At 67.5% G+C, this 111,247-nt stretch carries 119 protein-coding genes and 2 pseudogenes (1 of these 121 cut by a window edge); 80 read left to right on the plus strand and 41 right to left on the minus strand.

Annotation, left to right across the window (positions count from 1 at the left end; all coding sequences use genetic code 11):
* Positions 1-43: 43 nt before the first annotated feature.
* The 3 genes and pseudogenes from AC5Y46_RS14045 to AC5Y46_RS14055 form a co-directional block, all read right to left on the minus strand.
* Entirely contained in the window at positions 44-487 is a 444-nt protein-coding gene (locus AC5Y46_RS14045) for a nitroreductase family deazaflavin-dependent oxidoreductase (RefSeq protein WP_499991788.1), read from the minus strand.
* Positions 488-548: 61 nt separating this feature from the next.
* Positions 549-1,015, minus strand: a pseudogene (locus tag AC5Y46_RS14050) (helix-turn-helix transcriptional regulator); the annotation flags it as partial.
* A gap of 123 nt (positions 1,016-1,138) precedes the next feature.
* The gene (locus tag AC5Y46_RS14055; RefSeq protein ID WP_499991967.1) at positions 1,139-1,714 is read right to left on the minus strand and encodes a TetR/AcrR family transcriptional regulator; all 576 of its coding nucleotides are present in this window, start codon (positions 1,712-1,714) and stop codon (positions 1,139-1,141) included.
* A 101-nt stretch (positions 1,715-1,815) separates the two neighbouring features.
* On the opposite strand from AC5Y46_RS14055, the gene AC5Y46_RS14060 reads away from it, so the two are divergent.
* From AC5Y46_RS14060 to AC5Y46_RS14085, 6 genes are all read left to right on the plus strand, one after another.
* A complete protein-coding gene (locus tag AC5Y46_RS14060; protein WP_499991790.1) occupies positions 1,816-3,135 on the plus strand; it encodes an oxygenase MpaB family protein in 1,320 nt (439 codons plus the stop codon).
* 143 nt (positions 3,136-3,278) lie between these two features.
* A complete protein-coding gene (locus AC5Y46_RS14065) occupies positions 3,279-5,636 on the plus strand; it encodes an arylsulfatase (RefSeq protein WP_499991792.1) in 2,358 nt (785 codons plus the stop codon).
* Positions 5,637-5,660: 24 nt separating this feature from the next.
* On the plus strand, positions 5,661-6,278 hold the full coding sequence (locus AC5Y46_RS14070; RefSeq protein ID WP_499991794.1) for a hypothetical protein: 618 nt from the start codon (positions 5,661-5,663) through the stop codon (positions 6,276-6,278).
* A gap of 4 nt (positions 6,279-6,282) precedes the next feature.
* On the plus strand, positions 6,283-7,176 hold the full coding sequence (locus tag AC5Y46_RS14075) for a formylglycine-generating enzyme family protein (RefSeq protein ID WP_499991795.1): 894 nt from the start codon (positions 6,283-6,285) through the stop codon (positions 7,174-7,176).
* 103 nt (positions 7,177-7,279) lie between these two features.
* On the plus strand, positions 7,280-8,197 hold the full coding sequence (locus AC5Y46_RS14080; RefSeq protein WP_499991796.1) for a DUF4436 domain-containing protein: 918 nt from the start codon (positions 7,280-7,282) through the stop codon (positions 8,195-8,197).
* An 83-nt stretch (positions 8,198-8,280) separates the two neighbouring features.
* Positions 8,281-9,408 (plus strand): flavin-containing monooxygenase, encoded by a 1,128-nt coding sequence (locus tag AC5Y46_RS14085; protein WP_499991798.1) that lies wholly within the window; start codon positions 8,281-8,283, stop codon positions 9,406-9,408.
* Positions 9,409-9,411: 3 nt separating this feature from the next.
* Here AC5Y46_RS14085 and AC5Y46_RS14090 read toward each other — a convergent pair whose 3' ends face one another.
* A complete protein-coding gene (locus AC5Y46_RS14090; protein ID WP_499991969.1) occupies positions 9,412-10,488 on the minus strand; it encodes an NAD-dependent epimerase/dehydratase family protein in 1,077 nt (358 codons plus the stop codon).
* 242 nt (positions 10,489-10,730) lie between these two features.
* Between AC5Y46_RS14090 and rplN the strand changes: the two genes are divergently transcribed.
* From rplN to rplO, 10 genes are read left to right on the plus strand one after another with little or no spacing between them, the layout of a single operon-like run.
* A complete protein-coding gene (rplN, locus tag AC5Y46_RS14095; RefSeq protein ID WP_036352708.1) occupies positions 10,731-11,099 on the plus strand; it encodes a 50S ribosomal protein L14 in 369 nt (122 codons plus the stop codon).
* Positions 11,100-11,417 carry a 50S ribosomal protein L24 gene (gene rplX, locus AC5Y46_RS14100; protein ID WP_499991803.1) on the plus strand — a complete coding sequence of 106 codons (318 nt, stop codon included), beginning with the start codon at positions 11,100-11,102 and terminating at the stop codon, positions 11,415-11,417.
* Positions 11,418-11,421: 4 nt separating this feature from the next.
* On the plus strand, positions 11,422-11,985 hold the full coding sequence (gene rplE, locus AC5Y46_RS14105; protein ID WP_499944426.1) for a 50S ribosomal protein L5: 564 nt from the start codon (positions 11,422-11,424) through the stop codon (positions 11,983-11,985).
* A 2-nt stretch (positions 11,986-11,987) separates the two neighbouring features.
* Complete coding sequence (locus AC5Y46_RS14110; RefSeq protein ID WP_011739072.1) at positions 11,988-12,173, plus strand: type Z 30S ribosomal protein S14; 186 nt, start codon at positions 11,988-11,990, stop codon at positions 12,171-12,173.
* Positions 12,174-12,186: 13 nt separating this feature from the next.
* Complete coding sequence (gene rpsH, locus AC5Y46_RS14115; protein WP_067409342.1) at positions 12,187-12,585, plus strand: 30S ribosomal protein S8; 399 nt, start codon at positions 12,187-12,189, stop codon at positions 12,583-12,585.
* A gap of 12 nt (positions 12,586-12,597) precedes the next feature.
* The gene (gene rplF, locus AC5Y46_RS14120; protein ID WP_499944427.1) at positions 12,598-13,137 is read left to right on the plus strand and encodes a 50S ribosomal protein L6; all 540 of its coding nucleotides are present in this window, start codon (positions 12,598-12,600) and stop codon (positions 13,135-13,137) included.
* A 41-nt stretch (positions 13,138-13,178) separates the two neighbouring features.
* Complete coding sequence (gene rplR, locus AC5Y46_RS14125; RefSeq protein WP_499944442.1) at positions 13,179-13,547, plus strand: 50S ribosomal protein L18; 369 nt, start codon at positions 13,179-13,181, stop codon at positions 13,545-13,547.
* A gap of 37 nt (positions 13,548-13,584) precedes the next feature.
* Positions 13,585-14,268, plus strand: coding sequence for a 30S ribosomal protein S5 (rpsE, locus tag AC5Y46_RS14130; RefSeq protein ID WP_499944428.1), 684 nt, complete (start codon positions 13,585-13,587; stop codon positions 14,266-14,268).
* Positions 14,265-14,447, plus strand: a complete 183-nt coding sequence (rpmD, locus tag AC5Y46_RS14135) for a 50S ribosomal protein L30 (protein WP_499944429.1) — start codon at positions 14,265-14,267, stop codon at positions 14,445-14,447. Before rpsE ends, rpmD begins: the two co-directional genes overlap by 4 nt.
* Positions 14,444-14,884 carry a 50S ribosomal protein L15 gene (rplO, locus tag AC5Y46_RS14140; RefSeq protein WP_499991810.1) on the plus strand — a complete coding sequence of 147 codons (441 nt, stop codon included), beginning with the start codon at positions 14,444-14,446 and terminating at the stop codon, positions 14,882-14,884. The genes rpmD and rplO overlap by 4 nt, the downstream gene beginning before the upstream one ends.
* Positions 14,885-14,954: 70 nt before the next feature.
* Here the strand turns inward: rplO and AC5Y46_RS14145 are convergent, their stop codons facing one another.
* Positions 14,955-15,881 carry an LLM class flavin-dependent oxidoreductase gene (locus tag AC5Y46_RS14145; RefSeq protein WP_499991815.1) on the minus strand — a complete coding sequence of 309 codons (927 nt, stop codon included), beginning with the start codon at positions 15,879-15,881 and terminating at the stop codon, positions 14,955-14,957.
* A gap of 50 nt (positions 15,882-15,931) precedes the next feature.
* Here AC5Y46_RS14145 and sppA point away from each other — a divergent pair, with 50 nt between their 5' ends.
* On the plus strand, positions 15,932-17,728 hold the full coding sequence (gene sppA / locus AC5Y46_RS14150) for a signal peptide peptidase SppA (RefSeq protein WP_499991818.1): 1,797 nt from the start codon (positions 15,932-15,934) through the stop codon (positions 17,726-17,728).
* A gap of 6 nt (positions 17,729-17,734) precedes the next feature.
* Here the strand turns inward: sppA and AC5Y46_RS14155 are convergent, their stop codons facing one another.
* Both AC5Y46_RS14155 and AC5Y46_RS14160 read right to left on the minus strand, forming a co-directional pair.
* Entirely contained in the window at positions 17,735-18,649 is a 915-nt protein-coding gene (locus AC5Y46_RS14155; RefSeq protein ID WP_499991821.1) for a class I SAM-dependent methyltransferase, read from the minus strand.
* Between the two features lie 2 nt (positions 18,650-18,651).
* Positions 18,652-19,593, minus strand: coding sequence for a class I SAM-dependent methyltransferase (locus tag AC5Y46_RS14160; RefSeq protein WP_499991825.1), 942 nt, complete (start codon positions 19,591-19,593; stop codon positions 18,652-18,654).
* Between the two features lie 127 nt (positions 19,594-19,720).
* Between AC5Y46_RS14160 and AC5Y46_RS14165 the strand changes: the two genes are divergently transcribed.
* Both AC5Y46_RS14165 and AC5Y46_RS14170 read left to right on the plus strand, forming a co-directional pair.
* The gene (locus AC5Y46_RS14165) at positions 19,721-20,485 is read left to right on the plus strand and encodes an SDR family NAD(P)-dependent oxidoreductase (protein ID WP_499991970.1); all 765 of its coding nucleotides are present in this window, start codon (positions 19,721-19,723) and stop codon (positions 20,483-20,485) included.
* Positions 20,482-21,714, plus strand: a complete 1,233-nt coding sequence (locus AC5Y46_RS14170; protein ID WP_499991826.1) for a zinc-dependent alcohol dehydrogenase — start codon at positions 20,482-20,484, stop codon at positions 21,712-21,714. The genes AC5Y46_RS14165 and AC5Y46_RS14170 overlap by 4 nt, the downstream gene beginning before the upstream one ends.
* A gap of 175 nt (positions 21,715-21,889) precedes the next feature.
* Here the strand turns inward: AC5Y46_RS14170 and AC5Y46_RS14175 are convergent, their stop codons facing one another.
* Positions 21,890-22,528, minus strand: coding sequence for a class I SAM-dependent methyltransferase (locus tag AC5Y46_RS14175; protein ID WP_499991830.1), 639 nt, complete (start codon positions 22,526-22,528; stop codon positions 21,890-21,892).
* 74 nt (positions 22,529-22,602) lie between these two features.
* Between AC5Y46_RS14175 and AC5Y46_RS14180 the strand changes: the two genes are divergently transcribed.
* The 3 genes from AC5Y46_RS14180 to AC5Y46_RS14190 all read left to right on the plus strand — a co-directional run bounded on the left by AC5Y46_RS14180 (position 22,603) and on the right by AC5Y46_RS14190 (position 25,342).
* On the plus strand, positions 22,603-23,457 hold the full coding sequence (locus AC5Y46_RS14180) for a helix-turn-helix transcriptional regulator (protein ID WP_499991832.1): 855 nt from the start codon (positions 22,603-22,605) through the stop codon (positions 23,455-23,457).
* Positions 23,458-23,585: 128 nt separating this feature from the next.
* A complete protein-coding gene (locus AC5Y46_RS14185) occupies positions 23,586-24,119 on the plus strand; it encodes a TetR/AcrR family transcriptional regulator (RefSeq protein WP_499991834.1) in 534 nt (177 codons plus the stop codon).
* Positions 24,116-25,342, plus strand: a complete 1,227-nt coding sequence (locus tag AC5Y46_RS14190) for a cytochrome P450 (RefSeq protein ID WP_499991838.1) — start codon at positions 24,116-24,118, stop codon at positions 25,340-25,342. The genes AC5Y46_RS14185 and AC5Y46_RS14190 overlap by 4 nt, the downstream gene beginning before the upstream one ends.
* Here AC5Y46_RS14190 and AC5Y46_RS14195 read toward each other — a convergent pair.
* The 3 genes from AC5Y46_RS14195 to AC5Y46_RS14205 all read right to left on the minus strand — a co-directional run bounded on the left by AC5Y46_RS14195 (position 25,339) and on the right by AC5Y46_RS14205 (position 27,952).
* Entirely contained in the window at positions 25,339-26,229 is an 891-nt protein-coding gene (locus AC5Y46_RS14195; RefSeq protein WP_499991840.1) for an MBL fold metallo-hydrolase, read from the minus strand. The genes AC5Y46_RS14190 and AC5Y46_RS14195 overlap by 4 nt on opposite strands.
* An 89-nt stretch (positions 26,230-26,318) precedes the next feature.
* Positions 26,319-26,972: an L-fuculose-phosphate aldolase gene (locus tag AC5Y46_RS14200; RefSeq protein ID WP_499991843.1), complete on the minus strand. Its 654-nt coding sequence runs from the start codon at positions 26,970-26,972 to the stop codon at positions 26,319-26,321.
* Entirely contained in the window at positions 26,969-27,952 is a 984-nt protein-coding gene (locus AC5Y46_RS14205; protein ID WP_499991845.1) for an NAD(P)-dependent oxidoreductase, read from the minus strand. The genes AC5Y46_RS14200 and AC5Y46_RS14205 overlap by 4 nt, the downstream gene beginning before the upstream one ends.
* Positions 27,953-27,982: 30 nt before the next feature.
* On the opposite strand from AC5Y46_RS14205, the gene AC5Y46_RS14210 reads away from it, so the two are divergent.
* The gene (locus tag AC5Y46_RS14210) at positions 27,983-29,344 is read left to right on the plus strand and encodes a xylulokinase (RefSeq protein ID WP_499991847.1); all 1,362 of its coding nucleotides are present in this window, start codon (positions 27,983-27,985) and stop codon (positions 29,342-29,344) included.
* Positions 29,345-29,471: 127 nt separating this feature from the next.
* On the opposite strand, the gene AC5Y46_RS14215 is transcribed toward AC5Y46_RS14210, so the two are convergent.
* Both AC5Y46_RS14215 and AC5Y46_RS14220 read right to left on the minus strand, forming a co-directional pair.
* Complete coding sequence (locus tag AC5Y46_RS14215) at positions 29,472-29,801, minus strand: type II toxin-antitoxin system PemK/MazF family toxin (protein ID WP_499941867.1); 330 nt, start codon at positions 29,799-29,801, stop codon at positions 29,472-29,474.
* A pseudogene (locus tag AC5Y46_RS14220) lies at positions 29,798-30,058 on the minus strand (type II toxin-antitoxin system antitoxin MazE5); the annotation flags it as partial. The gene AC5Y46_RS14215 and the pseudogene AC5Y46_RS14220, both read right to left, overlap by 4 nt.
* Positions 30,059-30,262: 204 nt before the next feature.
* On the opposite strand from AC5Y46_RS14220, the gene AC5Y46_RS14225 reads away from it, so the two are divergent.
* A complete protein-coding gene (locus AC5Y46_RS14225; RefSeq protein WP_499941456.1) occupies positions 30,263-30,928 on the plus strand; it encodes a GNAT family N-acetyltransferase in 666 nt (221 codons plus the stop codon).
* A gap of 17 nt (positions 30,929-30,945) precedes the next feature.
* Here the strand turns inward: AC5Y46_RS14225 and AC5Y46_RS14230 are convergent, their stop codons facing one another.
* Positions 30,946-31,857, minus strand: a complete 912-nt coding sequence (locus AC5Y46_RS14230) for a class I SAM-dependent methyltransferase (protein ID WP_499991851.1) — start codon at positions 31,855-31,857, stop codon at positions 30,946-30,948.
* A gap of 2 nt (positions 31,858-31,859) precedes the next feature.
* Positions 31,860-32,795 (minus strand): SAM-dependent methyltransferase, encoded by a 936-nt coding sequence (locus tag AC5Y46_RS14235; RefSeq protein WP_499991971.1) that lies wholly within the window; start codon positions 32,793-32,795, stop codon positions 31,860-31,862.
* A gap of 294 nt (positions 32,796-33,089) precedes the next feature.
* Here AC5Y46_RS14235 and secY point away from each other — a divergent pair, with 294 nt between their 5' ends.
* The 6 genes from secY to AC5Y46_RS14265 are packed head-to-tail and all read left to right on the plus strand — an operon-like array spanning position 33,090 to position 37,572.
* The gene (gene secY / locus AC5Y46_RS14240) at positions 33,090-34,415 is read left to right on the plus strand and encodes a preprotein translocase subunit SecY (RefSeq protein WP_499941459.1); all 1,326 of its coding nucleotides are present in this window, start codon (positions 33,090-33,092) and stop codon (positions 34,413-34,415) included.
* On the plus strand, positions 34,412-34,957 hold the full coding sequence (locus AC5Y46_RS14245) for an adenylate kinase (RefSeq protein ID WP_499941461.1): 546 nt from the start codon (positions 34,412-34,414) through the stop codon (positions 34,955-34,957). Before secY ends, AC5Y46_RS14245 begins: the two co-directional genes overlap by 4 nt.
* A 3-nt stretch (positions 34,958-34,960) precedes the next feature.
* Positions 34,961-35,758, plus strand: a complete 798-nt coding sequence (map, locus tag AC5Y46_RS14250; protein WP_499941463.1) for a type I methionyl aminopeptidase — start codon at positions 34,961-34,963, stop codon at positions 35,756-35,758.
* A gap of 45 nt (positions 35,759-35,803) precedes the next feature.
* Complete coding sequence (locus AC5Y46_RS14255) at positions 35,804-36,349, plus strand: sigma-70 family RNA polymerase sigma factor (protein WP_499991853.1); 546 nt, start codon at positions 35,804-35,806, stop codon at positions 36,347-36,349.
* Complete coding sequence (locus AC5Y46_RS14260) at positions 36,346-37,053, plus strand: anti-sigma factor family protein (protein WP_499991856.1); 708 nt, start codon at positions 36,346-36,348, stop codon at positions 37,051-37,053. The genes AC5Y46_RS14255 and AC5Y46_RS14260 overlap by 4 nt, the downstream gene beginning before the upstream one ends.
* A gap of 18 nt (positions 37,054-37,071) precedes the next feature.
* On the plus strand, positions 37,072-37,572 hold the full coding sequence (locus AC5Y46_RS14265; RefSeq protein ID WP_499941469.1) for a MarR family transcriptional regulator: 501 nt from the start codon (positions 37,072-37,074) through the stop codon (positions 37,570-37,572).
* Positions 37,573-37,641: 69 nt separating this feature from the next.
* Here AC5Y46_RS14265 and mmsB read toward each other — a convergent pair whose 3' ends face one another.
* From mmsB to AC5Y46_RS14300, 7 genes are all read right to left on the minus strand, one after another.
* Entirely contained in the window at positions 37,642-38,520 is an 879-nt protein-coding gene (gene mmsB, locus AC5Y46_RS14270; protein ID WP_499991860.1) for a 3-hydroxyisobutyrate dehydrogenase, read from the minus strand.
* Between the two features lie 10 nt (positions 38,521-38,530).
* On the minus strand, positions 38,531-39,694 hold the full coding sequence (locus tag AC5Y46_RS14275; protein WP_499991862.1) for an acyl-CoA dehydrogenase family protein: 1,164 nt from the start codon (positions 39,692-39,694) through the stop codon (positions 38,531-38,533).
* 5 nt (positions 39,695-39,699) lie between these two features.
* A complete protein-coding gene (locus AC5Y46_RS14280; RefSeq protein ID WP_499991863.1) occupies positions 39,700-41,220 on the minus strand; it encodes a CoA-acylating methylmalonate-semialdehyde dehydrogenase in 1,521 nt (506 codons plus the stop codon).
* A gap of 213 nt (positions 41,221-41,433) precedes the next feature.
* Positions 41,434-42,045 (minus strand): dTDP-4-dehydrorhamnose 3,5-epimerase, encoded by a 612-nt coding sequence (rfbC, locus tag AC5Y46_RS14285; protein ID WP_499991865.1) that lies wholly within the window; start codon positions 42,043-42,045, stop codon positions 41,434-41,436.
* Between the two features lies 1 nt (position 42,046).
* Positions 42,047-43,042: a dTDP-glucose 4,6-dehydratase gene (rfbB, locus tag AC5Y46_RS14290; protein WP_499991866.1), complete on the minus strand. Its 996-nt coding sequence runs from the start codon at positions 43,040-43,042 to the stop codon at positions 42,047-42,049.
* 10 nt (positions 43,043-43,052) lie between these two features.
* Positions 43,053-43,913, minus strand: coding sequence for an LLM class F420-dependent oxidoreductase (locus tag AC5Y46_RS14295; RefSeq protein ID WP_499941480.1), 861 nt, complete (start codon positions 43,911-43,913; stop codon positions 43,053-43,055).
* An 8-nt stretch (positions 43,914-43,921) separates the two neighbouring features.
* A complete protein-coding gene (locus tag AC5Y46_RS14300) occupies positions 43,922-44,773 on the minus strand; it encodes an LLM class F420-dependent oxidoreductase (protein ID WP_499941481.1) in 852 nt (283 codons plus the stop codon).
* A 253-nt stretch (positions 44,774-45,026) separates the two neighbouring features.
* On the opposite strand from AC5Y46_RS14300, the gene infA reads away from it, so the two are divergent.
* The 8 genes from infA (at position 45,027) to truA (ending at position 49,621) form a co-directional block, all read left to right on the plus strand.
* Positions 45,027-45,248, plus strand: a complete 222-nt coding sequence (infA, locus tag AC5Y46_RS14305) for a translation initiation factor IF-1 (RefSeq protein WP_003418601.1) — start codon at positions 45,027-45,029, stop codon at positions 45,246-45,248.
* 37 nt (positions 45,249-45,285) lie between these two features.
* Positions 45,286-45,399, plus strand: a complete 114-nt coding sequence (rpmJ, locus tag AC5Y46_RS14310) for a 50S ribosomal protein L36 (RefSeq protein WP_003879483.1) — start codon at positions 45,286-45,288, stop codon at positions 45,397-45,399.
* 149 nt (positions 45,400-45,548) lie between these two features.
* A complete protein-coding gene (rpsM, locus tag AC5Y46_RS14315) occupies positions 45,549-45,923 on the plus strand; it encodes a 30S ribosomal protein S13 (RefSeq protein ID WP_499941483.1) in 375 nt (124 codons plus the stop codon).
* Positions 45,924-45,929: 6 nt separating this feature from the next.
* Positions 45,930-46,346 carry a 30S ribosomal protein S11 gene (gene rpsK / locus AC5Y46_RS14320; protein WP_499941484.1) on the plus strand — a complete coding sequence of 139 codons (417 nt, stop codon included), beginning with the start codon at positions 45,930-45,932 and terminating at the stop codon, positions 46,344-46,346.
* Between the two features lie 18 nt (positions 46,347-46,364).
* Positions 46,365-46,970: a 30S ribosomal protein S4 gene (gene rpsD / locus AC5Y46_RS14325; protein WP_065143523.1), complete on the plus strand. Its 606-nt coding sequence runs from the start codon at positions 46,365-46,367 to the stop codon at positions 46,968-46,970.
* 79 nt (positions 46,971-47,049) lie between these two features.
* Entirely contained in the window at positions 47,050-48,093 is a 1,044-nt protein-coding gene (locus AC5Y46_RS14330; RefSeq protein WP_065143522.1) for a DNA-directed RNA polymerase subunit alpha, read from the plus strand.
* 78 nt (positions 48,094-48,171) lie between these two features.
* Complete coding sequence (rplQ, locus tag AC5Y46_RS14335) at positions 48,172-48,774, plus strand: 50S ribosomal protein L17 (RefSeq protein WP_499941486.1); 603 nt, start codon at positions 48,172-48,174, stop codon at positions 48,772-48,774.
* The gene (truA, locus tag AC5Y46_RS14340) at positions 48,752-49,621 is read left to right on the plus strand and encodes a tRNA pseudouridine(38-40) synthase TruA (RefSeq protein ID WP_499941871.1); all 870 of its coding nucleotides are present in this window, start codon (positions 48,752-48,754) and stop codon (positions 49,619-49,621) included. Before rplQ ends, truA begins: the two co-directional genes overlap by 23 nt.
* Here the strand turns inward: truA and AC5Y46_RS14345 are convergent.
* Positions 49,618-50,211, minus strand: a complete 594-nt coding sequence (locus tag AC5Y46_RS14345; protein ID WP_499941488.1) for a cutinase family protein — start codon at positions 50,209-50,211, stop codon at positions 49,618-49,620. The genes truA and AC5Y46_RS14345 overlap by 4 nt on opposite strands.
* A 545-nt stretch (positions 50,212-50,756) precedes the next feature.
* On the opposite strand from AC5Y46_RS14345, the gene AC5Y46_RS14350 reads away from it, so the two are divergent.
* Complete coding sequence (locus AC5Y46_RS14350; protein WP_499991879.1) at positions 50,757-51,446, plus strand: hypothetical protein; 690 nt, start codon at positions 50,757-50,759, stop codon at positions 51,444-51,446.
* A 65-nt stretch (positions 51,447-51,511) separates the two neighbouring features.
* Positions 51,512-51,814 carry a hypothetical protein gene (locus AC5Y46_RS14355; protein WP_499941490.1) on the plus strand — a complete coding sequence of 101 codons (303 nt, stop codon included), beginning with the start codon at positions 51,512-51,514 and terminating at the stop codon, positions 51,812-51,814.
* Between the two features lie 8 nt (positions 51,815-51,822).
* Here the strand turns inward: AC5Y46_RS14355 and AC5Y46_RS14360 are convergent, their stop codons facing one another.
* Entirely contained in the window at positions 51,823-52,617 is a 795-nt protein-coding gene (locus tag AC5Y46_RS14360; protein ID WP_499991973.1) for a cutinase family protein, read from the minus strand.
* A gap of 135 nt (positions 52,618-52,752) precedes the next feature.
* On the opposite strand from AC5Y46_RS14360, the gene eccB reads away from it, so the two are divergent.
* Positions 52,753-54,147 carry a type VII secretion protein EccB gene (gene eccB, locus AC5Y46_RS14365; RefSeq protein ID WP_499991882.1) on the plus strand — a complete coding sequence of 465 codons (1,395 nt, stop codon included), beginning with the start codon at positions 52,753-52,755 and terminating at the stop codon, positions 54,145-54,147.
* Here eccB and mycP read toward each other — a convergent pair.
* Together mycP and eccD are read right to left on the minus strand one after the other, a co-directional pair.
* Positions 54,109-55,434 (minus strand): type VII secretion-associated serine protease mycosin, encoded by a 1,326-nt coding sequence (gene mycP, locus AC5Y46_RS14370; protein WP_499991884.1) that lies wholly within the window; start codon positions 55,432-55,434, stop codon positions 54,109-54,111. The genes eccB and mycP overlap by 39 nt on opposite strands.
* Positions 55,431-56,738 (minus strand): type VII secretion integral membrane protein EccD, encoded by a 1,308-nt coding sequence (eccD, locus tag AC5Y46_RS14375; RefSeq protein WP_499991886.1) that lies wholly within the window; start codon positions 56,736-56,738, stop codon positions 55,431-55,433. The genes mycP and eccD overlap by 4 nt, the downstream gene beginning before the upstream one ends.
* Before the next feature lie 49 nt (positions 56,739-56,787).
* Here eccD and eccCb point away from each other — a divergent pair, with 49 nt between their 5' ends.
* The 9 genes from eccCb to AC5Y46_RS14420 all read left to right on the plus strand — a co-directional run bounded on the left by eccCb (position 56,788) and on the right by AC5Y46_RS14420 (position 66,490).
* On the plus strand, positions 56,788-60,306 hold the full coding sequence (eccCb, locus tag AC5Y46_RS14380) for a type VII secretion protein EccCb (RefSeq protein ID WP_499991889.1): 3,519 nt from the start codon (positions 56,788-56,790) through the stop codon (positions 60,304-60,306).
* The gene (locus AC5Y46_RS14385; protein WP_499991891.1) at positions 60,303-61,511 is read left to right on the plus strand and encodes a type VII secretion-associated protein; all 1,209 of its coding nucleotides are present in this window, start codon (positions 60,303-60,305) and stop codon (positions 61,509-61,511) included. The genes eccCb and AC5Y46_RS14385 overlap by 4 nt, the downstream gene beginning before the upstream one ends.
* A gap of 54 nt (positions 61,512-61,565) precedes the next feature.
* Positions 61,566-61,883 (plus strand): WXG100 family type VII secretion target, encoded by a 318-nt coding sequence (locus AC5Y46_RS14390; RefSeq protein ID WP_499991894.1) that lies wholly within the window; start codon positions 61,566-61,568, stop codon positions 61,881-61,883.
* Positions 61,883-62,188 (plus strand): WXG100 family type VII secretion target, encoded by a 306-nt coding sequence (locus AC5Y46_RS14395; RefSeq protein WP_499991896.1) that lies wholly within the window; start codon positions 61,883-61,885, stop codon positions 62,186-62,188. The genes AC5Y46_RS14390 and AC5Y46_RS14395 overlap by 1 nt, the downstream gene beginning before the upstream one ends.
* A 170-nt stretch (positions 62,189-62,358) precedes the next feature.
* Complete coding sequence (gene rplM / locus AC5Y46_RS14400) at positions 62,359-62,802, plus strand: 50S ribosomal protein L13 (RefSeq protein ID WP_499991899.1); 444 nt, start codon at positions 62,359-62,361, stop codon at positions 62,800-62,802.
* Positions 62,799-63,263 (plus strand): 30S ribosomal protein S9, encoded by a 465-nt coding sequence (gene rpsI / locus AC5Y46_RS14405; protein WP_499991901.1) that lies wholly within the window; start codon positions 62,799-62,801, stop codon positions 63,261-63,263. Before rplM ends, rpsI begins: the two co-directional genes overlap by 4 nt.
* A gap of 130 nt (positions 63,264-63,393) precedes the next feature.
* Entirely contained in the window at positions 63,394-64,731 is a 1,338-nt protein-coding gene (gene glmM / locus AC5Y46_RS14410; RefSeq protein ID WP_499991905.1) for a phosphoglucosamine mutase, read from the plus strand.
* A 44-nt stretch (positions 64,732-64,775) separates the two neighbouring features.
* Entirely contained in the window at positions 64,776-65,063 is a 288-nt protein-coding gene (locus AC5Y46_RS14415) for a type VII secretion target (RefSeq protein WP_499991908.1), read from the plus strand.
* A 2-nt stretch (positions 65,064-65,065) separates the two neighbouring features.
* Positions 65,066-66,490 (plus strand): hypothetical protein, encoded by a 1,425-nt coding sequence (locus AC5Y46_RS14420; protein WP_499991913.1) that lies wholly within the window; start codon positions 65,066-65,068, stop codon positions 66,488-66,490.
* Positions 66,491-66,493: 3 nt separating this feature from the next.
* Here AC5Y46_RS14420 and AC5Y46_RS14425 read toward each other — a convergent pair whose 3' ends face one another.
* Genes AC5Y46_RS14425 through AC5Y46_RS14440 form a run of 4 tightly spaced genes read right to left on the minus strand, consistent with a single transcriptional unit; the run spans position 66,494 to position 69,237 of the window.
* The gene (locus AC5Y46_RS14425) at positions 66,494-67,537 is read right to left on the minus strand and encodes an LLM class F420-dependent oxidoreductase (RefSeq protein ID WP_499941512.1); all 1,044 of its coding nucleotides are present in this window, start codon (positions 67,535-67,537) and stop codon (positions 66,494-66,496) included.
* A gap of 24 nt (positions 67,538-67,561) precedes the next feature.
* On the minus strand, positions 67,562-67,915 hold the full coding sequence (locus AC5Y46_RS14430) for a nuclear transport factor 2 family protein (protein WP_499941514.1): 354 nt from the start codon (positions 67,913-67,915) through the stop codon (positions 67,562-67,564).
* Complete coding sequence (locus tag AC5Y46_RS14435) at positions 67,912-68,751, minus strand: dienelactone hydrolase family protein (RefSeq protein WP_499941516.1); 840 nt, start codon at positions 68,749-68,751, stop codon at positions 67,912-67,914. The genes AC5Y46_RS14430 and AC5Y46_RS14435 overlap by 4 nt, the downstream gene beginning before the upstream one ends.
* A 9-nt stretch (positions 68,752-68,760) precedes the next feature.
* Positions 68,761-69,237: a DUF2510 domain-containing protein gene (locus tag AC5Y46_RS14440; RefSeq protein ID WP_499941878.1), complete on the minus strand. Its 477-nt coding sequence runs from the start codon at positions 69,235-69,237 to the stop codon at positions 68,761-68,763.
* Between the two features lie 72 nt (positions 69,238-69,309).
* Between AC5Y46_RS14440 and glmS the strand changes: the two genes are divergently transcribed.
* The 14 genes from glmS (at position 69,310) to AC5Y46_RS14510 (ending at position 83,579) form a co-directional block, all read left to right on the plus strand.
* A complete protein-coding gene (gene glmS, locus AC5Y46_RS14445) occupies positions 69,310-71,175 on the plus strand; it encodes a glutamine--fructose-6-phosphate transaminase (isomerizing) (RefSeq protein ID WP_499941518.1) in 1,866 nt (621 codons plus the stop codon).
* Positions 71,176-71,191: 16 nt separating this feature from the next.
* Positions 71,192-72,052 (plus strand): DUF4436 domain-containing protein, encoded by an 861-nt coding sequence (locus AC5Y46_RS14450; protein ID WP_499941520.1) that lies wholly within the window; start codon positions 71,192-71,194, stop codon positions 72,050-72,052.
* Between the two features lie 19 nt (positions 72,053-72,071).
* Positions 72,072-72,785, plus strand: coding sequence for a rhomboid-like protein (locus tag AC5Y46_RS14455; protein WP_499941522.1), 714 nt, complete (start codon positions 72,072-72,074; stop codon positions 72,783-72,785).
* A 29-nt stretch (positions 72,786-72,814) separates the two neighbouring features.
* Positions 72,815-74,230, plus strand: coding sequence for an NAD(P)H-hydrate dehydratase (locus tag AC5Y46_RS14460; RefSeq protein ID WP_499941524.1), 1,416 nt, complete (start codon positions 72,815-72,817; stop codon positions 74,228-74,230).
* 16 nt (positions 74,231-74,246) lie between these two features.
* Positions 74,247-75,632, plus strand: a complete 1,386-nt coding sequence (gad, locus tag AC5Y46_RS14465; RefSeq protein WP_499941526.1) for a glutamate decarboxylase — start codon at positions 74,247-74,249, stop codon at positions 75,630-75,632.
* 52 nt (positions 75,633-75,684) lie between these two features.
* The gene (gene alr / locus AC5Y46_RS14470) at positions 75,685-76,842 is read left to right on the plus strand and encodes an alanine racemase (protein ID WP_499941528.1); all 1,158 of its coding nucleotides are present in this window, start codon (positions 75,685-75,687) and stop codon (positions 76,840-76,842) included.
* A 50-nt stretch (positions 76,843-76,892) separates the two neighbouring features.
* Complete coding sequence (locus tag AC5Y46_RS14475) at positions 76,893-77,954, plus strand: alpha/beta fold hydrolase (protein ID WP_499941879.1); 1,062 nt, start codon at positions 76,893-76,895, stop codon at positions 77,952-77,954.
* Positions 77,947-78,408 carry a tRNA (adenosine(37)-N6)-threonylcarbamoyltransferase complex ATPase subunit type 1 TsaE gene (gene tsaE / locus AC5Y46_RS14480; protein WP_499941530.1) on the plus strand — a complete coding sequence of 154 codons (462 nt, stop codon included), beginning with the start codon at positions 77,947-77,949 and terminating at the stop codon, positions 78,406-78,408. Before AC5Y46_RS14475 ends, tsaE begins: the two co-directional genes overlap by 8 nt.
* Positions 78,393-79,034, plus strand: coding sequence for a tRNA (adenosine(37)-N6)-threonylcarbamoyltransferase complex dimerization subunit type 1 TsaB (gene tsaB, locus AC5Y46_RS14485; RefSeq protein ID WP_499941532.1), 642 nt, complete (start codon positions 78,393-78,395; stop codon positions 79,032-79,034). Before tsaE ends, tsaB begins: the two co-directional genes overlap by 16 nt.
* Positions 79,031-79,489 (plus strand): ribosomal protein S18-alanine N-acetyltransferase, encoded by a 459-nt coding sequence (gene rimI / locus AC5Y46_RS14490; protein ID WP_499941534.1) that lies wholly within the window; start codon positions 79,031-79,033, stop codon positions 79,487-79,489. The genes tsaB and rimI overlap by 4 nt, the downstream gene beginning before the upstream one ends.
* Entirely contained in the window at positions 79,486-80,511 is a 1,026-nt protein-coding gene (gene tsaD, locus AC5Y46_RS14495; RefSeq protein WP_499991920.1) for a tRNA (adenosine(37)-N6)-threonylcarbamoyltransferase complex transferase subunit TsaD, read from the plus strand. Before rimI ends, tsaD begins: the two co-directional genes overlap by 4 nt.
* Before the next feature lie 221 nt (positions 80,512-80,732).
* Positions 80,733-81,035, plus strand: coding sequence for a co-chaperone GroES (gene groES / locus AC5Y46_RS14500; RefSeq protein WP_011739140.1), 303 nt, complete (start codon positions 80,733-80,735; stop codon positions 81,033-81,035).
* Between the two features lie 89 nt (positions 81,036-81,124).
* Positions 81,125-82,744: a chaperonin GroEL gene (groL, locus tag AC5Y46_RS14505; RefSeq protein WP_499991921.1), complete on the plus strand. Its 1,620-nt coding sequence runs from the start codon at positions 81,125-81,127 to the stop codon at positions 82,742-82,744.
* Between the two features lie 214 nt (positions 82,745-82,958).
* Entirely contained in the window at positions 82,959-83,579 is a 621-nt protein-coding gene (locus AC5Y46_RS14510) for a methyltransferase domain-containing protein (protein ID WP_499991974.1), read from the plus strand.
* A gap of 87 nt (positions 83,580-83,666) precedes the next feature.
* On the opposite strand, the gene AC5Y46_RS14515 is transcribed toward AC5Y46_RS14510, so the two are convergent.
* Positions 83,667-84,257: a TetR/AcrR family transcriptional regulator gene (locus AC5Y46_RS14515; RefSeq protein ID WP_499991975.1), complete on the minus strand. Its 591-nt coding sequence runs from the start codon at positions 84,255-84,257 to the stop codon at positions 83,667-83,669.
* Positions 84,258-84,400: 143 nt separating this feature from the next.
* Between AC5Y46_RS14515 and AC5Y46_RS14520 the strand changes: the two genes are divergently transcribed.
* Positions 84,401-85,342: an oxygenase MpaB family protein gene (locus tag AC5Y46_RS14520; RefSeq protein WP_499991923.1), complete on the plus strand. Its 942-nt coding sequence runs from the start codon at positions 84,401-84,403 to the stop codon at positions 85,340-85,342.
* Here the strand turns inward: AC5Y46_RS14520 and AC5Y46_RS14525 are convergent.
* Together AC5Y46_RS14525 and AC5Y46_RS14530 are read right to left on the minus strand one after the other, a co-directional pair.
* Positions 85,339-86,079, minus strand: a complete 741-nt coding sequence (locus tag AC5Y46_RS14525) for a superoxide dismutase family protein (RefSeq protein WP_499991924.1) — start codon at positions 86,077-86,079, stop codon at positions 85,339-85,341. The two genes, AC5Y46_RS14520 and AC5Y46_RS14525, sit on opposite strands and share 4 nt — an antisense overlap.
* A 60-nt stretch (positions 86,080-86,139) precedes the next feature.
* Positions 86,140-86,682 carry a hypothetical protein gene (locus AC5Y46_RS14530; protein WP_499991926.1) on the minus strand — a complete coding sequence of 181 codons (543 nt, stop codon included), beginning with the start codon at positions 86,680-86,682 and terminating at the stop codon, positions 86,140-86,142.
* A gap of 83 nt (positions 86,683-86,765) precedes the next feature.
* On the opposite strand from AC5Y46_RS14530, the gene AC5Y46_RS14535 reads away from it, so the two are divergent.
* Entirely contained in the window at positions 86,766-87,824 is a 1,059-nt protein-coding gene (locus AC5Y46_RS14535) for an alpha/beta hydrolase (protein ID WP_499991928.1), read from the plus strand.
* Between the two features lie 7 nt (positions 87,825-87,831).
* Here AC5Y46_RS14535 and AC5Y46_RS14540 read toward each other — a convergent pair whose 3' ends face one another.
* Positions 87,832-88,410: a TetR/AcrR family transcriptional regulator gene (locus AC5Y46_RS14540; protein ID WP_499991930.1), complete on the minus strand. Its 579-nt coding sequence runs from the start codon at positions 88,408-88,410 to the stop codon at positions 87,832-87,834.
* A 124-nt stretch (positions 88,411-88,534) separates the two neighbouring features.
* On the opposite strand from AC5Y46_RS14540, the gene AC5Y46_RS14545 reads away from it, so the two are divergent.
* Genes AC5Y46_RS14545 through AC5Y46_RS14555 form a run of 3 tightly spaced genes read left to right on the plus strand, consistent with a single transcriptional unit; the run spans position 88,535 to position 91,468 of the window.
* On the plus strand, positions 88,535-89,809 hold the full coding sequence (locus tag AC5Y46_RS14545) for a cytochrome P450 (protein ID WP_499991932.1): 1,275 nt from the start codon (positions 88,535-88,537) through the stop codon (positions 89,807-89,809).
* Positions 89,810-89,834: 25 nt separating this feature from the next.
* Positions 89,835-90,665, plus strand: a complete 831-nt coding sequence (locus AC5Y46_RS14550) for an SDR family NAD(P)-dependent oxidoreductase (RefSeq protein ID WP_499991933.1) — start codon at positions 89,835-89,837, stop codon at positions 90,663-90,665.
* On the plus strand, positions 90,662-91,468 hold the full coding sequence (locus tag AC5Y46_RS14555; protein ID WP_499991935.1) for a lysophospholipid acyltransferase family protein: 807 nt from the start codon (positions 90,662-90,664) through the stop codon (positions 91,466-91,468). Before AC5Y46_RS14550 ends, AC5Y46_RS14555 begins: the two co-directional genes overlap by 4 nt.
* A 129-nt stretch (positions 91,469-91,597) precedes the next feature.
* On the opposite strand, the gene AC5Y46_RS14560 is transcribed toward AC5Y46_RS14555, so the two are convergent.
* A complete protein-coding gene (locus tag AC5Y46_RS14560; protein WP_036352919.1) occupies positions 91,598-91,906 on the minus strand; it encodes a WhiB family transcriptional regulator in 309 nt (102 codons plus the stop codon).
* Positions 91,907-92,783: 877 nt separating this feature from the next.
* On the opposite strand from AC5Y46_RS14560, the gene AC5Y46_RS14565 reads away from it, so the two are divergent.
* The 3 genes from AC5Y46_RS14565 (at position 92,784) to AC5Y46_RS14575 (ending at position 95,216) form a co-directional block, all read left to right on the plus strand.
* Positions 92,784-93,581: a hypothetical protein gene (locus AC5Y46_RS14565; protein ID WP_499991977.1), complete on the plus strand. Its 798-nt coding sequence runs from the start codon at positions 92,784-92,786 to the stop codon at positions 93,579-93,581.
* 77 nt (positions 93,582-93,658) lie between these two features.
* Positions 93,659-94,234: an ECF RNA polymerase sigma factor SigD gene (gene sigD / locus AC5Y46_RS14570; protein ID WP_499941551.1), complete on the plus strand. Its 576-nt coding sequence runs from the start codon at positions 93,659-93,661 to the stop codon at positions 94,232-94,234.
* Complete coding sequence (locus AC5Y46_RS14575) at positions 94,227-95,216, plus strand: anti-sigma-D factor RsdA (protein ID WP_499991936.1); 990 nt, start codon at positions 94,227-94,229, stop codon at positions 95,214-95,216. Before sigD ends, AC5Y46_RS14575 begins: the two co-directional genes overlap by 8 nt.
* A gap of 2 nt (positions 95,217-95,218) precedes the next feature.
* Here the strand turns inward: AC5Y46_RS14575 and AC5Y46_RS14580 are convergent, their stop codons facing one another.
* Complete coding sequence (locus tag AC5Y46_RS14580) at positions 95,219-95,632, minus strand: DUF5319 domain-containing protein (protein WP_499941554.1); 414 nt, start codon at positions 95,630-95,632, stop codon at positions 95,219-95,221.
* Between the two features lie 153 nt (positions 95,633-95,785).
* Between AC5Y46_RS14580 and guaB the strand changes: the two genes are divergently transcribed.
* From guaB to AC5Y46_RS14595, 3 genes are all read left to right on the plus strand, one after another.
* Positions 95,786-97,375, plus strand: coding sequence for an IMP dehydrogenase (gene guaB / locus AC5Y46_RS14585; protein ID WP_499941556.1), 1,590 nt, complete (start codon positions 95,786-95,788; stop codon positions 97,373-97,375).
* Positions 97,376-97,389: 14 nt separating this feature from the next.
* Positions 97,390-98,517 carry a GuaB3 family IMP dehydrogenase-related protein gene (locus tag AC5Y46_RS14590; protein WP_499941882.1) on the plus strand — a complete coding sequence of 376 codons (1,128 nt, stop codon included), beginning with the start codon at positions 97,390-97,392 and terminating at the stop codon, positions 98,515-98,517.
* 89 nt (positions 98,518-98,606) lie between these two features.
* Positions 98,607-100,343: a GMC oxidoreductase gene (locus AC5Y46_RS14595; RefSeq protein ID WP_499941557.1), complete on the plus strand. Its 1,737-nt coding sequence runs from the start codon at positions 98,607-98,609 to the stop codon at positions 100,341-100,343.
* A 1-nt stretch (position 100,344) separates the two neighbouring features.
* Here the strand turns inward: AC5Y46_RS14595 and AC5Y46_RS14600 are convergent, their stop codons facing one another.
* Positions 100,345-101,244, minus strand: coding sequence for a TauD/TfdA dioxygenase family protein (locus AC5Y46_RS14600; protein ID WP_499991938.1), 900 nt, complete (start codon positions 101,242-101,244; stop codon positions 100,345-100,347).
* A 94-nt stretch (positions 101,245-101,338) separates the two neighbouring features.
* Between AC5Y46_RS14600 and AC5Y46_RS14605 the strand changes: the two genes are divergently transcribed.
* Complete coding sequence (locus AC5Y46_RS14605) at positions 101,339-101,908, plus strand: TetR/AcrR family transcriptional regulator (protein ID WP_499991941.1); 570 nt, start codon at positions 101,339-101,341, stop codon at positions 101,906-101,908.
* Positions 101,909-101,933: 25 nt separating this feature from the next.
* Here AC5Y46_RS14605 and AC5Y46_RS14610 read toward each other — a convergent pair whose 3' ends face one another.
* Together AC5Y46_RS14610 and AC5Y46_RS14615 are read right to left on the minus strand one after the other, a co-directional pair.
* Entirely contained in the window at positions 101,934-104,303 is a 2,370-nt protein-coding gene (locus tag AC5Y46_RS14610) for a glycoside hydrolase family 65 protein (RefSeq protein ID WP_499941563.1), read from the minus strand.
* The gene (locus AC5Y46_RS14615; protein ID WP_499941565.1) at positions 104,300-105,097 is read right to left on the minus strand and encodes a beta-phosphoglucomutase family hydrolase; all 798 of its coding nucleotides are present in this window, start codon (positions 105,095-105,097) and stop codon (positions 104,300-104,302) included. Before AC5Y46_RS14615 ends, AC5Y46_RS14610 begins: the two co-directional genes overlap by 4 nt.
* Positions 105,098-105,176: 79 nt before the next feature.
* On the opposite strand from AC5Y46_RS14615, the gene guaA reads away from it, so the two are divergent.
* A complete protein-coding gene (guaA, locus tag AC5Y46_RS14620) occupies positions 105,177-106,742 on the plus strand; it encodes a glutamine-hydrolyzing GMP synthase (protein ID WP_499991943.1) in 1,566 nt (521 codons plus the stop codon).
* Between the two features lie 40 nt (positions 106,743-106,782).
* Positions 106,783-107,709, plus strand: coding sequence for a phytanoyl-CoA dioxygenase family protein (locus tag AC5Y46_RS14625; RefSeq protein WP_499991944.1), 927 nt, complete (start codon positions 106,783-106,785; stop codon positions 107,707-107,709).
* 42 nt (positions 107,710-107,751) lie between these two features.
* On the opposite strand, the gene AC5Y46_RS14630 is transcribed toward AC5Y46_RS14625, so the two are convergent.
* Positions 107,752-108,564, minus strand: coding sequence for an SDR family NAD(P)-dependent oxidoreductase (locus tag AC5Y46_RS14630; RefSeq protein ID WP_499941570.1), 813 nt, complete (start codon positions 108,562-108,564; stop codon positions 107,752-107,754).
* A gap of 306 nt (positions 108,565-108,870) precedes the next feature.
* Between AC5Y46_RS14630 and imuA' the strand changes: the two genes are divergently transcribed.
* Both imuA' and AC5Y46_RS14640 read left to right on the plus strand, forming a co-directional pair.
* A complete protein-coding gene (imuA', locus tag AC5Y46_RS14635; RefSeq protein WP_499941884.1) occupies positions 108,871-109,491 on the plus strand; it encodes a DnaE2-dependent mutagenesis accessory factor ImuA' in 621 nt (206 codons plus the stop codon).
* A 39-nt stretch (positions 109,492-109,530) separates the two neighbouring features.
* Complete coding sequence (locus AC5Y46_RS14640; protein WP_499941885.1) at positions 109,531-111,063, plus strand: DNA polymerase Y family protein; 1,533 nt, start codon at positions 109,531-109,533, stop codon at positions 111,061-111,063.
* 175 nt (positions 111,064-111,238) lie between these two features.
* Here AC5Y46_RS14640 and AC5Y46_RS14645 read toward each other — a convergent pair whose 3' ends face one another.
* Positions 111,239-111,247 carry the 3' end of a WhiB family transcriptional regulator gene (locus AC5Y46_RS14645; RefSeq protein WP_499941572.1) on the minus strand. Its footprint extends 330 nt past the window's final position, so 9 of the gene's 339 nt are visible here — the last part of the coding sequence; its start codon lies beyond the right edge, outside the window; it ends in the stop codon at positions 111,239-111,241.

Below are 111,247 nucleotides of genomic sequence, written 5' to 3' on the forward strand. Positions count from 1 at the left end.
GGGGGCTCGCGGGGGCACAGGGGGCTCAGTCGGGGTCAGGGGCTTACGGCCTGGGCGTCAGAACAATCACTGGAATCGGCCGCGATGTCTTCTTCTGGTATCCGACATAGCGGTTGGCGTTGTTCGCGTTGACGAGCTTCCACAGTCGCGCGTAGTCGGGGCTGTCGGGCAGCACCGGGCGGGCTGTGACCGCGAAACGATGTGCGCCGACACTGATTTCGATCTCCGGATCGGCCTTCAGGTTGTGATACCAACCGGGCGCTCGGGGATAGCCGGCCTTCGATGCCACGACCAGATAGTCGTCACAGTCCTTGGCGTAGGTGAGCGTCGTGGTGCGCTGCTGACCCGTCTTGGCGCCCACCGTGTGCAGTAGCAGGTTTGGTGGCATACCGGGTATCCGATGGCCGATTCGGCCATTGGTCGCTTGGTAGATCTTGTCGTGCAAACTGAGGAATCTGAACAACACCTTCTCGGCCAAGGTTGTCATCGTCCCAGTCTTGCTGCGTTGCGCCGCTTCCGCCAGGGGGAGCCGAATCGGGTCGATCCAGTCAGTCCTGCAGGGCGGCTTCCCGGACCAGTTGCACCCTGGAGGCGATGCCCAGCTTCGCGTAGACATGGGTCAGGTGGGTCTGCACGGTACGCGGCGAGATGAACAGCCGCGCACCGATGTCTTTGTTGCTCAGTCCTTCTCTGGCCAAGCGCACCACGTCCTGCTCCATCGGCGTCAGTGAGCCCCAGCCGGTGGCCGGCCGCTTGCCCTTGCCCCGGCCGCTTTGCGCATAGGCGATCGCCTCCTCGGTGGACAGTGCGGATCCCTCTGCCCAGGCGGCGTCGAAGACGTCCTGCCCCAATGCTTCTCGGATCTTTTCGACGGCGACCTGGTAGCCCGCTTCGTACATGGGGTAGCGGACGTGTTCCAGACGCTGCCGAAGCCACCGGCCGCGCCTACAAGTCGGGCCGCGTTCGGATGGTTGCCGTCGTCGGCCGCCACGCGGGCCAGGAGTTCGAGCGTGTCCGCTGTCGGCGTCGGCCCGGTGAATTGCGCTATGCCGCGCACAGATCTACGCGCTGCGGCGGTGGTGTTGGCGAACGCCGAGCAGACGTAAAAGCCCCCGACACACCGCGCGTGCGGGGGCTTTTACGTCTGGTCGCGCAAATTGGCGCGCAGGCCGTGCACAAAGGTGCGCAGTCGTTCCGGCGTCGCGGTCTGCGGGTCGCTGAGGCGCAGTTGCAGTAGCTCGCGGCCGGCGGCGTAGAGAATCCTGGCGGTGTATTCGGGATCCTGCAGACCCGGATGAAAGCGCAACAGCTCGCCCTGCAAGAAGTCCCGCACCACCGTCTGCGACTCCGCCAGCCTTTCATGCAGTTCCGGGGGTGCGCCCTGGGGCGGGAACAGGAACAGTCGCCACGTCGCGGTGTGCGCATCGACGGCGGCCAGTACCCCGTCGAATGCCCGCACCAGGGTTTGGTTGTCCTCGCTCGGCTCGCCCAATCCGCTGACCGCCGCGACGAACTGGGCGCCGGCGCGTTGCGCTTCCCGGTCGATCAGGGCGACGAAAAGCTTTGCGGGGTCACCGAATAACTGGTAGATCAACGACCGGTTGACGCCCGCTGCCTGGGCGATACGGTTCGGGGTAGCCGCGTGAAAACCCTCGGCATCGACAATGGCGGCGGTGACATCCATTATCTGCTCGCGCCGCCGCTCGGCGGTCATCCGCCGTTTCGGGACGTCCTTGGTGGCCTGGGTCACGCTTGACAGCATAACTAACACTTTGTGAGTATTACTCACAACTTGTTAGTTATCGAAGGGTCGGCATGGTCACTTACTATCCGGAACTCGCGCAGCGGGTCGCAAGCCAACGGCAGTTGCAGCCAGATCTGTACGGCGACATCGACTTCGACGAGCGACCGTACCGGCTGACCAAAGAGCTCGGCGACAAGTCGTCCCTGCCGAAATGGGCCGACGACCGTGCGCAGATCCTGCAGGACAACCGCGTCTTGGAGTTGATGGAAACCGCCACCATGCTCGGCGACGTGGTGGCAGACCCTTACGCGGCGCTGATGAGCGAATACAGCGTCCCCAAGCTGATCGAGATGCTCAGGACCGCTTGCCGGGAGGGCATCGACGCGGTGCCCGACGTGCCGGACGAACTGGTGTCGTTCATCGCTGCGATGGAAGAAAAACCGGATTGGATCGACTTCGATCTGATCGAGGACGGCGCACGGCAGGCGCGCACCGCGGCCGCGTTGCTGGCCCACTTCATCACCCGCGGCGCTTTCATCGCGACGTTCACCAACACCTACGCCGCGTTGCCGATGGGCCTGACCGGTGCCCTGTCCGGGCGTCGTGCCGAGCGGCGGGTCAACGAGACGGCGAGCTTCTTCGCCGTCACCACCCTGCCGAATGCGTTGCAGCGCTACGGCCCCGGATTCGAAGCGGCCGCCATGGTGCGGCTGATGCACTCGATGGTGCGCTACAACGCACTGAAGAAGTCCGACAAGTGGGATGTCGATGTCTACGGCGTCCCGGTTCCGCAGGTCGACCAGATGCCGGCCGGCATGATCGGGCAGTATCTGACCTCTCAGCAGGTGCTGCGGCAGGGACGGGTCGAATTCAACGAGCAGGAACGCGCGCTCGTCGAATTCGGTCGCTACCGCTGCTTTCTGCTCGGTCTGCCCGAGGAACTGCTGCCCACCACGCCCGCCGACACCGTTCACGTCATGCACGCACGCGCGGCACTGTTGCGGGACGGTTTCGACTCGGTATGTCGCGAACTCGTCGACTCCACGATGGATGCCTACCTGCGTCCCGGGACCACGTGGTTTGACCGCGCCGCCGAAGCTGTCGAAAAGAGCTACAGCAAGGAAACCTTCGTGCGGGCGTTCTGCAACGGTGACCGCGGCGTCGCCGCGGCGATGGGTGTCTCGATCGGGTTCGCCGATCGTGTTCGCATCGCGCTGACCGGACCGTTCATCGCCGGACGCTTCGTGGCCGTCAACCGTGCCAGTAACGTTCCCGCGCTTCGCAATATCGTCGACCGATATGTCATCAGGCTCCTCAAGCTGCGGCTGGCAACCTATGGGAAGCCCGAATTCACCAGTGACTCAGCACATTACACGCCTGTCCCGCACTGACCGGTATACCGCGCGGCAGGCCCCGGTGCCCGACTTCTGCATTCTCAGGCTTTTCTTCGGTCGGCTCATTACTGTGACCCGGGTGTGTAATTTCGCACGCGATGTCCGGCGATGAGTCCACTACGGGAGTGAGGCTGACAGATATGACTGGGTCGACAGAATTCCAGGGCAAAATCGAGTTGGACATTCGCGACTCCGAACCGGACTGGGGCCCGTACGCAGCGCCGACCGCGCCGGAGAACTCACCGAACATCCTCTACATGGTGTGGGACGACATCGGCATCGCGACCTGGGACTGCTTCGGCGGCCTGGTGGAGATGCCGGCGATGACCCGCATCGCCGAGCGCGGCGTGCGGCTGGCGAACTTCCACACCACCGCACTGTGCTCACCGACCCGCGCGTCGCTGCTGACCGGGCGCAACGCGACCAGCGTCGGTATGGCCACCATCGAAGAGTTCACCGACGGCTTTCCCAACTGCAACGGCCGCATCCCGGCCGAGACCGCGCTGCTTTCCGAGGTGCTCAACGAGCGTGGCTACAACACCTACTGCGTGGGCAAGTGGCACCTGACCCCGCTGGAAGAATCCAGCATGGCCTCGACCAAGCGGCACTGGCCGTTGTCGCGCGGATTCGAGCGCTTCTACGGCTTCATGGGCGGCGAGACCGACCAGTGGTACCCGGACCTGGTGTACGACAACCACCCGGTGAACCCGCCCGGCACGCCCGAGGACGGCTACCACCTGTCCAAGGACATCGCCGACCGCACAATACAATTCATCCGCGACGCCAAGGTGATCGCGCCCGGCAAACCGTGGTTCAGCTACGTCTGCCCCGGCGCCGGACACGCCCCGCATCACGTGCCCACCGAGTGGGCCGACAAGTACAAGGGCGTGTTCGACATGGGCTACGAGGCCTACCGCGAGATCACGCTGGAAAAGATGAAGGCGATGGGTATCGTGCCCGCCGACACCGAGCTGTCGCCGATGAACCCCTACCTCGACGTCAAAGGACCCAGCGGCGAAGCCTGGCCGCTGCAGGACACGGTGCGGCCGTGGGACAGCCTGAACGACGAAGAGAAGAAGCTGTTCAACCGGATGGCCGAGGTGTTCGCCGGGTTCCTGAGCTACACCGATGCCCAGATCGGCCGAATCCTGGACTACCTCGAAGAGTCCGGTCAGCTCGACAACACGATCATCGTGGTGATCTCTGACAACGGTGCCAGCGGCGAAGGCGGCCCGAACGGATCGGTCAACGAGGGCAAGTTCTTCAACGGCTACATCGACACCGTCGAAGAAAGCATGAAGCTCTTCGACCATCTCGGCGGACCGGAGACCTACAACCACTATCCGATCGGCTGGGCGATGGGCTTCAACACGCCCTACAAGCTGTTCAAGCGCTACTCCTCGCACGAGGGCGGCATCGCCGACACCGCAATCATCTCCTGGCCCAACGGAATAGCCGCGCACGGCGAAGTCCGCGACAACTACATCAACGTCTGCGACATCACCCCGACGGTCTACGAACTCCTGGACATGACGCCGCCGGATACCGTCAAGGGCATCCCGCAGCGACCGCTGGAAGGAGTGAGTTTCAAAGCGGCCCTTGATGATCCGTCTGCCGACACCGGCAAGACGACCCAGTTCTACACCATGCTGGGCACCCGCGGCATCTGGCATAGGGGCTGGTTCGCCAACACCATCCACGCCGCGACGCCGGCGGGCTGGTCGCACTTCGACCAGGACCGCTGGGAGCTGTTCCACCTCGAAAAAGATCGCAGCCAGTGCCACGATCTGGCCGACGAGCACCCCGACAAACTCGAAGAACTCAAGGCGCTCTGGTTCTCCGAGGCCGATAAGTACAACGGGCTCCCGCTGGCCGACCTCAACCTGATGGAGACGCTGAGCAGGTTCCGCCCCTATCTGGCGGGGGAGCGCGACAGCTACGTCTACTACCCCGACTGTGCCGATGTCGGCATCGGTGCCGCCGCCGAGATCCGCGGTCGTTCGTTTGCCGTGTTGGCCACGGTGACGGTGGACAGCACGGGGGCCGAAGGGGTGCTGTTCAAGCAGGGCGGGGCGCACGGCGGGCACGTGCTGTTCCTGCAGGACGGACGGCTGCATTACGTGTACAACTTCCTCGGCGAACGTCAACAACTGGTTTCCTCCGACGGTCCGATCCCGCTGGGCAGACACCTGTTCGGCGTGCGCTACGAACGGACCGGAACGGTTCCCAACAGCCACACCCCGCTCGGCACCGCGACGCTGTTCTTCGACGAGCACCCGGTCGGGTCGCTCGCAGACGTCGTCTCGCACCCGGGAACCTTCGGGCTGGCGGGGGCGGGCATCACCGTCGGACGCAACGGCGGGTCGAGTGTGTCCAGCCGGTACAAGGCACCCTTCGTCTTGACCGGTGCGACCGTTGCCCAGGTCGCCGTCGACCTGTCGGGTCGTCCATACGAGGACGTGGAAAAGGATATAGCGCTTGCCTTTTCGCGGGACTGAGTCGCCGTGCGGCGCGCTTGTCTGATGGGGATCGTCGCCGTGGTGCTCGCCGGTTGCCAGTCGAACATCGGGGGATCGGCCACGCCGGGCCCGCATTCGGACCCGGCCATGCCGGTGCCCGGCATCGCTGCCACCCAGTCCGGGAACATCGCGCCCGAGACATTGTCCTGTCCCGCCACGCCGTCCGGTGCCGGCCCGGTGGCGGTGGCCGCAGTAGCCGACCCGGCCGCGCCGCGGATCACCCTGTCCGTCCCCGAAGGCTGGAGCGCTGCGCCGGGCGACGGGGATACGGCGCTGACGTTGACCGGTCCCGACACCATGTCGGCCACCGTCACCATCAGCGCAACGGAACTGGCGCCCGAGAGCGCGTTCCTGCGCCACACCGCCGGGGTGGGCGGTACCGCCCCGCGGCTGCGTTTCTCGGTGACCGGAGCACCGTTCTGCGGTTACAGCAGCCAACAACTCACCGGCACGCTGCAGGGGCCGTCGGGCGGGATCGACTTCGCCGACCGCGTCACCCACATCTGGACGAACACCAAGCAGTACCTGGTCACCATTCACCTGCAGGGCCGATCGGGTTCCCCCGGTTTCGGTGCGGCCAAATCCACGTTGACGCAAGACTTCGCGGTCGTCATACCCTGAAGTCGTGCTGACCGAGCTTGTCGAGTTGCCCGGTGGATCCTTCCGGATGGGTTCGACGAGCTTCTATCCCGAAGAAGCGCCGATCCACACCGTCACCGTGGGTCCGTTCGCGCTGGAGCGGCATCCGGTCACCAACGCGCAGTTCGCCGAATTCATCACTGCCACTGGATATGTGACGGTGGCCGAGCGGGCGCTCGACCCCGCCCTGTACCCCGGGGCCGATCCCGCCGACCTGTGCCCGGGTGCGATGGTGTTCCGTCCGACGCCCGGACCGGTGGACCTGCGCGACTGGCGGCAGTGGTGGGACTGGGCCCCGGGTGCGTGCTGGCGCCATCCGTTCGGCCCGGACAGCGACGTGGCCGACCGGGCCGATCACCCCGTCGTGCAGGTGGCCTACCCCGACGCCGCCGCCTACGCGCGATGGGCCGGGCGGCGGCTGCCGACCGAGGCCGAATGGGAGTACGCCGCACGCGCCGGGTCGGCGAAAACGTATCCGTGGGGGGAGGAGGCGCAACCCGCCGGTCGACTGATGGCCAACACCTGGCAGGGCGATTTCCCGTACCGCAACGACGGCGCGCTGGGCTGGGTAGGTACCTCGCCGGTGGGCACCTTCCCGCCCAACGGATCCGGGCTGGTCGACATGATCGGCAACGTCTGGGAATGGACCACAACCGAATTCAGCGCCCACCATCGAATCGGCCGGCCCCCCAAAGCGTGCTGCGCCCCCGCCGGGCCGGCCGACCCGTCCATCAGCCAGACGCTCAAAGGCGGCTCGCATCTGTGTGCGCCGCAATATTGCCACCGGTACCGGCCGGCGGCCCGTTCACCGCAGTCCCAAGACACCGCGACGACGCATATCGGGTTTCGCTGCGCAGCGGATTCGACCCGCGTCGAATAATTTCGCCGCGACGCATTGCGGCAGGAAAATCTTTGAGTTTCAATAGCCTTCGCCAGCACGTCGTGTCTGTCTCCGCCGAACTTCCACCGAAAGGTGCCGATAGATGAGCCATCAGGCCCCGCCGCCCGCACCGCCGCGACCGGCCGAGCTATCGGAACCACAACCGAAGTCCCGGGGACGGCGCGTACTCCTCGATTTCGGCGTCATCCTGGTCGTCATCGTCATCTACGTGCTGTCGCTGGTCGGGGTCCACCTGTTGGCCGCGTCCGGTGGCACCGCCGACGCCGATCTGGAAGCCAACAACGACACCGTGGTGAAGGTGCGCTTGGAGAAGCTGGACACGGTCGCCAATCGTCTGACGGTGAATGTCCTTGTCATCCCGGAGAAAGACAAGGTGAAGGACAAGGTGCTCACCCAGGCACTTGCCGTGCGGTTGTACCCGGAGAACGACCTGGGTGACCTGCAGTACCCGATCGGCAAGGCTCCCGCGCAGGTGAGCACCGTGATCGAGGCGGAAGGTGATCCGGCCATCTGGCCCTTCGATTCCTACACCACCGGCGTTCTTCAGGCCGACGTGTTGGTCGGCACGGGCGACAACCGCGTCGCCGAGCAGGGCCGTATCGAAGTGGTCGGGGCGATCGACGGCTGGGACGCCACCGTGCGACGCGTTACCGGCGAAAACAGCGAAAGTCAGGACCGCCCAAGCGATGTCATCATCACGCTGCACCGCTCCAGGGGCACCCTCATCTTCGACCTCGGGATCCTCGTGGTGCTGATCGCCCTGCCCGCCTTGGCATTGTGGGTGTCCATCCCAATGGTGTTGGGCAAGAAGAAGTTCCTGCCCCCGTTCGTTTCGTGGTTCGCGGCCATGCTGTTTGCGGTCGTCCCGTTGCGCAACATCCTGCCCGGGGCTCCGCCGCCCGGGTCGTGGGTGGATCAGGCCATCACGTTGTGGGTGCTGCTCGCATTGGTCGTCGCGATGACGCTGTTCATCATGGCCTATCGAAAACAATCAGACTGATCAGCGCAAAGCGGTTCCCCAGGCAACGCCTGACCGCTGATACCGCGCTGCGGTTCGACGGTCCAGACCTTGCGTCGGACGTCGTGGTCGTCGGCGCCGGACCGTGCGGTATGGCCGTGGCCCGTCAGCTCCGGCACGATTGGGGGATCGAAGCGCTCGTCCTCGACCGCGCCGACGCACCGGCGTCTTCGTGGCGGCAGCTCTATGACGGCTTCAGGTTGAACACGTGCGGCTTCTGGTCACATCTGCCGGGCCAGCACATTCCGCGCCGGTACGGGCGTTGGCCCGGGCGCGAGGACATGGTCAGCTATTTCGACGATTACGCGGTGCGCCAAGGCTTGCGACTCCGCTTGGGCGTTGAGGTGCACCGCGTGGACCGGGCCGCGGACTTGTGGCGGGTGACGACCAACGGTCAAACCCTCACGGCCGCAGCGGTGATCGTGGCCACCGGCAACTACCACACTCCCATGCTGCCCCGGTGGCCCGGCGCCGACGAGTTCACCGGTGCGGTCCTGCACTCCGCTGATTACCGAAACGCGCTGTGCTACAAGGGACATGACGTCCTGGTAGTCGGTTCGGGGAACTCTGCCACCGATATCGCGCTGCAACTCGGTAACGGACTGGCCAGTCGGGTCCGGATGGCCATACGGACACCTCCGCATCTGGTGCCGCGCGCAGTCGCTGGTCTACCCGTCGATGCTTTCAGCGGTGCCTTCAGTCACCTGCCGGTGCCGGTGCTCGACGGCGCGGCCGCGGTGATGCAACGACTGTGGTTCGGCGACTTGAGTTCTCACGGCCTGCCGGTGCCGCCGCGGGGTATCTACACCGCGTTACTGGAGGACGGTCACATCCCCACTCTGGCCGACGAGCTGGTACCGAAGGTGAAGGACGGCAGCATCGAGGTCGTCGCAGCCGTCGAAGAGTTCGCCGGCGACGACGTCGTGCTGGCCGACCGGACGACCGTGCGACCCGACGTCGTCATTGCCGCCACGGGATACCGCCGGGGCCTCGAGCCGATGGTCGGTCATCTCGGGGTGCTCGACGACGACGGCGACCCGCTGGTCAACGGGGCGCCGGGGGTGGCTGGGGGACTCTGGTTCGCGGGGTACGACGAGCCGCTCGCGGGTCCGCTGCGGTCCCTGCGCAAACACGCCACTCGCGTCGCCCGGGACGTCGCCGGCTATGTCGCCGACGGCAGTCGTCGCGGCTGAAGATCAGGGCAGGTGCCGGGTGCTCATCGGTCCCTTGGTCAGGTCGAGGCGCAGTTGCTCCAGCATTGACCGGCGGCGCAGCGGCGGGCTGTCGGTGTGTGCTTCGTTGGCCACGCCGTCGATCACGTCGGCGAGGGCCGCCACCGACGAATACCGCGGCTGCCAGTCCAATTCGCTGCGGGCGCGCGTGCAATCGAGCAGCGGGACACCGAAGGCCATATCGAGCCAGCCCCGGTCGATGGGTTGCAGCCGGGTCCGCCAGCTGAGGTCCACCAGCCTGACCAGGAGCTTGGCGGGCACGTGAACGGGCCACGCGCCCAACACTTTCGCGACGTCCGCCCGCGTTATCGGAGGGTCGGCCGCCAGGTTGAAGGCGCCGACGGCGCGTCGCTCCATCGCCCTGACGAAGGCGTCGGCGACGTCGTCGGCATGCACCAGCGGAATGCACAATGCGCGATCCAGCGGCAACAACGGCAGTAACGGTACGACGCGCATGGGCACGTATCCCGGTAGCGCATAACGCATCAACCCACTGGCGGCGGCGCGCTGCACGATGAAGCCCGGCCGCATCCGGGTAATGGGCACCGCGTCTGGTCCGTGCGTGCTTTCGTATTCGTCGAGTCGGGCTTCGGCGGCGGACTTGTCTCGGCTGTACGGCGACGACGGGATGCCGTTCGTCGACCACGTCTCGTCGACCCGCGTGCCGTAGCGTCCGGCCGCGTATGCCCCGACCGACGACATGTGCAGCAACTGGCCCACCCCGACCGAGTGCGCCGCCGTCAGCACCGCGGTGGTGCCGCCCACGCCCTGGCGGGTCAGATACTCGGTGTTGCGCGTCGGCTGGAATCCCCAGGCGAGGTGGATGACCGCATCGGCGTTCTCGACGATCGGGGGCAGCTTCTCGGCCGCATCTTCGCCGGCGAGATCGAGCGCGTGCCAGCGGACCCGCTGGTAGGCCCCGATGCGCGGAGGTGGCCGACGCACCACGCCGATGAGCTCATGCTGATCACCGTCGGCGGTGAGCCTGCGCAGCAGCGCGGTTCCGACGTTGCCGGACGCTCCGGTGATGACGATTCGCACGCCGAGGCGTATTACCTGATCGGTGCGGCTCAAACGCCGCTCGTTTGATGGCACCGGGCGGGGTGTCGGCGGCAATTTGGTGCTGAGCTGGCCGTCCCCTAGACTCTAGGGGTTGCCTTGGGCAGACCTCGGCCGGTGCATGCGGTAATACCGGCCCCGCGTGCCCTTCGGTGACAAGCAGACCGCGCACGTCAGGTGAGTTCCTCCTGCCGTGCACACCTCAAACCAGGTCAGGAGATCGAGTGATTCAGCAGGAATCGCGGCTGAAGGTCGCCGACAACACCGGCGCCAAGGAGATCTTGTGCATCCGGGTGCTCGGCGGATCGTCGCGACGCTACGCCGGCATCGGTGATGTCATCGTCGCCACCGTCAAGGACGCCATCCCCGGCGGCAACGTCAAGCGCGGTGACGTCGTCAAGGCCGTCGTGGTGCGCACCGTCAAGGAACGCCGTCGACCCGACGGCAGCTACATCAAGTTCGACGAGAACGCCGCGGTGATCATCAAGCCCGACAACGACCCGCGTGGCACCCGCATCTTCGGCCCGGTCGGCCGGGAACTGCGGGAGAAGAAGTTCATGAAGATCATCTCGCTGGCTCCGGAGGTGTTGTAGATGAAGGTCCACAAGGGCGACACCGTGCTGGTCATCGCCGGCAAGGACAAGGGCGCCAAGGGCAAGGTCATCCGGGCCTACCCGGACCGCAACCGGGTGCTGGTCGAGGGCGTCAACCGGATCAAGAAGCACACCGCGGTCTCCACGAACCAGCGCGGTGCCCGCTCCGGTGGCATCGTCACCCAGGAAGCGCCCATCCACGTCTCCAACGTGATGGTGGTCGACTCCGACGGCAAGCCCACCCGCGTCGGCTACCGGGTCGACGAGGAGACCGGCAAGCGGGTCCGCATCTCCAAGCGCAACGGCAAGGACATCTAAGAAGATGACTACTGCAGAGAAGACTCAGCCGCGCCTCAAAGAGCGTTATCGCAGCGAGATCCGTGATTCGCTGCACAAGCAGTTCGGCTATTCCAACGTCATGCAGATCCCCACGGTGACCAAGGTCGTGGTCAACATGGGGGTCGGCGAGGCCGCACGCGACGCCAAGCTGATCAACGGCGCGGTCAACGACCTGGCGTTGATCACCGGGCAGCGGCCCGAAATTCGCAAGGCGCGCAAGTCGATTGCGCAATTCAAGTTGCGTGAGGGCATGCCGATCGGCGCCCGCGTGACGCTGCGCGGTGACCGGATGTGGGAGTTCCTGGACCGGCTCACCTCGATCGCGCTGCCCCGTATCCGTGACTTCCGGGGGCTGTCGCCCAAGCAGTTCGACGGTGTCGGCAACTACACGTTCGGGCTGGCCGAGCAGTCGGTGTTCCACGAGATCGACGTGGACAAGATCGACCGGGTCCGTGGCATGGACATCAGCGTCGTCACCTCGGCGACGAACGACGACGAAGGACGAGCGCTGTTGCGGGCCCTCGGCTTTCCCTTCAAGGAGAACTGAGCATGGCGAAGAAGGCACTGGTCAACAAGGCCGCGCGCAAGCCGAAGTTCGCGGTGCGCGGCTACACCCGCTGCAGCAAGTGCGGCCGGCCGCGCGCGGTGTTCCGCAAGTTCGGGCTGTGTCGTATCTGCTTGCGCGAGATGGCGCATGCGGGCGAACTGCCCGGTGTGCAGAAGAGCAGTTGGTGAGGAGTAGCGCTCAATGACTATGACGGACCCGATCGCGGACTTCCTGACCCGTCTGCGCAACGCCAACTCGGCGTACCACGACGAAGTGAGCCTGCCGCACTCCAAGATCAAGGCGAACATCGCCCAGATCCTCAAGAACGAGGGCTACATCACCGATTTCCGCACCGAGGATGCTCGGGTCGGCAAATCGCTGGTGGTACAGCTCAAGTACGGGCCCAGCCGGGAACGCAGCATCGCCGGCTTGAAGCGGGTCTCCAAGCCCGGTCTGCGGGTGTACGCGAAGTCCACCAACCTGCCCCGGGTGCTCGGAGGTCTTGGCGTGGCGATCATTTCGACGTCGTCGGGACTGCTCACCGACCGTCAGGCGGCCAGACAGGGCGTGGGCGGCGAAGTCCTCGCTTATGTGTGGTGAGAGGAACTAGACATGTCGCGTATTGGTAAGCAACCGGTTCCGATTCCGTCGGGAGTCGACGTCACGATCGACGGGCAGAACGTCTCGGTGAAGGGTCCCAAGGGCACCCTGGAACTGAGCGTCGCCGAGCCGATCACGGTGTCGCGCAACGACGATGGCGCCGTGGTGGTTTCGCGTCCCGACGACGATCGGCGCAACCGCTCACTGCACGGGCTGTCCCGCACTCTGGTGGCCAACCTGGTCACCGGCGTGACCGAGGGTTACACCACCAAGATGGAGATACACGGTGTCGGTTACCGTGTGCAGCTCAAGGGCACCAACCTGGAGTTCGCGCTGGGCTACAGCCACCCCGTGGTGATCGAGGCGCCGGAAGGCATCACCTTCGCGGTGCAGGCGCCGACGAAGTTCACCATCTCCGGCATCGACAAGCAGAAGGTCGGCCAAATCTCGGCGAACATCCGCCGTCTGCGCCGTCCCGACCCGTACAAGGGCAAGGGCGTGCGCTACGAGGGTGAGCAGATCCGCCGCAAGGTCGGAAAGACAGGTAAGTAGTCATGGCCCAGTCACAGACCGCATCCGATGCGCGTAAGCCGGTGGGGCAGAACGTGTCCGCCACCCGGCGGGTGTCCCGCTTGCGCAGGCACGCTCGGCTGCGCAAGAAGATCTCCGGCACCGCCGAGCGTCCCCGCCTGGTGGTCAACCGGTCGTCGCGGCACATCCACGTGCAACTGGTGAACGACCTCAACGGCACCACCGTGGCCGCCGCCTCGTCGATCGAATCCGACGTGCGCGGTCTGGACGGGGACAAGAAGGCTCGGAGCGTGCGGGTCGGCCAGTTGATCGCCGAGCGGGCCAAGGCCGCCGGCGTCGAGTCCGTGGTGTTCGACCGCGGTGGCTACACCTACGGTGGACGGATCGCGGCATTGGCCGATGCCGCGCGCGAGAACGGATTGCGATTCTGATGAACAACGCAAGCCTGATAAACGGAAGGACCGCATAATGGCGGAGCAGTCCGCAGGGGGCTCGACGGATAACCGTGGCCCCGACGGCCGCGACTCCCGCGACGGGCGGGGTCGGCGCGACGGCGGTGGCCGTGGTGGCCGCGACCGCGACCGTGACGGCGACAAGAGCAACTACCTGGAGCGGGTCGTCGCGATCAACCGCGTCTCCAAGGTGGTCAAGGGTGGTCGGCGATTCAGCTTCACCGCCCTGGTCATCGTCGGTGACGGCAACGGCATGGTCGGCGTCGGTTACGGCAAGGCCAAGGAGGTGCCGGCGGCGATCGCCAAGGGCGTCGAGGAGGCCCGCAAGGGCTTCTTCCGGGTCCCGCTGATCGGCGGAACCATCACCCACCCGGTGCAGGGTGAGGCCGCGGCGGGCGTCGTGTTGCTGCGCCCGGCCAGTCCGGGTACCGGTGTGATCGCCGGGGGTGCGGCGCGTGCGGTGCTGGAATGCGCTGGCGTGCACGACATCCTGGCCAAGTCGCTGGGTAGTGACAACGCGATCAACGTGGTGCACGCCACCGTGGCCGCGCTGAAGATGCTGCAACGTCCCGAGGAGGTGGCCGCCCGGCGCGGCCTGCCGATCGAGGATGTCGCCCCGGCCGGGATGCTGAAGGCGCGTCGCGAGAGTGACGCGCTGGCCAGTGCGGCAGTGGCCAGAGAGGCACAGGCGCAACCATGAGCCAACTGAAGATCACCCAGGTGCGCAGCACCATCGGGGCACGCTGGAAGCAGCGCGAGAGTCTCCGTACGTTGGGGCTCCGCAAGATTCGCCACTCGGTGATCCGCGAGGACAACGCACAGACCCGCGGGCTGATCGCGGTGGTGCACCACTTGGTTGAAGTGGAGGAGGCCGAATGACCATCAAACTGCACGACCTGAAGCCTGCGCCCGGATCGAAGACCGCGCGTACTCGCGTGGGTCGCGGTGAGGGTTCCAAGGGCAAGACGGCCGGCCGCGGCACGAAGGGTACGAAGGCCCGCAAGAACGTGCCCGCCACGTTCGAGGGTGGGCAGATGCCCATCCACATGCGGCTGCCCAAGCTGAAGGGCTTCCGTAACCGGTTCCGCACCGAGTACCAGGTCGTCAACGTCGGCGACATCAACCGGTTGTTCCCCGAGGGCGGCACCGTCGGCGTCGACGAGCTGGTGGCCAAGGGCGCCGTTCGGAAGAACTCTCTGGTCAAGGTCCTCGGTGACGGGAAGCTGACCGTGCGCGTCGAGTTGACCGCGCACAAGTTCAGCGGCAGCGCACGGGAGAAGATCACCGCCGCCGGCGGTTCCGCGACCGAGCTTTAAGTAGCGCGAGCAGACGCAAAAGCCCCCATTTCGTACCGAAATGAGGGGCTTTTGCGTCTGCTCGCGCCAGCTAGCCCAGGCGCGAGATCACTTCCAGCGCAAGCCGTTCCATTTGCTCTCGATCTTCGGCGACGTCCGCGCCGACGGGATTGAGTAGCAGCATCTGCGCGCCCGCGTACATCACCTCGGCCAGACCTCGGGCCACCTGCGCCGGGGTGCCGGTGACCGCGACATCCTCCAACCCGGACCGGCTCCCGTAGATGCGTTGCAGACCGGTCTGCGCGCGCTCGCGGGCCCGGTCGGCGTCGTCGTCGACCATCACGTACACCCGCTTGGCGATGGTGAACCCGGCGGCGTCTCGGCGCTGTTCGGCGAGTTCGCCGCGCACGATGCGCACGGCTTCGGCGAAGGCGTCCGTGGTGGAGGACCCGGCCCCGATGAAGGCGTCGCCGAGGCGCGCCGCCCGCACCAGTGCCGCCGGTGCGCGCCCGCCGAACCAGATTGGGGGATGTGGGCGTTGCACGGGTTTGGGCTGGATCGGCAAATCGTCGACGTCACGGAACCGGCCGTGGAAGGTCACCCGTGGCTCATCGGACCAGGCGGCCCGCATCAGTTCCAGGCCTTCGGTGAAATACCTTACGTGCGTTGACTTCTCGACCCCGAACGCGCCGAACCGGCGTGAACCCCCGCCGGCCACCACGCCGAGGTCCAGGCGTCCCTGGCTGAGCCGGTCGACGGCGGTCACGGCCGACGCGAGCTGCAACGGATCGTGCAGCGAGGTCACCAGCACGGCGACCCCCAACCGCAGTCGTTGCGTGCACGCCGCGGCGTAGGCCAACAGTTCCAGCGGTGCCAGTAGGGGGGACTCGCCGACGGCCTGCTCGAGCGTCCACCCGCCCTCGAATCCGAGTTCCTCGGCACGCGCGAGATAGGCGCGTAACTGCGCGGTGTCCAAATCCGCCGAGCCGAGTTGGGGAATCGAGATGGAGAACCTCACCCGGTCCACCGTACGGGTGGCGCGTCGGTGCGGATCGGTAGGCTTCAAAGATGTTCGCCTTCATGCCAACCCTGCCAGGAATCGATGACGTGCGGGCCCTGGTCAACCGGGTAGACACCGCCCGTCACCACGGCGTACCCAACGGCTGCGTGCTGGAGTTCAACCTCAGCAGCATGCCGCCGGAGAGCACCGGGTTCGACCCGATCACGATCATCGCCGGCGGCGGCCGGCAACTGTCGCTGCGCGAGGCGGTCGCGGCCATTCACCGCGCCACGGAGGACCCGCGCGTGGCAGGGCTGATCGCGCGGGTGCAGCTGCCGCCGTCGCCGATCGGTGCGGTCCAGGAACTGCGGGACGCCATCGTCGCCTTCAGTGCCGTCAAGCCGTCGCTGGCCTGGGCGGAGACCTTTCCGGGCACGCTGTCCTACTACCTGGCCTCGGCGTTCCGTGAGGTCTGGATGCAGCCGTCGGGCGAGGTCGGGCTGATCGGGTTCGCGTCCCAGGCGCTGTTCCTGCGCGATGCACTGGACAAGGCCGGTATCGAAGCGCAATTCATCGCACGGGGCGAATACAAGTCGGCGGCAAACCTTTTCACCGAAGGCGGCTTCACCGAAGCGCACCGGGAGGCCGTGACCCGCATGCTGGAAAGCCTGCAGTCGCAGGTCTGGCAGGCCGTCGCCCACTCCCGCGACATCGAGGCCGGCAAGCTCGACGAACTGGCCGACCGCGCCCCGCTGTTGCGTGACGACGCGCTGGCCTCCGGCCTGGTGGACCGGATCGGATTCCGCGACGAGGCCTACGCCCGGATGGCGGAACTGGCTCTCGGAGAACATGATTCGTCGGCTGCGGAAGAAATCGACCCGGACGAGAAACCGCCCCGGATGTATCTGGCGCGTTACGCCGGTACGGCCCGGCCGCGGTTGGCGCCGCCGGTGCCGTCCATCCCCGGTCGCCGGCCCAAGCCGATCATCGCCGTGGTCAACGTGGAGGGTGCCATCGTCAACGGACGCGGTGGGCCACAGGGTCTTCCGTTCGGCCCGTCGAACGCCGGCGGCGACACCATTGCGGCGGCGCTGCGGGAGGCGGCGGCCGACGACGCAATCTCGGCGATCGTCCTGCGGGTGGACAGCCCCGGTGGTTCGGTGACTGCATCGGAGACGATCTGGCGTGAGGTGAAACGCGCCCGCGAGCGCGGTAAGCCGGTGGTCGCCTCGATGGGTTCGGTGGCCGCCTCCGGTGGCTACTACGTGTCGATGGCCGCCGACGCCATCGTGGCGAACCCGGGGACCATCACCGGTTCGATCGGTGTGATCACCGGCAAGCTGGTGGTCCGGGATCTCAAGGACCGGCTCGGCGTCGGCTCGGACACGGTGCGCACCAACGCCAACGCCGACGCCTGGTCGGTCGACGCGCCGTTCACCCCGGAGCAGCAGGCACATCGGGAAGCCGAGGCGGATCTGTTCTACACCGACTTCGTCGAGCGGGCCGCGCACGGCCGTAACCTGACCACTCAGGACGTGGATGCCGTTGCGCGCGGCCGGGTTTGGACCGGATCCGATGCCCTCGAGCGCGGTCTGGTCGACGAGTTGGGTGGCCTGCGCACCGCGGTGCGCCGCGCCAAGGTGCTGGCCGGACTGGATCCCGACGTCGAGGCGCGGGTGGTCAGCTACCCGGGGTCGTCGCTGCTGGACATGCTGCGGCCACGCGCGTCGTCGCAGCCGGCCGCGGCGTCGCTGCCCGAAGCCGTCGGGGCGTTGCTCACCCGTTCGGTCCTGGGGATCGTCGGCCAGGTCGAGCAGACGATGAGCGGTGCCAGCGTGCTGTGGTTGGGGCAGTCGCGGTTCTGACGGTGACTAACCGGTCAGGCGGGCGCTGATGAAGATGATCTCGCCCAGCGGGTCGTCCTCGCTGGGGTCGGGGACACGCAACCCGTGGCGTCGGAACAGTTCGGTGCGGGTCACTCCGTCGGCCTCCCAGCCCTTGGCGCGCAGATAGTCGACCACGTGGTTGCGTTCACCGGCGTAGACCAGGGATGCCATGTCGATGTCCACGCCGTGGTCGCGTAACGACGGAGACATGTCCCGGACCTTGTCGGCGTCGAAATCCACGATGCCAGGCACGAATTCGGTGGCGATGGTGCTGCCCGGGACGCTGAGCGCGGCGATGTTGTCGAACAGCCGGTCCTGGGCGTCGGGCGGCAGATAGATCAGCAGACCCTCGGCCAGCCATGCCGTCGGCCGGCTCGGGTCCAGGCCGGCTTCGCGCAGCGCCGTCGGCCAGTCTCCGCGCAGATCGATGGCGACGGTGCGCCGGACAGCGGTGGGCTCGGCGCCGAGGTCGGCCAGCGTGGTCGTCTTGAACTCGATCACCTGCGGTTGGTCGATCTCGTAGACCACCGTCCCGTCCGGCCACGGCAACCGGTAGGCGCGGGCGTCCAACCCCGAGGCCAGGATCACCACCTGACGGACCCCGGCGCCGGTGGCTTCGGCGAAGTACTCGTCAAAGTACTTGGTGCGCACGCCCATTCCGTCGATCATCGCCTGCACCCGCTCCGGGGTGATGTTCTCGAACGCGTCGGGGTCGAGTTCACCGTCGAGCATCTTGGTGAAGAAATCCACCCCGACCGCGCGTACCAGTGGTTCGGCGAACGGGTCGTCGATCAGGCCGTCGGGGGACTTGGTCACCATCGCGCGCCCAGCCGCGACCATGGTCGCGGTGGCGCCGACGCTGGACGCCAGATCCCAGTTGTCGTCGTGAGCGCGTGGCATGCCTACAGGGTCCCACTGACGTAAAGCATCTCGACCACCGGTGCATCCTCCTCCACCACGGCCGGCGGAAGACCGTTGGCCGCCCGCAACTCGGGAAGCGGGATAGCGGTCATGCGCCACCCGCGCTCGGACAGATACGCCGAAGCTTCGTTGCGCTCGCCGAGGTAGATGAGATTGCCCATGTCGATGTCGAAACCGTGTGATCGCCAACGCTCGGAAACCTTGTGCATGTGCTGTTCGAGTTGGCTGTCGTCGACGGGCTCGGTTCGGTTCATGCCCTCGGTGGCCAACCGGCTGCCCGGTGCGCTGAGTTCGGTGATCGTGTCCAGCAGCCGGTCCTGGGCTTCCGGCGGCAGGTATCCGAGCAGCCCCTCCGCGCTCCACGCGGTGGCCTGGGTGGCGTCGAATCCGGCTTCGCGCAATGCCGTTGGCCAGTCGTCCCGCAGGTCGACGGCCACGGTGCGCTGGTCCGCACTGGGCGTGGCACCCAGCTCGGCCAGGGTGCGGGACTTGAACTCGATGACCTGCGGCTGGTCGATCTCGTAGACCACGGTCCCGTCCGGCCACGGCAGCCGGTAGGCCCGCGCATCCAGCCCGGAGGCCAGGATCACGGCCTGCTTGATGCCCGCCGCCGTCGCCTCCAGAAAGAACTCGTCGAAGAACTTGGTGCGGACCGCCATGTTCTCCGCGACGTTGGCGACGCCGCTGAACGGGCGCTGCGGATCGTTGTCGAGCTCGGCGACGGTGGTCTCTCCGGACGCCAGCCGGGTGAGGAGGTCCACGCCGACGGCGCGCACCAGCGGCTCGGCGAACGGGTCGTTGATCAGCGGGTTCTCGGCGCGCGTCGCCATCGCGCGGCCGGCGGCCACCATGGTCGCGGTCACCCCGACACTGGAGGCAAGGTCCCACGTGTCGCCGTCGTATCGTGCTCCGCTGGAAGTCATGGGATGCCTCATTCGCTCGTGACCAATTGATACTTAGCCAACATAACAAATCTTTCGCGCCGAAACCGGTCCCCAAGCCTTCGCTGCACGGCAACCTGGAGCCATGACTGACCCGAGTTCGTTTCGGTTGGCAGGCAAACGAGTGCTCATCACGGGTGCCTCGTCGGGCGTCGGTGCGGCCCTGGCCAGGATGGCGGCTGGCCAAGGGGCGGTGGTGGGGCTGATCGCCCGCCGGAAGGACCGGCTGACCGAGGTACTGGCCGACTGCCGCACCACCTCGCCGGATTCGGTGATGTGGACGGCCGACCTCGCCGACGCCATCACCGCCAGCCGGTTGGCGCTGCAGGCCTGGCATGCGATGGGCGGGATCGACGTGCTGGTCAACAACGCCGCCATCCCCAAACGGCGGGCCGTCACCGCACTCAAGCCCGACGAGGTCGAGGCCGTCCTGCAGGTCAACTTCGTCGCCGCGATGCGGCTGACGCTGGCCCTGCTGCCGCGGATGCTGGCGCGGCGCTCGGGGCTGATCGTCAATGTGGCCAGTATCGCCGGGCGGCTCGGCATCAAAGGTGAATCCGCCTACTGCGCAAGCAAGTTCGCGTTGTGCGGCTGGAGCGAAGCGATGGCGATCGATTTGGTGAACACCGGCGTCGCGGTGAAGTTGATCCAGCTCGGCCCCGTCGACACCGAGATCTGGGACCAGCCCGACAACGACGAACCCTTCTACCGCGGACCCAAGGTCGCTGCCGACGAAGCCGCCCGGGGCATCATCGCAGCCCTCGGGACCGATCGATTCGAGCATTACGTGCCCGACCTGAAAGCGGTGGTCGACGCCAAGAACGCCGACCTCGACGCATTCATCGCCGGTGCCGCGGCCATGGGACGGCAGTGAAAGCACTCGTCTACGGTGTGGCGCCGGAGCCGGTCCAGGTTCCCGACGACGCCGGCCCACTGGTGCGCAACCTCGCCCATACCCCGACGGCTTTGCGGCACGTGCCCGATCCGGCTCTGCTGCGCCCGGATTGGGTGATCACCCGGCCGCGGTTGACCGGCATCTGCGGATCGGATTCCAAGCAGATCCTGATGGACTTCGGCGAGGACGACGCGGACAACGCGATGGCGGCGTTCTGTTCCTTCCCGCAGGTCATGGGCCACGAGGTGGTTGCCGACGTGATCGAGTTGGGACCCGGCGCCCGGGGACTCGAGGTCGGCCAACGCGTGGTGCTCAATCCCTGGCTGTCCTGCGTGCCGCGCGGCATCGAAAAGCTCTGCCCCGCTTGTGAAAACGGCGACTACAGCCTGTGCTGGAGCTTCACCGACGGGGACATCAAGGCCGGCATCCACACCGGTGTCTCGGCTGAGGTCACCGGCGGCTACGCCGAGTTGATGCCCGCCCACGACAGCATGCTGTTTCCGGTGCCGGACTCGCTGCCCGACGAAGCGGCCGTGTTCGCCGACCCGTTCTCGGTGTCCCTGCACGCGATCACCAGACATCCGCCACCTGCCTCGGGACGCGCGCTGGTCTACGGCGCCGGGTCGCTGGGGCTGTGCGCGGTCGCGATACTTCGGACGCTCTATCCGGACGTGGCGGTGGCGGTGGTGGCTCGTTTCGACGCCCAGGCCGAGCTGGCCCGCGGGTTCGGGGCCGCCAAAGTCGTTGCGCACGAACCGCGTCTGGCCGTCATTGAGGAATTGGCGGCCTGGGGCGGGGGCCGGTTACGGCAGCCGCTGCTGCTGTTGCCGATGGCCCATCCCGGCGCGGTCGACGTCGTCTACGACACCGTCGGCAAGCCGGAGACCTTCGAAGTCGGGGTGCGGGTGCTGACCGCGCGGGGAACGCTGGTCAAGGCCGGGGTGCACGCGCCCGGGCGGTGGGAGTGGAGCCCGCTGTACTTCAAGGAGATCAGCTGGGTCGGGTCCAACACGTTCGGCGTCGAGGAGGTCGACGGGCAGCGCAAGCACGCCATCGAGCACTACCTCGACCTCGTGACTGCCGGCCGAATCGACCTGCGCCGCATGCTCACTCACACCTTCCGTTTGGAGCAATGGCGCGAGGCTTTTCTGGCGATCGCCGATCAGGGCCGTAGCGGCGCGGTGAAGGTGGCGATCGATCAGCGCTGATCGTGAGCCATCGTCTGCGTGTTACGGCGATCACCGCATTCGAGCTGCCCGTCGGCGCCGGCTACCTGCAGCGTCGAGACGATTTTCTCCGACTATTGAGTTCCCGTACATTCCCGCTCGATCGCGGAAGTGCGCTTCGGGCAGGCGAAGTGGCGGCCGCTGATGTCGCGACCGGCTAGGCCGGGCGGGTGGCGCGGTAATACACCAACTGTCCGAGTAGGCGATGCGGCTGCACGCCGACCTGCGTGCACTCGAATCCGGCCGCCCGCAACAGGTCCGGGATCGGGCAGGCGGCATGGTGGTGTTGGTGCCGCAGCAGTCGTGTCAACGGTCCGCTGTGGGTATGAGCCTCACCACCGATATCGACCAGGTGCAGGCTGCCGCCCGGACGCAGCACCCGCAGAACCTCGGCCGCCGCAGCCGGTTTCGCATCGTCGGGAAGATGATGCAGCATCATCGATGACAGCACCCGGTCGAATTCGCCGTCGGCATAGGGCAATCGCTCGGCATACGCCTGGTCGAACCGAATCCCGCTCAAGCCGGCCGCCTTGCGTCGCGCCCGGTCCAAGATCTGCGGGTCGGGATCGGACCCGACGGCATCGATTCCGGGCCGGGAGCGCTTGGCCGCGATGATGACATTGCCGGTGCCGCAACCGATTTCCAGGACACGCTGGCCGTCGGCGAGTTCGGCCTGCGCGACGAGCCGGGGATAGACGCGGGTAAGTCCCATCAGCCGGGCGATCAGGTCATACGCGGGCAGCAGGGCAGGATGAGCCGTGGCCGGAAGATAGTCATGTGGATGATGTTTGGTCATATGATTCATTCTGTCGCGATGTAGCGCCGAGCAATTGGGTGATTGTCGTCGAAATAGGGACTATCTTTGGTTGCATGTCCACCCGCCTCAGCCGGCATCGCGGTGGTGTGCCCGTCTATCGGTACCGAAGTGATCCGGACACGCCTCCCGTCTCGGTAGCCCGGCGCGACGAACTCGTCGAGCCGCACGCGCATATCCACGATTTTCCCGCCCTGTGGTACACACCGGTTGCGGGTGTGGTTCGGGTGGTCGCGCCCGGCAAGGTGCTCGAGCCACAACAGATAGTTGCCGCTGAGGACGGGTTCGCGGTGTTCTTCGATCCGGTGGCTCTCGGCGGGGACGCGGGGTCGCCGTGGCCGGCCTGGCAGACACATCCGCTGCTGTTCCCGTTCCTGCACGGTGAGGCCGGCGGGGTGCTGTGTCTGGAGGTGCCCGCCGACCGGCGATCGGTGTGGGATGCCGCGATCCGCGCGATCGAATGCGAGTTGAGCGAGCGTCAGGAGGGTTACCGTCAGGCCGCCCTGGCGCACCTGACGCTGCTGCTGATCGAACTCGCCCGCCTGGCCCACGACGTGGTGGCCGATCTTCGTCGTAACGGCGAACCGCTGCTGGCCGAAGTGTTCGCGGTGATCGACAAGCGCCGCGGTGAGCCGCTGTCGCTGCGGGACGTGGCAGCCGAGGTCGGGCTGACACCCGGGCACCTGACGACCGTGGTACGTCGTCGCACCGGACGCACCGTGCAGGAGTGGATCATCGAGCGCCGGATGGCGGCGGCACGCGACCTGCTCGCCGAGACGGATCTCCCCGTCGGTGAGGTCGCCCGGCGGGTCGGCATATCCGATCCCGGGTACTTCAGCAGACTGTTCAGCCGGACACACGGCGGCACCCCTCGGCAGTGGCGCGCCGGCCAGGGCGCCCATCGAGTGTGAATCGCCCGACGCGTCCCCGGCGTGTCGGGTCGTAGGAGTCCCGCTCGGCCATGGCATCCGTTGACAGCCCGACTCGAACACTGTTCTAATCAGAACGTTGTTCGAAAGAACCAACGGGGGGAGGCGGCGTGGAGGCGCCGGTGCTGCGATACGGGGCCCTGGACCGCGCGCATCTGACAAGGCATCTGTGGCAGTTGGCCAAACGAGTCGGCGTCAACCGGGTCACCATGCGCGCGTTGGCCGCGGAAGCCGGAACCAGACCGTCGTCGGTGTACTACCACGTGCGCGACAAGTCCGAACTGCTCGACCTGCTGATCGAATCGGTGCTCGCGCAGATCGAGGTGCCGCGCCACGGCGATTGGGAATCGCGTCTGGTCGCGCTCTACACCAGTGCGTGGACCGTGCTCATCGAGGTGCCGGGCATCGCGGCCCTGCTGTTGGACCATCCGCACACCGCCGCGGCGACCGAGATGGACCGGGCATCGCGGACCATTCTGCACGAATCCGGTTTGCCCACTCCGCAATTCGAAGCGGCCCACACTGCGCTGTACATCCACCTGCTGGGGTCGGTGCAGCTCGCCCACCTGAATGCGGTGGACCAGCAGACCTTCACTTATGGGCTGCGGCTGATTATCAACGGGCTGCGCGAGGAGATCCGATGACCGACACCACAATCGACCTCGCCCATCCGGCGATCTGGGCGTCGCAGTTCCCCGAAGACTTGTTCGCCCAATTGCGCGCCCGCACCCCGGTGTTTCACCAGCAGCTCACCGAGGACGTCAAATCCGCTGTCGGACGCGAATTCTGGGTGTGCACCAGGCATACCGACGTGGCGCGAGTGCACCGCGATTACGAGTCGTTCACCGCAACTCGCGGCCCGCTGATCCAGGACATGCCGCTGTTCGACATCTATCCCGCGATCGTGAGCCTGGACCCGCCCGACCACACCGTCCGCCGCAGGGTGATCACCCGGGCGTTCACGCCACGCGCGGTGGCCAAGCTGGAAGACGGGATCCGGGCCCGGGCCAAGGCGATGGCGGGCGCGCTGCTGGACGCCGGCGGTGGCGAATTCGTCGATCTGGCAGCGGGATTGCCGATATCGGTGATCGGTGACATCGTCGGCATCCCCGAGCAGGACCGGTCCCATGTGTTCGGTCTGATCGACAAGGTGCTCAAGACCGCGGGCGGGCAGCTGTCGATCCCGGGGGGCGACGACCTGATGCCCTTCATGGAACTGTTTCAATACGCCAGCGATCTGACCGCCCGCAAGCGCGCCGATCCCGTCGACGACATCTGGAGCGCACTGTGCACCACCGAGATCACCGCGGAGACGGGGGAGACGTTCTTACTCCCGGCCAACGAGTTGGAGATCTTCTTCTTCATCCTGGGGTTGGCGGGCGCCGACACCACACGAAATGCATTGTGCGACGGCATCAGAGCGTTCGTCGCCAATCCCGAACAGATCGCGATCTACCGGTCGGATCCCGACGCGCGTCGCACCGCGGTCGAGGAAGTGATCCGATATTCCACACCCATCATGTTCTGGGTGCGTGGCGCGACCAAGGACGTCATCCTCGGTGACACGCCGATCCCGGCGGGCGCACGCGTGGTGACCATGTTGCGCTCGGCCAACCGCGACGAAGACGTCTTCGTCGATCCCTATCGCTTCGACATCCGTCGTGATCCCAATCCACATCAATCCTTTGGCGGCGGCGGCGCCCATCACTGCCTGGGTGCCATGCTGGCCCGGGCTGAGGTCAGGGCCGCCCTCGACGAAATACTGTTGAACACCAACGAGATTGAGCTCGAGCAGCCGAGGCTGCTGCTGCCGAACATGGCCAACAACATGACCGTCTACGAGTCACTGCCGGTCAGCCTCAATTAGAGCGGTCCGATGTCCAGCCACTGGTCGACATCGAACCGGTCCTCGACGGCACGCAGGGTCGCCCCGCCACGACCCGGATAGTGCGCCGGCACGACAGTGGCGCCGGCCGCGATCGCCTCGGTGAAGATCCGGCGCCGGGTGACCGCGGCGGCGTCGGCGTCCACGTCGAACGCGCACGCATCATCGGGTCGACGTATTTGCAGCGGACTGTGCGTGAGGTCGCCGACGAAGACCGCCGGCCGGCCCGCATCCAGCCACAGCACCGACGAACCCGGCGTGTGCCCGGGGGCGGGGCGCAGTCGCAGCGACGGGCTGATCTGGTAGTCGTCGGACCACTGGACGATCTGGTGGTCGACGGGCAGGACGCTGTCCTCGAAGACGAGGCGGTGACTCAACTGTTCTTCTTCGGTCAGTGCCGCGGTCGCGTCGGGGTGGAAGTAACGGTAGTCGGCTTCGGGTACCAGGTAGCGGGCGTTGGGAAACGTCGGCACCCAGGAATCGTTGTCGCGCATGGTGTTCCACCCGACATGGTCGGAATGGAGATGGGTGTTGACCACGACGTCGACATCGTTGCGGTCGACCCCGGCCGACTCCAGTGCGGCCAGGAACGGAGTGTCCAGGTGGTCCAGCGGCGGCAGCTGCGGGCGGGCGCGGTCGTTGCCGACGCCGGTGTCCACCACGACGGTCAAACCGTCGACCTCGACGATCCAGCTCTGAACCGCGATATGCCACCGATCGGTGCCAGGGTCGAAGAAGTGCGGCACCAGCAGGTCGGCGTTGTCGTCCCAACCCTGCGCCGGCGTGTGCGCTAAAGCACCGGTGGGCAGGTCGAACCGCAGTTCCACCACTCGCGTCAGGCGGGCGCGGCCGAGCTGTACCGGGATCATCTCCCTCCTCGCGGTGAGTGTGAATTGCGCGACGCAAGTGCCGCGTGTCGCGTCGCAGAATTCACGGTGGGCGCGTAAAACAACGCGGTTCAGGAGTTCGCTCGCAGGTAGCTGTACACCCCGGCGAAATTTCGGTTCACTTCCTCCGGTACCGGCACCGGCCCGCCGAGCGCCCTTGCACCCCAGGCTATTTGCGCGGTGCGCTCGACCAGGGCGGTGATGTGCAGCACCTTGTCGGGCCGCGGGCCCACCGCCACCAGACCGTGGTTGGCGATCAGCGCGGCCCCGCGGCCCTCCAAAGCCTTGACCGCATTGGCACCGACATCGGGCGTGCCCGACGCGGCGTACTCGGCGCACCGGACATCACCGCCGCAGTAGACCGCGAATTCGTCGATGCAGGCCGGAATCGGCTGGTGCGCAACGGCGAACATGGTCGCCCACACCGGATGGCTGTGGATGACACTGCCGATGTCGTCGAACGCGTGGAAACACGCCAGGTGCAGCGCCATCTCGGTGGACGGCATGCGGCCTTCCTTCGCGTGCAGCACGGCGCCCTCCGGGTCGACCAGCACCAGGTCGTCGAGCGCCATGTCCGCGTAGTCGACCGACGACGGCGTGATCACCAGGTTGCCGTCGGGGCGGCGCGCCGAGATGTTGCCGGCCGTCCCTTCGACCAGGCCCCGGCGCAGCATGTCCTTGGCCGCGGCCAACACCGCGGCTTCGGTGTCCTCCACGAACTTCATGAGCCCAGCACCTCCGGGTTGACGATATGGGCGGGTCTCGCGCCGGACAGCAGTGCCTCCAGATCGTCGGCAACCATCTGCGCCTGCCGGGCCTCAGTGTTCCACGTGGCCCCACCGATGTGCGGGGTCAGCACGACGTTGGGCATGGCCGTCAGCGGGTGATCGGTGGGCAGCCATTCGCCGGCGAAATGATCCAGTCCGGCGGCGGCCACCTTGCCGCTGCGCAACGCCTCGACCAATGCGTCGGTGTCGTGCAGCTGGGCGCGCGCGGTGTTGAGGAAGACGACACCGTCGCGCATGGCGGCGAACTCGCGGGCGCCGATCATCCCGGCGGTGTCCTCGGTGACCGGCGCGTGCAGCGAGACGACGTCGGATTCGGCCAGCAGCTCGTCGAGGCTGTGCTGAGCCTGGTCGCTGTACGGGTCGTAGGCGATGACCCGCAGGCCCAGCCCGGTCAGCCGCCAGCGGGTGGCCCGGCCGACGGCCCCCAAACCCACCAGTCCGGCGGTCAGTCCCGAGATCTCGGGGCCGCGGAACCGCTGATACGGGATGGTGCCATCGCGAAACATGTTGCCGCTGCGCACATCCGCGTCCGCGCTCAGCAACCCGCGGGTGGCGGCCAGCAGCAACGCCACCGTCAGTTCGGCGACGGCGTCGGCGTTGCGGCCGGGGGTGTACAACACCGGGACGCCGGCGGCAGTGGCGGCGGGCACATCCACGTTGTTGGGGTCGCCGCGAGTGGACGCCACCGCGCGCAGACCCAGCTGCAGCACCGGTCCCTTGACCGAATCACCTTCCACCACAATGATTTCGGCAACTTCGGCAGTGATCCGCTCGGCCAGTTGTTCGGCGCTGTAGATGCGGAGCGGATCGAGCTCACGTATCCATGGGTCGTACACCACGTCGACCAGCCGGCGCAGTTTGTCGAACCCGGGTCCGCGCAGCGGGGCGGTTACCAGGGCACGCGGTCGAGGGGTCACGTCTGCCAATGCTGGCGTACCGTGACGCCCGTGTCACGCGAAGACGTCACGATCGGCATCGACGTCGGCACCACGGCGGCCAAAGCGGTCGCGGCCGACGAGAACGGCCGCGTGCTGGCGCGGGTGCGGATCCCGCATCAGCTGAGGGTGCCCGAGCCCGACCAACTCGAACACGACGCCGACGAGGCGTGGCGCCAGGGTCCGGTGGTGGCGTTGCATCGGCTGGCCGAACCCGCGACGCGCAGGGTGCAGGCGGTGGCGGTGTCGTCGATGGTGCCGTCGATGACGGCCGTCGACACCGCGGGCCGTCCCGTCACACCGGGCCTGCTGTACGGCGACAGCCGCGGCCGGGTGCTCGACGCGTCCGAGCAACCGGTGCCGGCAGTGGGCGAGGCGGCCGAGTTCCTGCGCTGGACGGCGGCGCAAGCGCCGGAAGCCGCCGGGTACTGGCCCGCGCCGGCGGTGGCCAACCACGCGCTGGCCGGCGAGGCGGTGGTCGACTTCGCCACCGCCATCACCACGCTTCCGTTGTTCGACGGAACGGGATGGAACCCGGCGGCGTGCGCCGACTGCGGCGCCCGCGCCGAGCAGATGCCGCGGGTCGAGACCTTCGGTGCGCCGGTGGGGCAGGTGCATGCCGCCTCGAAGGATTCGGCCGTGCTGGCCACCGGGGCGATCGACGCGTTGTGCGAGCAGATCGTCGCCGGCGCCGATCACGACGGCGATGTGCTGGTGCTGTGCGGCACCACGCTGATCGTCTGGATCACGGTTCCCGAAGCCAGGCAGGTGCCCGGGTTGTGGACCATCCCGCACACGGCGCCGGGCAAAAGCATGATCGGCGGGGCCAGCAATGCCGGCGGGTTGTTCCTTGGATGGGTGGATCGTGTTCTGGCGCAAGGTGATCCGACGACGACCGACCCGCGGCGGGTTCCGGTCTGGCTGCCCTACATCCGCGGCGAACGCACCCCGTTCCATGACCCGGACCGGCGCGCGCTGCTGGACGGGGTGGATCTCACGCACGACTCCGCAGCGCTGCGGCGCGCGGCCTACGAGGCCTCGGGGTTCGTCGTCCGGCAGATCCTGGAATTGAGCGGCGCTCCGGTGCGGCGCATCGTCGCTTCGGGCGGCGGCACCCGGGTGCAGCCTTGGATGCAAGCCCTCGCGGACGTCACCGGTCGCCCGGTCGAAATCTCCGCAGCCCCGGAGGGGGCCGCGCTGGGTGCGGCGTTCCTGGCCCGGCTGGCCGTCGGCCTGGAATCGGTGATCACCGACGCCGCCCGCTGGGCACGCGTCGGGCACGTCGTCGAACCCCGCCCGGAGTGGATCGGGCCGACCAAGGACCGGTATCGGCGGTTCCTGGAGCTCAGTGGATCGCGATTGAGCCACAGCTAGTGGTCAGTGCGGATGAGTTCAATCGCTCCCGAGACCTGTTGAACGCCTTCATATATCACCATGGCACCGATGAGAAAGATATGGGATACTGCTATGCGTCTCGGGTTCTCGCTGGTGCGCTAACGTGTCACGCAGAGCAGTCGACCGCGACCTCGAGAGCCGTGCAAATGGCGCGCATCCGCGTGTCGGCGAGCCTGCCAAGCCGATTCACCAACACCCCGACCGACACACTTTCGACCGAGTCCAAATTCACCGCGGAACGGCGTGGGATCGGATCCAGACCCGGTTCAAGAACAACCTCGCTGGCCAGCCCACGGATGTTTGTGGTGCAGGGAGCGACGAGTGCCCGTCGAAGCCGCGGGATCGCCGCATCGCGCGACAGCACAACTACTGGACGTCGGCCGATTCCGGCCATTTCGCACCACCACACCTCTCCGCGCGCCGGAAGTGCGCTCACGAGTCCCCAGCCGCCCGACGCCACGACGCTAGATCGCCCCACTCGTCGGGCTTATCAATGGGGTGCTTGTCGTAGGCCGCATAGCTCGCATCCACCTCAGCCGATCGATGACGAGCAAGTAATGCCCCAAGGGCCTCGTCGATCAGCGCTGCGTCAGTGATCCCGCTCCGCACGCTGCGTGCACTGCTCAGCAGCAGGGAATCGACAGTAGTGCTCAGGCGTATGCGATTCATGCCATTATTATGCCACGACTGCGGTGCAAACTCCGCTGCAAGTTTTGGCGCACCAACCTGGTGAAGCGCGCGGCGACCTCCGGGCTCAGGGCCTCCTCAGCGGCGGAAGGCACCGTGCCGTGGCCGGCCTTCGCGAAGCCCGAATTGAGGCCGAAGCCACGAAAGGTCAAGAACCGGTACCGAAGGATCGGTGGCGCGCATCCGCGCGTGGCGTTCTAGGCTTATGCAATGACCGACCACGACCAGACCGCCGTTCGTCGAGAGATCGCAGACGCCTTGCTGGCCGCGCTGGAACGCCGGCATGAGGTCGCCGACGCCATCGTGGAGGCCAAGAACAAGTCCGCCGCGGTCGAGGCGATCGTGAAGTTGCTGGGCACCTCGCATCTGGCCGCCGAAGCCGTGATGAGTATGTCGTTCGACCAGCTCACCCAGGATGCCCGGGCGAAGATCCTGGCCGAGCTCGACGACTTGAACAAGCAGCTCAGCTTCGCTCTCCAGGAGCGGCCGGCCAGCTCGGGGGAGACCCTGGAGCTGCGGGCGTTCTCGGCCGCCGAAGACCGTGACATCTTCACCACCCGCACCGAAGAGATCAAGTTCGCCGGTGACGGATCCGGTGCGCCCGCCGGCAGCATCGACGACGAGATCAGCAAGGCGCTTAAACGGCTGCACGACGAAGAGGCCGTGTGGTTCGTGGCCGAGGATTCCGGGGAGAAGGTCGGGATGGTGTTCGGCGAACTCCTGCATGGCGAGGTGAACGTCCGGATCTGGATTCACCCCGAGCACCGCAAGAAGGGTTTCGGCACCGCGGCGCTGCGCAAGTCACGCTCGGAGATGGCCTGGGCCTTCCCGGCCGTCCCGATGGTGGTGCGCGCGCCCGCCGCTAACCCCGAGTAGCGCAACGCGTTTCGCGGTCAGCCCCGGGTCGCGGTGACGGTGACGATGTTGCGCAGTTGAGCCAACTCGGAGTCGTCGGGGAAGGTGCGACCGTATTCGGCGAACAGCTCCCGCCGGGGACGGGTGTTGACCTGCCACCCGAGTCCGGTCAGGTAGTCGACCACGTTGCTGCGCTTACCGTCATAGAACAGTCCCGCCAGGTCGATGTCGCAGCCGAAACTGGCCCACCGCTGGTTGAACTGCTGTGCGCGTTCCGCCATCGCCACGCCCGAGTCGGGGTGGTATTCGGTGGCCAGCCGGCTGCCCGGCCCGCTCAGCGCGGTGATGTTGTCGAACAGTTGGTCCTGCGCTTGCGGCGGGAGGTACATCAACAGACCCTCGGCAATCCAGGCCGTGGCCAGATTCGGGTCGAAACCGTTGCCGCGCAACGCCGTCGGCCAGTCGTCGCGTAGGTCCACGCCGACCCACTTGCGGTGCGCCGACGGGGTGGCGCCCAGCGCCGACATCGCGGTGTTCTTGAAGTCGATGACCTCGGGCTGGTCGATTTCGTACACCACGACGCCACGCGGCCATTTCAACCGGTAGCTGCGCGCGTCCAGGCCGGCGGCCAGGATGACCACTTGCGCAACCCCGGCACCGGCGGCGTCGAGGAGGAATTCGTCGAAGAAGCGGGTGCGGACGGCAATGGAGTCGATCTCCAACGCGAAGTCGTGCTCGGGAGCATCGTCCGCCAGGTCGCCGTCGAGCAGGCGGACGAAGAAGTCGACGCCGACGGCTCGCACCAGCGGCGCCGCGAACGGATCGGTGATGACCGGGTTGTCCTGCTCGCTGGCCACGGCTCGGGCGGCCGCGACCATCGTCGCGGTGGCTCCCACGCTGGAGGCCAGATCCCAGCTGTCGCCGCTGGCTCGCTGTGACTGGGTAGGCATCGTCACTGCCGCTCCGCGCTGAGGAAGACCACCTCGCCGAACGGGGCGTCGTCACCTTCGGCCGCTTGCAGCCCGTGCTCGGCGAACAGCTCGGCGTTGGCCGCCGTGTTCGTCTGCCAGCCGTGGGCCGCCAGGTAGGTGTCCGCGTCGGTGCGGTCGTCGAAATACACCAGCGCGGCCATGTCGAAGTCCAGCCCGTGCCGGCTCCAGCGCTCGTTCTGGCGACGCATCCGGCGCCGCAGTTCGTCCTCGTTGAGCTCGTTGATGTCGAGCAGTCCTTCGGTGGCGAAGCGGCTGCCCGGCACGCTCAGCGCGGTGATCTGATCGAGCAGCCGGTCCTGGGCTTCGCCCGGCAGATACCCCAGCAACCCCTCGGCTATCCAGGCCGTGCGCTGGGTGGCGTCGAAATCGGCTTCGCGCAGGGCGGCCGGCCAGTCTTCGCGTAGGTCGACGGCCACCGTCCGGCGGTCGGCGGTGGGTTCGGCGCCTAGGCCGGACAGCGTCGCGGTCTTGAACTCGATCACCGCGGGCTGGTCGACCTCGAACACCGTCGTGCCCGACGGCAACCGCAGCCGGTAGGCGCGCGAGTCCAGACCCGCGGCCAAGATGACGGCCTGCCGGATCCCGGCACCGGTGGCAGAGCTGAAGAAGTCGTCGAAGAACCTGGTCCGGACGGCCATTGCGTTGGCGAAATGCACGGTGCCGGTTGCCGTTTCCTCGTCGAGGTCGGCCAGATCGAGTTCACCGGTGGCGAGCCGGGTGAAGAAGTCGACACCGACGGCGCGCACCAGCGGCTCGGCGAACTGGTCGGTGGCCACCGCACCCGCGCCCTCGGCGTCCCGTGCGGCCAGGGCCCGAGCTGCGGCGACCATGGTGGCCGTCAACCCCACACTGGACGCCAGGTCCCACGTGTCACCTTCGAACCGCGCGCTGCCCATCTGGGTCATCGAACAAACTCCCCACATACATTTCTGTTATTTAGCAAATATAACGAGCAACCCAGACTGTACGCCGCGCTCGCGGCCGGCACGGTGCCGTTAAAGGACCAGCGGTGAAAGGCTGTTAGTCTCGTACACGGTTTGACGCGCCTGTATCGTGGCAGGCCGTACGTCCTGGCCTGCTGGTATCGGGCACGTGCACGCGGAATAACCCAGGAATGATCAGGAACAGGACCCAGCCGGCCAATCCCGGTTGGCATGCCGCGACCACAGTTCGGCTGCGCAGGAGGAAGAGTGCTTTCGGCTTTCATCTCATCGCTGCGAACAGTCGACCTGAGACGGAAGATCCTCTTCACGCTGGCGATCGTCGTGCTGTACCGGGTCGGGGCCGCGTTGCCGTCACCCGGGGTGAATTTCCCCAACGTCCAGCAGTGCATCAAAGAGGCCAGCGGCGGCCAGGCCGGACAGATCTACTCGCTGATCAACCTGTTCTCCGGCGGTGCGCTGTTGAAGCTGACGGTGTTCGCGGTCGGAGTGATGCCCTACATCACCGCCAGCATCATCGTGCAGCTGCTCACCGTGGTCATTCCGCGGTTCGAAGAGCTGCGTAAGGAAGGTCAGTCCGGTCAGGCGAAGATGACGCAGTACACGCGTTATCTGGCGATCGCGCTGGCCGTCCTGCAAGCCACCAGCATCGTGGCGCTGGCTGCCAACGGCGGCCTGCTGCAGGGTTGCTCGCTGGACATCCTCGCCGATCAGAGCATCTTCGCCGAGATCGTGATCGTGCTGGTGATGACCGCCGGCGCCGCCCTGGTGATGTGGATGGGCGAACTGATCACTGAACGCGGTATCGGCAACGGCATGTCGTTGCTGATCTTCGTCGGCATCGCCGCACGCATCCCGGCCGAGGGCAACCAGATCCTGCAGAGCCGCGGCGGCATGATCTTCGCCGCGGTGCTCGCGGCGGCGCTGCTCATCATCGTCGGTGTGGTGTTCGTCGAGCAGGGGCAGCGACGGATCCCGGTGCAGTACGCCAAGCGCATGGTGGGCCGCCGGATGTACGGCGGAACGTCGACATATCTGCCGCTGAAGGTCAACCAGGCCGGCGTCATCCCGGTCATCTTCGCGTCCTCGTTGATCTACATCCCCAACCTGATCACCCAGCTGGTGAACAGCGGCAGCGGCGGTGCCGGTCACGGTTGGTGGTCCAAATTCGTCTCGACCTACCTGTCGGACCCCAGCAACGCGGTATACATCGGCATCTACTTCGGCTTGATCATCTTCTTCACGTACTTCTACGTGTCGATCACGTTCAATCCCGACGAACGTGCCGACGAGATGAAGAAATTCGGCGGCTTCATTCCCGGTATCCGGCCCGGCCGCCCCACGGCGGATTATCTGCGTCATGTGCTGAGCCGAATCACCCTGCCGGGCTCTATCTACCTAGGCTTGATCTCCGTGCTACCCAACGTGTTCCTGCAGATGGGCAACAGCGGCGGGATACAGAATCTACCCTTCGGGGGTACCGCGGTTCTGATCATGATCGGCGTCGGGTTGGATACGGTCAAACAGATCGAGAGTCAGCTCATGCAGCGCAACTACGAAGGGTTCCTCAAGTGAGAGTGGTATTGCTTGGACCGCCCGGGGCGGGCAAGGGGACGCAAGCGCAGAAGCTGGCCGAAAAACTCGACATTCCGCACATCTCCACCGGCGACCTGTTCCGATCCAACATCAAAGAGGGCACCAAGCTGGGCCTGGAAGCCAAGGGATACCTGGACGCCGGCGATCTGGTGCCGTCCGAACTGACCAACCAACTCGTCGACGACCGGCTCGACAATTCCGATGCGGCGAACGGCTTCATCCTGGACGGGTATCCGCGTTCGGTCGAGCAGGCCAAGGCGTTGCACGACATGCTGCAACGACGCGGCACCGACATCGACGCGGTGGTGGAGTTCCGGGTGTCCGAAGACGAGCTGCTGGAACGTCTCAAGGGCCGAGGCCGCGACGACGACACCGAGGAAGTCATCCGCAACCGGATGAAGGTCTATCAGGGTGAGACCGCGCCGTTGCTGGACTACTACCGCGACGAGTTGAAGACCGTGGACGCCGTCGGCAGCATGGATGAGGTGTTTGCCCGCGCACTGCAAGCCCTCGGCAAATAGCTGATGGGTGCCCTGGCACGGCTGCGGGGCCGCAGGACCGTACCCCAGCGCACCGCCGCTGAACTCGATGCCATGGCCGCGGCTGGCGGCGTCGTCGCGGCCGCGTTACGCGCGGTGCAGGCGGCCGCAGTCGCCGGGGTGTCCACCCTGAGCCTGGACGAGGTCGCCGAATCGGTGATCCGCGAAGCCGGTGCCGTCCCGTCCTTCCTGGGTTATCACGGGTATCCGGCATCGATCTGCGCTTCGGTCAATGACCGTGTCGTGCATGGCATCCCGTCGGCCGCCGAGGTGTTGATGCCCGGAGATCTGGTGTCCATCGACTGCGGCGCGGTGCTGGACGGCTGGCACGGCGACGCCGCTGTCACTTTCGGGATCGGCGCTTTGATCCCCGCCGACGAGGCGCTGTCGCAGGCGACGAAGGAGTCGCTGGAGGCCGGCATTGCGGCGATGGTCGTCGGCAATCGGCTGACCGACGTCTCCCATGCCATCGAGACCGGTACGCACGCCGCCGCGGCTCGCTACGACCGGGCGTTCGGGATCGTCGAAGGTTACGGTGGCCACGGCATCGGCCGGCAGATGCACCTGGACCCGTTCCTGCCCAACGAGGGCAGCCCGGGCCGGGGACCCCTGCTGGCGACGGGTTCGGTGCTGGCTATCGAACCGATGCTGACGCTGGGCACCGGTAAGACCACCGTCCTGGACGACAAGTGGACGGTCACCACCGTCGACGGGTCGCGAGCGGCGCACTGGGAGCACACGGTCGCCGTGACCGAAGAAGGTCCGCGCATCCTGACCGTTTGAACCTGCGGGTTCTCCGCCTCGTGTCAGTAGGCGGGAGGTGATCGAGTGGCTCGTGTGGCCGGCGCTTGGAGTGCGTCCGTGGGTGCCGAAGCCGCTTTGATGAAAGCGCTCTACGACGAGCATGCCGCGGTGCTGTGGCGCTACGCGCTGCGGCTGACAGCCGACGCCAACCAGGCCGAGGACGTGGTGCAGGAGACGCTTTTGCGGGCGTGGCAGCATCCGGAAGTCGTCGGCGACAGTACGCGGTCGGCGCGGGCGTGGCTGTTCACCGTCGCCCGCAACATGGTCATCGACGATCGGCGCAGCGCACGTCACCGCAACGTCGTCGGCTCGACCGACGAGGCCGGTGCGCCGGAGCCGGCCGGGCCGGACGAGGTGAACGCCGCGCTGGACCGCTTGTTGATCGCCGACGCGATGGCCCAACTGTCCGCCGAACACCGGACCGTGATCGAACGGTCCTACTACCGCGGCTGGACCACCGCGCAGATAGCCACAGACCTGGGGATTGCGGAAGGAACCGTGAAGTCGCGACTGCACTACGCCGTGCGGGGGTTGCGGCTGGCGCTGCAGGAACTCGGAGTCACACGATGATGTTCGAGGAGGGGGACGAAATGGACGACCACGCCTACGCGATGTGGGATGCCGCATACGTGTTGGGGGCGTTGTCGGCGGACGAACGACGCGAGTTCGAAGCGCATTTGGCTACGTGCTCGCCGTGCCGGGCCGCCGTCGCCGAATTGTGCGGCGTTCCGGCGCTACTCGGGCAGCTCAAACGGGAGGATGTGACGGCGATCGACTCGGCGGTGACGACGCAACCGCCGGCCGGGTTGTTGCCGTCGTTGCTGGACACCGTGCGCCGGCGGCGTCGACGTGCTCGGGTGGCGACCTGGGCGGCGGCTGCGGTCGCGGCAGCGGTGCTCGGTATCGGTGTGCTGGTCGGTGTGCAGGGGTCCCTGTTCGGTGGCGCACCCCAGAACGTGGCCGTGTCGGTGCAGCCGATGGCGCAGGTCGGCACCGAGCTGCTGACTTCGACTGTCTCGCTCAGCAGCCAACGCTGGGGGACCGCCATCAACCTGCAGTGCTACTGCCTGGCTCCGACCGACGCCCACCACGACACCTTGGCCATGGTGGTGGTCGGTCGCGACGGCAGCCAAACGCGGCTGGCGACCTGGGTGGCCGAGCCGGGCCACACCGCCACCCCGGCGGGCAGCACTTCCACGCCGATGGATCAAATTGCCTCGGTGCAGGTTGTTTCCGCCGACAACGGCCGGGTTCTGTTGGAGCGTGCCTTCTGAGCGGGTAAGAAAAGGTGCGTGGCCGACTCTGCGAAGCGTGATCCGATCGCGGCGGCGCGGACCAACTGGGAACGGGCCGGGTGGGGAGAGGTCTCCCAGGGCATGGTGGCGGTGACGTCGGTGATGCGGGCGCATCAGATCCTGCTGGCCCGGGTGGAGGCCGCGCTGCGCCCCTACGATCTGAGCTTCTCCCGCTACGAACTGTTGCGGTTGTTGGCGTTCAGTCGCACCGGAGCGTTGCCGATCACCAAAGCCTCCGACCGGCTGCAGGTGCATGTCACCAGCGTCACGCATGCCATCCGGCGGCTGGAAGCCGACGGGCTGGTGCGACGGGTGCCGCATCCCACCGACGGGCGCACCACGCTGGTCCAGATCACCGAACTCGGCCGCTCCACCGTCGAGGACGCCACGGTCACGCTGAACGAGCAGGTGTTCGCCGATATCGGCATGGCGGCCGAGGAATCGCAGGCGCTGGTGTCGTCGATCGAGACGTTGCGCCGCAACGCCGGTGACTTTTGAGCGCGAGCAGACGCAAAAGCCCCTCATTTCCGCTGGAAATGGGGGCTTTTGCGTCTGCTCGCGCAAATGTCAGGTGGCCCGCAGCAACTCGATGATGGCGCTGAAATCCTTCTCGGAGTGCTCGGTTGCGAACTCGGCGTAGATCTTTGCCGCGTGGGTGCCCAGCGGAGCGGCCGCACCGGTCGAGGTCACCGCGTCCATCGCCAGGCCCAGGTCTTTGTTCATCAGCGCGGTGGCGAAGCCGGGCTTGAAGTCGTTGTTGGCCGGCGATGTCGGAACCGGGCCTGGCACAGGGCAATTCGTGCTCACGGCCCAGCAGTTGCCGGTGGCGCCGGTGATGACGTCGAACAGCGACTGCGCCGCGAGGCCCAGTTTCTCGGCGAGCACGAATGCCTCGCCGATCGCGATCTGCTGCACCGCCAGCACCATGTTGTTGCACAACTTGGCCGCCTGCCCGGCGCCGGCCGCGCCGCAATGAATGATCTTGCCCGCCATGGGTTCCAGCACGGGGCGGGCCCGGTCCAGCACCGCCTCGTCACCTCCGACCATGAATGCCAGCGTGCCGGCCACCGCTCCCTTGACGCCACCGGAAACCGGGGCGTCGAGCTGGGCCAGGCCGTGAGTTTCGGCGAGCGCGTGCACCGCCCGGGCGTCGTCGACCGAGATGGTGGAGCTGTCGATGAACAGCGCACCGGCCTGTGCGGCGCGCAGCACTTCGTCGTAGCAGCTTTTCACCACATGGCCGTTGGGCAGCATGGTGATGACCACTTCTGCCTCGGCCACCGCCTCGGCGGCGGTGGCGCACAGGTTGGCTCCCGTTTCGGCCGCCGCGGCTCCCGCGACGGGGTCGAACCCGAATACGTTGTGCCCGGCCGCAACCAGGTTGGCCGCCATCGGCGCGCCCATGTGACCCAAACCGAGGACCGCGACGTCGAAAACCTCAGTCATGCGTGCCTTTCTAGGCTGTCGCTGCTTTGAAACGCGTGGCCTCGGCGCGGCCGATCACCACCCGCATGATCTCGTTGGTGCCTTCCAGGATGCGGTGCACCCGCAGGTCACGCACGATCTTCTCCAGCCCGTACTCGCGCAGGTAGCCGTAGCCGCCGTGCAATTGCAACGCCTGGTCGGCGACGTCGAAACAGGTGTCGGTGACGTAGCGCTTGGCCATCGCGCACAGCTCGACCTTGCCGGCGTCGTCGTCGTCCAGCGCAGTTGCCGCCCGCCACAACATCATTCGTGATGTCTCCAGTCCGGTGGCCATGTCGGCCAAGGCGAACCGGATGGTGGGTTCGTCGAGCAAGGATCCCCCGAATGCCTGCCGGTCGCGGACGTAGGCGCCGGCCTTGTCGAAGGCGGCCTGCGCGCCGCCCAGCGAGCATGCGGCGATGTTGAGCCGGCCGCCGTTGAGCCCGTTCATCGCGATCCCGAACCCGGTGCCTTCGCCGTCGGCGCCGCCCAGCATGGCGTCGGCCGGCACCCGTACTCCGTCGAGTATCACTTGGGCGGTGGGTTGGGCGTGCCAGCCCATCTTCTGTTCCATCGCCCCGAAACTCAGCCCGGGCGTGTCCTTTTCGACGATGAACGCCGAAATGCCGCGCGGCCCTTCGCTTCCGGTGCGGGCCATGATGACGTACACATCGGAGGTGCCGGCGCCGGAGATGAACTGCTTGACGCCGTCGAGCACGTAATCGGAACCCTGTTTGACCGCACGGGTGCTCAGCGCGCTGGCGTCGGAACCGGCGCCCGGCTCGGTCAGGCAATAGCTGGCGATGACGTCCATCGACGCCAGTCGCGGGACCCACGCCTTGCGCTGCTCTTCGATGCCGTAGCGGTCGATCATCCAGGAGCACATGTTGTGGATCGACAGGAACGCGGCGGTGACCGGGTCGGCCATGGCGAGTTGTTCGAAGATGCGCACGCCGTCAAGGCGCCTCAGTCCGCTACCGCCCACGTCCTCCCGACAGTAGATCGCTGCCATGCCGAGTTCGGCGGCTTCGCGCAGCACATCGGTCGGGAAGTGGTTGGTCGCATCCCATTCCAGGGCGTAGGGCGCCAGACGCTTGTCGGCGAAGGCTGCCGCCGTCTCGGTGATCACCCGTTCTTCGTCGTCGAGAGTGAACATTGGCGTTAATCCATGGTGGGGATGGAGAATTCGGCACCGTCCTTGATGCCCGACGGCCACCGCGAGGTTACGGTCTTGACCTTGGTGTAGAACTGGATCGACGCCGGCCCGTGCTGATTGAGGTCGCCGAAACCGGACCGCTTCCAGCCGCCGAACGTGTGGTAGGCCACCGGAACCGGGATCGGCACGTTGACACCGACCATGCCCACCTCAACCCGTGAGGTGAAGTCACGGGCGGAATCCCCGTCACGGGTGAAGATGGCCACGCCATTGCCGTACTCGTGTTCGGTGGGCAACCGCAACGCCTCTTCATAGTCGTGAGCGCGCACGATGCACAACACCGGACCGAAGATCTCGTCGGTGTAGATCGACATGTCGGTAGTGACGTGGTCGAACAGCGTGGGTCCGATGAAGAAGCCGCCCTCGAGGTTCGCATCCCCGAAAGTCAGGTCGTCGCTGGCCCGTTCGCGGCCGTCGATGACGAGTTCGGCGCCGGCGTCGGCACCCTGGCCGATGTAGTCGCGCACCCGCTGCAGCGCGGCCTCGGTGACCAGCGGACCGTAGTCGGCCTTGGGGTCCAGGCTGTGCCCGACGCGCAGGTTGTTGATCCGCTCGATCAGCCTGGCGCGCAACCGGTCTGCGGTCTGGTCGCCGACCGGGACAGCGACGCTGATCGCCATGCAGCGCTCGCCGGCACTGCCGTAGCCGGCGCCGATCAGGGCGTCGACGGCCTGGTCGAGGTCGGCGTCGGGCATGACGATCATGTGGTTCTTGGCGCCGCCGAAGCATTGCGAACGCTTGCCGGTCGCCGCCGACTGGCTGTAGATGTACTGGGCGATGTCGGAACTGCCGACGAAACCCACGGCCTTGATGTCGGGGTGGTTCAGGATGGCGTCGACGGCTTCCTTGTCGCCGTGCACCACCTGGAACACCCCGGGCGGCAGGCCGGCCTCGGTGAACAGCTCGGCCAGTCGCAGCGGGACCGACGGGTCGCGCTCACTTGGCTTGAGCACGAACGCATTTCCGCACGCCAGGGCCGGACCGGCCTTCCACAGCGGGATCATGGCCGGGAAGTTGAAGGGGGTGATGCCGGCGACGACGCCCAGCGGTTGCCGCAGTGAATAGACGTCGATGCCGGGACCGGCGCCCTCGGTGTAGTCGCCCTTGAGCAGGTGCGGGATGCCGATGCAGAACTCGATGACCTCGATGCCGCGCTGGATGTCACCCCTGGCGTCTTGCACCGTCTTGCCGTGCTCGAGCGAAAGCAACTCGGCCAGTTCGTCGATGTTCTGGTTCACCAGGTCGACGAAACGCATTAACACGCGAGCGCGGCGTTGCGGATTCCAAGCGGCCCAAGCCTTTTGGGCGGTTGCCGCGGAAGCCACGGCAGCGTCGATGTCGGCCTGGTTCGCCATCGGCACCGTGGCCTGGACCTCGCCGGTGCTCGGGTTGAAGACGTCGGCGGTGCGACCGGACTGGCCGGTGGTGCGCTGGCCGTCGATGAAATGCGGTATTTGCGTAGTCATGGTTGTCCCGTTAACGGTCGTGGGAAGTATGCGATACTTGCATATCCTAGTAAATACAGATCCGGGTAGGCAACCCGGGTAGGTGGCCGGGTGGCGGGTCCGACTCGGTCGGGTTCACCAGTGGTTCCCTTTGGCCAACCGAATGTTGACGGCAGCATGTATGCCCTCGGCCGCCGACCGTGCGGCTGGCCGCACACTCGAACGGAATCGGACCTACCGCGCGCCGCGCAAGCCGTTGACGAAGTCCTGCGTCTCCTCCCAGGTGGGCAGCAGACCGGACTCGCGGACCTCCTCGAAACTGGGAGCCACCGCGTCGCGCTCGGACAGGCTGGGCGGGTTGCCGTCGACCAGCGGCCAATCCACACCGAGCGTCGGATCCGTCGCGGCGATGGTGTGTTCGCGCTCCGGGTTGTATTCCGCCGAACACAGATACATGACCGTTGAATTGTCCTGCAGGGCAAGGAAACCGTGCGCGAGGCCTTCGGAGATGTAGACGGTCCGGTGGTCCTGATCGTCGAGTAACACCGAATCCCACTTGCCGAATGTCGGTGAGCCCACCCGGATGTCGACGACGACGTCGAACACCGCACCCCGCACGCAGGTCACGTATTTGGCCTGGCTCGGCGGCAACTGGGCGAAGTGCAGGCCGCGCAGCACACCGGCCGAGGACACCGAGCAGTTCGCCTGCCGGACATCCAGGCGGTGGCCGGCGAACCCGGTGAAGCCGCGGTCGGTCAGCCACTCGAAGAACATCCCGCGCGAGTCGCCGTGGATGGCCGGCGTGATCTCCCAGGCGCCCGGGACTGCGAGTTCGCGTACCTTCATCTCACTGGCCGCGTTCTGTGTAGCGCGCCTCGGCGGCGTCTTTGAGTGGGCGCCACCACGATTCGTTGTCCCGGTACCAGTCGATGGTGGCCTGCAAGCCTTCCTCGAAGTCGGTGTGCTTTGGCGCCCAGCACAATTCGGTGTTGAGCAGGGTCGGGTCGATGGCGTATCGCAGGTCGTGGCCGACGCGGTCGGTGACGTGGTCGAAGTCGTCCGAGTCGCGGCCCATGAGCCGCAGAATCGTGCGCAGCACGCTCAAGTTGTCGCGCTCGCCCTCCGAACTGATCAGATAGGTCCGGCCGAGTTGTCCCTTCTCCAGGATGCGGCGCACCGCGCTGTTGTGGTCGTCGACGTGGATCCAGTCGCGGACGTTGGCGCCCGCGCCATAGAGCTTGCATCGCCGACCGGTGAGCACATTGGTGATCTGGCGCGGAATGAACTTCTCGATGTGCTGGAAGGGCCCGTAGTTGTTGGAACAATTGGACAGGGTTGCGCGTACGCCGTACGACCGCACCCAGGCCCGCACCAGCATGTCGCTGCCGGCCTTGGTCGCCGAGTAGGGACTCGACGGGTTGTACGGCGTGGACTCGGTGAACCGTTGCGGATCATCGAGTTCCAAGTCCCCGTAGACCTCGTCGGTCGAGATGTGATGCAGCCGAACCCCGTGCCGCCGCACCGCTTCCAGGATTGTGAACGTCCCGACCACGTTGGTGTGCAGAAAGGGTTCCGGATTGTCCAGGGCGTTGTCCACATGGGATTCGGCGGCGAAATGCACCACCGCGTCCGACTCGGCCACCAACGCGGAGACCAGCTCGGTGTCACAGATGTCGCCTTCGACGAACCGGATGGCGTCCTCGACGTCGGCCAGCGACTCCCGCCGCCCGGCGTAGGTCAGCGAGTCGATGACGGTCACCGAGTCCTCGGGATGCTCGCGCACGGTGCTGTGCACGAAGTTCGCGCCGATGAAGCCCGCCCCTCCGGTGACCAGCAGTCGCATGGGGCCAACCCTAACCGGTGAGGCCCAGCGGTCCCGCCAGTTCACGAAGTACTGGTATCAGCTTCTCGGGTTTCGAGGCACCCAGAACCTGGATGGCCACGTGGTCGGCGCCGGCGTCGAGGTGCTCGTTGAGGCGGGCGGCGATCGCGTCGGCGGTGCCGTAGGCGACCAGCGCGTCGATCAGCCGGTCGCTACCGGGCTTGCGGACGTCGTCCTCGGTGAAACCCAGCCGCAGCCAGTTGTTCACGTAGTTGCTCAGACCCAGGTAGAAGTCGACGAACTTGCGGCCGACGGCACGGGCCTCTTCCGCGTCGGTGGTCAGCACGACCTTGTGTTCGGGAGCCAGAAACACGGTGTTGCCGAGCAGGTGTCGCGCCTTGCCGGTGTGTTCGGGCGTCGTCAGATAAGGGTGCGCGCCCGCGCTGCGCTGCGCCGAGAGCTGGAGCACCCGGGGACCCAGCGCCGCGAGCACCCGCCGGCTGGTCGGCACCAGCGCGTTGTCGAGCACGTCGAGGTAGGACACCAGCGCGTCGTAGGGCTTCTGGTACTGCTCGGTGTGTTCGGGATGCCCGACCCCGACACCGAGCAGGAACCGGCCCGGATAGGCATCTTCGATGCGCTGATACGAGGCGGCGACGTCGTCGGCCGGGGCCGTCCAGACGTTGACGATCCCGGTAGCCAACTGCAGGTGCTCAGTCTGCTCCAGGGCGGGTTCGACCCAAGCCAAGTCGGCGTCCGGCGACGCACCGATCCACGCGCCGCCGTAGCCGAGCGACTCGATCTGCGCGGCCAACTCCGGGTCGAGGGAGCGGGTGCCCAGCCAGACGCCGAACCGCCCCAGGTCAGGTTTGAGTGAAACCGAGCCAGTCATTTAGCCCCCTATACCCGTTCGAGCCCAAGAGCCCCGGCCAATTCGGCCAGCGCCGGGACAAGGTTCTCACTTCGCGTCAGGACCTGGACCGGGACGTGGTCGGCGCCGGCGTCGAGGTGCTCACGCAGGCGGGCCGCGATCGCGTCGATGGATCCGTAGGCGACGACGGCGTCGACCAACCGGTCGCTGCCCGGCTTGGCGACGTCGTCGTCGGTGAAGCCGAGTCGCTTCCAGCTGTTCAGGTAGTTCGCGAGGTTCAGATAGATCTCGAGGGCCTTGCGTCCCACGGCATGCGCCTTGTCGGCGTCGGTAGTGAGGACCACCTTGTGCTCGGGTGCCAGGAACGCCGACGGACCCATCAGTTCGCGCGCCCGGGCGGTGTGCTCGGGAGTGGTGAGGTAGGGGTGCGCGCCGGCGCTGCGGTCCGCGGACAGCTTGAGGACTCGCGGACCCAACGCGGCGACCACCCTGCGGTTGGCGGGCACGCCGTGTTCGTCGAGCTGGTCGAGGTACTCGACCAGAGCTTCGTAGGGCTTGCGGTATTCGGTGTGCGCCTCGGGATGACCGACGCCGATGCCGAGCAGGAAGCGGCCGGGGTACGCCTTGTCGATGCGATGGAACGACGCGGCGACGGGTTGGGCGGGCGCCGTCCAGATGTTGACGATGCCGGTGGCCACCTGCAACGTCGTCGTCGCTTCCAGGATGGGTTCCACCCAGGACAACTCGGCCGGCGGGGAGCCACCCACCCAGACCGCGCCGTAGCCGAGAGCTTCTATTTCCTTGGCTTGCTGCGGCGTGACGCCGCGTCCGAACGATCCGAACCGACCGAGGTCGGGTTTGCTCTCAGCTGAATGCGTCATGGTTGCTCTAACCTGCGCCCTGACCTTGCGTATTCCGGGTCCGCACGCTGATCTGCGGCGTTTTGCGTCGGGGACGGCCAAGCGGGTATCGTGGCCCGACGGTGCGGCGTTCGTGCCGGCTCTTGGCGTGCCCTGTCCTGAAATTCGCGGACTTTCGCGGAATTTCCATCACCGGCTCACGTTGTTGTAGTCGCCGACGCGTGCTGCGCCGAGCCAGGAGCATGAACGAAAAGTAGAGGATCGCTTAAAAGTAATGGCCAAGAAGGACGGCGCCATCGAGGTCGAGGGCCGCGTGGTCGAACCCCTGCCGAATGCGATGTTTCGCATCGAGTTGGAGAACGGTCACAAGGTGCTCGCCCACATCAGCGGCAAGATGCGGCAGCACTACATCCGCATCCTGCCCGAGGACCGCGTCGTGGTGGAGCTGTCTCCCTACGACCTGTCCCGCGGCCGCATTGTGTACCGGTACAAGTAGCGATTAACACCCAGAGAAGAACAGGACCGAGACTGCCGTGAAGGTGAACCCGAGCGTCAAGCCGATCTGTGACAAGTGCAGGGTGATCCGTCGGCATGGACGGGTCATGGTGATCTGCTCCGATCCCCGTCACAAACAGAGACAGGGTTAGTCGGGGCTTTCGCTTAACAACTGAATGCAGACCTCCCAGCACCACTAGGCGGATAGGCCGCCTACCACGCCCGGACGGAGGCCGGGCCCCGCAACTGAGCGGGAACGGACTGGGAAAAGACCTCCGCTGAGAAAGAGGAAACGCCACCTATGGCTCGACTAGTAGGCGTCGATCTGCCGCGCGACAAGCGGATGGAGATCGCGCTGACCTATATCTTCGGCGTCGGCCGCACCCGCTCGAACGAGATTCTGGCGGCCACCGGCATCGACAAGGACCTGCGCACCAAAGACCTGAGCGACGATCAGCTGACCCAGCTGCGTGACTACATCGAAGCGAACCTGAAGGTCGAGGGTGACCTGCGCCGCGAGGTGCAGGCCGACATTCGTCGCAAGATCGAGATCGGCTGCTACCAGGGTCTGCGGCACCGCCGCGGCCTGCCGGTACGCGGCCAGCGGACCAAGACCAACGCGCGCACCCGCAAGGGACCCAAGCGCACCATCGCCGGCAAGAAGAAGGCCAGGTAACCCCGAATGCCACCAGCAAAGAAGGCAGCCGCAGGCCCGAAGAAGGGTCAGAAGACCCGTCGTCGGGAAAAGAAGAACGTCCCGCACGGTGCCGCGCACATCAAGAGCACCTTCAACAACACGATCGTGACCATCACCGACCCGCAGGGCAACGTCATCGCCTGGGCGTCGTCGGGGCACGTCGGCTTCAAGGGCTCCCGCAAGTCGACGCCGTTCGCCGCGCAGTTGGCCGCGGAGAACGCCGCGCGCAAGGCCCAGGAGCACGGGGTGCGCAAGGTCGACGTGTTCGTCAAGGGCCCGGGCTCGGGCCGCGAGACCGCGATCCGCTCGTTGCAGGCCGCCGGCCTCGAGGTCGGCGCGATCTCCGACGTCACGCCGCAGCCGCACAACGGTGTCCGCCCGCCGAAGCGTCGGCGCGTCTAGGTCTAGGAGGACATACCCATGGCTCGTTACACCGGACCCGTCACCCGCAAGTCCCGCCGGCTGGGCACCGACCTCGTCGGTGGCGACCAGTCGTATGAGAAGCGCCCTTACCCGCCCGGCCAGCACGGCCGCGCCCGGGTCAAGGAAAGTGAGTACCGCCTGCAGCTGCAGGAGAAGCAGAAGGCGCGTTTCACCTACGGCGTGATGGAAAAGCAGTTCCGTCGCTACTACGAAGAGGCTGTGCGCCACTCGGGCAAGACCGGTGAGGAATTGCTGCGCATCCTGGAGAGCCGGCTCGACAACGTCGTGTACCGGGCTGGACTGGCCCGGACCCGCCGGATGGCCCGTCAGTTGGTCACCCACGGGCACTTCACCGTCAACGGCGTTCGCGTCGACGTCCCCAGCTACCGGGTGTCGCAGTACGACATCATCGACGTACGGGACCAGTCGGTGAACACCGTGCCGTTCCAGATCGCTCGGGAGACCGCGGGCGACCGTCCGATCCCGAGCTGGCTGCAGGTGGTGGGTGAGCGGCAGCGCATCCTGGTTCACCAGTTGCCTGAGCGCGCGCAGATTGACGTCCCGCTCGCCGAGCAGCTGATCGTCGAGTTCTACTCGAAGTAATAGACGTTCTGCATCAACCGGTGCAGACAACCTGAGCGGCATCAAATAGCGGGTGCCGAGAAGGAGAAGAAGAAACACCATGCTGATTTCTCAGCGCCCCACCCTGTCCGAGGACATCCTCACCGACAACCGGTCCCAGTTCGTCATCGAACCGCTGGAGCCGGGATTCGGTTACACCCTTGGCAATTCGCTGCGTCGCACGCTGCTGTCGTCGATTCCCGGCGCGGCGGTGACCAGTATCCGCATCGACGGCGTCCTGCACGAGTTCACCACCGTGCCCGGGGTCAAGGAAGACGTCACCGACATCATCCTGAACCTCAAGAGCCTGGTCGTGTCCTCCGAGGAGGACGAGCCGGTCACCATGTACCTGCGCAAGCAGGGTCCCGGTGAGGTCACCGCGGGCGACATCGTGCCGCCGGCCGGGGTCACCGTGCACAACCCGTCCATGCACATCGCCACCCTGAACGACAAGGGCAAGCTCGAGGTCGAGCTCGTCGTCGAGCGGGGGCGCGGCTACGTCCCGGCCGTGCAGAACCGGGCTTCCGGTGCCGAGATCGGCCGTATCCCAGTCGATTCCATCTACTCGCCGGTGCTCAAGGTCACCTACAAGGTGGACGCCACCCGGGTCGAGCAGCGCACCGACTTCGACAAGCTGATCCTGGACGTGGAGACCAAGAGCTCGATCACCCCGCGCGACGCGCTGGCCTCCGCCGGTAAGACGCTGGTCGAATTGTTCGGTCTGGCACGCGAACTCAACGTCGAAGCCGAGGGCATCGAGATCGGGCCGTCGCCGGCCGAGGCCGACCACATCGCGTCGTTCGCGCTGCCGATCGACGACTTGGACCTGACCGTGCGCTCCTACAACTGCCTCAAGCGTGAGGGCGTGCACACCGTCGGCGAGTTGGTCTCGCGCACCGAGTCCGACCTGCTCGACATCCGCAACTTCGGTCAGAAGTCCATCGACGAGGTGAAGGTCAAGCTGCACCAGCTGGGTCTGTCGCTCAAGGACAGCCCGCCCAGCTTCGACCCGTCCGAGGTCGCCGGCTACGACGTCGCCACCGGCACCTGGTCCACCGAGGGCGCCTACGACGACCAGGACTACGCCGAAACCGAACAGCTCTAACAGCTGTAACAGCTTCAACAGAATTCCGTCCCGGTCCTACCTGATACGGGGACCGGCCCCGAATAGGAGATAGTCGCAATGCCCAAGCCCACCAAGGGACCTCGTCTCGGCGGGTCGTCTTCGCACCAGAAGGCGATCCTGGCCAACCTGGCCACGTCGTTGTTCGAGCACGGCCGGATCAAGACCACCGAGGCCAAGGCGCGGGCATTGCGACCCTACGCGGAGAAGCTGGTCACCCACGCCAAGAAGGGCACGCTGCACAACCGGCGTGAGGTGCTCAAGAAGATCCGCGACAAGGATGTGGTGCACACCTTGTTCGCCGAGATCGGGCCGTTCTTCGCCGACCGCGACGGCGGCTACACCCGCATCATCAAGGTCGAGCCGCGCAAGGGTGACAACGCCCCGATGGCGGTGATCGAGCTGGTGCGGGAGAAGACGGTGACGTCGGAGGCCGACCGGGCGCGCCGGGTGAAGGCGTCCAAGAAATCGGAGAAGCCTGAGGCCGCCGCGGCCGCACCGCAGGCATCCGTCGAACCGGATGCGGTCGACGACTCCGCGGCTGACGACGGAGCCGACACCGAAGATGCGCCTGAGACCGCGGCCGTAGCGCCGCAGGGCGGGCTCGACGAGTCCGCAGAGGCCGCCAGCGACGACGCACCTGACGAGGCCCCCGAGAATTAGTGGGGACGTCCGTCTGCGGCTCGACATCGCCTACGACGGAACCGATTTCGCGGGCTGGGCGGCACAGGTTGGTCAGCGCACGGTAGCCGGTGTTCTCGACGAGGCGCTGACGACCGTGTTTCGCACGCCGGTGCGGCTGCGCGCTGCCGGGCGCACCGACACCGGAGTGCACGCGACCGGGCAGGTTGCGCATGTGGATGTGCCGGTCGAGGCGGTGGTGAACGCCTATTCGCGCTCGGCCGGGGTCGAGGGGCCGGAGTTCCTGCCATTGGTGCGGCGGCTGGGCAGGTTCCTGCCCGCCGACGTCCGGGTGCTCGATATCACCCGCGCGCCAACGGGTTTCGACGCCCGGTTTTCGGCTCTGCGGCGCCACTATGTCTACCGGCTCTCGACGGCCCCCTACGGCGTGGTGCCGCAGCAGGCTCGTTTCGTCACTGCGTGGCCGCGCGTGCTGGACGTCGAGGCGATGACGGCGGCGTCACGAGAACTGTTGGGGTTGCACGACTTCGCCGCGTTCTGCCGACACCGCGAGGGCGCCACGACCATCCGGGAACTGCAGCAGCTGGACTGGTCGCGGGAGGGGGATCTGGTGACGGCGCGCGTCAGCGCCGACGCTTTCTGCTGGTCGATGGTCCGGTCTCTGGTGGGTGCACTGCTGGCAGTGGGCGAACGTCGTCGCAGTGCGCAATGGTGCGCTGAATTGCTGCACGCGACAAGCCGATCCAGTGATTTCGCGGCCGCGCCGCCACAGGGGTTGACGCTGGTCCGGGTGGACTATCCGCCCGACGACGAACTCGCGGCGCGGACGCTGATCACCCGGGATATGCGAACGCGGGATCGCAGCTAGAGTTTGCCCGCGACGAAGTCGGCGGCCTGCTCGATCAGTCCCGATCCGAGATACGACGGCTGCAGGTGCGACGGCCAGTTCGTGCCTCTGCCACAGATCGGATCACCCGGTGCGCACTGGTCGATCGTCCTGCGGGCGTAGGCGGGTGCGATTCCGCGGGTGCCGTTGCCGAACAACGCGATGGCCGCCACGTGTTGGTCCATGCCGGGAGCCAGCCGGCAGCAGGCCGCGAGGTCGGCCACCTCGGCACCCAGCGAATAGCCGCCGAGCACCTCGCGGGTGTTCGGGCAACTCTTCGCCATGGACCCGACGTGGCCGGCCATGTCTTTGGCGCCGCTGTCGACGCTGATGTTGGCGGGATAGTTGACCCCGTAGACCCCGATCGACTTACTCGTCTTCGAGCGCAGCGCACTGACGAGCGCGTCGCCGATCTGACCGACCCCGGGTGGCTCCTCGCGGCCCCGGGCGAATACGACCTCGGCATCCGGGCACTCCGCCGCGACTGCCGGTGACGCGGCGATCACCGACCCGGACGCGAGCAACACGGTAGCCAGCAAAACGGCCAATCGGCCGACGGACACAAGCCTCATGGTCCGATGCTACGGACTGATTTCGACTGGGGTCAGCGGCCGCACATTCTCGTGTTCGTTGCCGGTGGTGATGTCGTTATGGCGTGGCCGTAGGGCTCAATCGTTTCTTGGATCGGCTCATATGCGAGGATCCGATGAATTCGCGAGCCGTTTGAGCGGGAGGCATCAGTCGATATGACACGCACATCATCGAAGCTTTCCGCGCACATCTGGCGCCGAGCCCGGCTCGTGTCGCTGTCTGCTGTGTGCGCGGGTGTCGTTGGGCTCGGATGCGCAGCTATCGCCTTCCCCGCTGCTGCCGTCGCTGCACCGCCGGGTACCACCTGCGGAACGGTTCTCGATGTTCCCGGCCGTACCCAGCCGGTGGTTGTCATGAGTGGGGATGTCGACTGTGCGACTGCGCTACGCATCGCGAACCGTTATTTCCACGACTTCGGCCCGTCGATACCGAGGGGCGATGGGTCCAGCGCGGAAGCATCCGTTGAAGGGTGGCATTGTCTGGTTCCGGTGCTGCCCGGCCGCGTGCACGCCGACTCGTATGCGACGTGCGACCTCGGCAGCAATGGATTCAGGATGGGGAACTGAGGTTTTGGCGCGTGCTGGATGGCGAAGCGGTGCAATCTCGAACCGGGTATGAGGTCGACGGCGTGCAGTCGCGCACGGTGCTTGCGCTGGTCGCTGTGATGCTGACCGTCGCCGCGTGTGGCACCGACTCAACGCCGAGGTCGCAAACTGACCCGAGTAGGCCAGCCGGCCACGAAGCAAACCATTCCACGACGTCGGTCGCGCCATCTGCACCCGTCGCGACATTCGAAGGTTACGGTCAACTGCGCATCGGGATGACGCAGGCCGAGGCAGCAGCTGCAATGGGGCCTGCTCCGGCCAACCACTTCTATCACTGCACCGTGTTGGGCGAGAACGCGGTCAACGTGCTCAAGGTATGGATTGCGGATAGCAGCGGTCGGGTGACGGGCATTGAGACGCCCCCAGGTGTGATGACCGACCGAGGTGTCGGTGACGGATCAAGTGCCGCTGACATCCGGGCGGCGTACTCCGGTGCGCAGTACACCATCGACGAGGGTAATGTCGGCGGACAGGGAACGCTCGCGATCAACGTGTTCGAGGGTCCGAAGGACTTCACCACGAACCATCGCCTGCTGAGCTTTCCGATCGCTGACAGTGGTCGATCCGGTTCTCCGGCCGTTGGCCGGCCCGAGGCTTTGGAGGGCTGTTGAGTTGCGCACCTGGACGGCCAGGCGACGGCATCATGGTCGATAGTCTCAGGCGACTAGCCGCATCAGTGGTTGTGCTGTCTGCCGCTGTTCAAATCCCGTCGGCTAATGCGGCTCCGGGTTCCTGCGGTTTCTACACCACCACCCAGGGAGACTTCGCGCTCGTTGTTCAATCCGGCAGTGCGACCTGCCAGGAGGCGCGCAGCGTATTCGATCACAACTTCGCCGGCGCCGGCACACCGATCGCACGCAATGCGGTGCTGGTCGATGGATACGAGTGTGTCGGAAACCCCGCCGGAGCCTTCAGCGAGACGGGCATCCTCAGCTACTGCGAGGGCAACGGCAACCGCATCGAGCTACGCAAACCCTGATCCGCTACTCAACGGACCTGCACGACAGGCAGATTGGACGCGGGTAGCGGCGTCGTGCTGGGTGTCCCGGGTACCAAGGGTGCCGGCGACGCGGGCAGCAGCGGAGTGCCGCCGGGCAGCTGTCCCGGCAGGTGCGGCGTCATCCCCGCCATCAACTTGCCGGCCGCGAAGGTCGCGCCGAGCGTCGTGTAGGTCGGGACGTAGCCCTCGGTGTGGCCAGTCCACTCGTTGCCGGCACCGGCATGGCAGATCGGGTCCATCGGGTTGCAGTAATCGACTGCCTTGGCGCCCAGCAGCGGGCTCTTGGTCGGCAGGTCCCCGCCGGCGCGGTCGGCGATGTCGCCAAATGTGACGACGGCCGCGATGTTGCCGGCGTATTCCGGCGGCAGCGAACTGCCCCAGCTGATGCCGCCGATCGGCACGCCGGCGACGATGTCCATCACCGATGCGCCCTGCGAGTAACCACCCAGCACGATCTTGGTGCTGGGGCACGACGACACCGTCGACTTGACGCGCGAAATCACGTCGTTGGCACCGTCGCCGCCGTGCAGCTGCAGCTTGCTGGCGGCGTAGTTCACGCCGTAGGTCCGGATGGTCAACCCGCTGGTCTGCTGACGCAGCGACTCCACGAAGGCGTCGCCGACTCTGCCCATGCCTACCGGCTCGTTGGTCCCCCGGGCGAAGATCACCTCGGCGTCCGGGCACTCCGCCGCCGATGCCAGCGGCACCGCCGCACCCGGGCTGAGGACCGTCGCGGCCAGCACAGCCAGTGAGCCGATCCCGGCCCGGCCGGTCAGGCGCATGAATTGCTGAAACACGCCGAAATTTTACCCGGCGCGCCACGCAGCAAAACCTCCGCGGCTGTGGATGAACGCGGCGGGCGGACCGGCGGGCGGCTTACCGTTGAAGCCGATCTGACCCACTTCTCGGGAGATTCCGTGCCGCTTCAGACGCCGACCTGGCTGCATGCCAGCGGCTACCGCTTCCTGCTGCGGCGTCTGGAATGCGCATTGCTGGGCGGGGACCTGCGGTCGGTTGGCGGATCTCTGCGCGCCCCCGCGGCGTCGTTGGCCGCTGGATGCGCGCTGACCCTGGTCGCGGTGCTCGGTTGTGCCTTCTTGGCTTTGCTGCGGCCGCAACCCGGGCTTGCGGACTTCCAGATCGTGATGGGCAAGGCGTCCGGAGCGCTGTATGTGCGGGTCGGGGAAACCTGGCATCCGGTGCTGAACCTGGCCTCCGCGCGGTTGATCGCGGCGCGGGACGACAACCCGACGCCGATACCCGAGTCCGCTCTCGCTCGGGCCAAACACGGTGCGCTGCTGGGTATTCCGGGTGCGCCGCAGGTTCTGGCCCAGGCACTGCCGGTGGCCGAGTCGACCTGGACGATATGTGACGGCCCGCGCGGCGAGACGACTACGGTGCTCGTCGGGTCCAGCGGGGAACCGTCCGTCCGCCGGGTAGAACCCGACCGCGCCATCCTGGTGGCATCGGGTTCGGGTCCGCCGGCGTATCTGTTGTACCGCGGCCGCCGGGCGGTGGTGGACGTCGCCGACACCGCCGTGCTGCGTGCCCTCGGGCTGACGGGGCAGACCCCACGGCGCGTTGCGCAGTCTTTGCTCAACGGGATTCCGGAAGCACCGCCCATCGCGACCCCCCACATCCGCGCGGCGGGCGCACCGGCCGGGGCGTGGCTACCGGGGTTCACGGTCGGCAGCGTGCTGCGCATCCAGCGAACGCCGAGTGACGAGTATTACGTCGTGCTCGACGCCGGAGTGCAGCGAGTCGGCCGGTTCACCGCCGATCTGCTGCGGTTCGGTGACTCGCAGGGCGCCGCGGCTGTGGTCGCAGTGGCTCCCGACGCGATCCGCGCGGCTCCGCTGCTGGACACCCTGCCGGTTGCCGGTTTCCCCGACGAACCGCCCAACCCCGTCTCCGGGGCCGCGACCGTGTGCGCGGCGTGGGCACCCAGACAACCAGGCCCGGCCGACATCGCCCTGCTGGCCGGGGAGGGCGTGCCGTCGGGGACGATCCTGGCGCAAGCCGACGGTCCCGGTCCGGCGCTGGACGCCGTCGCGCTCCGGCCGGCACGCAGCGTCTACGTGGTGGCGCAGAGCCTCAGCGGGAGCGGGCCCCCGACCGGCGCCCGCTATCTGGTGACCGAGACCGGGGTGCGGTTCCCGATTCACGACGACGCCGCAGCGCACGCCCTGGGTCTGCCGTCGACGGCCGCGCCGGCTCCGTGGCCGGTGCTGGCTGCGTTGCCGTGCGGACCGGAACTGAGCCGGGAGCAGGCATCAGTCGCGCGCGACACCATTCCCGCGAGTTCGCCGTAGCCGGCCGGTCACCACTGCCGTCAGCAGCGTCACCAGGCAGATCGCCGCACCGCCGAACGCGGTGTGCCGCGGGCGGCTGTCCGAGGGTGCGCGGTAATTCGCCGGCGGCAGGTCCAGCCGGGCCGGAGCCGGGTTGCCGGGGGTCGTTGGGGTAGTGGCCTCGGTGCTGAGGGCGGCCAGGGCGTCGATGGTGCCGTGTCCGACCAGCGGATCCCATCCGGCGGCGGGAGGGTGTGCGGTCGACTCGATCCGTTGCATCACCTGACGCGCGGTCAGAGCGGGAAACCGGGCCCGGATCAGTGCGGCCAACCCGCTGACGACGGGCGCGGCGTAGCTGGTTCCGGAGATCGGCGCTTCGCCGGTGCTGTCGACAGTCCCGTCGGTGACCGGGCTGAGCGAGGTGACGTTCTCGCCCGTCGCCGCGACATCCACCCACGGCCCGGCCAAGGTGAACGGAGACGGGGTGCCCTGTGAATTGACCGAGCCGACCGTCAAGACGTAGTCGTCGTACCAGGCCGGGCTGACCACGACCGCCACGGTGTCGTGGGTGGCGCCGGACGGCTGCGGTGGGCACCGGGCCGAACCGCCGGTGTTTCCGGCCGCCGTGACCACGACCGCGTTCTTGACGTCGACCGCGTAGGCGAGTGCGGCGCCTAACGCCCGGTCGTCCAGTTGGTCGGTGGCGGCGACGCACGCGACCGACGAAATGTTGATGACCGAGGCACCGAGGTCGGCGGCGGTGCGGACGGCCTTGGCCAGAGTCTGGACGTCACCCACACCCGTAGTGGACCGGTCGCCGGCCGGACCGAACTTGACGCTGGATTGGCGGATGCTGATCAGCGTGACGTCGGGAGCGATACCGCTGAATTCGTCCGGCTTGGGATCCGCGGTAGCGGCGATGATTCCGGCTACCAGCGTGCCGTGGGCGTCGCAGTCTCGAGTGCCGTCGCCGGTGGACACGTAGTCGCCGCCGCCCACCAGATCCTTCAGGCGTGGGTGTCGCCGGACCCCGGTGTCGATCACCGCGACCCGCTGCCCGGCGCCGCGGGTGAGTTGCCAGAGTTGCGGCAGGTCGAGGCCGGACAGCTGAGTGGGCCCGGGGGCGCGTGCCACGGCCGCCGCGCACACCTCCCGCTGGACGGTGCGCTGCGGGGGAGCCGGCACCGCGGCGGCGGGAAGCCACTTTTCGTCGACCGGCGGCGGTGACACCGCGTGGGCCGGCGCCGTCGCACACTGACCGGCCAGGGCGGCCGCGACCAACAGACGCACCGCGCGCAAGCGAGTCACATCTGCAGGTTCGCGCCGCGGACGGCGCCGAAGGCACCGCAGGTCCAGCAGGCCAGCGGCACCACCGCAGTCAGCGCCACACAACTCAGCACGTCGATCCCGCGACGCGCGACGGGTGACAGGGATATCTCGGGTGCGACAAAACCCAGGTATATCGCTGCGGCCGCCAACGTCACCGTCAGGGCCGCAATCCACCGGTTGTGCGCCGCGGCGGCGGTACCGGCGAGAGTGAATGTGGTTGCGACTGTGGCGATCCCGGTTGCGGCGAAGACGAGCGCTCTTCTCCTGTCCGCCCGCGCGTGCAGCAGCAGGACGACGCCGGTGACAACGGCCAGCGCGATGGCGCGGGCGGTGATGAGCACGGCGACGAGGGCACCGACGGCAGCGGCCACGGCGAAGGCGGCACGCAGGCTGGTCAGCCACGCGTCCGCCCGGCGCGTCCCGGCGGCCACCTCGTCTGCGCTTCGTATCCGCGTGGGGGACAGACCGCCCAGCCAGATCGACAACCGCGGCGCGACCTCGATGAGTCCGAGGCAGACCGGCGTGGCCAGCGATGCGACGGTGCGCGCCGGCGCCGCGGTGACCACAGCGGTCAGAGCGGCCAGCGCGGCGATGACCGCGACGCAGGTAGCGGCGGTCAATGTGGTTGAACCGCACTCAGTTATGCGCGTTGCCAGCACCGCCGTGACGGACGCCGTCATCGCCGCCAGCAGCACGTGCGGGGCGCCCAGTGCGCCCGGCACCACAAGCAGGCCGGCAACCGTGGCGAATATGGTGGCGACGACGGACAGCGCGAGTCCGGCAGTCGGGTCGCCGAACACGCGTTGCGCGACGGCGGCCGCTGTCAGTGCGCCGAGGGCGGCCGCCGCGGCCAGGGCGGCAGTCGTGGCCGTATCCGCCGGAAGCCGAACGGCGTTTTTGGCCAGCACAATCGCGCCGACGACGGTGAATAACACCGCTGCCAGTGCGGCGGTCATCCGGCGTGTTCGACCGGACCAGATCGCGCTGTCCAGCGTGCTTGCCACCAGTTCGGCGTCGTCGTCACAGCGGCGCACCGGCGGCCGCGGGTCATGACTACTCAGGACCAGCACGGAACCGTCCCGAATCCCGTTCTGCGCCAACGTCGTCGAACTCGGGATCGCCGCGCGCCCGACCGGGGAGAGCCGGTGTGGCGCCTGACGGGTGCAGCCGGCAAGGTCGACGATCGACGGGATGAGTTCTCCCACCGGCACGTCGGCAGGCAGCGTCAGATCGGTACTGACGCCCGCGGAATGAACGGTGACACGGCACATCGAGACAGCCATCGTCGGCACGTTAGTCGCATTCCGTGCGCCCGGTCCTCGGCCATCCACAATGAGTTGCCGGGGCTCCCGGTGGCGCTTAACGTCGCCGACCGTGACCGCCGTCATCGAAGTCGCCGGCCCGCCGGAGGTGCCGCGCCCGGCGTCGTCGAGCATGCTGGCGGTGCTGCTTCCGGTCGTCATGTCGGTCGGGATGCTGGCCGTCACAGCGACAGCCTTCTTCCGCGGAACACCCGCGGCGCACAACCCCAGCTTCGTCGCGCTTCCGGCGATGATGTCCGTCTCGTTGCTGGTGACGGCGGTCACCGGCCGTGGCCGCAGGCGAGCCGCCTCGGTCAACGCCGACCGGACCCACTACTTCGGGTACTTGAGCGGGCTACGCGCCGAGGTCACCGAAGTCGCCGCCGCGCAGCACAATTCACTTGCTGCGTTCCCCGATCCGCAGATGCTGTGGACTCTGGTCGGTGGCCCGCGCATGTGGGCGCGGCAGCGCGGCGATCCGGACTTCTGCCGGGCGCGGGTCGGGATCGGGCCCGTGCCGCTGGCCGCCCGACTGATAGCCGGGCAGAACCCGCAACGGTGCGATCCGCTCAGCGTCGCTGCGCAGCAACGGTTTCTGCACAGTCATTCGACCATCGAGGCGCCCGTGGTGATCCGAGTGGACGGCGTAGTGACGGTCGACGGTGAGCCGGCCCTCGTGCGCGGTCTGCTCCGCGCGCTCATCTGCCAGCTGGCCGTGGCGCATTCGCCTGAGCAACTGTCGATCACCGCGGTTGCCGGCGACCAGCGGCACTGGGAATGGTTGAAGTGGTTGCCGCACAACCGACCTGTCGCCGACGGTGTGTCCACGCGTCGGGTGCTCGTCGTCGATTCCCGCCGTCCCGCCGAAGCCGCCCCTGCCGGCGTCACCGTCCTGGAAGTGGGCAGTGACGCGCCGTCGGTGCGGGTGCGTCATTGCGACGGGGTCGACGTGCCCGAGTCGCCCGATCATCTGGAAGAGGCTGACGCGTTGGCGTGTGCGCGCCTTCTGGCGGCGTACGGGGGATCGGCACCGAAGGGCGACGAGGGTTGGGCCGGCATGCTGGGGATCGGTGACGTCCGCAGCCTGGATCCGAACCTGTTGTGGTGCAACGGCAGCCGAGGTGCCATGTTGAGCGTTCCGATCGGCACCACCGTTTCCGGTCAACCCGTGCAGCTGGATATCAAGGAGGCCGCGGAGCGGGGCATGGGTCCACACGGGCTGTGTGTGGGAGCCACTGGTTCGGGAAAGTCGGAGCTGCTGCGCACCGTGGCGTTGGGCATGATGGCGCGCAACTCGCCCGAGGCGCTCAACCTGCTGCTGATCGACTTCAAAGGCGGGGCAACGTTTCTCGACTTCGCCCGCGCGCCGCACGTGGCGGCGGTGGTCACCAATCTGGCCGACGAAGCACCGCTGGTGGCCAGGATGCACGACGCGCTGGCAGGCGAGATCAACCGTCGTCAACAACTGCTGCGGCAGGCTCGCGCGGTCAGTGTGGCGACTTACAACCAAGCGCGGGGCCCCGGATCGGCTGCGTTGCCCGCTTTGTTCGTCATCGTCGACGAGTTCTCCGAACTGCTCAGTCAACATCCGGACTTTGTGGACACTTTCGTCGCGATCGGGCGACTCGGCCGCTCGCTGGGGATGCACCTGTTGCTGGCCAGTCAACGACTCGACGAGGGAAGGTTACGAGGTCTGGAAGCGCACCTGTCCTACCGCATCTGCCTGAAGACGTTGTCCGCCAGTGAATCACGCACCGTGCTCGGTACTCTCGACGCCTACGAGCTGCCGGGCACACCCGGCGCCGGTTTCCTGCGGACCTCCAGCGGGGAACCGATCCGCTTCCAGGCTGCATACGTTTCTGGCCCGCTTCGAATCGAGCCGCCGGCGGGACCGCCGCGGGTGCGCCGCTTCACCTCCGCCGCCGACCAGGCGTTGCGCTCCGCCGGGTCCATCGGTGTGTCGGTCATGCATACCGTATTGGACCGGTTGGCCGGCCACGGGCCGCCGGCACATCGGGTGTGGCTGCCGCCGATGGACGAGGCGCCGAGCCTCGGGTCGCTGTTATCCGACCATCCCCCAACACGATTGACCGCCCCGGTCGGGATCGTGGACCGCCCGTACGAGCAGTCCCGCAGCCCGCTCGTCGTCGATCTGTCCGGCGCCGCAGGCAACGTCGCCGTCGTCGGAGCGCCACGATCGGGTAAGTCGACCGCGCTGTGCACGTTGGTCACCGCGCTGGCCGCGACCCACGATCCGGGGCAGGTGCAGTTCTACTGCCTGGATTTCGGTGGCGGCGTGCTTTCGTCCCTGCGCGAGCTGGCACACGTTGGGGACGTGGCCGACCGCAGCACCCCGGATCTGGTCTGGCGGATGGTCGCGGAGATGAAATCGACGTCCAGGAGCCGCGAGGCCGACCACGGCCGTCGCGAATCGACCGTGGAACCGTCCGCCGATGTCTTCCTCGTCATCGACGGATGGGCCGCCCTGTGCCATGAGTTCGCGGGGATCGAAGAGACGATCACCGCGATTGCCAAGCAAGGGCTTTCCTCCGGTGTGCACGTGGTGTTGTCGGCGTCGCGCTGGCCGGAGATCCGGCCGTCGCTCAAGGACCAGATCGGCACCCGGATCGAGCTTCGGCTCGGCGACCCCGCGGACTCCGAACTGGATCGGGCGCGGGCCCGGCACGTGCCCACCGACCGACCCGGCCGTGGCCTGTCCCGGGACGGTCTGCAGATGATGATCGCGAAGCCCGAGCTGGGCGGTGTCGCGTTGCGAGCCGGGGCATTCGGGGCGCCTCCGATTCCGCTGCTGCCCGACGAGGTGGACCATCTGGCGCTCGTGGCGGATTGTCCCAGTGGCGCCGTGCTGGGTATCGGGGAAGGTGGATTGTCGCCGGTCACAGCCGAATTCGAGTCCCGCGGGCATCTGTTGATCCTGGGGGACAACGGCTGCGGAAAGACCGCGGCACTGCGGCTGTTGTGCCGGGAGATCGTCCGGACCAACACCACCGAGCAGGCGAGGCTGTTCGTGGTCGACTTCCGGCGTACCCTGCTCGGCGTCGTCGAGTCCGAACACCTTGGCGGCTATGCCATGTCACCCGCCTCGCTGAGTGCGGCGCTGCCGGCTTTGATCGGGATACTGCGTGCGCGGATGCCGGGCGCGGACGTCAGCCAGACGCAACTGCGGACCAGGTCCTGGTGGACCGGACCGGACCTCTACCTCGTCGTCGACGACTACGACCTGGTCGCGAGCATCGGCAGCGGAAACCCGTTGCTGGAGTTGCTCGAATATCTGCCATTCGCAACGGATCTCGGGCTGCACGTCATCGTGGCGCGGCGCAGCGGCGGCGCCGCCCGCGCCCTGTTCGAGCCGCTGCTGGCCGGACTGCGCGACCTGGGCGGTATGGAGTTGATGATGAGTGGGCGTCCCGACGACGGCCCGTTGCTCGGGACGAGTCCGCCGATTCCGTTGCCGCCGGGTCGCGGGACGCTCGTCACCCGTCCCGGCGTCGAGCAGCTGATTCAGGTTGCGTGGAGTCCACCCGGATGAGAGCCCACCGTGCCGTCATCGCCGCGGGCCCGTGCGTTGCTCGTCGATTGTGTTGTGCCGCAGTCGGTATAGGTGATGCGGCCGTGGTTGCGTGCGAAGCGATCGACGACCCAGTGGCATTGTTGGACGAGGAGCCGGTACCCGTCGACGTGTTGTGGTCCACCGTATTGCGGAGGCTTACCGACGGACACGACGACGGTGCGATCGTCGTGCATCCGTCGTGGTGGTCGGTGGCGCGAGTAGCCGTGGTGACCGCCGCGGCGACGTCGGTTGGCAGCGTCGCGGTCCGACCGCGGTCGTGGCTGCTCGCGACCGCGGTCGGAGACCAGACCCGGGCGGTCGCGGTGGAGATCGCCGACGGGTTGGTGGCGGTCGCGGGCCCCGAGACCGTCGCGGTGCCGCGCCTGGGGGAACCCGGTGCCGTCGCCGACAACGTCGCCCGCGCCGTCGCGTCGCCGGCCGGCACCGAGCCGGTGCTGATCGATGCTGCCGGCCCGGTCCCGGGGTTAGCGCAGCTCGCCGGGGCGATCGCCGAGGCAGTCCGGCGCAGGTGCCCCGAGCAGTCGGTGACGGTGATCGGCGAAGCGCGGTTGGCGCGGCTGGCCGCGGCGGCCGGCGCGATAGACGTTGCGCCGGCAGCGGCCGTCGTCCGGCGGACGCGGGTCCGGTCGACCGCGCGGGTCGCGCTCGCGGTCGCGGCGGTGACGGGGTTGGGTTTCGCGGTGCCGCCGTTGGCGGCCGAAAAGCCGCGTCCGGTGCCCGTCGCCCGCTCGGAGCCGACGAGAGTGCTGGTCGAGGGGAGGGTGGCGGTCACGATCCCCGCGGATTGGGTCGCGCAGCGGGTGGTCTCCGGACCCGGTTCGGCGCGCGTCCAGGTCACCTCGCCGACAGATCCCGAGGTGGCACTGCACGTCACGCAAACGCCGACACCCGGTGAGACCCTGAGCGGTGCTGCCCAGCGATTGAGACGAGCGATCGACGCCGAGCCGGTGGGCGTATTCGTCGACTTCGATCCCGCCGGCAGCAGCGCCGGCCGGGCGGCGGTGACCTATCGCGAGGTCCGAGCCGGTCACGACGTGCGGTGGACGGTGCTGGTCGACGGGCCGGTGCGGATCAGCATCGGATGTCAGAACCGCACCGCCACCCCGGAGACGGTCCGCGATGCCTGCGAGCAGGCTGTGCGGTCGGCGCACGCCGTTGACTGATTGGAACCGAACCGGCCCGGCCGGGGTCGAACCTCATAGCGAAAGGAGAAGCGAGTGACGGATGCCAACACACTCAACACCGACTTCGAGCTGATGCGCTCGGTTGCGGCCACCACCGATGCCCGCAACGAGGAAATCCGGTCAATGCTGCACGCCTTCATCGGGCGGGTAGGCAGTGTGCCCGCGTCGACGTGGGGAGGGTTTGCCGCCGCGCGGTTCAAGGACGTGGTGGACCGCTGGAACGCCGAGTCGACCCGGCTCTACCGCGTGTTGCACGAGATCGCCGAAACCATCCGGTACAGCGAGGCCGCACTGCGGGAAGCCGGTCAGCACCACGCCGAGCGCATCGCTGCGACCGGAGGCAATCTGTGATGGCCGGGGAGTCGGTGCTGGCCTACGATTTCCCCGCGATCGAACACGCGGTCCGACAGGAGATTCACACCACCTCGACGCGTCTCAACGCCGCGCTGGAGGAGCTCAGGTCGCAGATCGCGCCGCTGCAGCAGCTGTGGACCCGGGAGGCGGCGGCCGCCTACCAGGTCGAACAACTCAAGTGGCACCAGGCCGCCACCGCGCTCAACCAGATCCTGGTCGAGTTGGGAAACGCGGTCCGGGACGGCGCCGATGAGGTGGCAACCGCGGACCGCCGAACAGCCGGCCGCTGGGGGCGCTTTTGACCTGCGGGGATACGCATCGGTAAGCTGCACCGTTGGCGTGCGGGTATGCAGGGTCCTCGGGTCAATGTCGGTCGCCGAGACCAAACCCACCGCACACGCCTGACCGGCCCCCGGTCGCACCGGGATCCCTAGCCGAGAAATCGGCTCGAAGAGAAAGAGTGGTAAGCGCTGTGCCCACATACGCGCCCAAGGCGGGTGACACCACGAGGTCGTGGTACGTCATCGACGCCACGGACGTGGTGCTTGGCCGCCTTGCCGTCGCAGCTGCCAATCTGCTGCGCGGCAAGCACAAGCCGACGTTCGCGCCCAACGTCGACGGCGGTGACTTCGTCATCGTCATCAACGCCGAGAAGGTCGCCCTCAGCGGCGACAAACTGCAGAGCAAGATGGCCTACCGCCACTCGGGGTATCCCGGCGGTCTACGCAAGCGGAGCATCGGTGAGCTGCTGCAGAAGCACCCCGACCGCGTGGTGGAGAAGGCGATCGTCGGCATGCTGCCCAAGAACAAGCTGAGCCGCCAGGTCCAGAAGAAGCTGCGTGTTTACGCCGGCCCGGAGCATCCGCACACCGCCCAGCAGCCCCTTCCGTACGAGATCAAGCAGGTGGCGCAATGACCGAGACTGTGGAGACCGCCGAGGTCACCGAGACCGCGGCCGACATCGCGCCGGTCGCCGATTCGTTCGTGTTCGAACGTCCCATCCAGACCGTCGGCCGCCGCAAGGAGGCCGTGGTGCGGGTGCGCCTGGTGCCCGGCACCGGCAAGTTCGACCTCAACGGGCGCAGCCTGGAGGACTACTTCCCCAACAAGGTGCACCAGCAGCTCATCAAGGCGCCGCTGGTCACCGTGGAGCGGGTGGACAGCTACGACATCTACGCGCTGCTGCACGGCGGGGGCCCATCGGGTCAGGCCGGCGCGCTGCGGTTGGGCATTGCCCGCGCACTGATCCTGGCCACGCCCGAGGACCGGCCGGCGCTGAAGAAGGCCGGCTTCCTCACCCGTGACCCGCGTGCCACCGAGCGCAAAAAGTACGGACTGAAGAAGGCCCGCAAGGCGCCTCAGTACAGCAAGCGCTGATCGGTAATCACTTTTTGGGCTGCGAGCGGGTGCCGCTCGGCGTGTCGCTGATGGCGGACGCCCGCTCGCAGCCAACAGTGGTTCCGTGCACATTCGCTATCTGTGAGCCAACTGTGAGAGGTTTGACCGCATGGGTCGACTATTCGGCACTGACGGCGTCCGCGGGGTGGCCAATCGCGAGCTCACCGCCGAACTGGCGCTGGCACTGGGCGCCGCCGCGGCGCGGCACCTGACCAGTTCGTCGGGTTCGGGCCGGCGCGTCGCCGTGATCGGACGCGATCCGCGGGCCAGCGGCGAGATGCTCGAAGCCGCCGTCATCGCCGGGGTGACCAGCGAGGGTGTGGATGCGCTACGGGTCGGGGTACTCCCGACTCCCGCGGTGGCCTACCTGACCGGCGCTTATGACGCCGACTTCGGTGTGATGATCTCCGCGTCGCACAACCCGATGCCCGACAACGGCATCAAGATCTTCGGCCCCGGCGGCCACAAGCTCGACGACGACACCGAGGACCAGATCGAGGACCTGGTCGCCGCCGGTCCCGGGCTGCGGCCGGTCGGCGCCGGGATCGGCCGGGTCATCGACGCCGAGGACGCCGCCGACCGCTACCTGCGCCACGTGGGCAAGGCCAGCACCAGCCGGCTCGACGGTCTGACCGTCGTGGTCGACTGCGCGCACGGTGCCGCCGCCGCGGCCGCGCCCAGCGCCTACCGGTCGGCCGGCGCGCGGGTCATTGCGATCAACGCCGAGCCCGACGGCCTGAACATCAACGACCGCTGCGGGTCCACTCACTTGGAAGCGCTGCGGGCGGCCGTCACCGCACACGGCGCCGACCTCGGATTGGCGCACGATGGCGACGCCGACCGCTGCCTGGCCGTGGACGCCAGCGGTGAACTCGTCGACGGCGACACCATCATGGTGGTGCTGGCCCTGGCGATGAAGGACGCCGGCGAACTGGCCTCCGACACGTTGGTGGCGACGGTGATGAGCAACCTCGGACTGCATCTGGCGATGCGCGAGGCCGGCGTGACGGTGCGCACCACCGGCGTCGGTGACCGCTACGTGCTGGAAGAACTGCGGGCCGGCGACTACAGCCTGGGCGGCGAGCAGTCCGGCCACATCGTGATGCCCGCACTGGGCTCCACCGGCGACGGCATCGTCACCGGGCTGCGACTGATGACCCGCATGGTGCAGACCGGCTCGTCACTGGCCGCCCTGGCCTCGGCGATGCAGACGCTGCCGCAGGTGCTGGTCAACGTCGAGGTCGCCGACAAGGCCACGGCCGCGGTGGCGCCGTCGGTGCAGACCGCGGTGCGGCAAGCCGAGGCCGAACTCGGCGACACGGGCCGAATCCTGTTGCGCCCCTCGGGAACCGAGCCCATGATCCGCGTGATGGTGGAGGCGGCCGACGAGGAAATCGCCCAGCGGCTGGCCACCAGTGTGGCCGAGGCGGTCAGCTCCGCACGCTGAAATCCGGGCGGAACCGCGGCGCCGGTGACGGCGTCGAATCAGGTATGAGACTTGATAGTGCCGAGGTTCGTGGCGTCGCGGACCGGTTCACCGACGCGGCCGAACTCCTCGACGACGCGGTGCGAAACCATTTGTCGCGGTTGGCATTCGACGGTATGCACGCCGGCCGGGACCATGCGGCGCGCGGCGACGCGTTGCGGGCCGGGCTGGACCGGTTGGCCACGCAGCTGTCGCAGTGGTCGCGGGCAGCTTCGGAGATCGCCGTCGCCCTGCGTCGCGGGGCCGAGCGGTACGCCGATGCCGACCGGTACGCCGCGGCGCGGATCGGGTGACCATGGCCGACCGACTCGACGTCGCCGGGCGCCTCGCCGAAGGTCTGCCCGCGGTCCAACACACGCGAAGCTATGTGCGCGCCAGCCAGTTGGTCGGCTACCAGCATCCGGACTTGACCGCGCACACCACCCAGGTCCCCGACTGGTACGACGGCGAGGACGGGCTCGACCTGCACGCGCTGGACGCCGACTGCGCACAGCTACGTGCCGCGGAGAACCTGGTCACCGAGGCGCTGCGGCTGCAACGCACCCAGTTCTTGGCGCTGGCGACGGCATGGGCGGGCCCGGGTGCCGACGCCGCGGTCGACTTCGTGCAACGTCACTGCGACACCGCCACCGCGGTCGTCGCCGAAGTCCGCGCCGCGGCCCAGCGGTGCGAGTCGCTGCGGGACCACCTGTGGCAGCTGGTGGACGCCAAGGTCGCCACGGCCATCGCGATCGACGACCGCGCGCTGGCGCAGCGGACCACGTGGCTGGCCGCGGCCACGGCGCTCACGGCCGGTGAGCCGACGGCCCGGGAGGTGGTCGAACAACAGGTGGCGCCCTACGTGGCCGACGTGATCGGCACCGACTGGCTGGCTGCAATGCGGGCGACGCGCGCCGCTGTGGCCGCGTCCTACGACACGACCACCGACCGGTTGGCCGCCGCGGCGCCGCCCCAGTTCGAGGTTCCCGGTGATCTCGGCCCGGCAGTTCCATCGCGGGGCGCGGTCCCGCCGAGCGCGGTCGCGCCGAGCGCGCCGCTGGCCGCTGCCTCGATCGCCCCGTTCCGGGCCGCGACGGCCGGTGGGAACGCGCCGGCGGCGGCCGCGCCCTTGTTGTCGAATCCTCCTGTCGGGCAACCTGATTGGGGACCGGCGCCGGGAAATGCCGCCGGGCCCTCCAGCGGCACCACCGGTCTAGGGAGCGGCGGCGCCGGTCTGGGCGGCGGTCTCCCGGGCGGCGGCGCGTTCGGTGGCGGTGGCGGTCTGGGCACGCTCGGTGCCCTGGCCAGCCGGATCATTCAGGAGATGGGCGGCCTGCTGGGATCGGCAGGCGACTCCCCGACGCACGCCGGCTCGGCTGATCTCGAGGACCGGTTCGACGAGGCGCACCGCAAGCACGATCGGGACGAGATGGTTGATCCGAAGACGCCGCGATCCGCCGACGGTGCCGCGCCGGCCGGCGACTCACCGCCGGCCGGCAACTCACCGCCGGCCGGCAACTCACCGGCGGCCGGCAACCCGCCGCTCGCTGATGCCGCGACGACCGCCCCGCCGGTCGCCGCGCCGTCGGGTGCGCCGCCGGTCGCAGCGCCGTCGGGTGGTGCGCCGTCGAGTGGTGCGCCGCCGGTCGCCGCGCCCCCGGCGAACCCGCCGGCGTCACCACCGCCAGGTTCGACTCCCTGCGAAATCGCCGCGAACGAACTTCCGCAGGCCGGCCAGTGACGGTCAGGATGGACGCAACTGCAACAGTTCCCCGACGAAACGCAATGCTTCGTCCGCGTCGGCGGTCACCGGGCGCACCAGCAAGGTGGTCACCCCGGCATCGGCGAAGACAGCCAGTCGCTCGGCGATGAAACCACGTGGGCCGATCAGCGAAATCCCGCGGACGAGTTCGTCGGGCACCGCGTCGATGGCCTCCCGCTTGCGGCCGGCCAGGTACAGCTCTTGGATCCGGTCCGCGACGTCGCCGAACCCGTATCGCGTGGCCAGGTTGTGGTAGAAGTTGCGGCCTTTGGCTCCCATGCCGCCGATGTAGAGGGCCAGCTGCGGTTTGGTCCACGCGAGTCGGTCGTCGACGTCGTCGCCGATCGCCAGTGAGGTACTGACCATCACGTCCAGCGGACCCAAGCCCGGATCACGCTTAGCGGCCCCCGCCGACAGCGCCTCACCCCAGACCGTCCCGGCTTTGTCCGGATAGAAGAACACCGGCTGCCAGCCGTCGGCGATCTCGGCGGTGAGTTCGACGTTCTTGGGACCCAGAGCTGCGATGGATATCGGAATACGTTCGCGCACAGGATGATTGATCAGATGTAGCGCCTTGCCCAACCCCGTCCCGCGGTCGGCCGGCAGCGGGATCTGGTAGTGCTTGCCGTCATGCTGCACTCGTTCGCGGCGCCACACCTGTCGGCAGATCTCCACAACCTCGCGGGTCCGGCCCAACGGTGCGTCGAACTCCACCCCGTGGAATCCCTCGATCACCTGGGGTCCGGAGGTGCCGATGCCGAGGTGGAACCGGCCGTCGGAAACGTAGTCCAGGCCCGCCGCCGTCATCGCCAGCAGCGTGGGGGTACGGATGAAAATGGGCAACACCCCCGACGCCAGTTCGACGGTGTTCGTCTTGGCGGCCAGATACCCAAGCTGGCTGATGGCGTCGAAGGAATACGCCTCGGCGACCATCGCGATGTCGATGCCGGCTTTCTCGAGTTCGACGACCCGGTCGACGCTGTCGTGAAATCCGCCCGTGTAGTCCAGCGCGACTCCGATTCGCATCCTCGATGCTTACCACTGCCCGGCTCAGCCCGACGACGTACCCGTCCAGTATTCGGCGAAGCGCTGCCCGTCTGCGGCGAGCCGCAGGATGTCATTACCGGTGAACTCGACCGGCCCGTCCGGGCCGCGCCCGGAGCCCACCCAGCGGCCCGCAACCAGATCCCCGTCCTGAAAGGGACCCAGCACCACGGAAAAGGTCAGATCCTGCAACATGTTTCGGGTTTCTTCGATGATCTGCTGCAACTCGGCCGGTCCGTGGACGTCGCGGTCGGGCCAGTGGCCGACGAAGTCGTCGGTGACGATCTCGCCGGCGATCGGCCGGCCGGCCCACAGCTCGGTGATCCACCGCCGGTAAAGCGCGTTGGGCACGGAGCTCATTTCAGCAGCGCCGCGATCTTCTCTTCGGCCGTCACCGGTTCGGCGTCGGGGTCCGGCGAATCGGTCTTGGGCAGCGCCACGTCGGGGTCGGCGAAGTCGCGGTAGGTCTTGTCCCCGGCCAGGGTGTAGAGCAGATAGCCGGTCAACAGCGCGCGCACCGTGCGCTGCGTCTTGCGGTCCGACCCGGCCAGGCCGACCGCCTTCGCCAGGCGCCGGCCCTCCACCACACCGCCGGGGTCGGCTTTGCTGACGATGCGCAATGTCGCCTTGTCCCACGTCCGGGACAACCCCAGCGCATTGGAGTTCAGCGTCGTGGAGTCGCCCGGCGCGGTCAGAATCAGACCCGGCACGTCGAGCGTCGCCGCCGGCTGCTCGGCGGGGGGCGCTGTCACCGAGGGGAAGAGCGCCGCCACCGCGGCGGGTTTGTCCGGCATTCCGGCCGCGGCGAACACCGCCGCCGACCCACCGAACCCGTGGCCGACCACGCCGAGCTTGGTGGGGTGCACGCTGATCTTGCCGGGCCCGAGCCGCACGCCCGCCACGATGTCGAGGGCGACGCCCAGATCGAACGCGAGGTTCAGCACCGACGGCGCCACCCCGCGCTGGGTGTCCGGCGCGCCGGCCACGATGCCCCACGACGCCAGATGCTCCAGCAGACCCGCGTAGTTGGCACTGCCGGTGATCCAGTCATGGCCGAAGGCGATGGCGGGCAGGTTCAGCCCGGACTCCGGGGTGTACACCACCCCCGGCAGTCCGGCAAAGGCCAGGTCACCCCGCAAAACGTGGTGCGGACCTCGGCGACGGAGGGCGGCGAAGAGCTTGCGGGTGCGGGCCACCCGTCGACGTTAGCGGTGCGCCGGCGGATGGGTCCAGTGGGTCCAGGCTGCGCCGTCCCAATAACGCTGTCCGGCCTGTCCGGACGGGTCGGGATACCAGCCCGGCGGTGTGGCTGCCGGAACGACGGGCTGAGAGTGGGCAATCTCACCTCGCGCCATGGCTCGCACCCGGCGCATCGCGCTCAGGTTGGAAAACAGCGCGATCCAGTTGAACAGCAGCAGCGAAGCGATGCTCCACCAACCCGCCAGCAGGTTCTGGGTCTGGGCGCGGCGATAGGCGGCCTCACACTGCTCGAGCGTCCCGGTGAACACGTAGCTGCGCTGCTGCCAGAAGATCAGCGCACCGATGTGCTCGACCAGCCGTAGCTGGAAAAGATCTCCCGATTGGTAAGCAGGATTCGGCGTCAGTTGCTGAGACGGGTGGGACAACACGAACCTTTCGCGCAGTACGGGGTTCAAACGATACCGTCGCCCCGGGCCATAAATCCCCGGCGAAATCGGCCCTGGTCAGCTGCGTGCGGGCGGCCGTGCGGCAACCCCTGCACTACCCTGTTCAGAATGTGCGGAATCGTCGGCTACGTCGGGCAGCGTCCTGCCTGCGATGTCGTGATGAACGCACTGCGCCGGATGGAGTACCGCGGCTACGACTCGTCGGGTGTCGCGCTCGTGGACGGGACGGGCAGGCTTACCGTTCGTCGCCGGGCTGGTCAGCTGGCCAATCTGGAAGCCGCGATCGCCGAGATGACGCCGGCCGACCTGGCCGGCACCGCTGGCCTGGGGCACACCCGATGGGCCACCCATGGCCGTCCCACCGACCGCAACGCGCACCCGCACCGCGACGCCGCGGGCCGCATCGCCGTCGTCCACAACGGCATCATCGAGAACTTCGCCTCGCTGCGCCACGAACTGGAGGCGCAAGGTGTCGAGTTCGCCAGCGACACCGACTCCGAGGTGGCGGTGCACCTGGTGGCGCACGCCTTCCACCACGGTGCGACGGCGGGTGATTTCGTCGCCTCGGTGCTGTCGGTGCTGCAACGCCTTGAGGGCCACTTCACCCTGGTGTTCGCCAACGCCGACGACCCCGGGACCATCGTCGCCGCGCGCCGCTCCACCCCGCTGGTAGTGGGCATCGGCGACGGCGAGATGTTCGTCGGGTCGGACGTGGCGGCGTTCATCGAACACACCCGCCAAGCCGTCGAACTGGGCCAGGACCAGGCCGTGGTCATCACCGCCGACGGTTACCAGATCACCGATTTTCACGGCAATAAGGACGTGGAGTACCGGGAATTCCATATCGACTGGGACCTGGCCGCCGCCGAAAAGGGTGGCTACGAGTACTTCATGCTCAAAGAGATCGCCGAGCAGCCCACCGCGGTCGCCGACACGCTGCTGGGGCATTTCGTGGACAACCGGATCGTGCTCGACGAACAGCGGCTTTCCGACCAGGAGCTGCGCGAGATCGACAAGGTGTTCGTGGTCGCCTGCGGCACCGCGTACCACTCCGGGCTGCTGGCCAAATACGCGATCGAGCACTGGACGAGGTTGCCGGTCGAGGTGGAGTTGGCCAGCGAATTCCGTTACCGGGACCCGGTTTTGGACCGCAGCACGCTGGTGGTCGCGATCTCGCAGTCCGGCGAGACCGCCGACACGCTCGAAGCCGTCCGGCACGCCAAGGAGCAGAAAGCCAAGGTGCTGGCGGTCTGCAACACCAACGGCTCGCAGATCCCGCGTGAATGCGACGCGGTGCTCTACACCCGCGCCGGCCCGGAGATCGGGGTCGCGTCGACCAAGACCTTCCTGGCGCAGGTGGCCGCCAACTACCTGGTCGGCCTGGCGCTGGCGCAGGCCCGCGGCACGAAATACCCCGACGAGGTCGAGCGCGAGTACCGCGAGCTGGAGGCGATGCCCGATCTGGTGGAGCGGGTGATTGCCGACACCGAGCCGGTGGCCCAGTTGGCCTACCGGTTCGCCCGATCCTCGACGGTGCTGTTCCTGGGCCGCCACGTCGGCTACCCGGTCGCGCTGGAAGGTGCGCTCAAACTCAAGGAACTGGCCTACATGCACGCCGAGGGGTTCGCCGCCGGCGAGCTCAAGCACGGCCCGATCGCGCTGATCGAAGACGACCTGCCGGTCATCGTGGTGATGCCGTCGCCGAAGGGCTCGGCCATGCTGCACGCCAAGCTATTGTCGAACATCCGCGAGATCCAGGCCCGCGGGGCGGTGACCATCGTGATCGCCGAGGAAGGCGACGAGACGGTGCGTCCCTACGCCGACCACCTGATCGAAATCCCCTCCGTCTCAACGCTTTTGCAGCCATTATTGTCGACGATCCCGCTGCAGGTGTTCGCCGCCTCGGTGGCGCAGGCGCGTGGCTATGACGTAGACAAGCCCCGAAACCTGGCAAAATCGGTGACCGTCGAATAGTCGTCGGGGAGGCGCCATGAGGCTGGCCATCGGTGGAGTCGTCGTCTTCGTTGCCGCCTACGTCGGGTTGATCGTGCTCTACGCCCTCACCGGGATGGGTCCACCGCACACGGTCTCCCAAGGTCAGCCGGCGCGCGGGGGGACCACGGTGACCATCGACATCGAGGCCGTGCAGCCCTACAAGAGCGCGCTGGTGGTCAACGTCACCGTTTCGCCCGACCCCGGCTTGCTGGATCCGGCGACGGGCAATCTCACCGAAGACCTCAGTGTCGCAGTCACATCCGCGACCACGCCCACCAAGCACACGTGGCCGAAAGGCACCCTGCCCGGTGTCTTCCCGGCGTCGCTGAACATCAACGGCGACGTGTCGGACTGGCCGTTCGACGGTTACCGCTCGGGGCCGGTCTCGGTCGAACTCTTCCACGGCGGCGCGCAGACACCGGAGCGGACGACGGCGACGTTCGTCGACCGGCTTCCGGGCTGGCAGGTATCGGTGGCTCAACCCGGCAACGGTCCGACCCCGGCGCCGTATCGCGTGGAGGTGCAGCGGTCACCGAGCACCATCGCGGTCGCGGTCGGACTGCTCGGTGTGTTGATCGCGATCGCCGGCGTGGGCTTGTTCGTCGCCGTCCAGACCATGCGGGACCGGCGCAGATTCCAGCCGCCGATGACCACCTGGTTCGCGGCGATGCTGTTCGCGGTGATACCGCTGCGCAACGCGCTGCCCGATGCGCCGCCGTTCGGCGCCTGGATCGACGCCACCGTGACCCTCTGGGTGATCGTCGTGTTGGTGGTCTCGATGGTGCTGTACATCTCGTGCTGGTGGCGTCACCTGGCGCCGGACTTCGAATTGCCTGCGGAGCGGTCGAACAGCTGAGGCGTGGAAAGATTGAACCGTGGCGGAACGATCGGTGACGGTGCGGCTGCGGGCATTGGTGCGCGCGGTCTGGCACTACGTGATCAGCGCACCGCTGACCTACGGCTGGCTGGTGGCGCTGTCTGTGACGACCATCGTGCAACACCTGGTCACCGGCCATCAGCTGCATTCGATACTGCTGCACCGCTACACCAACATCCACGCCCTGGCCACCGATCCGCTGGGCGTGCTGTTCTCCAGCCTGTTCTGGATCGACGGCAAGAGCCTGGAACCCTATCTGATCTTGTTCAGCATCTTCCTCGCGCCCGCCGAGCGTTGGCTGGGCCAATTCCGTTGGCTGACGGTGGGATTGACCTCACACATCGTGGCCACCTATTTCAGCGAAGGTCTGCTGTATCTGGCGATCCGATTGAACGAAGCCTCGCAGCGCTCGGTGCGCGCCCACGACATCGGGGTGAGCTACTTTCTGGTCGGTGTGATGGGCATCCTGACCTATCGCATCGCCCGACCCTGGCGGTGGGGCTATCTCGGCGTGCTGCTGCTCATCTTCGGTTTTCCGGTGCTGCTGATGGACCGCATCGAACTCAGCTTCACCGCCATCGGCCACTTCGCGGCGCTGCTGGTCGGCCTCGCGTTCTATCCGATGGCCCGGGAACGCAAACGCGCCCCGTGGAATCCGGCGCAACTCAGGGAGCGATTCCGCCGGCCCCGGTCGCCGGAGGCCTCGACCTGAATACGGCGACCGAAGGAGTGGGCGGGTAGATGCGGCACTACTACTCAGCGGACGCGATCCGCGACGCCGAAGCGCCGCTGCTGGCCAGCCTGCCCGACGGTGTGCTGATGCGACGGGCCGCCTACGGTCTGGCCGCCGCGATCCTCGGCGAACTGCGCACCCGCACCGGCGGGGTGGCCGGGCGCCGGGTGTGCGCGGTCGTCGGCTCCGGTGACAACGGCGGGGATGCCCTCTGGGCGGCGACCTTTCTGCGCCGTCGCGGCGCCGCCGCCGACGCGATACTGCTCAACCCCGAACGCACCCACCGCAAGGGGCTGGCGGCCTTCCGCAAGGCCGGTGGCCGCGTCGTCGCAACCGTCTCCGCGGAGACCGATCTCGTCATCGACGGGGTGGTGGGCATCTCCGGCTCGGGTCCGTTGCGGCCGAACGCGGCACACGTGTTCGACGCGGCCGAGGGCATCCCGGTGGTCGCCGTCGACATTCCCAGCGGCATCGACGGATCCACCGGGGCCATCACCGGACCGGCCGTGCAGGCCGCGCTGACCGTGACCTTCGGCGGCCTCAAACCCGTACATGCGCTGGCCGACTGCGGCCGCGTCGAGCTCGTCGACATCGGGCTCGACCTGCCCGAGACCGATGTCCTGGGATTGGAGGCCGACGACGTCCTGGCGCGCTGGCCGGTACCGGGTGCCCGCGACGACAAGTACACCCAGGGCGTCACCGGCGTGCTGGCCGGATCCTCGACCTATCCCGGCGCCGCGGTGCTGTGCACCGGCGCCGCGGTCGCCGCGACGTCGGGCATGGTCCGCTATGCCGGCAGCGCACATCGCGAGGTGCTCGCGCAGTGGCCGGAAGTCATCGCTTCACCCACCGCGGCGGCGGCCGGGCGGGTGCAGGCATGGGTGGTCGGGCCGGGTCTGGGTACCGACGAAAGTGGTGCCGCCGCACTGTGGTTCGCGCTGGAGACCGACCTGCCGGTGTTGGTGGACGCCGACGGCCTGACGATATTGGCCGCCCACCCCGACCTGCTGGCCGACCGCAAGGCCCCGACCGTGCTGACGCCGCACGCCGGCGAATTCGCCCGGCTGGCCGGGTCGCCGCCGGGTGAGGACCGGGTGGGCGCGGTGCGCAGATTGGCCGATGCGTTCGGCGCCACCGTGCTGCTCAAGGGCAACGTCACCGTCATCGCCGAACCCGGTGGACCGGTCTACCTCAATCCGGCCGGGGAGTCCTGGGCGGCCACCGCCGGATCGGGTGACGTGCTGTCGGGCATGATCGGCGCGCTGCTGGCGTCGGGGCTGCCGCCCGGCGAGGCCGCCGCGACGGCGGCGTTCGTGCACGTGCGGGCGGCGGCGTTGTCGGCGGCTGACCCCGGCCCGGGCGACACACCGACGTCGGCCTCAAGGATTCTGCGTCACATCCGGGCGGCCCTGGCCGCCCTCTAGCAACGAAAGGCCCGTCATGTCCAAGAGCCACCCGTCCATGGCCACGCATTCGATCGCTCCCGCCTACACCGGCCGCTTGTTCACCGCGCCGGTGCCCGCGCTGCGGATGCCGGAGGAGTCCATGGACCCCGACGCCGCCTACCGCTTCATCCACGACGAGCTGATGCTCGACGGCAGTTCGCGGCTGAACCTGGCCACCTTCGTCACCACCTGGATGGACCCCGAGGCCGGCAAGCTGATGGCCGAGACCTTCGACAAGAACATGATCGACAAGGACGAATACCCGGCCACCGCCGCGATCGAGCAGCGCTGCGTCTGTATGGTCGCCGACCTGTTCCACGCCGAGCACCTCAGCGACAACGACCCGGCCAGCGCCACCGGCGTGTCCACCATCGGCTCCAGCGAGGCGGTGATGCTGGGCGGGCTGGCGATGAAGTGGCGGTGGCGCGAGAAGGTCGGGAAGGACTGGAAGAAACGCACCCCGAACCTGGTGATGGGTTCCAACGTGCAGGTGGTCTGGGAGAAGTTCTGCCGCTACTTCGACGTCGAGCCGCGCTACCTGCCGATGGAGCCGGGCCGCTACGTCATCACCCCCGAACAGGTCGTCGACGCCGTCGACGAGGACACCATCGGGGTGGTGGCGATCCTGGGCACCACCTACACCGGTGAGCTGGAGCCCATCGCCGAGATCTGCGCGGCGCTGGACAAACTCGCCTCAGACGGGGGCGTGGACGTCCCGGTGCACGTCGACGCGGCCAGCGGCGGTTTCGTGGTGCCGTTTCTGCATCCGGAGTTGCAGTGGGATTTCCGGCTGCCCCGGGTGGTGTCGATCAACGTCAGCGGCCACAAGTACGGGCTGACCTATCCCGGTGTCGGGTTCGTGGTGTGGCGCGGCAAGGAGTACCTGCCCGAGGACCTGGTGTTTCACGTGAACTACCTGGGCGGCGACATGCCGACCTTCACGCTGAACTTCTCCCGTCCGGGCAACCAGGTGGTCGGCCAGTACTACAACTTCCTGCGACTGGGCCGCGACGGCTACACCAGGGTGATGCAGGCGCTGTCGTCGACCGCGCGCTGGCTCGGCGAGCAGTTGCGCACCGGCGAGCACTGCGAACTGATCTCCGACGGTTCGGCGATCCCGGTGGTCAGCTTCCGGCTGTCCCGGGACCGCGGCTACACCGAGTTCGACGTCTCCCACGAGCTGCGGACCTACGGCTGGCAGGTGCCGGCCTACACGATGCCCGACAACGCCACCGACATTTCGGTGCTGCGCATCGTGGTGCGCGAAGGCCTGTCCGCCGATCTGGCCCGGGCGCTGCACGACGACGCCGTCAAGTCGCTGGCCACGTTGGACAAGCTCAAGCCGGGCGGGCACTTCGACGCCGCGCACTTCGCGCACTGAGACCGGGCGCACGCGCGAAACCCCGGCGCGCGGCTCTGGGACAATGGTCGGCGTGTCCGTCACGCCGATCTCCCTGACCCCCGGTGTGCTCGCCGAGGCCGTCGTCGACCTCGGCGCCATCGCCCACAACGTGCGGGTGCTGCGCGAACACGCGGGCAAGGCGCACGTGATGGCCGTGGTCAAGGCCGACGGCTACGGTCACGGCGCCACCCGGGTCGCCTACGCCGCATTGGCCGCCGGCGCCACCGAACTCGGTGTGGCCACCGTCGACGAGGCGCTGGCCCTGCGCGCCGACGGCATCGCCGACCCGATCCTGGCCTGGCTGCACCCACCCGGTTTCGACTTCGCGCCGGCGCTCGCTGCCGACGTCGAGATCGCGGTCTCCTCGCTGCGCCAACTCTCCGAGCTGCTGGACGCGGTGCGCCGGACCGGTACGCAGGCCACCGTCACGGTGAAAGTGGACACCGGGCTGAACCGCAACGGGGTGGCCCCGGCTCAGTATCCGGACATGCTGGCCGCGCTGCGCCGCGCCGTGGCCGACGAGGAGATCCGGCTGCGGGGTCTGATGTCGCACCTGGTGTATGCCGACGCCCCCGACGAGGAGATCAACGACGTTCAGGCGCAACGGTTTCGCGACATGTTGAGCTACGCCCGTGAGCAGCAGGTGGATTTCGAGGTGGCGCACCTGTCGAACTCGTCGGCCACCATGGTCCGTCCCGACCTGACGTTCGACCTGGTTCGCCCGGGCATCGCCGTGTACGGCCTGAGCCCGGTGCCGACGCTGGGTGACATGGGTCTGGTCCCGGCGATGACGGTGAAAAGCTGTGTGGCGCTTGTCAAGTCGGTCAAGGCGGGGGAAGGGGTGTCCTACGGGCACACCTGGAAGGCACCGTGCGACACGTATGTGGCGCTGCTGCCGATCGGCTACGCCGACGGGGTGATCCGCGCGCTGGGCAACCGGCTGGAAGTGTGGATCAACGGGCGGCGACGGCCCGGGGTGGGCCGGATCTGCATGGACCAGTTCGTCGTCGACCTCGGGCCGGGACAGCCCGACGTGACTGCGGGCGACGAGGCGATCCTGTTCGGACCAGGCGCCCAGGGTGAGCCCACCGCGCAGGACTGGGCCGATCTCGTCGGCACCATCCACTACGAGGTGGTCACCGGCATCCGGGGACGTATCACCAGGAGCTACCGCGAGGCCACAGCTTGAGTTCTGAAGAGACCCGGAAGCAGAAGACCTGGCTTGCGGGCGGGGCCGGGCTGACCGCCGTCGCCACGCTCGTCGGCGCCTCGGCCCGCAAGACGATCGTCGGACGTGCTCTGACGGCCGACGACCCTTGGGCGGACGAGGATTTCGAGCGGCTGGACAGCGACCGCGCCGAGGTCGTCACCACCGACGACGGGGTGCCGCTCGCGGTGCGCGAAGCCGGGCCGAAGGACGCCCCGCTGACCGTCGTCTTCGCACACGGATTCTGTCTTCGCATGGGCGCCTTCCACTTTCAACGCATGCGACTCGGCGAGCTGTACGGTCCGCAGGTGCGGATGGTCTTCTACGACCAGCGCGGGCACGGCCAGTCCGGCGAAGGCGAACCCGACTCCTACACACTGACCCAGCTAGGCCGGGACCTGGAGACCGTGCTGCGGGTGATGGCGCCGGAGGGGTTGATTGTGTTGGTCGGCCACTCGATGGGCGGCATGACCGTGCTGTCGCATGCCCGGCAATTCCCCGACGAATACGGCCGCCGGATCGTGGGTGCGGCGCTGCTCTCCTCGGCGGCCGAGGGTGTCACCCGTTCCCCGCTTGGCGAGTTCCTGAAAAACCCTGCGCTGGAAGCGGTCCGGTTCGCCGCCAAGTCCGCGCCCAACTTGGTGCACCGAGGGCGCAACGTGTCGCGCTCGCTGATCGGGCCGATTCTGCGGGCAGCGTCCTACAGCGACCTGCAAGTCAGCCGCAGCCTGGACGCGTTCTCGCAGCGGATGATGAACGGCACCCCGATCGCCACCCTGGTCGGTTTCCTGCGCGCGCTGGAGACCCATGACGAGACCGCCGGATTGTGGACCCTGTTGAAGGTCCCCACCCTGATCGCGTGCGGCGACCACGACCTGCTCACCCCGGACGAATACTCGAGGCTGATGGCCGCCTCGCTGCCGCGATCCGAGCTGGTGATCGTGGAAGGTGCCAGTCATCTGGCGTTGCTGGACAAACCCGACGCCATCAACGACGGGCTGGTCCGGCTGATCGAGCGGTCGCTGCCGGGCAAGCACGCACTGCGTTACCGGCGGTGGCAGCAACGTTTGCGGAAGCGGTTGCGGCGTGGTTGATTCCGGGACGGCGACGTGCGAACGCGTCGAGGACACCATCGCGCTGGGATCCCGGCTCGGCGAGCTGCTGCGCGCCGGGGACGTGGTGGTGCTGACGGGTCCGCTCGGGGCCGGAAAAACGGTGCTGGCCAAGGGAATCGCTGCGGCCATGGACGTCGACGGCCCGGTCACCTCTCCGACGTTCGTGCTGGCCCGGGTGCACCCGGCGCGGGTGACCGGTCGGCCGGCGATGATCCACGTCGACGTCTACCGCCTGCTGGACACCCCCGGCGCCGACCTGCTCGGCGAGCTGGACTCGCTGGACCTCGACACCGACCTCGAAGACGCCGTCGTCGTCGTGGAGTGGGGTGAGGGATTGGTGGAACGGCTGGCAGAACGCCATCTCGACATCCGGCTCGAGCGCGTCACCCACTCCGACGTTCGGATCGCCACCTGGGAATGGGTCGGCAAGTGAGCATCGTCTTGGCGTTGGACACCGCCACCCCGGCCGTCACCGCGGGCGTGGTGCGCGTCGAGCGCGGCGACTTCCTCACCCTGAGCGAGCGCATCACCGTCGATCCCCGCGCGCACGCTGAGCGGCTGACACCGAATGTCGTTGCCGCACTAGCGGATGCGGACCTGTCGATGACCGACCTGGACGCGGTGGTGGTGGGCTGCGGCCCCGGGCCGTTCACCGGGTTGCGGGCCGGCATAGCTACCGCCGCCGCCTTCGGCCACGCGTTGGATATCCCCGTGCACGGCGTGTGCAGCCTGGACGCGGTCGGCCGGCTGACCACCGGCGAGACACTGGTCGTCACCGACGCCCGCCGCCGCGAAATCTATTGGGCCCGTTACCGCGACGGGTCGCGCACCGAGGGTCCGGCCGTCAGCGCCCCGGCCGACGTCGACGCCGGTCCGGCTCGTTCCGTCGCCGGCTCGCCCGAGCATGCGGCGCTGTTCGGGCTACCGGTCTGCGGACCGGTCCACCCGACCCCCGAAGGTCTGGCGCGCGCAGTACCGGATTGGTCGGCCGAGCCGGCACCGCTGGTCGCGCTGTACCTGCGCCGCCCGGACGCCAAGCCGTTGGCGGCCCGGCCGTGACCGTCGACATCGCGCTGGGCGGGCTTACCCGCGCCGACGTCCGCCGGTGCGCCGAGTTGGAGGCGCAGTTGTTCGACGGTGACGACCCTTGGCCGGCCGTGGCGTTCGAACGCGAATTGGCCAGTAAGACAAATCATTACGTGGCCGCGCGCTGCGGCGACACGCTGGTGGGCTATGCGGGCATCTCCCGGCTGGGCCGGGTGGCGCCGTTCGAGTACGAGGTGCACACCATCGGGGTGGACCCTTCGTTTCAGGGCCGGGGGATCGGGCGCCAATTGCTGGAAGCCTTACTGGATTTCGCCGACGGCGGCGCCGTCTATCTGGAGGTGCGCACCGACAACGAAGCGGCGCTCGGGTTGTATCGCAGTGTGGGATTCGAACAGATCGGCCTGCGCAAGCGGTACTACCGGGTCAGCGGCGCCGATGCCTACACGATGCGAAGGGACGCCCGATGACGACCATCCTGGCCATCGAAACCTCTTGTGACGAAACGGGAGTCGGGATCGCTCGGTTGGCGGGTGACGGCACCGTGGACCTGCTGGCGGACGAGGTCGCGTCCAGCGTCGACGAGCATGTGCGCTTCGGCGGGGTGGTCCCCGAGATCGCCTCGCGCGCGCATTTGGAGGCGCTCGGTCCCGCGATGCGCCGGGCGCTGGTGACGGCGGGGTTGGACAAGCCCGACGTCGTCGCCGCGACGATCGGACCGGGACTGGCCGGCGCTCTGCTGGTGGGAGTGGCTGCGGCCAAAGCGTATTCGGCCGCGTGGGGGGTTCCGTTCTACGCCGTCAATCACCTCGGCGGGCACCTGGCCGCCGACGTGTACCAGCACGGGCCGTTGCCCGAGTGCGTGGCGTTGCTGGTGTCGGGCGGACACACGCACCTGTTGCACGTCCGCTCGCTCGGCGAGCCGATCGTCGAGCTGGGCAGCACCGTCGACGACGCCGCGGGCGAGGCCTATGACAAAGTCGCCCGCCTGCTGGGGTTGGGCTACCCGGGCGGGCGGGTGCTCGACGAGTTGGCGCGCACCGGCGACCCACAGGCGGTGGTGTTCCCGCGCGGCATGACCGGTCCCCGCGACGACCCGTACGCGTTCAGCTTCTCCGGGCTCAAGACCGCCGTTGCGCGGTATGTGGAGGGCCATCCCGACTTCCGCGACGCAGATGTCGCGGCCGGATTCCAGGAATCGGTCGCCGACGTGCTGACCCGCAAGGCGGTGCGGGCCGCCACCGAGCTGGGGGTGTCGACGCTGCTGATCGCCGGGGGAGTGGCGGCCAACTCGCGGCTGCGCGAGCTGGCCACCGAGCGTTGCGCCGAGGCCGGCCTGACGTTGCGGATCCCGCGGCCGCGGCTGTGCACCGACAACGGGGCGATGATCGCCTCGTTCGCCGCGCATCTGGTGGCCGCGGGCGCGCCGCCGTCGCCGCTGGATGCGGCCAGCGACCCGGGTCTGCCGGTGGTGAAGGGACAGGTCAGCTGACGAAGCACCGGGGCGCCCTTGAGTGCTAGCACTCTCATGTATAGAGTGCTAGGTGGCAGTCGGACGACCCCCTGTTCCGGCACCCGCGACGACGGCGCGAGGGCACCCGAAGACTGCCGAAACACCTGGTAATCCGGCCGGTTCGAGGGCACGCCTGCGACCGGCTGTCAACTCCGGTCCGGGAACCCCGGACCCGATCCAAATAGTGGAGGGCTCCAATCGTGGCGAAGGTGAACATCAAGCCACTCGAGGACAAGATTCTCGTGCAGGCCAACGAGGCCGAGACCACGACCGCTTCCGGTCTGGTCATTCCTGACACCGCCAAAGAGAAGCCCCAAGAGGGCACCGTCGTCGCAGTCGGCCCCGGCCGTTGGGACGAGGACGGCGAAAAGCGGATTCCGCTCGACGTCGCCGAGGGTGACACCGTCATCTACAGCAAGTACGGCGGCACCGAAATCAAGTACGGCGGCGAGGAGTACCTGATCCTGTCGGCACGCGACGTGCTGGCTGTCGTTTCCAAGTAAGACACCGTGTTCCGCCCCGGCGATCCCCGTGCTGTGCGCACGGGCGGTTTCCGGGGCGGGATGCGTTAGAAGCTGGGGTTAAGGACCTGATGAGCAAAATTATCGAGTACGACGCGACCGCGCGTCGCGCCATGGAAGCGGGCGTGAACAAGCTCGCCGACGCGGTCAAGGTGACGTTGGGGCCCGGCGGCCGACACGTGGTGCTGGCCAAGGCCTTCGGCGGACCGCAGGTCACCAACGACGGGGTGACCGTCGCACGTGAGATCGACCTGGAAGACCCGTTCGAGAACCTGGGCGCCCAACTGGTGAAGTCGGTGGCCACCAAGACCAACGACGTCGCCGGTGACGGCACCACCACGGCCACCGTGCTGGCCCAGGCGCTGGTCAAGGGCGGCCTTCGCCTCGTGGCAGCCGGGGCCAACCCGATCGCGCTGGGTTCGGGTATCTCCAAGGCCGCCGATGCGGTGTCGGAGGCGCTGCTGGCCGCGGCCACCCCGGTCTCCGGCAAGGACGCCATCGCCCAGGTGGCGACCGTGTCCTCGCGGGACGAGCTGATCGGCGGGCTGGTCGGCGAGGCGATGACCAAGGTCGGCGCCGACGGCGTGGTCAGCGTCGAGGAATCCTCCACGCTGAACACCGAACTGGAGTTCACCGAGGGCGTCGGCTTCGACAAAGGGTTCCTGTCGGCCTACTTCGTCACCGACTTCGACTCCCAGGAAGCCGTGCTCGACGACCCGCTGATCCTGCTGCACCAGGACAAGATCAGCTCGTTGCCCGACCTGCTTCCGCTTTTGGAGAAGGTCGCCGAGGCCGGCAAGCCGCTGGTGATCGTCGCTGAGGACGTCGAGGGTGAGGCGCTGGCCACGCTGGTGGTCAACTCGATCCGCAAGACGCTCAAGGCTGTTGCGGTCAAGGCGCCGTACTTCGGCGACCGGCGCAAGGCGTTCCTGCAGGACCTGGCGATCGTGACCGGCGGCGAGGTGGTCAACCCCGACACCGGTCTGCTGCTGCGCGAGGTCGGCCTCGACGTGCTGGGCACCGCCCGGCGGGTGGTGGTCAACAAGGACGACACGATCATCGTCGACGGCGGCGGCTCCAAGGATGCGGTCGCCAACCGGATCAAGCACCTGCGCGCCGAGATCGAAGCCAGCGACTCCGACTGGGATCGGGAGAAGCTGCAGGAACGGCTGGCCAAGCTGGCCGGCGGGGTGGCCGTGATCAAGGTCGGTGCCGCCACCGAGACGGCGTTGAAGGAGCGCAAAGAGAGCGTGGAGGACGCGGTCGCGGCGGCCAAGGCCGCGGTCGAGGAAGGCATCGTCGCCGGCGGCGGTTCGGCGCTGATCCAGGCCCGCCACGTTCTGGAGTCGCTGCGCAACGCGCTCAGCGGTGACGAGCGGGTCGGCGTCGACGTGTTCGCCGATGCGCTCGCCGCGCCGCTGTACTGGATTGCCACCAACGCCGGGCTTGACGGCGCGGTCGCGGTCAACAAGGTCGGCGAGCTGCCCAACGGGCAGGGTCTGAACGCCGCGAGCCGGACCTACGGGGACCTGGCGGCTGACGGCATCGTCGACCCGGTCAAGGTGACCCGTTCGGCGGTGCTCAACGCGTCGTCGGTGGCGCGGATGGTGCTGACCACGGAGACGGCGGTCGTCGAGAAGCCCGCCGAGGCCGCCGACGATGGTCACGGCCACGGCCATCACCACCACTGAGAACATTTCCGACGGAGCGCCCCGGTCCCTGCGGCCGGGGCGCTTCGTCGCCTCGGAGTGCCGCGTGCATCAGTTCAGCCTCGGCGAAACTCAACGGCTTCAAGTTTCACGACCGCCCCTGAATAGTCGCTGCGCGGATCAAGCATTATTGGGCGGGGCGGCACGTCTTCAATGAATCAGTTCTGAGGTAACGATCATGGGTTTACGCCAGCGAATGTTGGCGACGATCGCCGGGCAACTCGGCCGGCCGCACGGTCTGGTGGGCCGTGGCGTCGCGCTACTGCTCAACCGCGGCAATCGACGGGCGATGGTCGGCGCTGTCGATGCGACGGCTGCGTCGGCCGGAAACACGGTGGCCGACATCGGTTTTGGTGGTGGACTAGGGCTCGACCTGTTTTTGCAGCGGGTTGGCCCGCAGGGCACCGTCTTCGGTGTGGAGGTCGCCGAGGACATGCTCACGCGCGCCCGGGCGCGCTTCGAGACCCAGATCGCTGCCGGCCGGATCAGTCTGCTCACCGGGTCGCTGACCGCATTGCCGCTCGACGATCGCTCGCTCGATGCGGCGATCTCCGTCAACACCATGTACTTCGTGCCAGACCTCGACGTCGCGTGTGCTGAACTCGCGCGGGTGGTACGTCCCGGCGGCCGAGCAGTGTTGGGTATCGGTGACCCTGACGCGATGGCCCGTTTGCCTTTCACTGCTTATGGTTTCGAGCTACGCCCGATCGACGAGATCGTCGTTGCCTTGAAAAAGGCGGGATTTGGCGAAGTCACGCAGCGCCGCCTCGACGAGGCCGCGATCACTCATCACCTTGTTGTCGCGATCAGGTCCTAGACGGCGGCAACGTGCGGCATCGCCCTTGTCGAGGCCGTCGAGCGCGCTGAGGTCCTTTCGGAGGTGCCGCGGCGCGTCAGCGGATGCTCATCGGCGTTCGTCCCCGAGTCGATCAGGGCGCCGCCCTGCCAGCAGACCGGTGGAGGCAAACTTCAGCCCGGTGCGTAGTTCCTCCAGCCGAATCGGGTCGTCGGATTCGATGTAACGCAGGGTCGTCGCCACGGCCATATTGAAGAACAGCCAAGCCAACGCCTTCGGGCTCAACTCGTCGCGATACTCGCTGCGGTAATGGTTTATGTGCAGCGTGGTCATCGCCAGCAGGGTGGCGTTGAGTCCGGAGATCTTCTCGAAGGTGCGGACGTGGTCGGGGCGTTCGGCGAGGTAGCGGATCAACCGGCGGTTGGCGATGGTGAACTCGATCAGGATGTCGATCGACGACTCCATGGCCGATTCCGGGCGGTCCAGCGTGATTGCCCGCAGCATCTCCTCGATGGCGGGCGCCTGTTCGGCGGCCAGTTGCTCGATGGCGGCGTTGATCATCTGCTCCTTGTTGGCGAAGTACTGATAGATCGATCCCTTGCTGATGCCGGCCTGCTCGGCGATCAGATTGGTGGTGATCTGCTCCGGCGCGTGTCGGTGCAGCAACGACACCGTCGTCGACACGATTTTTGCGACCATCTCCCGGGAACGTGCCTGCTGTGGCACCTTCCGACGCTCTGACCTGGACTTTGCTGTGCTCATCAGAACCCCTGACGCGACTTGAATGCGACCTGACGGTCATATTAGCCTCGAAGCATCAGATCGACCGGAGGGGGACACCGGTGACCGCCAGCAGAAGGCTCGATATCCGACAGGACCATGCGGACTCCGAAGCGATCGAACTCGTTCCGCCGGATTCCCTGACCGCCGAGCACACCGGACGTTGGACGTTCCTCATCCTCGAAGGTGCGGCGTTCATGATGCAGGCGATGCATCCGGTCATCGCCGAGATCACCGGTAAATACTCCGCAGCCTTCCACGGCGACGCGGGCGGCCGCGCGATACGTTCCGTCGACTCGGTGCTTCGCTGGACTTACGGCGGCACCGAAGCCAAGGCCGAGGGTGACCGAGTGCGCGCGATGCACCAGCCGATCACCATGAAAAGCGCCGAAACCGGTAAGCAGATCAGCGCCCTGAACCCCGAGGCCTACCAGTGGGTGATCGCCACCGGCTACATCGTCAACGCACAGGCCGGCAAATTACTGATCGGGCGGGAGTTCACCGACGTCGAGAAGCAGGAGCTGCTGCGCGACAACCGGCGACTGGCTCGACTGCTGCATGTGCCGATGCGCGGTTACCCCGAGTCACAGCAGGAGATGGCCGAGTATTTCGAGTCGATGCTGGACACGCTGCAGGGCACGCCCCAAGCGCTGCAACTGATCCACGATCTGCAGATCGGCAAGGTCGATCTGCCGCCCTCATTCCCGAAGCCGCTGGCCCCGCTGGCGAGAGCGTTGGTGCTGCCAGCACTGCGACTGAACTATCTGTCGATCGTCGGGTTGCTGGATCCACGTCTTCGCGAAAAGCTCGGTGTCACATGGAGCGCCAAAGAGGAACGGCAGCTCACCAGGCGCTACTTCGTGATCCGCACCGCCTACCGATTGCTGCCCGACCGGCTCACCTATTTCCCGTTGGCCTACCACGCCCGCAAACATCACCAGTGCCTGGCGAAGATGAAAGAGCGCCAACAGAAGTCGTTCGCCTACAACCTGCCTCGCCCTTAACCGCCGCCGGGCTGGCTGGAAGTCGTCAGCGTGGTGGTCGGCGAGATGCTGCTGCTCGGGGTGCTGCTGACCGTCACGGTGCTGGTACTCGTGCTGGTCAATGGTGGTGGCACGACGACGGTGGTCGTGACCGTGCTGACGCTGGTTGTCGTCGTCGTTGTCGTCGTGGTGGTTGTGGTGGACGAGGTTGCAGCTGGCGCGGCAATCACACCGCAGGCGATCCGCTTGCCGGACTCCTCGCCCTCGCCGCTGAAGGTCCCCGGAGTCTGGTGGACGACCAGAGCAGTACCCGAGCCATTCCTCAGGTCCGCCGCCGTGAATGCGCTGGTGGTCGTGACAAGCTTCGCCGAGCCGTCGGGGCGCACTTGCAGAGACGTGAGATCGCCGCTGGCGGGATTACCCGTGTGATTCGGCGCCTGGTAGACCTCGCCGGCGGAGCTGAAGCTTCCGGACGCATCGCAGGTGCCCACCGAGTGGACCTGCAGGCCGTGGAAGCCGGGGCTGAGGACCTGGTTGGGGCCGGCCTCCACCGTCACGGTCGCGTAGCCGTTCGCGAATTCAAAAGTGGCGTTACCGACCTGACTGCCGTCGGTGCCCTTCAACTGAGTGGTCATCCTCTCCGCACCAGGCGAAGAGCTAGACGACGTTGCGGATTGGCCGCCCCGGTCGTTGGCGCACGCTGCTAACGGTGCGGCCGCGGTCAGCGCCGCGACCGCGAATAACACGCCCATTTTCATGGATGGTGCCTACCCTCCGCGGCCGCCACCGAAACTCGTGGGAATGGCGGTTGAGCACCCCTAACGTGGCGTCCGGCCAAAAGCTTGCTCAGCGGGAACAGGTCCCACATCGGAGTGGCGGCCCGGCAATCGCGCCGCGTGCCGCTGCCCCGGGCCCGGGCCACGCCGGGCGGCGAGGGCGTCGGCGACGGCGCCGGTGGCGAACGCATACACCGCCTTGTGCAGCACATCGAGAATCAGCTCGTGGCGCGGCCAGGTCTGCGGCGGTGCCCCGACACCCGTCGCGTTCTCGAGAATTTGGTCATTGGTCAGCCGCACCACCGTGAACTTGGCCGAAGCCCCCGGTCCGCGAAGCCCGACCTCAGCCATCGCCGAGCGCAGCACCCCTAACAGCGCGGCCTGTCCGTAGTGCATCGCCCAGTTGGCGACCAATCTACTTCCGGGAGAGGAGAATTGGCGGCCGGTGAGGCGCTCCAGCACCGCTGCGGGCACGTAGGAGTTCGGCCGATCGGTGAGACGTTGCTCGACCTTTTCGCCGAGCGTCATGACGACCGCCCCAGCAGTGCCGGCAATCAGGCCTTCACGCAGAGAATCTCGCAGCATCTTCGCGCGATACCCTCGCAGCCCTCCCGGAAACATCCGCGCTGTCGCGGCCTCAGTTCGCTGATCAGGGTTAGGCTCCGCGGGTGACGCGACTTGCACTGATCGCCGCCTTGGGCATGGCCGCTTTGGCGGCGCGACGGTATGCGGCCATGCGCGAGGCCATGGCCGCGGTGGCGCCCGATTTCCGCAGTCCGGTACTGCCGTTTCTGCCTGCCACCACGCGCGCCTGGTTGCTTCCCGTCTTTCGCTTCAACTCGCGGATACGCACGCCGTCCGGGCCCGGCGTGACGGTGACCGAGTGCCGCATCGGGGAATCTTCCCTGCGGGTGCTGATCACCACTCCGACGGACGGCTCGACACCACGGCCGGGCGTGCTGTACATCCACGGCGGCGGATACGTGGTGGGCTCACCGCAAATGGAAGCGTTCGGAACCGGGCAACTGGCAAGGGAACTCGGCGTCGTCGCCGCATCACCCGACTACCGGCTGGCCCCCGAACATCCCTTCCCGGCCGCGCTCGACGACTGTATGACCACGCTGCGGTGGATGCGGGCTAACGCCGACGAACTGGGTATCGATCCGCAGCGGATCGCCGTCATGGGGGGCAGTGCCGGTGGCGGCCTGGCCGCCGCCGTCGCGCAACGCAGCCACGACGAAGGGATTCCGCTGCGGGCGCAGGTGCTGCTGTATCCGATGCTCGACGACCGCACCGTCCTGCGAGCCGACCATGCCGGGCGGGGCCGATTCCTGTGGACGCCGGAATCCAACCGGTTCGGCTGGACCAGCTACCTCGGTCACGAGCCGCGGCTGTCGGATGCGCCGCAGTACGCGGCGCCGGCACGGCGCGAGGAATTGACCGGTTTGCCGCCGGCCTGGATCGGCGTCGGCGAACTGGATCTGTTCCACGACGAGAATGTCGACTACGCAAGAAGACTCGAGGCGGCCGGGGTTCCGTGCACGCTGGTCACCGTCCCGCAGATGTATCACGGCGCGGACCTGTTTGCCTCGAAGACGTTGGTGTTGAAGGACTTTCATGCCGGAGCGCGCGAGCACTTGCGTCTTCATCTAGACCTTGCCAGTGCATGTAGAACAAAAACGCAGTGCATTCGCCGGCCGCCTGGGAGCTGGGGTTATCTGTCGTAACACCCGGCTACCGGCGCGGCGCGCGTAGGCCGAGCACGCGACGACCGGCATCGACCAGTAGATCGCGCAGCGTGTCCTCGTCGAGGTCGGCAACGCGCGGGTCGACCGCCGCGGCGACACCCGCCATCACGATCGAGGCCTTTGCCCGACCGGCCGGCCCCGGCTCGACGCCGGCCAGCAGGTCGATCTGACGTTCGATCAGCCGACTCCAGGTCAGATTGGTGCGAAGCACCTCCAACACCCCTGGGTCGAGCGCCAGCACTGCGGCAACTTTGCGGTTGGCCGCCAGATGAGCGGCGTAGCCCTGCAGCAGGTGATCGGCACGCGCGTTGGGTGTACGACGTGACTCGGCTTCGTCGACGATGCCGCGTAATTGCTCGAGCATGGGTTCCAGAATGGCCCACAGCAACTCTTCGCGAGTGCGGAAGTGGTGGTAGATCGCACCCTTGGTGAAGCCCAGCTCGTCGGCGATCATCTGTAGCGAGGTGCCCGCATAGCTATGGCGGGCAAAGAGTCTCACAGCGACCGCCATCAGGCGTCCGCTGGTCCGGGCGTCGCTGTCGTCGTGTGCCAGTTCGCTTGTCATGTCGCTTCCAGTCCGTGTTCCACCTCACAATACCTGGTCGATCGTCCAGTTGTCTTCTATACGATCGTCCAGTAATCTCCTATACGTTCGTCCAGCTGCAAACGTGCGACAAGGAAGGATCATCATGACCATCGACGGCCTGTCGTCGCTCGACTTCTTCAGCGACGAGCGTCTCGTCGAAGACCCCTATCCCTATTTCGAAGCGCTGCGCTCCGCCTGCCCGGTGGCTCGCGAAGGCCGTCACGACGTCACGATGGTCACCGGATGGCAAGAAGCGGTTGACGTCTACAACGACGACGAGACGTGGTCGTCCTGCATCTCGGTGACCGGTCCGTTCCCCGGTTTCCCCGTGGAACTGAAGGGCGATATCGCCGCGCTCATCGACCAGCACCGTCACGAGCTGCCGTTCAGCGATCAGCTGCCGACGCTGGATCCGCCGGTGCACACCGACCACCGCGCGCTGATGATGCGGTTGATCACGCCGAAGCGCCTCAAGGAGAACGAGGACGCGATGTGGCAGCTGGCCGATCAGGTGCTCGACTCTTACCTCGCGGCCGAAAATGGCGATTTCATTGAGGGATTCGCCGGCCCGTTCACTTTCCTCGTCATCGCCGACCTGCTGGGCGTGCCGAGTCAGGACCGCACCGCACTCGTCGAAAGTCTGCGCCGCAACGCCGACGACGGGTTCGGTGGCAGCGGTGAGCAGGCGTTGGCGCACAGTCCGTTGGCGTTTCTCTACGACCGCTTCGCCGGCTACGTCGAACAGCGCCGGGCCGACCCGCAGGACGACGTGCTGACCGGTTTGGCCACGGCCACCTTCCCCGACGGGTCCACGCCCGCCGTCGCCGACGTGGCGCGCGTGGCGACCAATGTCTTCTCGGCAGGTCAGGAGACCACCGTCCGCCTGTTGGGCAGCGCGCTGAAGATAATCGCCGAGAATGCCGAGATCCAGGCCGCTCTGCGGGCCGACCGTTGCCTCATCCCGAACTTCATCGAAGAGGCGTTGCGCACAGAAAGTCCCGTCAAAGGCGACTTCCGGCTCTCGCGTGTGCCGACAACCGTTGGCGGAGTTGCGTTGTCGGCCGGCACCACGGTAATGGTGCTCAACGGCGCCGCCAATCGCGATCCGCGCCGCTTCGAAGACCCCGACGTGTTCGACCCGGCGCGCAAGAACGCCCGTCAGCACTTAGCCTTCGGACGCGGCATTCACAGCTGCCCGGGTGCACCATTGGCACGCGCCGAAACCCGGGTCGCGATCGAGCGACTGCTGGACCGCACCGGCCACATCCGGATCAGCGAAACTCATCACGGTCCGGCCGAAAACCGCCGCTATCAATACATTCCGACGTTCATCCTGTGCGGCCTCACCCACCTGCAGCTGGAATTCACGCCCGCCTGACGGCGCTCAACGAAAGGTACGACAAATGACCAACGAACTTGCCGACAAAGTAGCCATCGTCACCGGCGGTGCGCGCGGAATCGGCGCCGCCACCGTGCGGCACTTCCTTGCCGAAGGCGCCGGGGTCGTCGTCGCCGACGTCGACCGGGAACGGGGCGAGGCGATCGCCGCTGAAGGGGGCTCCGACTGCGCGTTCCAGTACGCCGACGTGTCCAGCGCTCAAGACCTGACGGGCCTGGTTGCGTTCGCCGTCAACAACTTCGGCGGCCTCGACATCATGTTCAACAACGCCGGCGTTTCCGGACGGATGGTGCCCAGCCTGCTCGACGAGGACTTCGAGGACTTCGACCGAGTGGTCCGGGTCGACCTGCTCGGTGTCATGCTCGGCACCCAGATCGCCGCCCGACACATGAAGGATCACGGTGGCGGCTCGGTGATCAACACGACCTCGATCGGCGGACTGGATGCCGGCCGCACCGTGCTGAGCTACCGCGCCGCCAAGGCGGGCGTCGTGCACTTCACCAAGTGCGCGGCCATCGATCTCGCCGAACACGGCGTGCGCGTCAACTGCATTGCGCCGGGCGGTATTCCGACCCCACTGCTGTCGGTTGCGACCGGTTATGCCGAGCAGGGTGCCGACGAGGTGACGCAGGCGATCCGCGCGATCATGGCGCAGGACCGTCCGCTCAACCGCACGGGGACGGCCGAGGACATCGCCAACGCCGCGATCTTCCTGGGCAGCGACCGGTCCCGTTACATCACCGGCGTCGTCTTGCCGGTCGACGGCGGCATGACCGCTGGCAACCCCCGCAATGGGCTGCCTACCATCCTCGCCGATGCGGCGCGATCCGCATGAGCGTCGCCGAGCTCGCGACAACCGAAGTCGCGCAATGGGATTCGGAGTTCACCGCGCAGTTCAAAGACAAACTGCACCCCTGGGTCAAACGCTGGTTCCGGCCGCAAGTGCGGGGGATGGAACGGGTCCCCGATGGCCCGTGCCTGGTCGTGTCCAATCACTCCGGGGGGATGTTCACTCCCGATCCGTTGATCTTCGGCGCGGCGTTCTACGAGATGTTCGGCTACGACCGCCCGATGTACACGCTGGCACACAACACCGTGCTGATGGGGCCGCTGGAAAGGAGCATGCTGCGCATCGGTGTCATCCACGCCAGCCCCGAAAATGCCTCCGAAGCACTGCAATCCGGTGCGATCGTGCTGGTGTTTCCCGGCGGGGACTTCGACTCCTACCGGCCCACCAGTCAGTCGAACGTCGTCGACTTCAACGGCCGGACGGGTTACATCACCGCCGCGCTGGAGGCCGGGGTCCCGATTGTGCCCACCGTGTCGATCGGCGCGCAGGAGAGTCAGTTGTTCTTGACCCGGGGCACCGGGCTGGCGAAGAAGCTGGGACTGGACAAGCGGCTGCGGCTGAAGATCCTGCCGATCAGCATCGGATTTCCGTTCGGGGTCAGTATGATCCTGCCGCCGAATCTGCCGTTGCCGACCAAGATCACCACCGCGGTACTCGAGCCGATCGACATCCCCGCGGCGTTCGGCCGCGATCCCGATGTAGACGAGGTCGACCGCCATATCCGCTCGGTGATGCAACAGGCGCTCGACGGACTCGCCGCCCAGCGGCGGTTCCCGATCCTGGGCTGAACGGCGATCGCGGCGTGAAATCTGCGCTGCGATCGCGATTCACTCTCCGCGCTGAGTCGACGAAGATGCAGAACACAAACGCAGGCCCGGGGGCATCAAGCACCCCGGGCCTGCGTCGTCCAGCAGCAATCAGGCCGAGCGGCGGATACCGCGACCCCGCCCGATGGATCCTTTGAGCAGCATGTCCCGCTCGGATTCCGAGAGGCCGCCCCACACGCCGTAGGGTTCACCGACGTCCAGAGCGTGCGTGCGGCACTCGTCGATCACCGGGCAACGCCGGCACATCTCTTTTGCGCGCTGCTCGCGCTGCATCCGGGCCCGGCCACGCTCCCCGTCGGGATGGAAGAACATCGATGAGTCGACGCCGCGGCACAACCCCTGCAACTGCCAGTTCCAGATGTCGGCGTTGGGCCCAGGTAGCTGTTCCGGCTGTGGCATTGCTGATTCCCTTCCTCTGCACCGGCCCACCTGCTCGAGGGCCAAAAACTCCTGAATAAGACGAGTTGTGCAACTGAATTGGCAGTGGCGTCACCGATGACTACACCGAACACGGTAGACGCTAGGTGTGCTATCGAATTTCCGTCAATAGGTACGGGATGTGGCGAAAAACCGACTCTTTGTAGCAGAATTAACTCCGCGTTCATCTGTAGCGCTATAGCTGAAGGCTAGATGTGCTAACCGGACGCCATCGATTTGCGGTTTGCCCAGTTCAGAGGCCTGCTGTAAGCAACCCGTAATTGGCGTATGGCGCACTCTGAGTAATCTTCCGGTAACCCCTAGAGCACAAACTTTTTACGACTTACGCGCAGCCATCACGGTGATTGAAACCGGTTGCAGTTGTCCGCCGGTGCGCGACCCGACGGCTGGGCGCTTGCCCGCTCGGCCCGTCACGCTGGCGTGACGCTCGGCGCCGAATGCCACGCTGGCGTGACGCTGGGCGAGCCTGCAGTACCCGACGGGCTGGGCGCTTGCTTGCTCGGCCCGTCACGCTGGCGTGACGCTCGGCGCCGAATGCCACGCTGGCGTGACGTTCGGCGAGCCTGCAGTCCGAGGGTTGGGCGCTTGCATGCTCGGCCCGTCACGCTGGCGTGACGCTCGGCGTCGAATGCCACGCTGGCGTGACGTTCGGCGAGCCTGCAGTACCCGACGGGCTGGGCGCTTGCTTGCTCGGCCCGTCACGCTGGCGTGACGCTCGGCGCCGAATGCCACGCTGGCGTGACGCTCGGCGAGCCTGCAGTCCAAGAAGCCGGGCGGCCGCGGTCCGCCGCGCAGCGCTGGTGACAATAGCCCCGTGGATGCAGCGCAGGACACGACGCTGGCCGAGGCCGCGTTCGGGAACAGCCCCGCGACCTGGCCGCTGCCGACGGCTACCACCCCGCGACAACTGTGGCTGCGCGCCGTCGCCGCCGGTGGACAGGGCAGGTACAGCAGCGCCTATGCCGATCTCGCACTGCTGCGCCGTCAGGTCAAGGCCGGCCCCCTGGCCTCGCTGGCGCTCAGCACGCACGGCTCGTTTCTGCGCCAGCTCGGCTGGCACGCCCTGGCCCGGGGTTGGGATGGTCGAGCCTTCGCATTGGCGGGTGCGGATCCCGAAGCCCGCGCCGATGCGCTGGTCGGCCTGGCCGCCGACGCGTTGGGTATCGGACGCTTCGCGGCAGCAGCGGGATTTCTCAGCCGCGCGGACGCGGCCATGGATAACGCCGAACTGCCGATCCCGGTGGCCGACCGGCTGGCGGTGCGCCGAGGATGGGTGGGTGCCGAGCTGGCGATGGCCTCCGGCGACGGCGACACCGCTGTCCGGCGCGCAGAGGACGCCGTCGCCAGGGCCCGGGCCGGCGTCTCGGCGCGCCACCGGGTCAAAAGCGACGTGGTCCTGGCGGCCGCGCTGTGCAGCGCGGGGGACGTCGAGCGGGCGCGCGCCGTGGCGCACGCGGCACTGCAGGCCACCGAACCGCTGGGTTTGATACCGCTGCGGTGGGCGCTGGCCAGCTTGCTGGTCGATACCGGAAGCGTCACGGTTGGAGCACAAGGGCTGCCGGAATGGACCGAAATTCGGGATATTTGCGCAGGTGAAGTACAACGCGCCGGTGGGATCTGGCGTACCGCTCGATAGCCCGTCCGCCCGATAGCTTCGATCAGCGAGTTAGCCCGGTATGTGTCCGGTTCGTGACTTTGGAGAAACCACCGTCGATGACAATGCAGGGAGAACGTCTCGACGTCGTGGTTGCGGAAGCCGCGGCAGGGGACCGGAATGCATTGCGGGAGGTGCTGGAGACCATCCGTCCGATCGTCGTCCGATATTGCCGAGCGCGGGTCGGCACGGTCGAACGGGGTGGCCTGTCAGCAGATGACGTGGCGCAGGAGGTGTGCTTGGCGACCATCACGGCGCTGCCGCGCTACCGAGACCGAGGACGACCGTTCCTGGCCTTCCTGTACGGCATCGCAGCACACAAAGTCGCGGACGCCCATCGTGCCGCCGGCCGCGACCTCGCCTATCCGGCCGAAGAGGTCCCCGAGCGGCGGTCCCACGACGCCGGTCCGGAACAGATGGCCATCGAAGCCGATTCGGTGACCCGGATGAACGAATTGCTCGAGATCCTTCCGGCCAAGCAACGCGAGATCCTGATTCTGCGCGTCGTCGTCGGGCTGAGCGCCGAGGAGACCGCTGCGGCGGTCGGAAGCACCACGGGAGCGGTCCGGGTAGCCCAGCACCGCGCCCTTCAACGGTTGAGAGACGAAATCGTCGCGGCAGGTGAATATGCGTAACTCTGATTCCGATGCCCGCCGGGGCCGACCCGCCCTGGACGAGGTGACCCACACCGACTTGCTGCTCGATGCGCTGGCGGCGCGTACCGAAGACCACTTCGTCCATCCGGCAAACTTCGAAGACGAAGCGCTTGCCCTCTTGCTGGGTAATTGGCGCGATGACCTGCGCTGGCCACCGGCGAGCGCGCTGGTGTCCCAGGACGAAGCCGAAGACGCGCTGCGGGAGGGGATGTTGCGGCCCCGCCGGCGACGCAGCGGCCTGGCCGCGGTGGGTTCGGTGGCCGCGACCCTGCTGGCGCTCAGCGGGTTCGGTGCGGTGGTCGCCGACGCCAAACCGGGCGACTTCCTCTACGGGCTGCACGCGATGATGTTCAACGAACCCAGGGTCAGTGACGACCAGATCGAGTTGTCCGCCAAGGCCGATCTGGCCAAAGTCGAGCAGATGATCGCCCAGGGTCAATGGGATCAGGCGCAGACGCAGTTGGCCGAGGTCAGCACCACTGTGCAAGGTGTCAACGACGGCAGCCGCCGGAAGGGTCTGCTGGCGGAGGTGAACCAGCTCAACACCAAGGTGGAAAAGCGCGACCCGACGGCGAGCGCGGAGCTGGCCGTGCCGCGCGCCCCGGCCGTGTCGTCGGCGCCGCCCTCGGCTCCGGTCCCACAGTCGCCGCCGTCGGCTCCGGTCCCACAGTCGCCGCCGTCCGCGATCCAGGCTCCGTCGGAGCTACCGGAGTCCACCGGCCCGGTCGCGTCACCAACGGCGACCCCGTCGACCGCCACGACCCCGCCCAGTCCCGTCCCGACCACGACGACCACCAAACCCAACACCACGACCACCACCACGACGGCACCCAGCACACCCGCGGCAGCGCCCGGCGTACCCGCGTCGCCGACGCAGCAGACACCGTCAGGCGAATCGTGGGACAGGACAACGGGACAGCCCAGGCCGAGAACATCGTTCCCAACAGGCGAAGCGCCGTAGGTCTAGAGGTGGCGGCGGAATCCGTCGGCGTCTGACGTCGCTTCGTTGAGCGAGGCGTCAGCGTATCCGCGGCAGTAATCCCACGTGACGTAGGCGTCCGGTTCGGGGTCGTAAGCCGGCTCGTGCGGGCGGACGGTGCCGTCGATCAGCAGCTGCAGCAAGTTGGCGCGCAGCATGTCCCAGTCGTGATAGTGATCCTGCTGGCATTCGTCGCAGCACACCACGAGTCCGCGGATTCCCTTGTGGGCCAGCAGTGCTTCGTAGACGGCCAAGTCGGCCAGGTCGGCTTCGACGGCCATCCGCTCCTGTTGGTCGAGCGGCTGACCGGGCTCGACGGCATCCAGAGCAGCCGACGGGTCCAATGGGTCGTCGGCGAAGGGATCGGGCGGCAAACCCGGCGGGAGGTGGTCGCGCACCCCCATAGCCTACGCAGCACGGCAGTGATAACGCCAGAAATTGCCGACGCGCGCCGCCGGTGGCGCGCCGCGCAGAAGCCGTGAGCCGGACAGCGTCTGGGAGCCGATAGGATTATGTTTTCCAACCCAGCATGCATATGGAGGGCCTCGCCGATGTCCCGTGGCATGTCCGGCCTCGAAGACAGCTCCGACCTGGTCGGCAGCTCCTACGTGCGGGTCGGCGGGCTGTCCGAGGAGTCGGTACCGACCGGCGGCGACGACCCGCACAAGATCGCGATGCTGGGACTGACGTTCGACGACGTCCTGCTGCTGCCGGCCGCCTCGGATGTGGTGCCCGCCACCGCCGACACCGCCAGCCAGCTCACCAAGCGGATCCGGCTCAAGGTGCCGCTGGTCAGCTCCGCGATGGACACCGTCACCGAGTCGCGCATGGCGATCGCCATGGCCCGCGCCGGCGGCATGGGTGTGCTGCACCGCAACCTGCCGGTCGCCGAGCAGGCCGGGCAGGTCGAGATGGTCAAACGCTCCGAGGCCGGCATGGTCACCGACCCGGTCACCTGCCGCCCCGACAACACGCTGGCCCAGGTAGACGCGCTGTGCGCGAGGTTCCGGATCTCGGGTCTGCCGGTCGTCGACGACGACGGCGCCCTCGTCGGGATCATCACCAACCGCGACATGCGCTTCGAGGTCGACCAGAACAAGCAGGTCGCCGAAGTGATGACCAAGTCGCCGCTGATCACCGCCCAGGAGGGTGTCAGCGCGTCGGCGGCGCTGGGCCTGTTGCGCCGCAACAAGATCGAGAAGCTGCCGATCGTCGACGGCCGCGGCCGGCTGACCGGGCTGATCACCGTCAAGGACTTCGTCAAAACCGAGCAACACCCGCTGGCCACCAAGGACAGCGACGGCCGATTGCTGGTCGGGGCGGCCGTCGGGGTCGGCGGCGACGCCTGGGTACGGGCGATGATGCTGGTCGACGCCGGAGTGGACGTGCTGGTGGTGGACACCGCGCACGCGCACAACCGCCTGGTGCTGGACATGGTGAACAAGCTCAAACTCGAGGTCGGTGAACGGGTCGAGGTGGTCGGCGGCAACGTCGCGACCCGCTCGGCGGCCGCGGCGCTGGTCGACGCCGGTGCCGACGCGGTGAAGGTCGGCGTGGGCCCGGGTTCGATCTGCACCACCCGGGTGGTCGCCGGGGTCGGGGCCCCACAAATCACGGCGATTCTGGAGGCGGTCGCGGTGTGCGCCCCGGCGGGTGTGCCGGTGATCGCCGACGGCGGGCTGCAGTATTCCGGCGACATCGCCAAGGCGCTGGCCGCCGGCGCGTCGACCGCCATGCTGGGCTCACTGTTGGCCGGCACAGCAGAGGCGCCCGGCGAGCTGATCTTCGTCAACGGCAAGCAGTACAAGAGCTACCGCGGCATGGGGTCGTTGGGCGCCATGCAGGGTCGCGGCGGTGGCAAGTCGTACTCCAAGGACCGCTACTTCGCCGACGACGCGCTCTCCGAGGACAAGCTGGTGCCCGAGGGCATCGAGGGACGGGTACCGTTCCGAGGTCCGCTGGCGTCGGTGATCCACCAGCTGACCGGCGGGTTGCGCGCGGCGATGGGTTACACCGGCTCGCCGTCCATCGAGGTGCTGCAGCAGGCGCAGTTCGTCCGGATCACACCGGCGGGCCTGAAGGAAAGCCACCCGCACGACGTCGCGATGACGGTCGAAGCGCCCAATTACTACGCGCGGTGAACAGCGAATTGGCCATGGTCGAAATCGGCATGGGCCGCAACGCCCGTCGCACCTATGAACTCAGTGAGATCAACATCGTGCCGTCGCGGCGCACCCGATCGTCGCAGGACGTCTCCACCGCCTGGCAACTGGACGCCTACCGCTTCGAGATCCCGGTGCTGGCCCACCCCACCGACGCCCTGGTATCTCCGGAGTTCGCCATCGAGCTGGGCCGGCTGGGCGGTCTGGGGGTGCTCAACGGCGAGGGGCTGATCGGCCGGCATGCCGACGTGCAGGCCAAGGTCGCTCAGCTGGTCGAGGCCGCCAGCAAGGAACCCGAACCGTCGGCGGCGATCCGGTTGCTGCAGGAGCTGCACGCGGCCCCGCTGAATCCCGAACTGCTCGGCGCCGCGGTGGCCCGCATCCGGGAGGCCGGGGTGACGACTGCGGTGCGGGTCAGCCCGCAGAACGCGCAGGCGCTGACGCCGGTGCTGGTGCAGGCCGGGGTGGACCTGCTGGTCATCCAGGGCACCATCGTCTCGGCCGAGCGGGTGGCGCGCGACGGTGAGCCGCTGAACCTGAAGAGCTTCATCTCCGAACTCGACATCCCGGTGGTCGCCGGCGGGGTGCAGGACCACCGCACCGCGCTGCACCTGATGCGCACCGGTGCGGCCGGGGTGATCGTCGGCTACGGCGCCACCCGCGGCGTGACCACCACCGACGAGGTGCTGGGCATCAGCGTGTCGATGGCCACCGCGATCGCCGACGCCGCGGCCGCGCGGCGCGAATACCTCGACGAGACCGGCGGGCGCTACGTGCACGTGCTGGCCGACGGCGACATCCACAATTCCGGCGAGCTGGCCAAGGCGATCGCGTGCGGCGCCGACGCGGTGGTGCTGGGCACCCCGCTGGCCGAGGCCGCCGAGGCGCTGGGAGAGGGCTGGTTCTGGCCGTCGGCCGCGGCGCACCCGTCGTTGCCGCGCGGGGCGCTGCTGCAGATCGCGCTGGGCGAACGGCCGCCGCTGGAGCGGGTCCTCAACGGCCCGTCGGATGACCCGTTCGGCACCCTGAATCTGGTCGGCGGGCTGCGTCGGGCGATGGCAAAAGCCGGGTACTGCGATCTCAAAGAGTTTCAGAAAGTCGGCCTGACCGTCGCCAGCTAGTTTGGCGCGGGCCGCGAGCAGACGCAGAATCGCGCTCCTGCCATGGGATTTGTGCGATTCTGCGTCTGCTCGCCGTAGGCTATGCAGCCATGAAACCGGATTACGACGTCCTGATCATCGGTTCGGGTTTTGGCGGCAGCGTCAGCGCGCTGCGCCTGACAGAGAAGGGCTACCGGGTAGGTGTGCTCGAAGCCGGCCGCCGCTACGAAGACGACCAGTTCGCGAAAACCTCGTGGGACCTGCGTAAATTCCTTTGGGCGCCGAGGCTCGGCTGCTACGGCATCCAGCGCATCCACCCGCTGAAGAACGTGCTGATCCTGGCGGGCGCCGGCGTCGGTGGCGGCTCGCTGAACTACGCCAACACCCTCTACATCCCGCCGGAGCCGTTCTTCAACGACCAGCAGTGGAAGCACATCACCGACTGGCGCGACGAACTGATGCCGCACTACGAGCAAGCCCAGCGGATGCTGGGCGTCGTCTACAACCCGACGTTCACCGACGCCGACCGCATCGTCAAAGAGGTTGCCGAGGAGATGGGTTGCGGCGACACCTGGGTGCCCACCCCGGTCGGGGTGTTCTTCGGCGCCGACGGGCAGAAGACGCCGGGCGTGACGGTGCCCGACCCGTACTTCGGCGGTGCCGGACCGGCGCGCACCGGATGCCTGGAGTGCGGGTGCTGCATGACCGGCTGCCGATACGGCGCCAAGAACACGCTGTTGAAGAACTATCTCGCGTTGGCGGAATCGGCTGGGGCCGAAGTGATTCCGATGACGACGGTGAAAGGGTTCGAACAGCGCGCCGACGGGCTGTGGGAGGTCAAGACGGTGCGCACCGGCAGTTGGCTGCGCCGCGACCGCCGCACCTACACCGCGGCGAACCTGATCCTGGCCGCCGGCACCTGGGGAACCCAGCATCTGTTGTTCAACATGCGCGACAAGGGCAAGCTACCGCGGCTCTCCGAAAAGCTGGGCGTGCTGACCCGGACCAACTCCGAGTCGATCGTCGGCGCGGCGACACTGAGCGTGAACCCGGAGCTGGATTTGACGCACGGGGTGGCGATCACCTCGTCGATCCATCCGACGTCGGACACCCACGTCGAGCCGGTCCGGTACGGCAAGGGCTCCAACGCGATGGGGTTGCTGCAGACGTTGATGACCGACGGGACCGGGCCGGAGGGGACCGACGTGCCGCGCTGGCGGCAGTTGCTGGACCAAGCCGGCGAGGATCCGCGGAAGATGCTGCGGCTGCTCTACCCCAAACAGTGGAGTGAACGCACCATGATCGCGTTGGTGATGCAACACCTGGACAACTCGATCACCACGTTCACCAAGCGGGGCAAGCTGGGCATCCGCTGGTTCTCCAGCAAGCAGGGCCACGGCGAGCCCAACCCCAGCTGGATCCCGGTCGGCAACCAGGTGACGCGCCGTATCGCCGAGAAGATCGACGGCGTGGCCGGCGGCACCTGGGGCGAGCTGTTCAACATCCCGCTGACCGCCCACTTCCTGGGCGGCGCGGCCATCGGCGACAGCCCCGCCAACGGAGTCATCGACCCGTATCACCGCGTCTACGGCTACCCGACGATGTTCGTCGTCGACGGCGCAGCGATCTCGGCGAACCTGGGCGTCAACCCGTCGCTGTCGATCACCGCCCAAGCCGAGCGGGCCGCGTCGCTGTGGCCGAACAAGGGCCAGGACGACCTGCGGCCGCTGCAGGGCGACGACTACCGCCGGCTCGACCCGATCGAGCCCGAGCACCCGGTGGTGCCGGCCGACGCGCCGGGCGCGCTGCGCTGGCTGCCGATCGAGCCGGTTACCAAGACCGGCTGACTCAGCCGGCCAGCGCCAGCGGCGCCCCGCTGACCACCCGGCTGCGCTGCCCGTGCACGTCGACGGGCACATCGCCCATCAGGGTGACCCGGTGCATCAACCGGTGTTGGTTGTCGTAGTCGTCGACGGCCCGGTGCTGGCTGGCCCGGTTGTCCCAGATGGCGACGTCACCGGGCGCCCAGTTCCACCGAATGGTGTTCTCCGGCACGGTGATTCGGCGCTGTAATAGGTCGAACAGCGCGCTGGATTCCTGGCTGTCCAGGCCGACGAAGTTGCGGACGAAGTCACCGGCGACCAGGGTGCGTTCACCGGTTTCGGGGTGCACACGCACCACCGGGTGCTCGGTGCGGTAGTCCGGCTTCTCGAACACCTCCCGGAACGCCCGCTGCGCGTCGGTCGTCGGTTCGGTGTTGACTGCCTTATCCAGATAGTCGTAGCGGTTGGTGTGCAACGCCCACAGGTTGTCGACCAGACACTTCAGCGGCTCGGGCAGTGCGGCGTAGGCGGTTGCGGTGTTGGCCCACAACGTCGAGCCGCCGTAGCTGGGCAGCGTGACCGCGCGCAGGATCGAGGCCGCGGGGTAGTTGGCGGCGAAGGTGACATCGGTGTGCCAGCGGTTGGCCTTGCCGAACTCGGAGTTGATCGGGGTGATGACCGGCGCGTCCGGCGCGAACGCGACGGCCGCCGGGTGGCCGATCGGGGTGCCGAGCAGTGCGGCGAAGGCGAGTTGCCGGGCGTCGTCGAGGTGGTGCTGGTTGCGGAAGAAGATGACCTTGTGGGTCAGCAGCGCGTCGCGGATGTCTTCGACCGCGGCATCGGGCAGATCGCCGTCCAGGCGCACGCCGGCGATTTCGGCGCCGATGCGGCTGCCCAGTTTCTGCACTGTCATCTGGTTGGTCATGGTGGCCGTCCTCTACAAGGAAGTGTAGTCGTTTGACTACACAAGGCAGAGTGTAGTCGGCTGACTACGCGACGGCAAGGGCTAATGTAGACGCGTGACTACACGGTCGGCCGGCGCTTCGCGCGGCCCGATTCCCACCGGAAAGGAAGAGGTGGCCGCGGCGGTCTTGCAGGCCGCCGCCGACCTGTTCGCCGAGCGCGGCCCGGCGGCAACGTCGATCCGCGACATTGCTGCCCGGTCAAAAGTCAACCACGGCTTGGTGTTTCGTCACTTCGGCGCCAAGGAACGGTTGGTCGGGGCCGTGCTGGACTACCTGGGCGCCGACCTGACCGAACTGCTCGCGTCCGACGCCTCCCCCGAGGTGGTGGAGAAGGCGCTGGACCGCCAGATGCGGGTGTGGGCCCGGGCGCTGCTCGACGGCTACCCGGCGCAGCAGTTGCAGACCCGTTTCCCCAACATCGCCCCGCTGCTCGAAGATGTGCTGACCCGCTTCGAAGATCACCCGACAGCCCGGCTGGCCGTCGCCAATGCCCTTGCGCTGCAGATGGGTTGGCGGTTGTTCGAACCGATGCTGCGTACCGCCACGGGTCTTGAGGAGTTGCCTGAGGCCGATCTGCGTCAGGCGGTGCTCGCCGAGGCCGCCCGGATGCTCGAACCCGACTGAGGCTGACTGGGATTGGTGCGGCGCCTCAATCCGACGCCCGCGCCAGGGACCGCCGGCGCAACGGGTCGCGCCCCGGCGGTTGCGGCGGCGGCGGCAGCAACGCCTTGCGCTCCCGCGCCGGGAAGGTCGCTGATTCTTCGGTGTTGAGGGTGACCTCCTCACCGGCGTGCTTAATGATCAACTCGGTGCGTGGTCCGTCGCGCAACGTGTAGCAGACGTTTTCATGATCGGTGTCGACGGTCAGCCGGAAACCCTTCCAGCGCAACCGGAATCGCAATCGTGAGATGCCGTCGGGCAATTGCGGGTCCAGCGACAGTACATTCTCGTCGTCGCGCAACCCACCGAAACCCACGACCAGCGCCATCCACGCCCCGGCCAGCGACGCCATGTGCAGGCCGTCGCGGGTGTTCTCGTGCAGGTCGCGCAGATCGATCAGCGCGGCCTCGTAGGCGTAGTCGTGGGCCAGCTCCAAGTGCCCGACCTCGGCGCACATCACCGCCTGGGAGCAGGCCGACAGCGACGAGTCGCGCACCGTGCGGCGCTCGTAGTAGTCGACGTTGCGAGCCTTCTGCTCCGGGGTGAACGCGCTGCTCTGCCACTGCATGGCCAGCACCAGGTCGGCCTGTTTTATCACCTGTGCGGGATAGAGCTTCACGTACGGTTCGTGCAGCAGCAGCGGGTAGGTGGTGTTCGTCTCGAAGTCCCATTCGGCGAAGGTGGTGAACCCTTCGCACTGCTGATGGACGCCCAGTTCCTCGTCGTAAGGGATGTTCACCGAGTCGGCCGCGTCGCGCCAGGCAGCCATCTCCTCTGTGGTGACCCCCATCCCGCCCGCCTTGTCGGGGTGACGCTTGGCGGCGTCGGCGGCGATGCGCAGGTTGTTGGCTGCCATCAAGTTGGTGAAGACGTTGTCGCGCACGATCGCGGTGTACTCGTCGGGACCGGTGACCCCGTCGAGGTGCCAGACGCCGTTACGGTCGTGGTGTCCCAGCGACATCCACAGTCGTGCGGTCTCGATCAGCACCGGCAGACCGCATTCCTCTTCCAGCGAGTCGTCGCCGGTGATGACCCGGTAGCGGTCGAAGGCGATCGCGATGTCGGCGTTGATGTGCCAGGCCGCCGTGCCGGCCGGCCAGTACGCCGAGCATTCCTGACCGCGAATGGTGCGCCACGGGAAAGCCGCGCCGTCCAGGCCGAGTTCGGCGGCCCGCTCCTTGGCCAGGTCCAGCGTGGAGGCTCGCCACCGTAAGGCGTCGGCGACCGCGTGCGGGGCGGTGTAGGTGAGTACCGGTAGCACAAAAGCCTCGGTGTCCCAGAAGGCGTGGCCGTCGTAACCGGTTCCGGTGAGCCCCTTGCTGGGGATGGCCCGCCGCTCGGCGCGGGCACTGGCTTGCAACAGATGAAACATCCCGAACCGCACCGCCTGCTGACTCTCCGGGTCGCCTTCGACTTCCACGTCGGCGGCGTCCCAGAACAGGTCCAGGTAGGCACGTTGCCCGTCTACCAGACCCTGCCAACCGCTGTAGCGCGCGCTGGTCAACGCCGCGGCGGCCTGGTCGCGCAGCGCCGGCCGCGACCGCAGGCTCGACCAACCGTAGGCGAGGTATTTGACGATGCGCAGCTTCTGCCCGGGGCGCAGACCACAGATGAACGTGATGCGGGCCAGGTCCGGTCGGGCGTCGGTGGTGACCTCGTAGCGTCCCTCGACCTCGATCTCATGGTCCATGGCGGCCGCCATCATCAGCGCGCTGCTGCGCGTCCGGTGCATGAGAATTGCTCGGCAGTCCTTGCTTTCGTGGTCGACGGCCTCCAGCGGATTCTCCAGGATGGCCGCCACCCGCGGGTCGTCGGAGGTCTGCGGCTGATCCTCGTTGGTGACCAGTTCGGACTGCACCGTCACGCGGGAGAAGTCGTCGATGGCCTCGACCACGTACTCGATGGCCGCCACACTGCGGTGCACCAGCGAGACCAGCCGGGTGGAGGTCACCTCGACCTGCTTGCCGGTGGGGGAGCGCCAGCGCGCGCAACGGGTCATCGTGCCGGCACGCAAGTCGAGAATCCGTTCGTGGTCCAGCAATTCGCCGTAGCGGACGTCGAAGGGCTCGTCGTCGACCATCAGCCGGATGATCTTGCCGTTGGTGACGTCGACGACGGTCTGCCCGCCCTCGGGGTAGCCGTATCCCGCCTCGGCGTAGGGCAGCGGCCGGATCTCGTAGAAGGAATTCAGATAGGTGCCCGGCAGACCGTAGGGCTCCCCCTCGTCGAGGTTGCCGCGCAATCCGATGTGCCCGTTGGACAACGCGAACACCGACTCCGACTGGGCCAGCACGTTCAGGTTGAGTTGGGTCTCGCGAATCTGCCACGGCTCGACGGGGAAGGATTCCTGGGAGATCACGACTGTTCCCCGTCGTCGTCGAGAAGCTCGGCCAGGTCGGTCACCACCACGTCGGCGCCGTTGCGACGCAGGTCTTCGGCCTGGCCCACCCGGTCGACACCGACCACGATGCCGAAGTTGCCGGCCCGCCCGGCCTGCACACCGGAGATCGCGTCCTCGAACACCGCTGCCGCTTCGGGTTCGACCTCGAGCAACTCCGCCCCGCGCAGGTAGGGATCCGGGGCGGGTTTGCCGGTGATGTTCTCCTCCCGCAACGTGACACCGTCCACCCGTTTTTCGACGAACCGGTCCAGTCCGGTGATCTCCAGAACATCGCGGGTGTTGGCACTCGACGAGACCACCGCGATGGCCAGGCCGGCTTCGGCTGCCGCCTCCAGGTAGCGCCGCGATCCTTCGAAGACCTTGACGCCGTCCTCGTGCAGCACCTTCTGGAACATGTCGTTCTTGCGGGTGCCCAGCCCGTGCACCGTGTCCTTGTCGCCCGGATCATCGGGATCGCCGTCGGGTAAGTCGATGTCGCGGCTCTCCAGGAACGAGCGCACCCCGTCCTCGCGCTTCTTGCCGTCCACGTACTGGCGGTAGTCGGACTCCGGATCGAAGGGCACGAACTCCTCGCCCTCGCGTTCGGCCCGTTCGGAGAGGAAAGCATCGAACATCTGCTTCCACGCCTTGGTGTGCACACCCGCGGTATCGGTGAGCACCCCGTCGAGGTCGAACAAACACGCACGCACCTTGTCGGGCAGACCCAGCACGGGAACCTCACTTTCGCAGGAATCGGCGCCAGCAGTTCGCATCCTGTCGCGCAGTTCCGACAGTGCTTGCCGTCGTTGCCTCGCAGGGTGCCTACCCAAGCGCGGCCAACCACTAAACTCGGTGCCCGTGGAATCAGCCTCGCCGCGGCCCGTGTTGGTGGTCGACTTCGGTGCACAGTACGCCCAGTTGATCGCCCGCAGGGTCCGCGAAGCACGGGTATTTTCCGAGGTCGTCCCTCATACCGCCACGATCGAGGAGATCCGGGACCGGGATCCGCTGGCGGTGGTGCTTTCCGGCGGGCCGTCCAGCGTTTACGTCGAGGGCGCCCCGCAACTGGATCCGGCGCTGTTCGACCTCGGGGTGCCGGTATTCGGGATCTGCTACGGGTTTCAGGCCATGGCGGCCGCGCTCGGCGGCACCGTCGCCCGCACCGGCACCAGCGAGTTCGGCCGCACCGAACTGAAAGTCCTTGGTGGTCAACTACATTCGGATCTACCTACGGTGCAGCCGGTGTGGATGAGCCACGGTGACGCGGTCACCGCGGCGCCGGAGGGATTCGACGTGGTGGCCAGCAGCGCCGGCGCGGCGGTGGCGGCGTTCGAGTCCCGGGAGCGTCGTCTGGCCGGCGTGCAGTACCACCCGGAGGTCATGCACACGCCGCACGGCCAGCAGGTGCTCAGCCGGTTCCTGCACGAGTTCGCCGGGATCGGCTCGGAATGGACGCCCGCCAACATCGCCAGTGCATTGGTCGAGCAGGTGCGCGCGCAGATCGGCGAGGGTCACGCGATCTGCGGCCTGTCCGGTGGGGTGGATTCCGCGGTGGCCGCCGCGCTGGTGCAGCGTGCCATCGGTGACCGCCTGACGTGTGTGTTCGTCGACCACGGGTTGCTGCGGGCCGGCGAGCGCGCTCAGGTGGAGCGCGATTTCGTCGCGGCCACCGGCGCCCATCTGGTCACCGTGGACGCGGCGCAAACCTTCCTGGATGCGTTGTCGGGGGTGCGTAACCCGGAGGGCAAGCGCAAGATCATCGGCCGCCAGTTCATCCGGGCGTTCGAGGGCGCGGTGCTCGATGTCGTGAAAGAAGAGGACGCCGAGGTCGAGTTCCTGGTGCAGGGCACGCTGTATCCGGACGTGGTGGAATCCGGCGGCGGCAGCGGCACCGCGAACATCAAGAGTCACCACAACGTCGGCGGCCTGCCCGACGACCTGAAGTTCAAGCTCGTCGAGCCGTTGCGGCTGCTGTTCAAAGACGAGGTGCGCGCGGTCGGACGGGAACTCGGCCTGCCCGAGGAAATCGTTGCGCGCCAACCGTTTCCGGGGCCGGGACTGGGCATCCGGATCGTCGGTGAGGTCACCGCCGAGCGGTTGGAGACGTTGCGGCGCGCCGATTCGATCGTGCGCGAGGAACTGACCGCGGCGGGCCTGGACCACCAGATCTGGCAGTGCCCGGTGGTGTTATTGGCCGACGTGCGCTCGGTGGGTGTGCAAGGCGACGGACGTACCTACGGGCATCCGATCGTGCTGCGTCCGGTGTCCAGTGAGGACGCCATGACCGCCGACTGGACCCGGGTGCCCTACGAGGTGCTCGAGCGGATCTCGACCCGGATCACCAACGAGGTTCGCGAAGTCAATCGGGTGGTGCTGGACGTCACCAGCAAACCGCCCGGCACCATCGAGTGGGAGTAATCCAGCCGCTGCCGCCCGCGATGCGGGTTACGATGTCGCGATGATCGCTGCCCTTTCAGCTGCTCAGGCGGAGCGTCGCGAATTCTGGGGCGAGCTGTGCCCTGGGTTGTCGATCGAGTCGGGCAGACCCGGCGCACCGGCGACGGTCGGTCGGGTCGAGCCCCTGCTGGCCGATCTGAAGCGCGAGGGTTATGTGCAGGTACCCGGAGTGCTGCCGGAAGCGACCGTCGCACCCATCCGCGCGGCCGTGTCGACGCTGTCCCGGCACGGGATCCCGTTGGCGTTCGCGTTCGTCTACGACGAGTTGTGGCTGGCGTTTCAGGGACTGTCCGAGTTCCTGAGCGGCGTGCTCGGCGCGGACTACTGGGCGCTGCCCGACTTCTGGGTCTGGCACGTCAACCCCAGCGAGAACTCCGTGGGTTGGGGTCCGCACCGCGACCGGTTGATGACCACGCTGGATCCCGACAACTCGCCGCACACCCTGACCGTGTGGTTGCCGTTCACCGACGCCACGCCGCTCAACGGATGCATGTACATGCTGCCCGCCCATCTCGACGACCGGTTCCGGCAACGTCGCTGGGACGGGGAGAACAACACCACCGTCTACAACCCGCAGGACATCCGGGCGCTGCCGGCCACGGCGGGTTCGATGTTGGCCTGGAACCAGGCGGTGCTGCACTGGGGCGGGCGCGGCAGCCGGCTGGGAACCGAGGCGCGGATCAGCGCCGCCTTCGAGTTCCAGCGCGCCGACCGCGCGCCGTTCAACAGCCCGTTGCTGGATCCGGCCCGGGTGCCGAGCTTCCAGGAGCGGCTCGGGCTGGTCGGCAAACAGGTCTTGCAGTATCGGCACATGTATCCGCTGTCCGACGACGTCGCGGCCATCGCCACCTCGCTCTTCCAGCGCTATATGCCGGGCGTCGCGTTGCCTTCCGGGTTTCCGGTGCCGACGGGCGTCGCAGCCATCTGATCGGGCGACCCTGCGCCGCGTTGCTCGTCCTGGACAGGGCGCCTAACCGCTGGCCGGGCCGAGCGCGTAGCCGCCGGTCTCGGGGTGGTGATACCAGCCGCTTGCCGCGTGCGTGCCGCCGTCGACGTGGATTGTCTGCCCGGTGATGTAGCTGGCCATGTCCGAGGCGAGAAACACTGCGGCGCCGGCCATCTCGTCGACATGACCGGCGCGTCCCAGCGGCACGGTCAGGCCGAACCGCTCCTCGGAGCCCGGGGGTGCCATCGCCGCGATGCCTTCGGTGAGAGTGATGTCGGGCGCCAGCGCATTGACCCGGATGCCGTGCGGTGCGAGTTCGAGCGCTGCGGTCTTGGTGTAGTTGATGACCCCGGCCTTGGCCGCGGCGTAGGTGGCGTAGCCCGGTGCGGCGCGCACCCCTTCGATCGACGTGACGCTGATGATGCTGCCGGTCAACTTCTGCTCCACCATGCCGCGCGCCACCCGTTGGGTGCACAGGTAGACATGACGCAAGTTGGACCGGTACAGCGCGTCCCAGCCGTTCTCGCTGGTGTCGAGAATGCCCGACCAGAAGACGCCGCCCGCGTTGTTGACCAGGATGGTGACCGGTCCGAGTTCGGCTACGGTCCGGGCAAGTGCGGCGTCGACGGCGGCGCTGTCGCGCACGTCGGTCGGAATGCCCAGCGCGCCGATCGCCTCGGCGGCCGATGCGCACGATTCGGGGTTGCGTTCCCAGATCGCCACCTTGGCGCCGAACGCGGTCAGACCCGCGGCGATGCCGCGGCCGATACCGGCGCCACCGCCGGTCACGACTGCGACCCGGTCGGTCAGGAGAATGCTTGCTGGATCCAGGGGCATGGCTGAAAGTATTGCTGCTGCCGCCGATTCGGGTGCCTGCTGGTCGGGGTGAGCTCACGGCGGGAAAACGGCCGGCGAAAATCCCGCCGAGATTTCACGCTGAAGGCCCAGGGTTCACATTCAAACTCCGCGTGTGTCCAGTGGGGCTGGTGTGACCACCGGCAGATCCCCATTACATGCCAGCAGCCACACCAGCATCGGGCGCATAAAGCAGCCTCTCGCGTTTCTTGACGGTTGTCGGAGGGTCGGTGTTTACTCACCTTTATCGAACATATTTTCGAATGAATGGGTGTCGGGAGGCTGGTCATGACCGCGGCTTTGGCGTCCGACCAGCGTGCTGAACAGCTGAAACAGCTCCGGCAGAAGATGGCTGCGCTGTCCGGAAAGGATCCCGCCCAGGCGGACGCCCTGTTGCCGACGGAGCGCGCGCTGGTGCCGCGGGGAACGGTGGCGGTGTTGTCCGGGGCGCGGTCCCTGCTGCTGCGCATGGTGGCCACGGTGACGGCCGACGGCGGTAACGCGGTGATCGTCGGTCAGCCCGATATCGGGTTGCTGGCTGCGGTGGAGATGGGGGCGGATCTGAGTCGGCTGGCCGTGATTCCCGATCCCGGCAACGATCCGGTGGAGGTGGCCGCGGTGCTGATCGACGGCATGGATCTGGTGGTTCTCGGCCTGGGTGGGCGCCGGGTGACGCGGACCCGGGCGCGGGCGGTGGTGGCCCGTGCCCGCAGCAAAGGATGCACGGTGCTGGTCACCGACGGAGATTGGGAAGGAGCATCGACACGACTGGAGGCCCGGATCTGCGGCTACGACATCACCACGCCTTTCGGGACGGGCAAGCCCGTGCCTGGGTTCGGGCGCATCAACGGGGTGCGGCTGCAGGTGTGCGCCGGGGGGCGGACGATCGGCCGCTGGCGAACCGGGTGAATTGCGGTGCCTGATTCTCGGGTGCTGGCGATCTGGTGCATGGATTGGCCCGCGGTCGCAGCGGCGGCGGCCGCCGGCCAGCCCGCGACGGCACCGGTCGCGGTCACGTTGGCCAACCGGGTTATCGCCTGCTCGGCGACGGCCCGCGCGTTCGGAGTGCGGCGCGGGCTGCGGCGCCGGGAGGCGGCGGCCCGGTGCCCGCAACTGCACCTCGCGCCCGCCGACGCCGACCGCGACGCCCGGTTCTTCGAAGGGGTGATCGCCGCGGTGGACGACCTGGTGCCCCGGGCCGAGGTGCTGCGACCCGGGCTGCTGGTGCTGCCGGTGCGCGGAGCGGCCAGGTTCTTCGGGTCCGAGAAGCTGGCCGCCGAGAAGATGATCGACGCGGTGTCCGCCGCCGGTGCCGAGTGTCAGGTCGGGATCGCCGACGGTCTGTCCACCGCGGTCTTCGCCGCGCGGGCCGGCCGCGTCGTGCAACCGGGAGGCGACGCGCGGTTCTTGGCGGCGCTGTCGATCCGCCAACTGGCCACCGAGCCCAGCCTGTCCGGTGCGGGCCGGGAGGAACTCGTGGACCTGTTGTGGCGCATGGGGATTCGCACTATCGGTCAGTTCGCGGCGCTGTCTCGTACCGACGTCGCCTCCCGGTTCGGGGCCGACGCGGTGACCGCGCACCGGTTCGCCCGCGGCGAGCCGGAACGGGCGCCGTCCGGGCGGGAGCCACCGCCGGAACTCGAGGCCGTGCTGGACTGCGACCCGCCGATCGACCGGGTCGACGCCGCGGCTTTCGCCGGACGGTCACTGGCCGCCTCGCTGCATCAGGTGCTGCTGGCCTCCGGGGTGGGATGCACCCGGCTGGCCATTCACGCCGTCACCGCCACCGGGGAAGAACTGAGCCGGGTATGGCGGTGCGCCGAACCGTTGACCGAGGACGCCACCGCCGACCGGGTGCGCTGGCAGCTGGACGGGTGGTTGAGTCATCGGCTCGCGCGCGGCCGGCCCCTGGACGCGCCGGTGACGCTGCTGCGGCTGCAGGCGGTCGAGGTGGTTTCGGCCGAGGCGCTGCAACTGCCGCTGTGGGGCGGTCTCGGGGAGGAAGACCGGCTCCGGGCCCGACGGGCGCTGGTGCGGGTCCAGGGTCTGCTCGGTCCGGAGGCGGTGCAGGTGCCGGTGCTGGCCGGCGGCCGTGGGCCGGCCGAGCGCATCACCCTGACCCCGCTGGGGGACGAGCCGGTGCTCGCCGCCGACCCAGCTCAGCCCTGGCCGGGACAATTGCCCGCTCCGTCGCCGGCGGTGCTGCTCGACGACCCGGTGGAACTGGTAGACGGGCAAGGCAACCCGATCCGGGTGACCAACCGGGGGTTGTTCTCCGCCGACCCTTCCCGACTGAACGTGGGGGGCCGCGACGACCGGCTGCGTTGGTGGGCCGGCCCCTGGCCGGTCGACGAGCGGTGGTGGGATGACCGGCCCGGTCCTGGGCGGGTGGCGCGCGCCCAGGTGCTGTTGGAAAGTGAGCGTGCGCTGCTGCTCTGCTACCGGCAGCGGAGGTGGTACGTGGAGGGAATCTACGAGTGATTCCCGCAGCTACCGGCCAACGGGGACATGCTCAGATGCGGCCCAGGTGTCTTGTTTTAACCCCGTATTTGACGGCGATCTAACCGCAAAAGCCTGATAATGCCGCTGACCTGCGGAAATGCAATTGCTGTAACAGAAAAGTAATGATGAAGCGCGCGGCTTCAGGGCTGCGGGGCTATCCGAC

The organism is Mycobacterium sp. NGS59 (assembly GCF_059812345.1).

Coding starts and splice junctions, on each gene's coding strand:
- AC5Y46_RS14045 (WP_499991788.1), bottom strand. CDS start 487: ATGACAACCTTGGCCGAGAAGGTGTTGTTCAGATTCCTCAGTTTGCAC.
- AC5Y46_RS14055 (WP_499991967.1), bottom strand. CDS start 1,714: ATGACCGCCGAGCGGCGGCGCGAGCAGATAATGGATGTCACCGCCGCC.
- AC5Y46_RS14060 (WP_499991790.1), top strand. CDS start 1,816: ATGGTCACTTACTATCCGGAACTCGCGCAGCGGGTCGCAAGCCAACGG.
- AC5Y46_RS14065 (WP_499991792.1), top strand. CDS start 3,279: ATGACTGGGTCGACAGAATTCCAGGGCAAAATCGAGTTGGACATTCGC.
- AC5Y46_RS14070 (WP_499991794.1), top strand. CDS start 5,661: ATGGGGATCGTCGCCGTGGTGCTCGCCGGTTGCCAGTCGAACATCGGG.
- AC5Y46_RS14080 (WP_499991796.1), top strand. CDS start 7,280: ATGAGCCATCAGGCCCCGCCGCCCGCACCGCCGCGACCGGCCGAGCTA.
- rplX (WP_499991803.1), top strand. CDS start 11,100: ATGAAGGTCCACAAGGGCGACACCGTGCTGGTCATCGCCGGCAAGGAC.
- rplE (WP_499944426.1), top strand. CDS start 11,422: ATGACTACTGCAGAGAAGACTCAGCCGCGCCTCAAAGAGCGTTATCGC.
- AC5Y46_RS14110 (WP_011739072.1), top strand. CDS start 11,988: ATGGCGAAGAAGGCACTGGTCAACAAGGCCGCGCGCAAGCCGAAGTTC.
- rpsH (WP_067409342.1), top strand. CDS start 12,187: ATGACTATGACGGACCCGATCGCGGACTTCCTGACCCGTCTGCGCAAC.
- rplF (WP_499944427.1), top strand. CDS start 12,598: ATGTCGCGTATTGGTAAGCAACCGGTTCCGATTCCGTCGGGAGTCGAC.
- rpsE (WP_499944428.1), top strand. CDS start 13,585: ATGGCGGAGCAGTCCGCAGGGGGCTCGACGGATAACCGTGGCCCCGAC.
- rpmD (WP_499944429.1), top strand. CDS start 14,265: ATGAGCCAACTGAAGATCACCCAGGTGCGCAGCACCATCGGGGCACGC.
- rplO (WP_499991810.1), top strand. CDS start 14,444: ATGACCATCAAACTGCACGACCTGAAGCCTGCGCCCGGATCGAAGACC.
- sppA (WP_499991818.1), top strand. CDS start 15,932: ATGTTCGCCTTCATGCCAACCCTGCCAGGAATCGATGACGTGCGGGCC.
- AC5Y46_RS14155 (WP_499991821.1), bottom strand. CDS start 18,649: ATGCCACGCGCTCACGACGACAACTGGGATCTGGCGTCCAGCGTCGGC.
- AC5Y46_RS14160 (WP_499991825.1), bottom strand. CDS start 19,593: ATGACTTCCAGCGGAGCACGATACGACGGCGACACGTGGGACCTTGCC.
- AC5Y46_RS14175 (WP_499991830.1), bottom strand. CDS start 22,528: ATGACCAAACATCATCCACATGACTATCTTCCGGCCACGGCTCATCCT.
- AC5Y46_RS14180 (WP_499991832.1), top strand. CDS start 22,603: ATGTCCACCCGCCTCAGCCGGCATCGCGGTGGTGTGCCCGTCTATCGG.
- AC5Y46_RS14190 (WP_499991838.1), top strand. CDS start 24,116: ATGACCGACACCACAATCGACCTCGCCCATCCGGCGATCTGGGCGTCG.
- AC5Y46_RS14195 (WP_499991840.1), bottom strand. CDS start 26,229: ATGATCCCGGTACAGCTCGGCCGCGCCCGCCTGACGCGAGTGGTGGAA.
- AC5Y46_RS14200 (WP_499991843.1), bottom strand. CDS start 26,972: ATGAAGTTCGTGGAGGACACCGAAGCCGCGGTGTTGGCCGCGGCCAAG.
- AC5Y46_RS14225 (WP_499941456.1), top strand. CDS start 30,263: ATGACCGACCACGACCAGACCGCCGTTCGTCGAGAGATCGCAGACGCC.
- AC5Y46_RS14230 (WP_499991851.1), bottom strand. CDS start 31,857: ATGCCTACCCAGTCACAGCGAGCCAGCGGCGACAGCTGGGATCTGGCC.
- AC5Y46_RS14235 (WP_499991971.1), bottom strand. CDS start 32,795: ATGGGCAGCGCGCGGTTCGAAGGTGACACGTGGGACCTGGCGTCCAGT.
- map (WP_499941463.1), top strand. CDS start 34,961: ATGGGTGCCCTGGCACGGCTGCGGGGCCGCAGGACCGTACCCCAGCGC.
- AC5Y46_RS14260 (WP_499991856.1), top strand. CDS start 36,346: ATGATGTTCGAGGAGGGGGACGAAATGGACGACCACGCCTACGCGATG.
- mmsB (WP_499991860.1), bottom strand. CDS start 38,520: ATGACTGAGGTTTTCGACGTCGCGGTCCTCGGTTTGGGTCACATGGGC.
- AC5Y46_RS14275 (WP_499991862.1), bottom strand. CDS start 39,694: ATGTTCACTCTCGACGACGAAGAACGGGTGATCACCGAGACGGCGGCA.
- AC5Y46_RS14280 (WP_499991863.1), bottom strand. CDS start 41,220: ATGACTACGCAAATACCGCATTTCATCGACGGCCAGCGCACCACCGGC.
- rfbC (WP_499991865.1), bottom strand. CDS start 42,045: ATGAAGGTACGCGAACTCGCAGTCCCGGGCGCCTGGGAGATCACGCCG.
- rfbB (WP_499991866.1), bottom strand. CDS start 43,042: ATGCGACTGCTGGTCACCGGAGGGGCGGGCTTCATCGGCGCGAACTTC.
- AC5Y46_RS14295 (WP_499941480.1), bottom strand. CDS start 43,913: ATGACTGGCTCGGTTTCACTCAAACCTGACCTGGGGCGGTTCGGCGTC.
- AC5Y46_RS14300 (WP_499941481.1), bottom strand. CDS start 44,773: ATGACGCATTCAGCTGAGAGCAAACCCGACCTCGGTCGGTTCGGATCG.
- infA (WP_003418601.1), top strand. CDS start 45,027: ATGGCCAAGAAGGACGGCGCCATCGAGGTCGAGGGCCGCGTGGTCGAA.
- rpsM (WP_499941483.1), top strand. CDS start 45,549: ATGGCTCGACTAGTAGGCGTCGATCTGCCGCGCGACAAGCGGATGGAG.
- rpsK (WP_499941484.1), top strand. CDS start 45,930: ATGCCACCAGCAAAGAAGGCAGCCGCAGGCCCGAAGAAGGGTCAGAAG.
- rpsD (WP_065143523.1), top strand. CDS start 46,365: ATGGCTCGTTACACCGGACCCGTCACCCGCAAGTCCCGCCGGCTGGGC.
- AC5Y46_RS14330 (WP_065143522.1), top strand. CDS start 47,050: ATGCTGATTTCTCAGCGCCCCACCCTGTCCGAGGACATCCTCACCGAC.
- rplQ (WP_499941486.1), top strand. CDS start 48,172: ATGCCCAAGCCCACCAAGGGACCTCGTCTCGGCGGGTCGTCTTCGCAC.
- AC5Y46_RS14345 (WP_499941488.1), bottom strand. CDS start 50,211: ATGAGGCTTGTGTCCGTCGGCCGATTGGCCGTTTTGCTGGCTACCGTG.
- AC5Y46_RS14360 (WP_499991973.1), bottom strand. CDS start 52,617: ATGCGCCTGACCGGCCGGGCCGGGATCGGCTCACTGGCTGTGCTGGCC.
- eccD (WP_499991886.1), bottom strand. CDS start 56,738: ATGGCTGTCTCGATGTGCCGTGTCACCGTTCATTCCGCGGGCGTCAGT.
- eccCb (WP_499991889.1), top strand. CDS start 56,788: ATGAGTTGCCGGGGCTCCCGGTGGCGCTTAACGTCGCCGACCGTGACC.
- AC5Y46_RS14385 (WP_499991891.1), top strand. CDS start 60,303: ATGAGAGCCCACCGTGCCGTCATCGCCGCGGGCCCGTGCGTTGCTCGT.
- AC5Y46_RS14395 (WP_499991896.1), top strand. CDS start 61,883: ATGGCCGGGGAGTCGGTGCTGGCCTACGATTTCCCCGCGATCGAACAC.
- rpsI (WP_499991901.1), top strand. CDS start 62,799: ATGACCGAGACTGTGGAGACCGCCGAGGTCACCGAGACCGCGGCCGAC.
- glmM (WP_499991905.1), top strand. CDS start 63,394: ATGGGTCGACTATTCGGCACTGACGGCGTCCGCGGGGTGGCCAATCGC.
- AC5Y46_RS14415 (WP_499991908.1), top strand. CDS start 64,776: ATGAGACTTGATAGTGCCGAGGTTCGTGGCGTCGCGGACCGGTTCACC.
- AC5Y46_RS14420 (WP_499991913.1), top strand. CDS start 65,066: ATGGCCGACCGACTCGACGTCGCCGGGCGCCTCGCCGAAGGTCTGCCC.
- AC5Y46_RS14425 (WP_499941512.1), bottom strand. CDS start 67,537: ATGCGAATCGGAGTCGCGCTGGACTACACGGGCGGATTTCACGACAGC.
- AC5Y46_RS14430 (WP_499941514.1), bottom strand. CDS start 67,915: ATGAGCTCCGTGCCCAACGCGCTTTACCGGCGGTGGATCACCGAGCTG.
- glmS (WP_499941518.1), top strand. CDS start 69,310: ATGTGCGGAATCGTCGGCTACGTCGGGCAGCGTCCTGCCTGCGATGTC.
- AC5Y46_RS14450 (WP_499941520.1), top strand. CDS start 71,192: ATGAGGCTGGCCATCGGTGGAGTCGTCGTCTTCGTTGCCGCCTACGTC.
- AC5Y46_RS14460 (WP_499941524.1), top strand. CDS start 72,815: ATGCGGCACTACTACTCAGCGGACGCGATCCGCGACGCCGAAGCGCCG.
- gad (WP_499941526.1), top strand. CDS start 74,247: ATGTCCAAGAGCCACCCGTCCATGGCCACGCATTCGATCGCTCCCGCC.
- tsaB (WP_499941532.1), top strand. CDS start 78,393: ATGGGTCGGCAAGTGAGCATCGTCTTGGCGTTGGACACCGCCACCCCG.
- tsaD (WP_499991920.1), top strand. CDS start 79,486: ATGACGACCATCCTGGCCATCGAAACCTCTTGTGACGAAACGGGAGTC.
- groL (WP_499991921.1), top strand. CDS start 81,125: ATGAGCAAAATTATCGAGTACGACGCGACCGCGCGTCGCGCCATGGAA.
- AC5Y46_RS14510 (WP_499991974.1), top strand. CDS start 82,959: ATGTTGGCGACGATCGCCGGGCAACTCGGCCGGCCGCACGGTCTGGTG.
- AC5Y46_RS14515 (WP_499991975.1), bottom strand. CDS start 84,257: ATGGTCGCAAAAATCGTGTCGACGACGGTGTCGTTGCTGCACCGACAC.
- AC5Y46_RS14525 (WP_499991924.1), bottom strand. CDS start 86,079: ATGAAAATGGGCGTGTTATTCGCGGTCGCGGCGCTGACCGCGGCCGCA.
- AC5Y46_RS14530 (WP_499991926.1), bottom strand. CDS start 86,682: ATGCTGCGAGATTCTCTGCGTGAAGGCCTGATTGCCGGCACTGCTGGG.
- AC5Y46_RS14540 (WP_499991930.1), bottom strand. CDS start 88,410: ATGACAAGCGAACTGGCACACGACGACAGCGACGCCCGGACCAGCGGA.
- AC5Y46_RS14545 (WP_499991932.1), top strand. CDS start 88,535: ATGACCATCGACGGCCTGTCGTCGCTCGACTTCTTCAGCGACGAGCGT.
- AC5Y46_RS14550 (WP_499991933.1), top strand. CDS start 89,835: ATGACCAACGAACTTGCCGACAAAGTAGCCATCGTCACCGGCGGTGCG.
- AC5Y46_RS14555 (WP_499991935.1), top strand. CDS start 90,662: ATGAGCGTCGCCGAGCTCGCGACAACCGAAGTCGCGCAATGGGATTCG.
- AC5Y46_RS14560 (WP_036352919.1), bottom strand. CDS start 91,906: ATGCCACAGCCGGAACAGCTACCTGGGCCCAACGCCGACATCTGGAAC.
- sigD (WP_499941551.1), top strand. CDS start 93,659: ATGACAATGCAGGGAGAACGTCTCGACGTCGTGGTTGCGGAAGCCGCG.
- AC5Y46_RS14575 (WP_499991936.1), top strand. CDS start 94,227: ATGCGTAACTCTGATTCCGATGCCCGCCGGGGCCGACCCGCCCTGGAC.
- guaB (WP_499941556.1), top strand. CDS start 95,786: ATGTCCCGTGGCATGTCCGGCCTCGAAGACAGCTCCGACCTGGTCGGC.
- AC5Y46_RS14590 (WP_499941882.1), top strand. CDS start 97,390: ATGGTCGAAATCGGCATGGGCCGCAACGCCCGTCGCACCTATGAACTC.
- AC5Y46_RS14595 (WP_499941557.1), top strand. CDS start 98,607: ATGAAACCGGATTACGACGTCCTGATCATCGGTTCGGGTTTTGGCGGC.
- AC5Y46_RS14600 (WP_499991938.1), bottom strand. CDS start 101,244: ATGACCAACCAGATGACAGTGCAGAAACTGGGCAGCCGCATCGGCGCC.
- AC5Y46_RS14615 (WP_499941565.1), bottom strand. CDS start 105,097: ATGCGAACTGCTGGCGCCGATTCCTGCGAAAGTGAGGTTCCCGTGCTG.
- AC5Y46_RS14625 (WP_499991944.1), top strand. CDS start 106,783: ATGATCGCTGCCCTTTCAGCTGCTCAGGCGGAGCGTCGCGAATTCTGG.
- AC5Y46_RS14630 (WP_499941570.1), bottom strand. CDS start 108,564: ATGCCCCTGGATCCAGCAAGCATTCTCCTGACCGACCGGGTCGCAGTC.
- imuA' (WP_499941884.1), top strand. CDS start 108,871: ATGACCGCGGCTTTGGCGTCCGACCAGCGTGCTGAACAGCTGAAACAG.
- AC5Y46_RS14640 (WP_499941885.1), top strand. CDS start 109,531: ATGGATTGGCCCGCGGTCGCAGCGGCGGCGGCCGCCGGCCAGCCCGCG.